The organism is Roseibium sp. M-1 (assembly GCF_054515675.1).
Genome location: NZ_CM137257.1, coordinates 222972 through 337415 on the forward strand (window position 1 = coordinate 222972; position 114444 = coordinate 337415).

Here is a 114444-nt window from a genome sequence, read left to right on the forward strand (position 1 = left end):
CGCCTCCATAGCCGCGAGCAGCCGATCGCCCAACGAGACAGCATCCTGCGCAAGCAACCTGTGAACCTCGTCCAGCGCATCGGACAGATACTTTTCAATGGACGCGGAGAAGATCTCATCCTTGCCGGAAAAATGCAGGTAGAGCCCCGGTTTGGAGAGACCCGCTGCAGCCGCGATGTCCTGCACAGACGTCTTTTGATAGCCGAAACGTCCGAATACACGCACGGCCTCGTCCAATATGGCATCTCGTCGATGATCGTTTTTTGGTTCCACAGCCTACGCCTACCAACTTTACCAGATATACCATATTGGTAAAGTTGGTAGGCGTCAAGAATGTAGCTGAGAGGTGCCTTTGTCCATGGCCCGGCCAGCCCTCTGTCGTCTTCGGCGCTACGCGGGTTTTCGCCCCTGAGCATTGGCCAGTGCCGATGCGATCGTCTCCGCATTCGCTTCGCCCCATCCGCACAGAGGCACCAGCGCTCCGGCCAGGCTCAGGCCGAGTGGCGTGAGGGAATAATCCACCCGTGGAGGGATTTCCTTGTAATCCGTGCGCAGGATGATGCCGTGCGCTTCGAGCTCCTTGAGTTGTTGGATCAGCACCTTGTCGCTTACGCCCCGCACACAGCGCTTTAGCTCGCCATAGCGCTTCGGCTTCTGGCCGAGGAAAAAGAGTATCAGCGGCTTCCACTTGCCGCCGACAACGCGAAGCGTCGCGTCCAAACCGCAGATGAAGGGACTATCTTTGGCGCTTTTTTTCGTCATCTAGGATACTTACCAAAAGGTGCATACTTGTCCAATGGTAATCATTGGCTACCTTCAGGCGATCCCGAATAAAGGAGATCGATCATGGGTAAGCTTGACGGAAAAACGGCTGTCATAACGGGTGGCGCCAGCGGCATAGGTTTGGCGACTGCAAAACGCTTCGTGGCCGAAGGGGCGTTTGTCTATATCTTCGGGCGGCGGCAGGATGCTCTCGATGCTGCGCTGGCTGACCTAGGGCCAAACGCTCGCGCGGTTCGTGGAGATGTCACGTGGCAGGACGATCTCGATCAGCTTTTCGACACAGTGAAATCTGAGAAGGAATCGATCGACGTACTGTTCGCTAATGCCGGCGTGGGTGACCTTGCTCCTCTGGGGGCGATCACGGTTGAGCTGTTCGATCGCGCTTTCGACATCAATGTCAAAGGTACGCTGTTCACCGTGCAAAAGGCGCTGCCATTGCTGAAGCCCGGTAGCTCGGTCATCTTGACCGGATCCACCGTTGGCGTCATGGGTACTCCAGCGATGAGCGTTTACAGCGCCTCGAAGGCTGCGGTCCGTAACTTTGCCCGAAGCTGGATCATGGACCTCAAGGGAACAGGCATCAGAGTCAATGTTCTCTCTCCTGGGCCAACCGACACAGAGACCGTTAAGGACGCCTTCGCGCAATCTGGCATGGGCGATCAGATCGTCGCCAGACTCATTGACGGTACGCCGCTTGGACGGTTCGCGGATCCTGCAGAAACGGCCGCCGTCGCGGCTTTTCTCGCTTCCGATGACAGCAGCTTCATGACTGGCAGCGAAGTCTTTGTTGATGGCGGACAGGCCCAAATCTAATCCTTGAGGCGCCATGCCCCAGAATTCGGTTGCTCGATCGCAATCACAAATTCGGCGGTCACGCCGCTGATCGGAACAACAAGTGAAGATGGGTGCCTGTCCCCGCAACCAAACCCTACACTAGCCTAGCCCAGAACAGCCTGTGGCTGTGATCTATCAGCCTCTCCTGCTTACTCCTATCCTGGTCATTCGGGCGATCTGTGCGTTCCACCGAAAGCTTTGAAGCGGACGTGACCTTGCTGCGACGAAAGAGACATACATGCGGCAGGCGGGTCATTGTTTTTCCTTGACGTCGGATGAACAGAAAGATGCCTGCTAGAGCAGCGGACGTCCCGCACAGGATCCTCACTATTCTCGGTCGTTTGGATCAGAGAAAGGTCCTAGTTCGGCGCCGAACCCATACAGCCCCATGACCAGCTGCATGGCGAATGACGTATCTTCCATGACCTTTTTCGCGGCCTTGCGGCTGCGGAACTCGCCCTGGTGCGCGATCTTGTTGCGTTCGGTGTTCACCTTCACGATCCGCTCCTTCCAGAGGCGCTTGAGATCATCATGCTCCTCGTACTGCGCCATGATCGGGAGGTAGAGATTCTGGTACTTGTTGTGAATGCCGTTCGCGTTCAGGAGAAGCTTATCGACGAACTGCAGGGGAAGCTTCTTCTCCGTCACGAGCTCCTGCCTGATCGCAAAATTGACCATCAGCTCAAGGCATGTCGCGCAGCGCAGCACCGCAACCGACCATTCTTCGCGCTCGTATAGCCCGAGCGCCTTGTTCCAGTTGCGCGCAACCTTTTCATCGTCCGAAGCCTTGGAATAAGGCTTTTTCTTCTTCTCTGTTTTCGTCCTGCCGAGGCTGCCTCTTTTCACCATTGCTTCAGAACCCGTACTTCAGGCGACGCATTTCGAATGCGGTTTTGCCGCCTTCGAGCGTTTCCCCGACCAGTTCCCGCACATGGTCCGAGTCGATCGAACCGAGATTCCGGTCCGGCAGTTGCACTTCTGGTCCTTCCGAAGATTCGGCGGGCTCCAGCGCCGCAATGAGTTCGGCATCGCCGAGGACGGGAATGTTTGCATTGTGGGTCGCGAAGACGAACTGACGCCGCCGCTTCTCCTGCTTGATCTGCGGCACTATACCATCGGTGATGAACCTGTTGTCCAAATCGTCCTCGGGCTGGTCGATCAGAAGCGGCCCCGGCGATTCCAGCAGGAGAAGCAGGAGGACGGCCGTGGCCTTCTGCCCGGTGGATAGCTCATCCAGCTTGCGCCACACGGCAGGAGCGCCCTCGCGCGCGACATTGAGCTGCACGGTGGTGGTCGCCGGAAGGTCAATTTCCTCCAGCTCCATGATGAAAGACGATTGCGCACCCGCAAGCTTCTCCGCCTGTGCGGGCGGCATGGGAAACACCTCAAGTATCGCTTCCTTGCCTTCCCGGCAGGCCTGCGCAAGCGCGCGCACCGAAAGCGGCTGCTTCTTGTTCAGCGCATTCACCATATCGGAGACGCGGCCGCCAAGCGTGCGCAGATGCTCCTCAAGCGCGGCCCTATCGCCCGTCGCGGTAACGCTCACCTGAACACGGCCGCCGAGTTTGCGGCTAACCTTCTTTGCCGCGCGTTCGAGCGCCCGGAACTGTGTGGATTTCGTATCCTCCCATTCCTCTAGCGCTTTACGGCGCTTCTTGTTCGCCTCTTTCAGATCGTCCTCCAGCTTGGTCTGCCGGGTCTTTTTCGGCTCAAGCTGCTCGATCCGCTGTAGCACAGAGGTGTATTCGCTCCCGTCTATGCCGTCCCTGGCGAGTTCCCGCAGCGTCTTCTGGTGCGCTTCCTCCACCTGTGCGCTGCGGCCGTCCCATTCCGTGCGGACGTCCAGCAAACCGGCCCGCGCCTTTGCGATCGCACCGTCGAGCGTTGCAAGCGCTGCAGCGGTTTCAGTCTTGAACGTCTCGATGTGCGGCCTGGCCTTGCGAAGGATTTCGGCGCCGCTGAGGTCTTTCAGGCTGTCTTCGTTCAGGCGTGAAACATCGGGGGCATACTCGTCGCCGAAGGCATCCCGCATTTCCTGGGCATCGTCGATGATGGAATCGACGCCTTTCAGGACGCCCTCTTCCGTGACGAGTTGCTTCTTGTCCTTCAGTTTTTCCTCAAGACCGAGATCCTTATAACGCTGCAGGGTTTCCCGCAGGCCGGGAAGCGTGGCAAGCTCCTCGTCAATCCGCTTCAGTTGCGTCTCGATTCCCGCGATTTCCGTCCTCGTATCGCCGAGACGATGGCGGAGTTCGCTGCGCTTCGCTGCATCGCCCGGAGTGGCATCGACAAAGCGGTCGAGAAGCCCTGTCAGGCGCTCCGGGCTGCGGGCCAGCTCTGATATCTCATGCTGCCCGAATATCTCGATGCCGACCGATACGTCGCGGGTCGAAAGCTCCGTCAGTTCACCGGATGAATCCTTTACCGTAGGACGGTTCCCAACGGTGCGCTCGATCAGGTACTCCCGCGGCGACGGAGTATGCGAGCGCAGCAGAAGCGAGACTTTCGTTCCGGCGCCGAGCACCTGCGACACGAACGACTTGTGCAACTTGCCAGCTTCATCGCCGAGCGGGGCGATATCGAGGACGAAGCGCACACTTTCGATGATGGTGGACTTGCCGGTCCCGCGGCCGCCGATCATCACATTCAGGTTGTCATTGAAGTGAATGCCGATTCCGTCGAGGAAGCCGCCTTCCCATGCAATCGCCAACAACTCACTGTGATCCTCCGGCTCGTCGTCGGAGACAAGGCGAATGCGGGATACCGGGTCAAGGAAGGCCTGTTTCAGCCCCTCTATCGATACCGATGCCATCTTGATCCAGCAGCACGCGCCCGGTGCCGCGGCCTGCGCGGGTGAGCTTACGTCCTGCGCGTTGACAATGGCGATCGGACGCTCGCGCATATAGTCCGCATTGCGGTTCTGAATGATCGGGCGGTGGTTTTCCGGTGCCTGGTCGACCGGCCCCGGAAGACAGCAGGCGTGCAGATGCTCGTGCCGCCACGCCTTGATGGCCGGTTGGCCGCGCAGCGTTGCGAGCAGACCGCCAGCGGAACATACATGAGCGGCCACGGGGATCCCGCCCCACCGTCGCGTACACGCCGTCATCAACTCGTCGCAGTCCTTCGTACCTGCGGGTGAATCTTCAGAATCGTCATGAACGCCGCACTCGCCGATGAACCGGTCGATCTTGTCGACGTCTGCCCCAGGATCGAAGAGACACAGGAGATGCACGCCGTCCTTCGAACAGGCCTCGAAGCCGCGGAAGACGTGCAGACCGCGCTCCTCCGCCGCCTCCGCAAGGCGAAGCCCAGATTTCACGCGGTAGTGGTCGGTGATGGCAATGACCTCAACGCGCTGTTCCTGCAGCGCATCGAGCACGGCGGCGTTATAGGTGTCCTCGTCGGCGAAGTTTTCCCCCTTCGGATGACGCCTCACATACTCGTAGGGATTGACCTGCAGTGCGCACTTGTAGAAGCGCGCGCCGGACGGCCGCTGCAAAGCGGCGGCCACAACCTCGGGCAATCCTGCAATGTCCGCGGACTGGTCCATTCTTGCTCCTCGGCGCACTAAATCACATATGCGGCCAGAATCCATACGATGCCGTTTTTATTCAAGGAAAACTACTTTTTTACTCACAGTCCGCGCCTTAATGCCGCGAGAGTCCGAATCTAGCGCAAGGTATTTACTAACCACGCCGGTCATTAACTTGAGTTTTCCGGTATCGCGTCCTATATAACAGGCGTTCTTCGGAGTTGTTGCCGGTTCGATCCCAATCGCCGTCGTGCTGCCCGTCGCCATCATTCTAATCGCCCTCGCTGAAGTCGTGGGCAGAAAGGTAGGTGGTGATATGAAAAAATCTCAGACGAATACCTCGCATGAGACGTGCACGAAGACGATAGCAACGAAATGTTTGGGCTGTTTCCGCAGCTTGTCAGGCCAAGTCCTGATCGTACTGGCGGCGATGGGCACAAGCGTGACGGCAGAGGCCGCCGGACTCCAGCTATAAGGGCCGCGCCAAAGGCGCGGCCTTTTTTCATCATGGATCGGGGAAGCATCCCCCGATTGAGGCTATCGCCCCGATTCGTCAGCGGGAAACCTGTTTCCGAAATACACGTGCTCTCTACCCATCGCGAGCCAGTGGAATTTCGACCGATCGAACGCAATCGTTTCCGGGCCTAGTGAAGACTCGCTACGCCGCTTCCCAGACCCGGTTCAAAATCCGCGCGGCTAGAGCCGCCTTGTCCTGCGGCAGGAAACGACCGTAGTGCTGCGCGATCATATCTGGCGTATCCTGGATGGCATAACTGGCCTGCTCATAGGAACCTGTTTGCTTGAGAATATGCGTTGCCAGCACGTCGCGGACATTGTGCGGGCCGTGAGGGAGGAGACCGGGAATGGCACCCCGTCCCGTGTAGGGGTTGTAGATCCCATAACGCTGGATCGTCAGGCGCCAGGCCTCATAAAACGTGTTCTGGTCGTAGGAAGCGTCTCTGCTTGTCGTCTTCACCGTCTTGACGAAGAATGTGCCTGGATCCTCAGCTCCACCGAGAAGCACACGCCGATGCCGATCGATATAGGCCTCGATGTGATCGTAGAGACCGCCGAGGTCGGGCAGGACCAGTCGAAACGGCTTGCTCCCGAAATAGGACGAATTGGCGTTCTTGAAGGCCACCGACGGGATCAGAACCTCCCAACCCTTGTCACGTTCGCTCCATCGAATCTCGCCACGCTTCATGTCGGCGAGTTGGCGCTCCGACCGCGGCAGTTGTCCGCGTTCACAGACCATCAACTGGCGCAGGTTCTTCTGCCGCAACCCAAGGTGCAGCCCGAAGCGCAGCATCAGGAACGATCGGACGGCTTCTGCCGCCGGGCGACGATAGAGCCGCTCGTCCGGCATGAGCCGGAGGATCTCTTCCGTGATCTTCCGATATTCGCCGACAGGGCTTTCCGCCTCCAATACCGGCATGATCGGCTCGAACGGATCGCGATGGACCCGCGCGACGCGCTGGATCTCCTTCACGCGGGAGGAGGCGTGCTTGAAATAGACGTCGCAGGCATCGTCCCAGTCGGCACAGGCGCGGTCGATGTCCGCCTGCGTAACCAATCCCTCGATCGGCCGGAGCCGTGATCCGAGACGAGGGTGCTGCCGCAGCCAGCCCGTTTCCCTTCGGGTGAGGGCGAGCGAAATGCGCAGCATGTCCACCTCCCAGGCGGTATAGAAGCCGCGCCGCTTTTCGCGCCATTGCACATACCAGTCCCAGATTGAGGGGAAGACGAGCAGGCCGAAGGTCAGGTGCTGCGGCGGCACACCGTAGCCGCGGACGGGCCCGCGCGGATGGGCGGCCAATGCGCCGAACATCAGGCCGAGATGCTCGACCTTCTGCGATGCCGTCTCCTCGCCCCAGACACCGTTCCGCTGCAGGCCGAATGCGGTGAGCGTCGCGGTCTTGAACCGGATCAGCTCGGCCATTTCCATGGCCAGGACGGGTGGAGCGTCAATGACCCCGGACCGCAGGTCTGGATCGGTGAAGGAAGTGCGGTCTTCGTCCTGCTCCTCATATTTGTTTCGATGGTGATCATCCGCAGCGTCAGACTGACCGTATGTGATCCCTGGAAAGCGGATTGCGTAACGCTGCTTCATCGCGGCCGCCTGGAACCGCCTGTAGTCGGTCGAGCCCCTGATGATGACACGACGCACCCATTCGAGGATTTTCTCCTGTTCCTGGCGTGAGCGTGTGTTGAAATCGTCAGGCAAATGCCAGGCGAGCCTGCGCCGCTCGGCGGGGCCGATATCGTCGAGGACGTGGCCCGAGACCGACCGCGTCTGATGCGGGAGCTTCGCCTTGAAATATCCCGCCGGGAGGCGATAGCGGCGCTCGATGCGACTGAGAACCTCCATGCTGGCCACGCTGCGGGGCGCCTTCGATCCCTGCAGCCAGTGGCGGATGGTCGAATGGTCGAGCTTTTCGTCATCGCGAACGACGGCACGGTGTAGATGCCAATAGCTGTCGCCGTGGCGGCGCATGTGCAGCTCAAGCGCCTCCCGAAAGGTTGGTGGGTCGAGCCAATCATCGAAGAGAGGTGTTGGGAACTCCTCGATCGCGCGCGGCTTGATGCCGGGCTTCCGCCGATTCGTTGCAGGCTGCCGTTCTGATTGATCCGTTGCGTCAATTTGCGCGGCAGCGCTTGGCTTTTCCACTGGCTGTCGCGGAGGACGGCCGCGTCGCGGACGCGGCTTGGAATCCTCTGTCGTTCGGATCTTGGCGGAAGGGCGATTGGTTGGGCTTTTCGTGTTCCGCACAATTGCATCCAGAGCCGGCTCGATCACCGCTCGCGCGCCCCGAAGAGCATCCCTGCCGAGGCCGCATTGAAGGGCGATTTCGTCCCAATCGTAGCCACGCGGCTTGCGAGGCGGGGTTTGCGATTGGGCGATCAAACAGAGGAGAAATTCCTTGATCCGTGTGCTTTCCTGCGGGGGCAATACTGGTTCGACACGGAGGCGGCAGAAGTCGGAGATCTTGCGGGCAAGCAGTTTGGTATGCTGAAGGTCAGGCATGTGGGTAGGCTATGAACATTCTCTGCGATGATTGTTGAGGAAGGCGGTCCTATCCGATTCTTCGCATCGGATGCCCCGTCCAATGTCGAACGGACGGCTGTTACCCCTTCTGTTGAGTATGCGGAGAGCGACGAGCCTATTTAAGCGCACTTACATTGGGATCTCTATTATTTATTTTTTGGCGAGATTGTTTGAATAGTGTCGCGCTGCCGATACTCGCTGATCCTCAGCCTGCGGCCGCTTGAAAGCTTCCGTCCCTTAACGGCGATCAGAGGGCATGAGCGCTGACCGACCACAACTCTATGGTCGGCAGCTATCGCGCCAGCAAATGTGCAGCGCTGATAGATGCACAAGGTTCTACGCTGCTGCGCGAAATATCTCGTCAAGGAGCGCTTTGTCCATCTCGAGCATCATGGGGAGAAGAGGAGTGGGCGGTCGCAAGTAATGATGATTGCAGGCTCCCGCAACCAACTTTACTTGCTCGGGGCGCAAGTTGTGATCAGATCCTGCCCCCGCAACCATCACTACTTGCGATGAATCCGTCCTCCTGATTCGCGACGACCATAGTTCCTGCCTCAGTGGATCGATTGGTCGCTTCTGCGAATCGGTCCTGATCCAACTCCATGGTGAGTGAAGCGGCGCCGGAATGGTTCGCATCGCTGTCGGCTTGGGATTTCATGAACAGCAATCTGCCGCGGTTGCTAGGGGGGATTCAGGCGCCGGGCGGCCACGGCCCGCAATCCGCAGTCGTCTGCCTGGTTCCTATGTTTGCGAGCGTCGTTTGGCCGGTCTGCGTTTCCGCGCCGGTTTAGTCGTCGTCCTCAGCCGGCGGTTCCGGCGGCGGCAGCACCCAGCCGTTGGACTGAAGGAAGGTGATAACGTCTTCGTATCTGTCGGTCCGGCGCGTCCGACAAATATATTGATAGAAGCGATTCCGCGCATCATGGCTCGGACGATCGGCGGGCGCCGCGTTGCGTAGCAGAGCGAGTAGAAGTGTGTCTGTCTCTGCTGTGTCCAGCATCATGGTTCCACGGCAATTGTGCACAATCTGCTGCACAATTGCCGGTTCCGGCCGGAGCCACCGAGTTCTCTGCTGATCCTGATGAAATCTGCCTCTCCGCTTCATGGCGACGCCGACGGCGTCATCCTTTCGCTGAGGGGGCTGCATCTTGATTTTTCCGGCCAATGGCCGTACATATTTTTGGTAGATTGGAGATCGAAAAATGGCCGAGACAGCAAAAAGGTCCATAACTGGACGCGTCCGCGGAGAACGTCTTGAGACGCGTGTGACCGCTGACCAGAAACGTCTGATCGAACATGCCGCTGCGCTACAAGGACGGACGGTGACGGATTTTGTTTTGACAAGCGTGCAAGATGCAGCGCGGCGCGCCATCGAGGAACATCAGCATCTGGAGCTTTCGGTGCGGGACAGCCAGGCGTTCGTCCAGGCTCTGGTCGAACCACAGCCGGTCAACGAACGACTGCAAGACACCGTTCGCCGTTATCGCGAGAGAACAGGCGTCTGAGGAGTGGGAGGAGCAGACGACATCCTGCGGGTCGAGATTCTCGGCCCGCAACACGACCGATCGGGATTCGAAAGCGGCGTAGAGCCGCTCGACCGATATTTCCAGACGCAGGCCGGGCAGGACGCCAGAAAGAAGATGGCGGCACCATTTGTCCTCGTGCTGAAGGACGGAAGCCTTGCCGGATATTACACGCTTTCATCGACAGCGGTGCGGCTTCCGGAACTGCCGGGGACCGTCGTCCGCAAACTGCCGCGCTATCCTTTAATCCCGGCGACCTTGCTGGGTCGCCTCGCGGTTGATCAGCGCTATCAGGGAAGAGGATACGGCCGGTTTCTTCTCGCGGACGCGCTCTATCGGGCCGTGCGCAGCGAGATCGCGTCCTTTGCGGTGATCGTGGACGCCAAGGACGAAGGAGCAAAGCGCTTCTATGAGCGCGAGAGTTTTTTGCCGTTTCCAGATCAGCCGATGAAGTTGTTCCGGCCTATGGCGGATATTGAAGCATTGTTCAAATGAGGGGGTGTTCGTGGCGGATTCCGATGGAGAAGAACCTGAGAAATTGAAATTTAATTTTCTGCGGGGCGTCGATGCTGATGCTGGCGAGCTAGAATGGCCGGCCGGCGCCGATGTCGTCAGGAAAGCGCTGTCGGAATCGCTGAATGCAAAGAATGTCGCGTTCCTGCTCGGCGCAGGATGCTCGTCATACTACGCCAAGGAAACTGACATTCTCGGAGACGAGGAATGGCGGGAGGTTGGCATCCCGACCATGGCGCCGCTTGCCAAGGAGTTCACGAAGGCGCGGGTCGCCGACGAGGCGGGGTTCCCGACCATCGCCGAGCGGAAAGTTCTTGCCGACGAGTTCGGGATCGATATTGCGGACGAGGAATATGCCCGCAACCTTGAACGGTTGATGGAGCTGCTGTTCAGCCTGCGGTTCACGCTCTCACGAAGCAAGCTTCCCAAGGCAAAGGAAAACCTGAAGGTCGTCAATTCGATCATCCAGAAGGTGCAGGTCTTCCTCTGGGACAAATGCACGAACGGAGCGTTTGCCAATGGCGACAGCACCGTTGGGACGCTCTACGAAACATTCTACAGAAAGCTGGTCCTGCGTGATCGCTCGTTGCCGCGTCCGTGGATTTTCACGACCAACTATGACCTTTTCAACGAGACGGCGATGGACCGGCTCGGCTTGCCTTACGCCAACGGCTTCTCCGGCGTGGTCGAGCGCCGCTTCAATCCGGCGACCTTCCGTTACGCGCTTGCCGAGCAGCTCGATCTGACCAACAGGAAATGGTCGGTTGTGGATGGCTTCGTCTATCTCTGCAAGATCCATGGCTCGATTAGCTGGACCGAAGACGATCACGGCCTATTTCCGATCCGCGAAACGGCTGTTTCGAAAGGGCAGGAACCGGGGAAGGTGATGATCTATCCCACCCCCGCGAAGCAAAACTCCAGCCTCGGATCGCCCTATGCCGACCTGTTCCGCGAGTTCCAGTCGCGGATCGTGAGGGAGCAAAGCGTTCTCTTCACCATGGGATATGCCTTCGGTGACGAGCACATCAACAATATCATCTACCAGGCGCTCACCATACCGACGTTTCGCCTGATAATTTTTGTCGATCCGACGCTGGAGGGAGAGGTGGCCAAGCTCCGCGCCCTGAACGATCCCCGCATCTGGATCATCGGTGGCAGCGGTCCAGAAACCGACCGCAAGGCGCATTATTTCGATACGATCATCGAAGAGTTCATGCCCCAGCGGCCGAGCGAGCGCATCGATGATGCAATCCGGAAAGTGCTGGAGGCGATGTCCCCGAAGAAGGCTGAGGCTTCGTCCACCGATGGAGACAGCGAATGAGTCGCGACGACCGCAAACGCGCCATCGGCAAGGTGGTCTCCGTCGCGGCCGACCGCTTCGTCGTCGAGATGCACGCCGGCACTGACAATTTCACTATCGTCGGGTTCGACGATGTTCACTACGTCGCCCGTCTCGGCTCTTTCCTGATGGTTCCGGTTCAGACGGAATACGTCGTGGTCGAGGTCGTCGGCCTGCGAGAGCGGGACATCGCCAGCGCCGGGCGAGGCGAGGGGGAGTTGGACAAGGCGGCGTCCGCGAAATATCTCGACGTCGTGCCGGTCGGGATGCTTCCGCAAGACCGCGGCGCAAAATTCCGCTTCGGTGTGTCCGTCTTTCCGTCGCTCTATGCGGACGCTCTCTATGCTCTCGATGCGGAGCTTGATCGTGTGTTTGAGACCGACAAGCCGAGCGAACCCGCTCCGGGTCTCAACGGTGCCGCGCCGGTGCCTGAGGATGCGACGCGCTTTCGCGCTCTGTCGATCGGTCGCTCTGTGGTGTTCGAGGGCTACGACGTCAAAGTCCGGATCGATGACTTTTTCGGCGGCCATACTGCTGTGCTCGGGAACACCGGGAGCGGCAAGTCCTGCACCGTAGCATCGGTGCTCCAGTCATTATTCGACAAGGCGGACGAGTTCCACGCCCGAGGGGCGACGTTCTTGGTGTTCGACGTAAACGGCGAATACGCCAATGCGCTGATGCCGCTCGCCAAGGAGAATGGCATTGGAGTTGCCCATGTCGTGCTGGATGGGACGGCAGCCAATGGAAAATTCCGCCTTCCGCATTGGTTCCTGGAGCAATCCGAATGGGAACTGCTGCTTCAGGCCAGCGAGCGAACCCAGCTTCCGATCCTGCGGATGGCGCTCAGCTTGGCAACGCTCTTTTCTGTGGGAGCAAGCGCTGAACTGAAGGGCATAAAGAACCATATTCTTGCTACATGCCTGAGCCAGATTCTTCGCGATGACACAGGCAGTCCTTCGAAGCATGATCGAATGGTCGGCCTGTTGCAGCGGTTCAACACCCCCGAAATCGGCACGGCAAAGATCAAGCCATATATAAAGATCAATTACGGCCAGATGGCCGATCCCGACGGCCTGACAAAATATCTGCTCGGCGACGCAAATGGCGGTGGGTTCATCATCGATGGGCTCAAGCTCCCAGCCTATTCCAATCTGCCGTTCGACTTCGCGGCGTTGGGTGAGGCGCTGGACCTGGCGATACTTTACGAGGAGGCGCACGGGAACAGGCAGATTCGAGACTATTGCTCGCAGATGCTGACCCGCTTCAAATCCCTCGAGGAGCGCACGGAATACGAATTTCTTCGTCACAGCGCGGCGGGCGGGCAGGTCGAACTGTCCCGCGACAAGTTCCTGGAAAAACTCCTGGGTCTTGAGCGTAAAGGAGCTAACTGGTTCAAACGGGATCAGATTATCATCGTCGACATGAATGCGGTCGAGGACGAGGTCGTCGAGCTGGTAGCATCGGTGCTCGCACGGATGGCATTCAGGTTGCTGCGGCAAGCCGATCCGCGGAATCGCTTTCCAGTGCATCTGCTTCTCGAAGAGGCGCACCGCTATATTTCCGAAGCAACCTCCCGATATGCAATCGACGCCAGCAAGATCTATGAACGCATCGCCAAGGAGGGACGAAAATACGGGCTTTTCCTGTTGGTCGCCTCGCAGAGACCAAGCGAACTTTCCAAAACCGTGCTCTCGCAGTGCTCAAATTTCGTTATCCATCGCATACAGAACCCGGATGACCTTTCGCAGATCCGGCAGATGACGCCATTCATTTCCGAAGCGGTTCTGAAGCGTTTGCCTTCCTTGCCGAAGCAGCACGCGCTCGTCTTCGGAACATCGGTGAACCTTCCGACCACCTTCAAGGTGCGGGAGGCAAAGCCGCTTCCGAAAAGCGATGACGCGAAGATCGGGGAGCTCTGGTTCCATGAGGAGGGGCGGGCAGCTCTGGTCAAGATTGCGCCGTCGGGTCCAGCCCTTCCTCCTGATACGGCTACACCATGATGGGCCAGCCGGATGCAGCAGCGCTGGAGGCCGCGGCAACTCTCTTGGAGGCAAGCCAGGACTATCGGGTTCTCCGCCGCCTGCAGCCGAGGGCGCCGGTGACGGGGATACCCGAACAGGATACCCGCCTTGGGCTGTTCGTAGACGTGGAAACGACAGGTCTCGATCCGTCGAAGGATGAGATCATCGAGCTTGCCATGGTGCCATTCCGGTATTCGCTCGAAGGAATCATCGTTGACGTCGGAGAGGCGTTCGATCGGCTCCGAGAGCCGTCGGCGCCTATACCTGCCTCGATAACCGCGTTGACAGGCATATCCGATGCTATGGTGGCCGGCCAAAGGATCGATCCGGACGAGGTTACGCAATTCGCGCTTTCTGCTGCTGTCGTCATTGCCCACAACGCTGCTTTTGATCGCAAGTTTCTTGAGCGTTTCTGCTCGTCGTTTTCGCTCAAGCCCTGGGCCTGCTCGATGTCGGAGATCGACTGGGCTGCCGAGGGATTCGAGGGAACCAAGCTCGTATATCTCGCGGCGGGATGTGGCTTCTTCTATGATCGGCATCGTGCGGCGAATGACTGTTTGGCGGCGGTGGAGGTGCTGTCACGCTCGCTTCCGAAGTCCGGCGTCAACGCTCTTGGCCACCTGCTCGCGCGTGCGCGCCTGCCGACATGGCGCATTTGGGCCGAAGGCTCGCCCTTCGAGTTCAAGGATAAGCTCAAGTCGCGGGGGTATCGTTGGAACGGCGAGGAGGACGGGCGTCCCCGTGCTTGGTATATTGATGTCACCGATGAACAGAGAGAAGCAGAACTGGCGTTTCTGAAGAAGGAAATCTATCAGCGCGACGTTGACCTGAAACCTTCCCGGATCACAGCCTATGAACGGTTCTCTGATCGAGTGTAGTAGGCATTGGATAAAATCTTGAGTCCAAATCTGCAACGCTCGTCTTGGAAGCAATTTATGTCTAACTTTAAGTAAACAGATAAAGTATTTGCGCGATTCGACGTGAGCGGAGGATTAATCCGAACAGATGTGGCCCGACAATGAAACTGAACGGGACTTCCTGAATTTCTCTGGCGTGGCAGACACGGTAGCGGAGATCATCGTCCAGGCGCAGGGGCGACCGATCTCTATTGGTGTGTCCGGCGCTTGGGGCATCGGCAAATCCTCGCTGATCAAGCTCACTCAGGCGTCGTTGGCTACGCGGCCCCGCAAGGAAGGCGAGCGGGAGTTTGTGTTCGTTGAGTTCAATGCCTGGCTTTATCAGGGCTACGACGATGCGCGCGCCGCGCTCATGGATGTGATCGCGACGAAGCTGGAAAAGGAAGCCCAGGCACGCGAGAAGGCGATCGACAAGGCGAAGGCCTTGGTCAAGCGTGTGAATTGGCTACGTGCGGCCAAGCTCGTTGCGGGATCGACGGTCGCCATGTCGCTCGGACTGCCGCCCACCGGACTGATCGGCGAGGTGTGGGGGGTGGGCCAGCGTTTCCTGTCGGGCGGGGTCGACGGTAAGCTGATCGAAGAGGCGAAAGGCAAGGTGGGTGAGGTCGCTGTGACGGCGAGTGGATTACTTAACCCGAAGGAGGAAACATCGCCGCCCAAGGAGATTCAGGCACTCCGCGACAACTTCGAGGAGACGCTTGAGGAACTGGGCGTGACGCTGGTGGTACTGATCGACGATCTTGATCGCTGTCTGCCCGAGACAACGATCTCGACGCTCGAAGCGATCCGGCTGTTCCTATTCTTGAAGAACACAGCCTTCGTGATCGCCGCCGACAATGACATGATCAAGCACGCCGTTAGGCGGCACTTTGAGGGCGTCCCCGATGATCTCCTCGTCACCAACTACTTCGACAAGCTGATTCAGGTTCCAATTCGCGTGCCTCCTTTGGGTACTCAGGAAGTGCGCGCCTACATGATGCTTTTGTTCGTGGAGAACAGCGATCTTCCGGAGGATGTAAAAGAAAAGATCCGCAGCGGGGTCGTCGCCCAATTGCGGCAAACATGGGCAGGCAAGCGCGTCGACCGCGCGTTTGTGCAGTCGTTGCACGATCCCTTACCGGCAGAACTGATCGGCCGCTTCGATACCGCGGACCGCTTGGCCCCGCTCATGACGACGGCGTCGGGCATTCTGGGCAATCCGCGCCTGATCAAGCGATTCCTCAATGCGCTTTCTATCCGCATGACGATCTCCAACGCACAGGGCGTTGGTGTCGATGAGGCGGTCCTGGCCAAGCTGCTGTTGTTCGAGCGGCTCGGCAACGCGAAAGCATTTGGCGAACTGATGGCACAGGTGAGCGCAAGCGACTCCGGCAAACCTGTCTTCCTCGCCGAATGGGAAGAGAAGGCGATCGCTGGGCAGAAACAGGCTTTGGCGGCACCTTTCGATGAGCCCTTTTTCGCTGAGTGGCTTACGCTCCCGCCGGCGCTTGCCGACACCGATCTGCGCGGAGCCCTTTATGTAAGCCGTGAACATGCGCCGCTGATCACGCCAGAGGACCGCCTTTCATCGGAGGCGGCCGAGCTTTTGACGGCGCTCCTGCAGCATCCGGAGATGGCGATGAGCCTGAAAGATCGACTTTTGCGGGTGCCTCGGACGGAAACCACGGTGATCATGGACCGGCTTCTGGATCGTGCGCGGCAGGAGCAAGAGTGGGGCGTGCCAGCCGTCCTGGAAGCCTGTCTCGTCGTGGCCGAGGCCGATCCGCCGCAGGGGGCGAGGCTTGCCGCCTTCCTCGGTGAGCGACCCACCGCGCAGATCCAGGCGAATATCGTGCCGAAGATCGGTGACCAGCCCTGGTCGAAGGGAGTCTTCGACACATGGGATCGGGGGCAGGTGTCAAGGCCGGTTAAGGCGGCCATCAAGAGGCATAGGGAAAATGGGAACGTCACAATCTAGTGGAGGCCCAGGCAGCGGGGTATCGATGGTGCCACCCTGGACCCCAGACCCGCCCGCGGGCGAGGCGTCTGGAAATGGGGCTGAGGACGGGGACGCTCCAGCCGATGAGGGTGCTGCGGCCCCCCAGGTCCCGCCGCCGGCGCCCGCAGAGATCGCCCCTCCAGCCCGCTTTCTTGGTGCGCGTCGTGCGCTAGGCGAGTTCTCAAAAGGGGGCGATAGTGCGGACATGCGGCGCAGCATGGGTCACTACGTTCGGACCGGGTATGGTGGGGCGGCGACTGCGACTCGGCGCTTCGGAGGTACGGTCACTACCGCTGGCGCGCTTGGTGGAGCGCTGGCGCGGGTTGCAGCGGGACAGCCGGCCCAACCAGGCAGCCCGCTTGATCCGGCCCTCCTCGCGGGGCGCAATGTGCAGGAAGTTATGAACGCTGTTGTGGAGGCGGTTCGGCCGGTTGACGGGACGCAGGACGCCGAAGCTGAACGCGCGGCAATTCGGGATGCCTTGACCGAGCTTCTTACCCGGTTTCCAGACGCGGATTTACTAAATCTCGACCCTGAACAACGCGCCTTCGCCATCGAGCGATTCACGGCAATAGACGTCTTCCGTCGCTTTGAACTCGATCTCGGCAAGACAATCGTTGAGAAGGCGCCGAGTGCGGTGACAGCTCTGTCTCGGCTCAAGGAAGTTCGTGACTACGTGAAACAGAGCGTGGCAGCGGCATTTCGGAAGCTGCACGATGCCGGACGCAGCCTCACCAGCGGTCGTATCAGTCAGGTTGTTAGGGATGCTCTTAGGGAGACATTTGAGGTGTTTGAAGGATACGCGGAATGAGATTGGCCTGCGGTCCGGAAGGGGCAACGCTGCCCGATAGTGATGGTATCCTGCGCGTAGTCCTTTACGGCCAGCCGCGGGCGGAGGGAGAAGGAAGCGCTGGTGATGCGGCGAAATCCGAGATTCAACGCCGGCGGCTTGATCCCGCTCCGCGGGCCTGGGACTTGTTGTCGATCGCGCTGAGCGTCGTGACGGCAGATTTTGCAGTCTTGCGCGACAAGAGCCCGGACGGGTGGACACGAGAGATCGAACTCGACATTGCCGTGGCGGACGCGCCTTTTTGGAATGGGCAGGCCTTGGCCTTGGCCGAAGCGCTCGCATTCCTTACAACCGACCGCTGGACCTTGCGATTTCACGAGGGTGGGATGCTGCCCACGCCGCCTCGTGAACCGCTCCGGCCGCCTGAGAGTTGTGTGGTACTTTTGTCCGGTGGGCTAGACAGTTTGATCGGTTCGATTGACCTAACCGCGGCTGGCCATAAGCCATTCGCAATCAGCCAGACTGTTCGAGGCGACGCGGACAAGCAGGTCGACTTTGCCGCAAAGATCGGGGGCGGTCTCGGACATCTGCAACTAAACCACAATGCACATACGCCGGGAGTGCAAGAAGCCTCACAACGGGCGAGGTCGCTTGTCTTTATCACCTTCGGCGTGATCGCTGCCACGGCCCTTAAAGCCTATCGGGAGGTCGCGGAGCTGCCGCTCTTCGTGTGCGAAAACGGCTTCATCGCCATTAATCCACCGTTGACCGGCGGGCGGCTCGGGAGCCTCAGCACTCGCACGGCACATCCGGAGTTCCTGAGCCGTCTGCAAAAGGTGCTGGATGCGGCAGGTCTCCGTGTCAGGATCACCAATCCTTATGCCACGAAGACCAAGGGTGAAATGCTCAAAGAGTGCGCTGACCAGAAATTGCTTTGTGTGGAAGCTGCGCGCTCGACGAGCTGTGGTCGGTTCCAAAGGTTCAATTATCGCCAATGCGGGCGATGCGTTCCCTGCCAAGCCCGTAGGGCGGCATTCCTTGCTTGGGACTCCACCCAGGATACGACAGACTACGTCTACGAACAGATCGGAAAAGATGATGCCGATCACTCGGGGTTCGACGACGTGCGCTCGGTCGCGATCGCGCTTGCGGCCATCAAAGCGGAGGGCGTTGAGGGGTGGCTAGGCCATGCGTTGGCGTCCCCGTTCATCGCTGATCGACCAGCTCTTATCGGTATGCTTGAGCGCGGTCTTGAAGAGCTTCGCGCGCTTCATCGGGCCTACGGCGTCAAATGATCGACTTTCACGCGCATCTGGACCTGTATGGCGATCCGCACACAGTAGTGCGCGAATGTGTCGCTCGCGATCTCTATGTTCTTTCCGTTACGACAACGCCCTCGGCGTGGTCCGGAACGGCCGCGCTGGCAAAGGGTGCGCCGCGAATCAGGACCGCGCTCGGCCTCCACCCCCAAATCGCGCATGAGCGCAAAGGCGAGCTTGCGCTGTTTGAACGCCTGATACCCGAAGTGCGGTATGTTGGTGAAATCGGTCTTGATGGTAGTCCGGAGTATCAACGATACTGGGCGGATCAGGAGCAAGTTTTCTCCCGAGTGCTCACTCTCTGTGCTCGCGCAGGAGGTCGCATCATGACCATTCATAGCCGTCGCGCGGCCACCCAGGTCCTCGACGCTCTGACGATGGAGCCTCGCGCGGGCATTGCGATCATGCACTGGTTTTCGGGAACGCAAAGGGAGCTTGCGCGCGCAGTCGATATGGGTTGCTGGTTCAGCGTTGGCCCAGCCATGTTGGCTGGCAGCAAAGGGCGGGCACTGGCAGCGAAAATGCCACGGGATCGGGTTCTTACCGAGACGGACGGCCCCTTCGCACAGGTTGATGGGCGCGCGGCATGGCCGTGGGATGCGAAGCTAGCATTAGAAGTGCTTTCGGATGTGTGGTCAGAATCCATTGAAACGGTGCAGTGCCAGCTCAAAAGCAACCTCCGCCGTCTAGCCAGTCATGGAAGTGCATGCGGCGGGCCACCGAATTTTGGCGGATGACTTATAACATAAGGGTTTCCGCGTCCTGTGCTCTTCTGGCGCTGCACGTATTGAGAAAACCGGGTTGGCCCCATCCGTCCTCGGCTCAGGAGATGGTCGTCTCTTCTACTTCGGGGGGCTTAGGGGCCGAGGCGATCCTTTTCGTGCTCCTCCAAATACCTAACCGCTCGAAAATTTTATCGCCAAAAACTAGAAGAAGCGCCGCAAGAACGGCAAGAGCACATGCCGCCCACAGCGGCAATTGGAGCCAGTCCTCACGCGCGGCAAGCAGAAAAATACCAAATAGCATGAAGAAGATGATCGCAAGCAAGCCGCTTCGCTGGCATCGGTGCAGTCTGAAGAGCTTTTCAGTATTCGGTTGAACCGCCTTCCGGTGCTCCCAGATCAATCCCGCGATTTCTTCGCGCAGGGCATCAGATGGGGCGAGCGGCTGAAAGTCGAAGACAGTGTCGATCTCCAGTCGATACACTTTAGAGACCCCAAGAACGCGCACGGCGTTGTAAAGTCCCTTAACGAGAAAGAGCAGCGAACCTAGGAAGAGTACCAGCAAGAACCACTTGCCGTCGCCCTTCGACGCTTCAATCGTCCCAACGAGTGGCACGATGAAACCAGCCAGGATGCCAAGAATGGCCAACATCGCTGTTGCCCGCGCTTCTGCAGCCTTGCCGCGCTCCGCTTCCTGCGCACCACGCGCGCTGACAAAGCGTAGCGACTGTTCAAGAACGTTGATATCCTCAGATACCAATTGCTCTCGGATTTCGCGAAGCTCACGCATACGCCGTGATCCGCATAGTAAGGCGATCTATGATCGCATCGCGGATCCGAAAGCCGGATTTTTGCTCGATCCAGGCCCACTGGCCATTGGGATTTACTTCAAGGAAGTAGAAGAGGCCATCGGTTCCGCGTATTAAGTCGACTGCAGCAAAGCCCAGATTGAAGTGCTTGGCAATCGCGCGGCAATACGCGGCGACATCCTCCGGAAGCTCAATCTGCTCATGCTTGAGGTCGAAGGAGCTGACATCCCAAAGGCGCCAGTCAACTTCAGTATCTTTGCGCTCCTGCGAATGGATTGCAACTGGGAAGAGCTTATCTCCGATCAGTGTCACACGGACATCATATGCTTTTATGATCTCGCGCTGATAAATCATCGGCACGGTCGCATAGCTTTCGAAATCGTCGATGAATGGGCGTTCAACGCGCCGCGTCAATGCCAGTGTAACCGTATCTCCCTCATGGCTGAAACCATTCTTCACGGCTTTGCAGATGATGCGGCCGCCATGTTCGTCATAAAACGCGCGAACTCGCGCAGCCGACATGCTGACGCAGGTTTCCGGGATGCGGAACCCCAGCCTACCGGCGATGGCAAGCTGTTCAAGCTTGTTTGAGGCAAGCCACAGATTGCGAGGATGATTTAGCCACTTCCTGGCATCGATCAGCCGCCATAGGCCACGGAGAGTTTCCTTGATCTCGCGTTGGACGAACAAGCGGTCACTGTCGGCTACACCATTCGGCACAGCGGGTGCGCGCGGCTGCCTGAAATAGACTCCTGTAATCTCTTCGCTTTCCAGCACTTGTCCATTCTCGAACGCTAGTCGGCATTCGGGGCTGCCGTTAAACGAGATGTCGATCTGGAATGCCCGGCCAAAATCTTCCGTATTCAAGCGGATAAACCGGATGCCGCGCTCCTTGAGGCGAAGTATAAGATAGTCGCTGGCGAGGTCAGACTTGTTCGTGACGACTAGTAGCATCCCTCGTCCTCAGGGTCTGGATCGTCATCACTAGGGGCCTGCATTGTCTTAGAGCCAGTGCTTGCGAACCAGTCCAGCGTGACAACGGGGCGTGTTTCGTCGTCCTGTTGAGCAATGTTCAACTGCTCCGTGGCGCAATAAGCCGAAGTAATGGATGCCATTTTGACAGTTCTTGCGCCCTCAAGAAGATAAGATCTCTTTTCAACCATTATCGCCCCTGTTGACTGCGGAATAATTTTGCGCCGATTCACAAATTGTTGCGAGAGTTGGGCGTTCCGTCAATGTGATCTCACTTAAAATCGCCTCTTTGACAAACAATGACTGCTATCCTCCTCGGATCGCGGCGTGCAAGGGCTTCTTCGAGCGAAGGTCGAAGGCGGTTCTCATCATCCCGCTGCAGGGTGAACGCACGGCCTTGGGTGGCCGGGAGATCACACGGCAGCTTTTATACGCTTTTTCGCTAGCATGGCTCGGACGAATTTATCCCATTTGGCCATACCGGCACGCTTCTCAACCATGTAGTTCCAGCGGTCGTAGTGTTTCGAGCTGACGTCCTGCAGGGCGTGGTTTTGGAGGCGGTCGCGGGTTTCCTTCGATATGCCCGCCTTCCCGGCGAGCGTCTTGAAGGTGCGGCGGAGATCGCGGTTCGTAGCATAGGGGATCACGCCGCGGTCCCGCTGACGCCAGACAAAGCTATAGAGCGTGCCGTGGCTGACCGGCTTTGAAGGGTCTTTGGCCGACGGGAAATACCATCCCCATTCGTTCGGCGTGATCGACTCGATCAGCTCAGCGGCGAGCAACGGCACCGGAACGGCGTGCGGCTGGTCGTTCTTGGTCTTTGACCAGTCGATGATCCGCTCCTTGGCGTCCCACTGATCGACATGCAGACGCGCGATCTCCTCGACGCGCTGGCCGGTCAGCATGATGATCTGCACGGCGCGCGGGTAGGACGGATGGACCGGCGTATCGGGGCATTCGAGCCAGCGATAGAGTTGGACGAACTCATCTTCGTCGAGCCAGCGCGTGCCTTGAACCTTGGGCTCGGTCGGAATGCCTGTCGCGGGATTGAAGGGGATGCGGAAGCGGCGGGGGGACTGCTGTCGATAATCGTTGTCGGACTTCATTCCCCAAGCAAAGGCGGCATGGAGATAGGAGCGCACATGGTCGGCCATCGACTTTGCGCCGCGATCGTAGATCGGGCGGATCAGCTCGATGATCTCCTCGGCCTCGATCTCGCGGGCGAGGCGATTGCGCCCGAGCGTATTGGCGATTTTGTTGAGGCCCTTCTCGGTCTCCTTCCACGAAGGCTTCCCAGCGTCCTTAAGTGCGGCGACATAGCCCTCGAACAGAGCGGCGACCGTGCCAGGGCGCGTGTCGGTGGCTATCTTGATGCTCCTGCCTTTTTGGATGACGTCGGCAAAATCACGCTTGAAGACTTCGCGGGCCTGGGCCAGCGACATCGAGGGATAGGCCCCGAGCTTCTTCTTGGTGCGTCTGCCGTCGCGCCATTGCTGTGCCATCCAGTCGGCGGTGACGCGCTTCGGCATGGGCTTGAGAACGAGGACGAGACGGCCGGTGCCGCGTCCTTCGCCATCAGCGAGGTTCTCCTGCTTCTGACTCATCTCGACTCGCTTCAGCGCATGTCGGATCGTGGTGTCGGTGAGTGTGGCCATGGCCTTTCCTCCTTTCCGGAACTGGGGTCGGTCGGGGAGAAACAGGGATCGCTTGCTGGGAGCGGAAGGCCGTTTACTACCCCTTGTGCAGCCCCCAATTTTCCAAAACCGCCCCCACCACGCAAGGGCTAAAAACCGTAAAATCCTCAGTGTTTCAACGTGATTGAACGTGAGCGAGCGGGATCAAAATCAGTGAGTGGGGTGGTTGTGGACCAGGATCAACGCCGTTGCCGACAATTCAAGCGCCCTTCGGATCACCTCACGCGGGTAGACGGGCGTGTGATCGACCGTGCCGGTCTGCTGGACTTCATCGGCGATCAGGGCGTTCTTCTTGTCCAGAAACAGGATGCGGAACTGTTCGACCGGTGCCATGCCCATGGAGGCCTGCAGGTAGTCGCTTACCTTTGACCAGCTGTCCAGCATCTGCTTGCCGTCCAGGCCGGCGCGGTGAAAGCGGACGACTGCCGCATGGACCGCCTGGATGGCGTCGATGCTGATATCGGAAAGACCGGGAATTTCCTTGAGTCGTTCCCGTGGCGCGGTGAGTGCTGCCGGAAAGGAACCGAAGCGCTTGAGCATCGCCTTGGCGATCGGCTTGGTGTCCTTGCGGGGCAGGGCGGAGAATAACAGGAATTCCAGAAGCTCATAGTCGGCGAGACCCTGCTCACCGTTTTTACGAAACCGGTCCCGCAGCCGTTCGCGGTGTCCCTTGTGGTCCGCTTCGCTGCCGTCCGGTGTGCTGTTCCCGGAAGTTTCTTCTTTCATCAGGTCCTAGCTGTCCGGAAATCCCGGCTTGTGAAGGCCCTTGGGCGAGGTGGTGAAGATCTGGCAGCCGTCCGGCGTGATGCCGATGGAGTGTTCGAACTGGGCCGAAAGCGACCGGTCCCGCGTGACGGCAGTCCAGCCGTCGCTCAGAACCTTGACGTGCGGGCGGCCGAGATTGACCATCGGCTCGATGGTGAAGATCATGCCCGGCTTCAGCTCAACACCTTCGCCGGGGCGGCCGTAGTGGAGGATGTTCGGTGTGTCGTGGAAAAGCAGCCCGAGGCCGTGGCCGCAGAAGTCACGCACGACCGAGCAGCGCTGCGCCTCGACATAGGCCTGGATGGCCGCGCCGATGTCGCCGGTCGTGTTACCCGGCTTTGCCGCCTCGATGCCGCGCATCAGCGATTCATACGTGACGTCGATCAGCCGTTCCGAGGCGCGCTTCAACTGGCCAACCGGGTACATGCGGCTGGAATCCCCATGCCAGCCGTCGAGGATGAAGGTGACGTCGATATTGAGGATGTCACCCTCGCGCAGACCCTTGTCGTTGGGAATGCCGTGGCAGACGACATGGTTGATCGAGGTGCAGCAGGACTTGGTGTAGCCGCGGTAGTTCAGCGTCGCCGGAATGGCGTTGTGATCCATGCCGTACTGATAGACGAAGTCGTCGATTTCCTGGGTCGTGGTGCCTGGCTGTACCCTATCGGCGAGATCGTCGAGACAGGCGGCGGTCAGCTGTCCGGCGCGCATCATGCCCTCGAAGTCCTCGGGGCCGTAAAGGCGCACCTGTCCGGTGTTCTTCAGGGGAGCTTCCGCTGCATCGATATAGCTGACCATGGGGTTTACCGTGTCTCTTATGCGGCATCCTTGATGTGGCCGTATGAAACCGCACCGGATACCGGATTATCCGTTTCAGATGACATACCGTCCAAAGCGGTCAATTTCCAGCACTACCTCGGCTGAAAGCATGTGAGCGGGGAAACTTGGCGGCCTTGCCCCGAAAACGTGCGACGCCTGCTTGCGCTTTTCAGGAAGGCCCGCTAGGGGAGAAGCAACGCGGGCGTGGTGGAATTGGTAGACACAAGGGACTTAAAATCCCTCGGCCCTAGGCTGTACGGGTTCGAGTCCCGTCGCCCGCACCATAACTCTTGCGCTACCGCGCTTCGCGCTACTTGAGCGCGGATTGTTGCGCTACCGCCTTGCGGGCTACTTGAGCGCAGAATGTTCGCGTAACCACTCGGCTTGAGCCCGGATTTGTCGGGGTTCGCTTCGTTGCATACCAAGTTTCCCGGGGTCTCCGGCCGGAGATCCCGCCTGCCAAACCTGTTTGAAGCGCTTTGCCGCGCAATGTTTCGGTATGTCACTGGATCGTAGCGAACCTGTCACAATTTGCGCCGGAAAGAGCGGTAGAAGGCGCTTTCCCTGATTTGCCGGTTCCCGATCCGGGACGGCACACATGCATTTGATCTTGCTGCCGGAGACTTGCCTCATGACCTTTGCCGACAAGACCGCGCCGACGGGCAGCGAGTTGACTGTCTTCAAGAACGCCCGCGTCGTTCTGGCGGGCGAGGTCGTCACCGGTCATGTGGCGGTTGCCGGCGGCAGGATCGTCTCCGTTGACACCGGCGTTGCGCCTCAGGCAGGCCACGATCTTGACGGCGACTATCTGCTGCCCGGGCTGGTCGATGTCCACACGGATCACTTCGAGAAACACATCTTCCCGCGCGCGCATGTGCGCTGGGACCCGGCGCGGGCTGCCCTTGCGCATGATGCCCAGATCATCGGCAGCGGCATCACCACCGTGTTTGACAGTCTCTGTGTCGGGGCGACGATCAAGAACCCGGAGCGCCGCGAGATCCTGGCGCCGATGATCGATGCGCTGGAAAGCCTGCAGCAGGCCGGCATGCTGAAATCCGAGCATCTGGTGCACCTGCGCTGCGAGATCACCGATGCGGAAACGACTCGCTTGACCGAAGAGAACATCGCCAAGGAGATCGTGCGCATGGTCTCGGTGATGGAGCACCTGCCCGGACGGCGGCAGAGCAAGAATGTTGCCGCCTATATCGAACGGCGGATGGCGGATACGGGGGAGACCCGCGCGCAGGCCGAAGAGGCGACGCAGGAACTCCTGAATTACTCGGACGATATCAGCGGCAAAGTTCTGCCCGCCGTGGTCGCGCTGGCACACCGGCACGGTTTGCCACTGCTCAGCCACGACGACACGGAACTGGAGCATATCGACGAGGCCATTGCCGCCGGAATTTCGGTGTCGGAATTCCCCTGCACGCTGGAAGCAGCGCGCAAGGCGCGGCTCCACGGCATGCACATTGTCGCCGGGGCGCCCAACGTCATCCGCGGTGGCTCACAGTCCGGCAACGTTGCGGTCAGCGCGCTGCTTGCGGAAGATCTTGTCGATATCCTGGCCTCGGATTACGTGCCGAGGTCACTGCTCGATTGCGCGTTCATGGTGGGGCTGGGCGAGGCGTTTCACGCCGACCTGCCAGCAGCGGTCCGCATGGTGACGAAGACACCGGCCCAGGTCGCCGGTCTTGAGGACCGGGGCGAGATTGCCGAAGGCAAACGAGCAGACCTGCTCCATGTTGGTCTTCACGGCGGCCATCCCTTTGTCCGCCAGGCCTGGCGGGAAGGGAAGCGGGTGCTTTAGGAATACTCTTTGTTGAACAGGATCGATTGGTGAGGCAGGGGCATGGATGCCATGGTCGAGCCTTGGCATTGTGAACTGTTGAGGCTAGGTGGTTGCAAGGAAGATAAAAAAACCACCACTTCGTCATTGCAGGGTCAAGCCCTGCAATGACGAAGAGAGGGGATTTTCGATTGCCATCGAAGATTCAGCATCTCGTGCCCAGCTACCCGCCAATGATCCGCTTCCTCAAGACCCCCGAGAAGCCGTCGATCAGATAGACCATGAAGATGATCAGGAAGATGATCGTCCAGGCTTCCGGCCAGCGATAGGCGTGGATGCGGTCGGCGAGCAGGAAGCCGATGCCGCCGGCGCCGACGATGCCGAGGATGGTGCCGCTGCGCGTGTTGCTCTCGAAATTATAGAGCACGATCGACAGGATCACCGGCAGCGCCTGGGGAAGGATCGCGTAGCGGATAGTCTGCAGCGGGCCGCCGCCGGAGGCCTTGACGCCGTCGACGGGTTTTTGCGACGTGTTTTCAATCGCTTCGGAAAAGAGTTTGCAACAGGTTCCGACCTCGGAAACGGCAATGGCAAGAATGCCGGCAAGGGGACCGAGACCGAATGCGCGGATAAAGATCAGCGCCAGGATCAGCTGCTCGACCGCGCGCAGCGCGTCGAACCCGCGCCGGGTGCCAAGGCGAAGCCATCGCAACGGCAGGATGTTCCTGGCGCCTTGAAACGCCAGCGGAAAGGCGACAAGGGCGCCGAGAAGCGTGCCTATGAAGGCCATGGCGACGGTCTCGCCGAGGCCTTTCAGAACTTCCTGCCACTCGGCCCAGGAGGACCAGATATGGGGCGGGAACATGAAGGACAGGACATGGCCAAAGCGGGTGGTGCCTTCCAGGAGGCGCGCCGGAGAGAAGCCGAAATCCCACAGGCACCAGCCGGTGAGGAGCACAAAGGCGGTCCAGAGCAAGGTGCGCCTGACCAGTTTGCCGGCCGGTGTCCGGAATGCATCCGGTACGCGCCGGCGGGCCTTTTCCAGATCGGTGACGAGTTCGGTCATGGTCAAACGCCCTTTCCGGTGAGGCCGATGATGCGGTGGCGGATCTTTTCGCTCAGCATGTCGATGACGATCACGGTGACGAAGACGATGAGGAACAGTGCCGAGAGGTCGGTGTATTCCTGCAGGGACATTGCAATCCGGATCTCCTGGCCGAGCCCCCCGGCGCCGACAAAGCCGACAATTGAGGACGAGCGGACATTGATCTCGAAACGCAGCAGCGTGTAGCTGATGATGTTCGGCACCACCTGGGGCACGATGCCGTAGCGGATCTGGTCGAACCAGGATCCCCCCGACGCCTTTATGCCTTCCAGCGGGCGCATGTCCGCATTCTCGTTGGCTTCCGAATAGAGCTTGCCGAGAGCGCCGGTGGAATGAAGGCCGATGGCAAGGACGCCGGCAAGCGGGCCGACGCCGAAGCAGAAGACGAAAATCAGAGCCCAGACGAGATCGGGCACTGTGCGCAGGATCTCCAGATAGCGACGCGCAATGTTGAGGATCAGCGTGTTGGGGGCCAGGTTGCGTGAGGCCGGAAAGCTGAGCAGAAAGGCGCCGGCAATGCCGAACAGCGTCGCGAGATAGGCGATCAGCAGGGTTTCAAGCAGAAGCCGGAGCCAGACCTTCCAGCGCCAGAACCACTCGCCAAGATCGGCACCGAGGCTGTCCCAGTGGAGGACGGGCAGGGTCTTGTAGAGATATTCGCCGAGCCGCGGCAGACCTGCCCAGATCTTCCACATGGAAACACGCTCACCGCCCGGCAGCGTGACGTCGGTCATGTCGAAGAACCCGCCGATCCAGGCAGCTGCGAGGAAACAGGCGCCAAAGAGCAGCGTCGACACGAGATTGACGCGTAGTGCGGACTTGCGGGCCACGGCATAGTCACGTTCGAACTGGTCGACGGCAGGGGAAAAAGCTGTCATGTCTGAGCTTCCGATGGCTCCTGGACGGGGGATTAGTGCGAAGCGATCGTTTCGTCGGATGCCTTCTCAATCGTCATCCCGGCCAGGCGAAGCGCGAGCCGGGATGAGGATGCTCGGGCAAGCGGGAGCGGCCGGTAAGGTGCCACTCCCGAAAGCCGGAAGGATCAGCCGCCGCGGCGCTGCTTCTTCAGCCAGTCGCGCATTTCCACGATCCACTGATAGCGCTCGTGGTCGACCTCGATCCAGCCTTCCTGGGTGCTGTCCTCGCCGCCGGTCATTTCGATGAAGGCCAACGTGTCCTTTTCCGGGATGTCCATGAGCGCGGTGCGCATGGCGTCGATCAGGCCCTGCGGCAGATTGGTGCGGGCAGCCAGCGGGCCAGAGGTGATTTCCGGCGATTTCCAGATGGTGCAGATCGAACCTTCCTCGATCATGCCCTTGGTGACCATGCGCTGCGGGATACCGTCTTCTTCGTTGGTGATGTAGGTGGCGGCGGCATCGTACTGCTTGTTGTAGACGCCGAGCACGCCGGTTTCATGAGCGCCGGAGAAAGGGGTCGCTCCGAAATAGTCCTTCGGCTCGTAACCCTGTTTCGACAGGTTGAAATAGGGAACGGCGTAGCCGGAGGTACTGTCCGGATCGGCAAAGGCCAGGGTCTTGCCCTTCAGGTCTTCCAGGGTCTTGTAACCGCTGTCGCAGCGCACGGCGACGACGGAGAAATAGCCGGTGGAGCCGTCCTTCTGCAGGCGGGAGACCAGCGGAACGACGCCGCCGTTGGTTTCCGTATAGGCGGCCGCATAGGAGGACGAGCCGAAGAAGGCGAATTCGATCTGGTCGGCGGCGATCGCCTGGATCACGCCGTCATAGGAACCGGCGGTGAAGATTTCCACGTCAACGCCGAGTTCGTTCTCCAGGTACTTCTCGAACGGCGTGTAGCGGGCGATCCGGTCCTTTTCGTTTTCGCCGGAAAGGATGCCGAAACGGACGGTCTTGTACTGGTCCTGCCAGGTTTCCGCCCGGGCCGGGGAGGCGGCAAGAACGGCAACGGAAACGGCTGCTGCAAATAGGGCCTTCATAGGAATGCTCCTTCTATGGCCGGACGCGCCGGCGGACACGCGGCCAAAGCCGCTCGGTGGACCGGGGCGGATGGTTGCCCCGGCAGGGTCAGGCTCCGACCGCCTTGGCAACGGCTCTGGAGGAAATGGCGTGGAGAGCGGTCGAGGTGACGGCTTCGTCGATGTCGGCGGCAAGGTCCTCGCTGCCGTAGATCTCGCGCACCCGCTCGGCCGTCAGCGCTTCCGGCGTGCCGTCGAAATGCACCCGGCCGGCCTTCATGGCGACGATCCGGTCGCAATAGGCGCGGGCCGTGTCGAGTGTGTGCAGGTTGACGAGGACCGTCAGTCCGTCTGTCCGGTTGATCTCGCGGAGCGCGTCCATAACCTTCGTCGCATTGGCCGGGTCGAGCGAAGCGATCGGCTCGTCCGCCAGCATGATGCGCGGGTTCTGGACCAGGGCCTTGGCGATGGCAACGCGCTGCTGCTGGCCTCCGGAGAGCGTGCCGGCGCGCTGCATCGCCTGGGGCACGAGGTCAAGCCGGTCGAGCGCCGCAATGGCGCGGGCCCGGTCCTCATCGGAAAAGGAGCGTGCCATGGAGCGCAGGAAGCCCTTGTGGGCAATGCGGCCGACCATCACGTTGGTCAGCACGTCCATGCGCTCCACCAGGTTGAACTGCTGGAAGATCATGGCGCAGTCGGCCCGCCACAGGCGCAGATCGCGGCCCTTGAGGCTGGTGATATTGCGGCCTTCGTTCAGGATCGTGCCTTGGCTCGGATCCGTCAGCCGGTTGATCATGCGCAGCAGGGTGGATTTGCCGGCGCCGGAGCGGCCGATCACGCCAACCATCTGACCTTTCGGAATGGCAAGAGAGACGCCGTCGACCGCCGCCAGCTGCCCGAATTCTTTCGACAATTGTTCAATGACTAACATCGGCACCCCTCGGAAAACGGAGAGCCAACTAGCAGGAAACCGCGGAATGCAGATGTCTATACGATTATACTTTTATGAATTTTTACGACACTGATCTCTGTCTTGTTTGCCGGGAAAGAGATAAGGGCAGGGTGCAATTATTGATTTTTGATCTTTTCCAGAAAATGTTGTGCTTTTAGTCCGATTAAACTTAGTAAATGTCGTCGAAAATACATAATACTTTCATGTTCAGCGCCCCGCTTCTCGATAGGCTCCAGCTGCCTTGCCGGCTTTGTTTCGGCTGACTGAGGAGTTTTGCCATGCGCTTTTTGAAATCCGCCGCTCTCGCGGCCGCCGTTCTTGCCGCTTCCCTGTCTTCTTCCCTTGCCGACACGTTCAAGCTGGCGGTTACGGACGTGGAAGGCCTGGAGCGCCTTCAGGTGGAATGGGGTCCCTTCAAGGAAGCCCTTGAAAACGCCACCGATCACACTTTCGAGTTCTTTCCGGTCACCAGCCGGACCGCCGCTGCCGAAGCCCTGCGCGCCAAGCGCGTCGACTTCGTGGTGACGGGCCCTGCCGAATATATCGTCATCAACAAGCTGACCGAGGCCCGGCCGCTGATCGGCCTTGGCCGTCCGGACTATTTCTGCGCCATCGTCGTGCGTGCCGACAGCGGCATGACCCGGCCGGCGGATCTGAAGGGCAAGAAGGTTGCCTTCGGCGATATCGGCTCGACCTCCAACATGCTGTGCCCGATGCAGCTGATGGCGGATTATGGCGTCGATCCGGTCAAGGAGATCGACAAGCTGCACACGTCGCGCAACATTGCCCATGAAGCATTGAAGAAGGGTGATGTCGCCGCCATCGGCATCAACCACAATTCCTGGCTGGGCACCCGCAACGGCGACGACAGCGTGCCGAACGGTTTCTTCCGGGTGATCGCCCGTTCCGGCGACCTGCCGAACGACATGATCATGGTCGGCGCGCATGTCGACAAGACGGCAGCCGACAGCCTGCGTGAGGCGATCCTTGAGAACAAGGACGTCATCATCACCGCCATCCTGAAGCACGAGGAAAACGACAAGTATTCCGGCATGGATCTGGTGGCGATCGAGGATGGTGCCTACGACCTCGTCCGCTCCATGTACACCACCGCCGGGTTCCCGCAATACGACAAGTTCATCGGCGAATAATGGTTCAGGCCCTGCTTCAGTCCACCGGCGCGATTGCGCCGGTGGCTCCGGCCCTGCTGCCGATCGCGGAGGGTCCCTGCGATCTGAAAGTCGAGGGGCTTTGCAAGTCCTTCGGCAAGGATCGTAGCGTGCTGCAAAGCGTCTCCTTTTCCGTCGGCCGCAAGCAGGCCGTTGCGCTGATCGGTTCCAATGGTGCGGGGAAATCGACCGCCCTGCGCTGCGCATTGCGGCTGATCGAGCCGGAAGCCGGATCCGTCGTGCTGTTCGGAGAAGATATTTCCGCTGCCCGACCGCGAGATCTCAGACGTGTTCGTGCCGAGGTCGGCTTTGTATTCCAGAAGCACAATCTCGTGCCGAGGGTCTCGGCGCTGACCAATGTCATCCATGGCAACCTTGGCCGGAACGGCGGATTGCGCGGCTGGTCGCAGCTTTTCGCCCCGGCAGAATTGCGGGAACGCGCAATGACCTGCCTGGAGCGGGTGGGGCTGGCGGATCACGCCATGAAACGGGCAGATCAACTCTCCAGCGGCCAGTCGCAGCGGGTCGCAATTGCGCGAGCCCTGATGCAACAGCCGAAAATGATCGTGGCGGACGAGCCGGTCGCAAGCCTGGATCCCGTCGCGGGTCAGGAAGTCATGGACCTGTTTCACCAGCTGACGCGGGAGGAGGGCATTACGCTGCTCTTCACCTCGCACAACGTCCAGCAGGCGCTCGACTATTCAGACCGGATCCTCGCGATCCGGCAGGGCGAAGTCGTCCTGGACGAGGAAAGCAGCCTGCTGACGGCGCCGGATCTCGGAAAACACTATGGCTGAACCGGTCTCCCTCAAGCCAAGGCGATTGCCCGAGCGGTTCGAGCGGCCGGGCGTGCTGCACTTTACCGCCTATGTCGCGCTCATTGCTTTTGTCCTGTGGTCATTTCAGGGCGCGGGGTGGTCGTTTTCCGCGCTGGTCTCGGGCGGACCGGCCCTGGCGGACTTTCTCTCCAGGGCCTGGCCGCCGTCCCTGGAGCGGTTGCCGCAGCTCTCCAAGGCACTTGTCGAAACCTTTCAGATGGCGCTGGCCGGGACGATCATCGGCATCGTCCTGAGCCTGCCGCTCGCCATCCTCGCGGCCAGGGGCTTGACCCGGCAGACCATGGCCTCTCGTGCCGTCTATACGGCTTCAAGGCTGCTGATTGCCCTGTTCCGGACGGTGCCGGATCTTGTCTGGGCGCTGGTTTTCGTGATTGCGGTCGGCTTGGGTCCATTTGCAGGCACGCTGGCAATTGCCGTCGACACGATCGGGTTCTGCGGCCGGTTCTTTGCGGAATCCATGGAGGATGTCGAGAAGGGGCCGAGCGAGGCCCTGACGGCGGCCGGGGCGAGCCGGATCGATACGATCTTCTGCGCGGTGGTTCCCGCCGCCATGCCCTCTTTCATTACCACTTCGCTGTTCGCGCTCGAAAAGGCGACGCGCTCGTCCGTCGTGCTCGGTCTTGTCGGGGCCGGCGGCATCGGCATCGAGCTGAAGGTGGCGATGGATTTTTTCGACTACCAGCTCGCGATGACCATCATCCTGATGATCTTCGTTCTGGTGCTTTGTGTTGAGCGGCTCGGCACCATTGCCCGCAGCCGGATACTGGAAGGATCGTCTCAATGAGCGACATGCAGACCCTGGAAAAGACCGACACGGCCCATCTGGCCTGGGACAAGCGCTGGCGGACCGAAGAAGGCCGCGCCGACTGGCTGCGCCCGGAAGAAGATGTTGCGGGCCTCATCGAGACGCTGCAAGGGCAGGGACCGGTCAGGGCGCTGGATCTTGGGTGTGGCGTCGGCAGGCACGCACTGGCCTTCGCCCGGGCGGGTTTCGAAACCCATGCCATGGATCTCTCCGAAGCCGGTCTCGCGGAATTGCAAAAGAGTGCGCAGGTAAGCGGCCTGACCGTTGAAACCCACCTGGCACCGATGACGGCACTGCCGTTTGAGGACAACAGCTTCGACTATGTGCTGTCCTTCAACGTGATCTATCACGGCGATCCCTCGATCGTCCGGACCGCGATTGCCGAGATTGCCCGGGTGCTCAAGTCCGGCGGTGTCTATCAGGGTACGATGCTTTCCAAGCGCAACGGCAATTTCGGGCTGGGAAGGGAAGTCGCCCCCGATACCTATGTCAGGGACGGAGACGACGACAAGGATCATCCGCATTTCTATTGCAGCGCGGTCGAACTGGTCGATCTCTTCGAGCGCTTTGAACTCAGCTATCTGGAGGACAAGGTCCACAGCAAGCCGGGTTCGTGGCACTGGCACATGATCGCAGATCTGCGCAAATAGGCCCTGGACGGCAGGGATGGCCGCACGCACAGGCATGCGGCCATCCATACTTATTCCGCCGCCGGTTCCGGCAGAGGTTCTTCCGATTCCGGGCCAAGGGTCTGGTCGGCGCCGGCGGTCGGCTGGCGGGTGAAGCCCTTGAGGTCGGCGAATTCGCGGGCATCGCGCTGGATCTCGACCGGGCTCAGCGCGTAGCCCGTGGCAAGTTCGGACAGCGAACGCAGGGCATGCATGTGGATGCGCTCATAACCGTGGCTGGCATCGACGCCGAAGGTGATCAGCGCGGTACGCACATCGGCGCCGGCCTCGATCGCGGTTGCCGCATCGGAGCGGTAGAACCGGAAGACGTCCTTCTGGAACTTGATGTCGTTGTCGCGGCAGAGCTGGACCATCTTGCGGGTCAGGTGAAAGTCGAACGGGCCGGTCTGGTCGGCCATGGCGATGGTGACGCCGAATTCGTCCGAGTTCTGTCCCGGTGCAGTGGTGCCGTTGTCGATGGCAACCAGGGAAGCGATATCCGGCGTCAGGATGGACTGGGCGCCATGGCCGGTTTCCTCGGCGATGGTGAACAGCCAGAAGACATCGACTGTCGGTTCGATATCGGCTTCAACCAGCGCCTTGATCGCTGCCAGCATGACCGCGACCCCGGCCTTGTTGTCGAGATGGCGCGAAACGATGAAGCCGTTGTCGAGGAATTCCGGCACCGGATCGATGGCGACAAAATCGCCGACATCGATGCCGAGCCGATGCAGGTCGTCCACCGACTTGGAATAGGCATCGACCCTCAGTTCCACATAGGGCCAGCCGACGGGGAGTTCGTCGACGCCGGTATTGTAGGTGTGGCCGGAGGCCTTCAGCGGCAGGATCGTACCGGTATAAGCGCCGTTTTCGGAAAAGATCGTGGTTCTCGCGCCTTCCGCAAAACGCGCCGACCAGTGGCCGATGGGAACCAGCTCCAGACGGCCGTTGTCCTTCAGCGACTTGACCTGGGCTCCCAGCGTGTCGAGGTGGGAGACAAAGGCTCTCGCAGGCCGGCGGGTGCGGCCGGAAATGCGGGCACGCACGCCGCCGCGGCGGGTGATCTCATAAAAAACGCCAAGGGCTTCCAGCTCCTTCGACACGTGCCGGACGATCTCGTCCGTGTAGCCGGTCGGGCTCGGGATCTTGAGAAGATCCTTCAGCCGGTCGGACAGATAAGCGATGTCGATATTCAGAAGTGTCATATGGCGGCCCGGTGCAGTGTCGTCCTGACGGGCTGAGGCACCGACAGGGGGAACAGGAAATCGACGAAACGCTCGGCGGTCGGCTGCGGTTCGTGGTTGGCGAGCCCCGGCCGCTCGTTTGCCTCGATAAAGCGATACTCCGGTTGTCGCGGGTCCTTGACCATCAAGTCAATGCCGGTGACCGGAATTTCTATTGCCCGGGCCGCCTTGATGGCCGCTTCGATCAATGTGTGATGAGTTTCCCCCGTGACATCATGGATCGTGCCGCCGGTGTGCAGATTGGCTGTGCGCCTGACCGCAAGCCGTTTGCCTTCCGGCAGGACGTCTTCGAGCTCAAAGCCGTTTGCCGTCAGGCAGCGCCGGACTTCGTCGTCGATGTCTATCTTTGATTCCCCACCTGTTGCGGCCGAGCGCCGGCGGGACTGGATATCGATCAGCTCCTGAATGGTGGCCTTGCCATTGCCGCAGATTTCCGCCGGTTTGCGCAGGGCAGTTGCGACAACCTTGTAATCGATCACCACCAGGCGCAGGTCCTGGCCGGTAACGAACTCCTCGATCAGCACGTCGTTGGAATAGGTCCGGGCGACCTCGACGGCAGCCGTGACCTCATCGGTGGTCGTCAGGCCAATGGCAATGCCCTTGCCCTGTTCACCGCGCGCGGGCTTGACGACAACGGAGCCGTGTTTGCTCAAGAACGCGTCGATCTCGTCGGCGGAGCCGGCGAGGATCTGGTCCGGCACGGCAACACCGGCCCGCTCGACGATCCGGCGGGTGGTCGCCTTGTCGTCGCAGATCGACATGGCAACCGCGCTGGTGAATTCGCTCAAGGATTCGCGGCAGGAAACCGAGCGGCCGCCATAGGAGAGCCGGAAGAAACCGCCTTCCGCATCGATGATCTCCGCCTGAATGCCCCGACGCCGCGCCTCGTTGACGATGATCGTGGCATAGGGGTTGAGCTTGTCCTCGACCGCGGGGCCGGCAAAGAGGGCCTCGTTGATGGTGTTCTTGCGCTTGACCGTAAAATAGGGAACCCGCTCGAAGCCGAGTTTTTCGTAAAGCCCGATGGCGAGGCCGTTGTCGTGCAGGACGGAGAGGTCCAGATGCGGTGCGCCCTTGCCCTTGAAGACCTCCACCATGCGGCGCACCAGCGCCTCGCCGATGCCGGGAAAGCGCGCCTGGGGCGAGACCGCGAGGCACCAGAGCGAGCTGCCGGGATCGGCGCCGTTCGTCGCCTTGCCGTGGTCGACGCCCATGGCAGTGCCGACGATGACACCGGTCTCGTCCTCTTCGGCGACCAGCACGGTGATCATGCGCGGGTCGAGCGCGGACCAGAAGAATTCCGGCGGCACGGGCACCATGCCGCGGCTGAGATAGAGCTCGTTGATCGCTTCCGCATCGCTGCGCGAGGAGAGGCGCCGCACGGTGAAGCCCTTGCGGCGCATGCGGGCCGGGCGGTAGGTGGCAAGGTTCACGCGGAATGTGTGCGAGGGATCGAGGAACAGCTCCTGCGGCGCAGAGCCGACCAGCACATGCGGGTCGCGCACATAAAAGGCGATATCGCGCCGGTCGGGCCGCTCGTTGCGCAAGACCTCGACCAGCTTGTCCGTCTCGCGGTAGGTGTTGGCAAAGACCAGTCTGCCCCAACCGCAATCGACGAACCGGTTCTTCTGGGCCTCTGTCTCGTCCTGCCGGTACTCCGGTTTGAGGCCATGTTCGCGCATGCGTTTCAGGCGGTGGTCAAAGGCGCCTTTCGGCCGCGATGGTTCATTCTCCGCCATTTGCTCAGACCTCCTGCGCCTGCAGCCACATCTCCAGCAGCGCGACCTGCCAGAGTTCCGATCCGCGCAAAGGCGTGATGTACTTGGTCGGGTCGGCGTAAAGCTTCTCAAGATAAACGTCGTTGAAGAGGCCGCGTTCCCGGGCTGCCTGGCTGGAGAGCGTGTCGCGCACCATGTCCAGATAGTCGCCCTGGATGTATTTGAGAGCCGGCACGGGGAAATATCCCTTGGGGCGGTCAATCACGGCGCTCGGGATAACCTTCCGGGCAGCTTCCTTCAAAACGCCCTTTCCTTCCTGCGCAAGTTTGAACTCCGCCGGAATGCGGCCTGCCAGTTCCACCAGTTCATGATCAAGGAAGGGAACGCGGGCTTCAAGCCCCCAGGCCATGGAATGATTGTCAACCCGCTTCACCGGGTCGTCCACCAGCATGACGTTGGTATCGAGGCGGAGTGCCTTGTCGACCGGGTCTTCCGCTCCGGCCTGCGCGAAATGCGCCTCGGCAAAGGCAAGGCTTTCGTCCCTGTCGCAGTGATAGGCGGGGGAGACGGCTTCCGTCATCTGCGCGGCCGTCCGGTCGAAAAAGGCGGCAGCATAGTCCTGCAGCGGCCGGTTCGATCCTGTGAGCTTCGGATACCAGTGATAGCCGGCAAAGACTTCGTCCGCGCCCTGGCCGGACTGGACCACCTTGATGTGTTTGGAGACCTCACGCGACAGCAGGTAGAAGCCGATATTGTCGTAGGAGACCATCGGCTCCGACATCGCCCGGATCGCGCCGGGAAGGTTCTCCTGCAGCTCCGAGGAAGGGATGAAGATCTTGTGGTGATTGGTGCCGTAGTGCTCCGCGATCAGATCCGAATACTGAAACTCGTCACCCTTCTCGCCATGGGCTTCTTCGAAGCCGATGGAGAACGTGGCCAGTCCCTGTTGGCCTTCCTCGGCCAGAAGGCCGACGATCAGGCTGGAATCGACGCCGCCGGAAAGCAGCACGCCGACCGGAACGTCGGCGACCATGCGGCGGCGAACGGCGGTGCGCAGGCTTTCCAGCACCTCGTCGCGCCACTCGTCGGCACTTCGGGCCAGATCCCTGGAAGATTTGGCAAAGTCCGGTTTCCAATAGGTGTGGTCGCTCGACCGGCCATCGGCCTCGATGGTTCGCACGGTTGCCGCGGGAAGCTTGCGCACACCATTGAGGATGGTGCGCGGGGCGGGCACGACCGCGTGCCAGCTCATGTAATGATGCAGGGCAACCCGGTCGATGGATTTGTCGACGCCGCCGCCGGCCAGAAGTGCGGGCAGGGAGGAGGCAAAGGCCAATCGGCCGCCGGCTTCGCTGAAATAAAGTGGCTTGATGCCGAAGCGGTCGCGGGCAAGGTGGATGCGGCCGCTGTCATGCTCGTGGATCGCAACGGCGAACATGCCATGGAAGCGGGAGAAGCAATCCTTGCCCCATTCCGCCCAGGCTTTCAGGATCACTTCCGTGTCGCTGGTTGAAAAGAAACTGTAGCCGCGGTCGATCAACTCGGAGCGCAGCTCCTGATAGTTGTAGATGCAGCCGTTGAAGACCAGGCTGAGGCCGAGCGCCATGTCGGTCATCGGCTGGGTGCCGCGCTCGCTCAAGTCGATGATTTTCAGGCGCCTGTGGCCGAAGGCTATCCGGCCGCGCTGGGTCACGCCCATGCTGTCCGGCCCGCGGGCCTCCATGGCGTCCGCCATCCGGCTGACCCGGATTACATCCGCCTGAGCCCCGTTGAAAACCACTTCGCCGCAAATGCCGCACATATTGACAATTTTCTCCGTTTCTTGAAAAGACGCGCATTATATAGAACTCTAATCATTAGAGTTCAAATGAATAGAGGTGTAATGATGCAGGCGATGCAGTCATCGCAAGTGGTCAAGGCCATCCGGAAGATCGTCCGGGCCATTGATCTGCGCTCCAGGGAAGTCTCGCGGCTGACAGGGCTAACCATCCCGCAAATCGTTGTTCTTCAAGGGATTCGCGATCTCGGGGAGGTGACGACGAAGGCGCTTTCCGACAACGCGGACTTGAGCTCCGCGACCGTGGTTACCATACTCGACAAGCTGGAGGAAAAAGGTCTGATCGAGCGCTACAGATCGCTTGCGGACCGCCGAATCGTGCATGCGCGGCTGACGGAGAGGGGCGTCGCAGAAACTGCGAACCTGCCGGGTCTATTGCACGAGGAATTCGAACGCAAGTTCGCAGCTCTTGCCGCCTCGGACCGGGATCAACTTGTGAAAGCGATCGAAGGGATCGCGGAAATGATGGATGCCCACAAACTGGATGCGGCGCCGATCCTGATGACCGGAGGGCTCTCGGACTGACGGACCATCAGGCGCGACGTTTGGTGGTCTCACCGTTGCCGACGCCGTCCGTGCCGGAGCCAAGGTGTGTATGGAACGCATCGAGCTGTTCCTGAATGCGCTCCGGCGGCACGGCGGGTGAACAGAAGTAGCCCTGGACGCCGTTACAGCCGAGCCTTGCCGTGAGCGCGAACTCGCCGGCCGTTTCCGCGCCTTCCGCAATTATCCTCAGGCCCAGGCTGTGCCCGAGGCCGACGATAGCCTGGAACAATTGCTCCTTCTGTGGCTCCTTGTCGGCATCGGTCAGGAATGCCCGGTCGATCTTCAGCTCCTGGAAGGGCAGCCGGTGCAGGTAGATGAGCGACGAATAGCCGGAACCGAAATCGTCGAGTGAAAGCTGGACGCCGATCCGCTGCAGGTCCGAGAGAATATCGAGAACCAACTGTTCGCTGGTGTCGACGAAGACATTTTCCGTAACTTCCAGGCACAGGAGATGGGCCGGCAGTCCGTAAAGCTCCAGCATGTAGCGAACGGTTTCGGCGAAATTGGTTTGCCGGAACTGCAACGGTGAGACATTGACCGAGACGTGTCCGAAACCGAATCCGGCCTGCCGCCACCTTGCCGCCTGCTTGCAGGCCAATTCCAGAACATAGTGGCCGAGTTCGATGATGAGGCCGGTCTTTTCGGCGATGGGGATGAATTCGCTGGGCGGCACGAAGCCGCGCTTTTCGCTCGGCCAGCGGATCAGGGCCTCCAGGCCGATCAACTTGCCGCCGTCAGGATTGATCTGGGGTTGGTAATGCAGGGTCAGCTGCCGTGTCTTGAGCGCCGCGCGCAGCAGCGTCTCCGTCAGCATTTCGCTCTGGATCCGATCGTTGAGGGGCGGGGCGAAAAACTCGTAACGCGGGCTGCCGTTTTCCTTTGCGGCCCTGAGCGCCAGGCCGGCGACCCTGTGCGCGGTCTCCGCGTCCTCGGCGTCCTGGGGCAGAAGAGCGATGCCGATGCTGGGCTCCACGCGGATCTCGCCTTCCTCGAGCTGGAAGGGGACGGACAGCATCTCGATTGCCTGGACGGCGTAATCCTGCGCGACCGATCCCTTCTTGTCGAAGGGCAGCAGGATGCAGAAATCGTCCGCGGAAATACGCGCTATCTGGGCGCTTGGCCCGAAGATATTGGCAAGGCGCGCATAAGCCTGCAGCAGCACCCGGTTGCCGACCTGCTGGCCGAAAGTATCGTTCACCTTGGCAAAGCCGTTGAAGTCCAGATGGATCAGCGAGGCGGAAAAATTGTCGGTCCGGGTGCGCTTCAGCGTCTGGCTGAGGTCCAGGAAATACCGGGCCCTGTTGCCGGCGGTGGTCACGGGATCCGTATAGGCGAGCTTGTGCAGCTTGTCCTGCAGATCGGTGACCCTTGCCAGTCCGTGCGCGAGGTCGCCGATTTCGTCCTTGCGGTCGACGTAGGGAATTCTTTTCGGCTGGGTTCCGGCAGCCAGTTCGTCGGCCGTCTTGGCGAGTTGGCGCAGGGGGCGCAGTTCGAACCGCAGGAACACGCTGCCGACCAGAATGACGGAAGCCAGAATGAGGATCGCGGCGGTGGTGATCCTGGTCTTCAGCCTGTTCTCCGCCAGAGTGAGATCGTCAACCCAGCCGACATCGACGGCCAGTGCACCGGCAACGCCGCCGGAGGCCGTCAGGATCGGGGTGAGATAGGCAAGGCGAAGCCGTCCCTGAACAGGCACGTTACCGGCATATGGCTGGCCGGCGGCAAGGCTTGAATAGGCGGGATGACCGGCACGGATGGAAAAGGCCGGTGGCGGACTACCGTCAGGCGCGGAGAATGTGGTGGAGAAGCGGTCGAAGGACGCCGTGTCCGGCGACCAGCGGAAGAGATTTGCAGCGCCCTGGTTGGTCTGGCCGATGGTCTTGGTCAACCGGTCCAGCTTGTCGTTCGGCGCAAGCAGATCCGGTTCCCCATGCGCGGCGATGCGGATGGCCACGGGATTGTTTGCTGAATCGAATTCGGGACTGAGAACGGACCCCGTGCCGAAGGACAAGATGGCGACGGCCGCACGCGCTGCGCGGTCGATACGGATTGTAGCGTTTTCCTCCGTCGTCCGGGACAATTCAAAATAACTCAAGCCCGAGACAAGTCCGATGCTGCAAAGCACCGTGATAACAAGAATAACGCCTATCCGGAATGCAAGCGAATGTAAGCCTAACCGTTCTATTTCACCTGATCCTTGTCAATTTCACGCATAAGAGGTTCCTCTCTATCTTAGCACGTAAAAGTAATTCTCAATCGCTACGAAATCCTGAACTCCCGTCGAGAATATGTGCTGCTTTCTGAGGCAACTTTTTAAGGTTTCGATCTAACTCTGCGGCAAATTTTACGATGGTCCGGGATGGCGGGCCCCGGATCAAAACGGGAATGACCCCTGGGAGCGTCGTCTTCAATCGGGGAAGGCGTTGCGGACCCATTGGAAAATGGACCGAAAGGCGCTAGGACGGGAGCGGTGTGCTTCCCGGCAGGGGGCTGGCCGGTTCGGCGTGTATCGGGAAGATGACTGCTTGATTGCTCTCAGACCAGTTTTGAACGTTCTCGGATTTCTGTATGTGGGTCTTGCGACGGCGATGCTCATTCCGGCGATCGTGGACGTTGCGCAGAAGAACGCCGACTGGCAGGCCTTTGTCTTTTCCGCGCTCCTGACCGGCATGGTCGGTATGCTGCTGTCGCTGGCCGTCGGTGGATCGTTGCGCCAGGGACTGGACACCCGCCAGACCTTCATTCTCACGACGCTTGCCTGGACGACACTGCCTGCCTTCGGCGCGCTGCCGTTTCTGTGGCTGGGCATTGGTTACGCGGATGCGGTCTTCGAAGCGGTTTCAGGGTTCACGACGACCGGCTCGACGGTGCTGACGGGGATCGACAGCCTGCCACCGGGGCTGCTTGTCTGGCGCTCGCTGATGCAATGGATGGGCGGGGTGGGGATCATCGTTATGGCGATCGTGCTGCTGCCTTTCCTCAGGATCGGCGGCATGCAGCTGTTCCAGAGCGAGAATTCCGACCGCTCGGAAAAGATCGTCAGCCGTTCGGTGGAACTGATCCGCCTGATCGGCCTGGCCTATCTGTTCATGACCGTCCTGTGTATTGCCTCATACCTGGCGACCGGAATGGACCTCTTCGACGCGTTCAATCACGCATTGACGACCATCGCGACCGGCGGGTTTTCCACGCACGATCTGTCCTTCGGCTACTTTACCAACCCGGCATCGGGCTGGGTGGCCGTGTTTTTCATGATTGTTGGCGCCTTGCCTTTCGTGCTGGTCGTGCAGGCCCTGCGTGGCCATCCCCTGTTGCTGTGGCGCGATCCTCAGGTCAGGGCGCTCCTGGGTTTTCTTGCGGTGGTCTCCCTGACGCTCACGGTCTATCTCGGCGTCACGATGCATTTTCCCTTCGACGATGCGATTTTGAAGGCCACCTTCAATGTGGTTTCCATCGTCACCGGCACCGGTTACGCGCTGGGCGATTTTTCCCAGTGGGGAGCGCCCATGATAGGGGTGTCGCTGCTGCTGATGTTCGTCGGCGGGTGCACGGGATCCACCACAGGCGGTATCAAGATCTTCCGCTTCCTGGTGTTCTTCGGTACTGTGCGGGCGCACCTGCGCCGCATGGTACGGCCGCACCGGGTCATGTCGGAAGAATATGGCGGCACGCGGCTGACACCGGAACTCTCCTTTTCGGTTCTTGCCTTCCTGGTGGTCTATATGGGCTCGGTCGGCGTCATCACCGTGGCGCTTTCCTTCTTCAATCTGGACCTTGTCACCGCCATTTCCGCCGCTGCGACATCCGTCGGCAATGTGGGACCGGGTCTTGGACCGATTATCGGTCCCGCCGGTCATTTCGCGCCGTTGCCGGACGGGGCCAAGTGGCTTTTGTCCTTTGCCATGCTGGTCGGCCGACTTGAACTTTTCACCGTCCTGGTGCTGCTGGATCCGGATTTCTGGTCCAAGTAGGCGGGACCGGACTTTTCCAGGGCCCCGCCGGGCCGCGCATTCGAGAGATCTCGCCATGAAGTTTTCCGCCCCCCTTGTCAGCGGCCGCCTCGTCAAGCGCTACAAGCGTTTCCTCGCGGATGTTCTTCTGGACGCGGACGGCAGTGCAATCACGGCGCATTGCGCCAATCCCGGTTCCATGCTGGGGTTGAGGGAGCCGGGATCGCGGGTGTGGCTGTCGGCGTCCGACAACCCGAAGCGCAAGCTGAAATATTCCTGGGAAGTGATCGAGGCGGACGGTGCTCTCGTCGGTATCAACACCGCCCATCCCAACGGCCTTGTCGAAGAAGCGATCGCAGCCGGGCGCATCGAAGCCTTGTCCGGTTACGCATCGCTGCGCCGGGAGGTCAAATACGGCAAGAACTCGCGGATCGACATCCTGCTGGAAGGGGCGGCTGGTGAAAGGACCTATGTCGAGGTGAAGAACGTTCACCTGATGCGCCAGGCCGGTCTCGCCGAATTCCCGGACAGCGTCACCGCCCGTGGGGCCAAACATCTGGCCGAGCTCGCCGATATGGTGGCGGAAGGCCATCGGGCGGCGATGGTGTTCCTCGTCCAGCGGCCGGATTGCGACCGGTTGAGCCTCGCCTCGGATATCGACCCGGCCTATGCGGCGGCCTTCGCTGAGGCGGCCAATGCGGGTGTTGAGGTCTATGCCATCGGCTGCGATGTGCGGCTCGACGGCATCGACGCGGTCAAGCCCGTCGAAATCGCGATCTGAAATCCGCTCAAGCCTGGCGGACGACGATGGGCGTGCCGTCCGGCACCCGGTTGTAGAGATCGATCACGTCCTGCTGCAGCATCCGGACGCAGCCGGAAGAAACCGCCTTGCCGATGGACCAGGTTTCGGAGGTGCCGTGCAGGCGGTAAAGCGTGTCGCGGTTGCCCTCGAAAATGTAGAGCGCCCGTGCGCCCAGCGGATTGTCGCTGCCACCCGGCATGCCGTTCTTGTATTTGACCAGTTCCGGCTGCCGCTCGATCATTTCCTCTGGCGGGGTCCATTTCGGCCAGGCTGCCTTCCGGGCAATCCTTGCACGGCCACCCCAGGCAAACCCCGCCCGGCCGATGCCGACGCCGTAGCGCATGGCCTTGCCGCCTTCCATGGTCAGATAAAGGAACCGGTTCGGGGTGTCGACGATGATGGTCCCCGCCGGTTCGGGCGCGGAATAATCGACAAGCTGGCGGTAGTAGGCCGGGTCGATCTTCGAAAGATCGATGGCCGGAACCGGGAAGGGTTCCTCAGGCATGGCCCGGTACATCTGCAGGACCTCGGGCTGGATCCGCCGGCCTTCGACAACGGGGCTGCCGGGGCGGGCCGGACGGAGCGGCAACTGGCCGGCTCTCTGGCTGGACGCACAGCCGCTGGCGAGAGCGGCGGCCGCGGCGGCGAGGAACAGTCTTCGGTTCAGCATTCCATGTTCCGTTAGCGAATCTGATAGTCGTTCAAACACTGTCAGCGTCGGGTAAACGCGCGACAAGGCTTAAAGTCGAGTTTTGACACGCATTTGAACTCGTTTCAGTTTCTGCTTGGCCGGTATCGGCTCGCTCGCAAGAAAATAGCCGGCCAGACGCTCTGTCTGACCGGCCTCCAAGGGTCTACAGACCCTGGATCCTTGTCCGGAAATCCCCGGCGGAAACGTGGCACCTTGTTCACCAACCAGTGAGTGCCGGGCCGCAGTTAGCGCAGTTTGGTAGAATTTCTTGCCACGAAACCGGCCAGCTCAGCCCGCGGTTTCCTTGGAAAGCGGCGGCTGGAACTGCCAGCCCATGTCCCACGGGAAATAGATCCAGGTGTCCTGCGACACTTCGGTGATGAAGGTGTCGACCATCGGCACGCCCACCGGCTTGGCATAGACGGTGGCATAATGGGCCTTGGGCAGCATCTCGCGGACAACTTTCAGCGTCTTGCCGGTGTCCACCAGGTCGTCGATCACCAGAACGCCGCTGCCTTCGCCGTCTTCGAGGTCGATCACTTTCGGGTCGATCGGCTTGATGACCTTGAGCGAGCCCTGGCTGTCATAGTCGTGATAGGAGGCGATACAGACCGTTTCGATGGTGCGGATGCCGAGTTCACGGGCAACAATCCCTGCCGGCACCAGTCCGCCGCGGGTGATGCAGACGATAGCCTTCCATTCGCCGACGCTCGACAGGCGCCAGGCGAGGGCGCGGGAATCTCTGTGAAACATGTCCCAGGAAACCGGGAATGCTTTGTTTTGAGCTGGGTTTTCCATATTTTGTCCTTCAGACTTGTCCCGTGAGATCGGCAACGGCCTCAGCAACATCTCTGGCGGCGGCCTTGAGAATGTCTTCGTCGCGTGCGCGGATCACGATCTGTGTTGTGAATTTGCCATCGGTCGCCCGGGGGTAGGAACCGATCAGCGTCTGCGGATGGGCGTCCTGAATGGCGGAAAGGCGCTCGGCGATCCGGCTTTCGGGCATGTCCGCGGCGACAGTTTCCGACAGCATCTTCTTGCCGGTTCTCAGCGTCGGCGCGATCGCATCCATCATGGCCTGCATGATCGACGGCACACCGGCCATCACATGGACGTTTTCCATGCGGAAACCCGGCGCCTTGGAGACCTTGTTCTCGATCAGGTCCGCGCCGTCCGGAATGCGCGCCATGCGCTGGCGTGCGGGCGTGAACTGGCCGGGAGGATAGTGCGGTTCCATGATCGCGACCGCGCGCGGATCGAGGTTCAAGGCGACGCCGAAGGCGGCGGCGACACTTTCCGCGGTGATGTCGTCGTGTGTCGGGCCGATGCCGCCAGAGGTGAAAACGTAGTCGTATTTCGCCCGCAAGGCGTTGACGGCGCTGACTATTTCCGGCTTTTCATCGGGAACGACGCGCACTTCCTTGAGATCGATGCCAAGCGCGGTGAGATAGTCGGCAACGAAGCCGATGTTCCTGTCCTTCGTGCGGCCGGACAGGATTTCGTCGCCGATGACCAGAAACGCAGCGGTTACAACGTCGTCTGGCTTCTGACCCGTCATCTTCGAACTCCCTGACACCTGGATGGGGATTGGCTTTATCCCAGCTTTCCGCCGGGCTCAAGCGAAAGCGGCTAATGACCGGGTGTCCAGCCGTAAATGTCGTCGAAGCGCGCTGCCAGCGCGGTCGGCCGCGACAGGCGCAGCACGGTGTCGCGCGCAAAGGCAAGGGCTCCCGAATAGTGGAAGGTCCGGGCGTTGCCGTGGGAAATGCCCTGGATCCGGGTTGCCCTTGCCTTGCGCGCACGCTCATAGGCCCGCAGCGCCGCAGGGACGTTGTCTGCATCTGCGGGCAGGTGAGCCGCCAGAATAGCAGCATCCTCGATGGCCATGGCCGCGCCCTGGGCCATGAAGGGCAGCATCGCATGGGCAGCGTCACCAAGAAGGGCAATGTGGCCATGGGTCCAGGGACCGGAAGCATCGACGCTGCAGAGCGCCCATTTCAGCCACCTGTCGGGAACGGTCAACAGGTTGCGCACTTCCGTCGGCCAGGACCGGAAGACCTTCAGAACGGTTTCCTTGTCGGCCTTTGCCGACCAGGTTTCGTCCTTCCAGCTTTCTTCCGCCAGCGCAACGATGTTGAGTTCGCGACCGCCGCGCACGGGATAGTGCACCAGATGTGCATCCCGGTGGAACCAGATGCCTGCCTCGCGCCGCCATCTTACCGGAACGCTGGCGACCGGCACCAATGCACGGTAAGCCACCTGGCCGCTGTAATGCGCGATTTCATGTCCGGGAACGAGCTGTCGGACTTTCGACCAGACACCGTCGGCGCCGATCAGGGCCTTGCAAGAAAGATTGCCCGTGACGTTCTGGTCCTGGAAAATGCAGGCGAGATGGTCGTAGGGCGTAGGCTCCAGGTCGAGGACCTGGCTGGCAAGCCTGACGTCGATGCCATCCGTTGCCTGGACTTTCTCCAAAAGGACCCGTTGCAGATCGCCACGATGAATTTCCCAGAAAGGATAGCCGTGGCGATCCTTGATGAAATCGCCAAGTTCAACGGCGGCCAGCTGCCGGCCGGTCGCCGCGGAGCGCAGTTTCATGCAGTCCGGGGCGAAGGCGTGGGGTTCGAGTGCTTTCAGCACTCCGAGCCTGTCCAAAACGGCACAGGCGTTGGGAGAAAGCTGCAGCCCGGCGCCGACTTCGGAGAGGGATCGTGCCTTGTCCATGACAACGATGTCGTGACCGCGGGCGCGCAGGGCGAGGGCGGCGGCAAGGCCGCCAATTCCAGCGCCGGCGATTACGATCGGGGGAGCGGGCTCACCGTTTGTGCTCATGGACCGGTTTTAAGTTACGCCGCGACAGGCGTCCAGCCGCAATCAGACGGCGAGGATTCGGTTGCCTGCAATGTCTTGTCGAATTTGTAGAGCGTCGAGCAATAGGGACAGACGACTTCGTTTTCCGCACCCATATCCAGGAAGACATGGGGATGATCGAACGGGGGATTTGCACCGATGCACATGAATTCCCTTGCGCCGATCGCTACCGAATCGTGTCCGCTGGTGTTCTGGAAATGCGGGACGACATGATCCGCCATGGTGAAAATCCTCTGTCTCTAACGGTTCGGACCCCGATAGCAAATTTCGGCGACCATATCCATTTGTAAGATTCTTCGGGTGTGGACCCGTCTGCGGTCCACTGCCGCAGGAACGGGGCTTTTCGCCTGTTCAATTGGGCTTTGCCATCTTTGCCCAAACACCTTACTGTACAGGTCAAATGTGTTTTCCGTTTACGTAAGGGTTAGACTGGTTTCATGCCCCAGTTCGAATTTGATGGAGTACGGATCGCCTATCTGGACGAGGGCGAGGGCGATCCGATCCTGCTGATCCACGGCTTTGCATCCAACAAACAGGTGAACTGGCAGTATCCGGGCTGGGTCGATCTCCTGGTCAAGGACGGCCGGCGGGTGATCGCCATCGACAATCGTGGTCATGGCGACAGCCAGAAATTCTATGACCCGGCCGCCTATGGTGCACCGGTCATGGCCGAGGATGCCAAAAGGCTGCTGGATCACCTTGCGATCGAGCGGGCAGATGTCATGGGCTATTCGATGGGGGCACGCATCTCCGCGTTTCTGACGCTGAACCATCCGGGCCGGGTACGCCGTGCGATTTTCAGCGGGCTCGGCTACGGCATGATCACCGGGATCGGCGATGCGGAGCCGATCGCAACAGCGCTGGAGACGGACCGCATCCAGGATATTTCCGACCGCACCGGCCGCGCGTTCCGCGCCTTTGCCGAGCAGACCGGGTCGGACCGGCGGGCGCTTGCCGCCTGCATGCGCTCCTCCCGCCAGAAAATCAGCGAAGAGGATGTCGCGCGGATCGAACGGCCGGTGCTGGTTGCTGTCGGTACCAGGGACGATATCGCCGGTTCGCCGCAGAAGTTGGCGGATCTCATGCCGCACGCGGATGTCCTGGAGATCCCGGGACGCGATCACATGGTGGCGGTGGGTGACAAGGTCCACAAGCAGGGTGTCCTGGCATTTTTGAACAACGTCGAGGCGTGAGCGCGTCCGGGCTGCGGGAGGAGCAGGCCGGCCGGAAAGAGGTGAGGGAGGTTGCATGGGTCCGAAACGGGTAGAGTTCCAGGGAGCGGAGAAAAACGGCCTGATCGCCGACCGCTATGGCGCGGGCGAGCAACCGGTCATCATGCTGCATGGCGGCGGCCAGACCCGTCATTCCTGGGACGCAGCCTCCCGGCGCATCGCCGATCTCGGCCACCCAGTCTATTCGCTCGACCAGCGCGGCCATGGCGAAAGCGATTGGGTCCCCTCCGGCAACTATGCCTTTGACAATTTCGCCAAGGACCTCGTTTCGGTCACGCGCCAGGTCGGCGCGCTGCACCGGGAAAGGCCGGTGGTGGTCGGCGCGTCGCTCGGCGGTTTTGCCGGGATGCTGGCGGAGGGCCAGGAAAATCCGGGCGGTCTAGCAGCTCTGGTGCTGGTGGACATCACGCCTCGGATCGACATGGGCGGCGTTGCCAAGATCCTCGGCTTCATGGGCGACCGTGTCGATGACGGATTTGCAGACGTGGAGGAGGCGGCCGACGCAATCGCCCGTTACCTGCCCAACCGGGCGCGGCCGAAAGATCTTTCGGGTCTTTCGAAGAACCTTCGCCTTCATGACGACGGCCGTTACCGCTGGCACTGGGATCCGGCCTTCCTGAAAGCGAAAGAACACAAGGATCCGTCCCTCGGCGTCGCGGCCCAGGACGCGATGCTCAGGGCTGCGGGCAATCTCAAGCTTCCGGTCCTGCTCATTCGTGGTCAGAATTCGGAACTGGTGTCGATGGACCATGTACGTGAGTTCCAGGGTCAGGTCCCGCACGCGAAATTCACCGACATCCGGGATGCCGGCCATATGGTTGCCGGTGACCGCAACGACGTTTTTGCCGGTGCGGTGGAAGATTTCCTGATTGCGTTGAAGGCCGGAGCCGAAGCGGTCTGACTGCCGAAGTCCTGAGTCTTTTCAGGTGCCTGTGCCACGTCCCTGGCAAAATGATTCAAGCGAGGAACCGGGTGGCAGGGCCCGGTCAGCGCCCCCGGAACACCGGCGCACGCTTCTCCAGAAAAGCGTTGTACCCTTCCCGGTAGTCTTCGCTGTCGATGCAGGTCTGGGCATTGCGGAAAGCATCTGCCAGGTCGATCGCCGGCGGACCGGCAAGCTGGTTCAGAGCCTGTTTTGCGGCCTTCAGCGACAGGGGCGCATTTGCGCAGATCGTGGCGCAAAGCGCTTGGATCCGGGCGGCGAGGTCGCCGTCCTCGACAACTTCGTTGATCAGGCCGATCTGCAGAGCTTTTTCCGCAGGGACCCGTTCACCGGTGAAGATCAGGCTTTTGGCATCTGAGACAGAGACGGCTTCCAGAATGTCGCCGAGCGCCTCCGGCGGATAGGCAAGGCCCAGACGCGCGGCCGGAATGCCAAAGAAAGCCGACCGGGCGGCAATGCGGATATCGCAGGCAAGGGCCAGTCCAAGGCCGCCGCCGAGGCAGGGGCCCTCAATTGCCGCGATCACCGGGATGGGCAGCGACTTCAGCGCCCGGAAGGCCGCGACGTTGATGTTGTCGTAGTTTTTGGCTGCCGTGGGTGTGGAGCGGATTGCCTCGAACTCGGAGATATCCGCCCCGGCGCAGAAGGCCTTGCCGCCGGCGCCGCGGAGAATGCACACACGCACATCCGGATTGTTTTCCAGCTCTAGAAGTTTTTGCGGAATGGACTGCCAGGCGGTGAGGGGAAGGGCGTTCTTTCGATCCGGAGCATTGAGGACAAGACTGGCAACCGCGCCGCGAATGTCGAGTGCCGGATTGTCCGAAGAGGCGGTCACAGGGGTGTCCTTCTGCATGTTATCGTCTCTCCTTTCGTTATGGATGATTGCAACGGCCTTGAAAATTTGGCAGTTCCGGGTTCATCAAAGAGGGTCATATCTGATATCAGCAACTTTGATTTGGGAATATCAGACTGCAGTCCTATCTTAAGGGCTCGAAATGACGGCTTGAAAAGGAGACAGGCCATGTCGGCACCGATCGGCAAGTCAGAATTGAAACACGTTCCGATGCATGATCCGGTTTGGCAACAGCTGCGGGATGAGGCGCAGGCAATGGTGGTGGCAGAGCCCGCCCTGTCTTCCTTTGTCTATGAGACTGTTCTCAACCATGACAGCCTGGAAGAAGCAGTCGTGCACAGGCTGGGCGATCGCCTTGGCCGGGACATCGTCTCCGCTTCTCTGATCCGCCAGACCTATCTGGAAGCGCTGGCAGACGAGCCGGAACTCGCCAAGATCTTCCGCGTGGACATCGTTGCGGTCTTTGACCGCGATCCGGCCTGCTTCCGTTACCTGGAGCCGGTGCTCTACTTCAAGGGCTTCCACGGACTGCAGACGCATCGTCTGGCCCATTGGCTGTGGCGCCAGGGACGCAGGGATTTTGCGCTTTATTTGCAGAGCCGCGCCTCCGAAGTGTTCCAGATCGACATCCATCCGGCAGTTCCAGTCGGCCGCGGCATCTTCATCGACCACGGCACCGGCATCGTCGTCGGCGGAACCGCGGTGATCGAGGACGATGTCTCGATCCTGCAGGGCGTCACGCTTGGCGGCACGGGCAAGGAGGATGGCGACCGCCATCCGAAGATCCGCCGCGGTGTGCTTCTGGGAGCCGGTGCCAAGGTTCTCGGCAATCTGGAAATCGGTCACTGCTCCCGGATCGCCTCCGGCTCGGTAGTCTTGCAGGACGTTCCGGCGAATACGACCGTTGCGGGCGTGCCGGCCAAGATCGTCGGCAAGGCGGGATGCGCAGAACCGGCGCGCAGCATGAACCAGCTCCTCGGCGAAGAGGCGGGGACCGATTGACCTTGGCAAAACGAGGCCACGGGTCGGCAAAATCGGGCAAAAGGAAGACGGGGAAAGCGTGCGGAAGGGCTTTGGCATTTTCGCCCGCTCCTGTAGGGTCCGCGCCAGAACGATGCTGAAAGTAAACAGGAGAGCGCCGTGAAACCCGACGAAATCAAAAAGATCGAAGCGTATCTGCGTTCGAAATTCGAAAACAAGAGCATCAAGGTGCAGGCCCGGCCGCGCAAGGACGACAGTGCCGAGGTTTATATCGGTGACGAGTTCATCGGTGTCGTGTTCCGCGATGACGAGGACGAGGACCTGAGCTGGAACTTCCAGATGGCGATCCTGGAAATCGATCTCGAGGACGTCTGACACCGTTTCGACAGCTGATGCTGACAAAGGGCGGCTTCCTGCGGGAGGCCGCCCTTTTTGTTTGTCCGTTGTGCGTGGTCAGGGGCGTTGGAATTCCCGGATCTTTGCCGCAACGCTCGCATCTAGGCGGCGCCAGTCAGGCAGGAGCGCCTGATTGAAGCTATAGCGGAGCTCCAGGCCGGAGGAGAAAACGATAGCCCTGTGGCAGGTCGCGGACCCTGTCGAGGGCTCCTTGCGGCAGCGCGCAATAAACCCGTTCTGCTCGGACGGGTCGTAGACCACGAGGTCGGTTGCAGCCGAGCCGCTGGCGGAAAGGCGCAGCACCTTCAGGCCGTCCGGGCCTGAAATCTCTCCGCCGCGTGCCAGTCGGCGGTAGAACGGATCCAGCCGCGCCCGCAGGCTTTCCCGGCCACGGTTGCTCTCCAGCTCGATCAGAAGGGTGTCTTTGCCGCTGCTGTTTCCCACAATCCCGAGGTCTGGCCAGGACATGGCGAGGCGCAATGTCTCGAAAACGGCCCCTTGTTCAAGGGATTGCCGGCGCTGACGCGCCGAGGCGATGAAGCCCGGCATCAACTCGAACCGGGCAGAGCCGACGGAAACGGAAACTGGCTTCGCGGTCAGGTCTTGTATCGGCCATGCAGATGCACCAGTCCAGGCAGTGATCCTGTCGACCAGATGGGCCGTTCCCAGCACGCAAAGCGCAAGGACAAGCCATGTGAACACGCGGGGGCGGAAGCTGCTGGGCTCTGGAAGTGTCAACGGGATCATCGTGCCACCCCGCTGCCGCGGACTGCTCGGATCTGGCACAGCCTGTCCCGCTTCGGGACAAGTGTCCCGCTCGGGGTGGCCCGCTCCGACACAACAGACGGCCGCATTTCAAGGAATTGGCCCATTTACCGTTCCGGCACAGTCTTTGCTCTTGACCCTTCAGGAATTCTTAATCACTTTCCGTAAGGAAGGGTTAACAAGAGGTTAACGGTCGTGCTGTTCGATATTCTTATCGTTGGATACATCGCCTGCGCCGGTTTCGTCGCTGCGGGCGTGCTGGGCAGCCTCTATCAGTTGATCACGCAACAGCCGCCGAAATTTGCCTTTGACGGCGATCGGCTGCTGCCGTTCATGGGCGGGCTTCTCGTATGTGTGTTCGCAGGCCCCTTCATCATCATGCGAAATGCCATTCGCGGGCGCCGCATCGAGGGACGTCCGCTTGGCTGGCTGGTCGCTTCCTCGACCATCGCCGGCATGTGGAGCATGTGCTCCGGCATCATGGTGATCAACGTTGTCCTGCTGATGGTTGGTTTTTCCTGAGGTCTCATGCCGGTCTATGCACTTGACGGACGCACGCCTGTTTTCCCGGAAAACGGCGAGTACTGGGTTGCTCCGAACGCGACGCTGATCGGCGACATCGTGTTGAAGGATGCTGCCAGCGTCTGGTTCGGCGCGGTGCTGCGCGGCGACAACGAGCCAATCACCGTCGGTATCCGGTCCAATGTCCAGGACGGCTGCGTGTTTCACACCGACATGGGCTATCCGCTGACGATCGGCTCAAACTGCACCATTGGGCACAAGGCCATTCTTCATGGCTGCACTATCGGAGACAATTCGCTTGTCGGCATGGGGGCGACCATTCTCAACGGCGCGGTGATCGGGTCAAACTGCATCATCGGAGCAAATGCCCTGATTGCCGAGGGCAAGGAGATTCCGGACAATTCGCTGGTGGTCGGCGTTCCGGGCAAGATCGTCAAGACATTGCCGGAGGAGATTGCCGCCAGCATTGCCAATTCGGCCGACGGCTACGTGCGCAACTGGCGACGCTTCAAGGCTGGCCTGCGCGAACTCTGATCGTTCTTCAATCACGACACGCCCGAAAAGACGGGAACCGGCCTGCGGGGGGCGGGCCGGTTCCCTGGATCCGGTCGTGGTAGGGATGGGGAGGGTGGGGACGCGACCGGATCGTCTCAGAGGCCCGGCGAACCGGACCAATTCCCAAACCTATTTGGATACGCTACTGACCGTGGTCACGCGCGTGTCGGCGATGCCGGTCCACAGAACGGGCGAGCTGGCGGACTGGCGCTTGATGTAGCGATAGGGTGTCGAATACCAGGGCAGGACTGCCTCGATCTGATTGTCGAGGATCATGTCGCCATGGTCGGTGCGCACCGTCAGCACCGCGTGTCCCGAATTCTGAGTATCCTTGGCGACGGTGATCAGGAGCGCGCTCTTGGGCCAGCCGGCTTCGATCAGCACGCGCTGCTTTTCAAGAACATATTCCTCGCAGTCGCCGTACCCGTTCACGGGAAAGGTCCAGTATTCTTCCTTGCCGAAGAGATCCTGGTCGGTCATCGGCCGGATGCGCTGATTGACCTCCTTGTTGATGGCAATCAGTTCGTTCCAGCGGCTTTCGTCCAGGCGAACCACCACGGCGTCGTATCGTTCCTTCGGACAAGCCGTCTTGTTGTCCTTGCAGAATTGCACATAACCGACCGGTGCCTTCACCGGCGCTTTCATGTCCATGAAGCGGCCGGGATCGGCCAGCGCCGCAGTTCCTGCGGTAACCGAGGCCAACAACACCGAAGATGCGAACAAAGTTCTCTGAAGTAATTTCATCGTTACGCCCTCCCCAAGGCTGACGCAACGATGACGCATTCGATTTTACTTGGAGAAAATCTTCAAAGTAAAACTAAATGAATATTTGAATTGTATTTGATTTTATTTTTATAATCATTTGATTTTCACTTTAATCAAGTTCGCGACAAACTTTCCTAAAATTCGACGCATCCTCCAGAAGGGCTTGAAAATGAAGGATTTGACGGATCTGGAGCCAAGTATTCCAGAGTGTCTCGCAAGACAGGCAATGGGGCCGAAAGGCGCAAAACCCCTCCCGCCGGGGTGGTGAAAGGGGCAAAAAATTTTTTGAATTTTCGCAGAAAAGGCAGGTTCAAGCCCGGAATCCGGGAAGTCAGGCACCGAACCGCTACCGCTTTGGTTGGTCGGACAGCGCCTTTTCAAGCCACTCTGCCGGCAAGGCCGGAAAGTCTTTGGGAGACCTTGCAATAACCTCGGCAAACAGAACCCGACCTGACTATGTCTGGAGTCTGTGCTGCAAGGAGCAGGGTGCCGGTCGAAAACGAATACGACGCACCAGAACAGTCCTCAAACGTTGCCCGTTATGCGGGAGCAGCGGCTTTGGAACGGAACCCGTTTACCGAGGTTGGTATTAGTTTTCTTCAGGTGCGGAAATATGATGTTCCAGCAGTTCGCGGCTCTGTACGGCCGCAAACTCGACCGCGATACCGCCCTCGACACGGCGGACGACACGGGCGTGCATCTTGCCGAGTGTGATCGGGTCGCCCATTTCCGGCACGATGTCGGTGGCAAGAGCCGCGCCCGACAAGGATACGTCGACGATCCGGCAGACATGTTCGGAGCCATCCGGCAGGATCATCTTGGTCATCGGGTTCTTCGGCACGAAACGGTCGTGGCGGCGGTCTTCGGGAAGATTGAGCTCATCCCGGTTGGCAAGCCAGGTCAGAACATTGGCGATCTTGTCGCGCTTGCGCACGGTATTGCGCAATTCAACCGCAAAACCACCGTCGATCAGACGGGAGATGCGGCCCTCGACGCGGCTCAAGTGATCGAGATAGGCAATGACGCGCTCACCGACCTTGCCGCTCACCGGAGTGATCATGGCCATGCCGCCAGGCGACATATCGATAACCTGACAGGGATATTCGCGGCGATCCTCAAGCATGAACCGGCCCAGAATGTTAACCTGAACGCGTTGATGTCGCCGGCGATCAGTGACTTGAAGCGATTTGCTTCCCTCTGGTGCTGTTGCCAATCCGGCGCTCATGCCTGTTTTTTCCAAAATCGTGCGCAAATCGCACTTACCCCGGCCGAGATGCGATTCAGAAGACGTCTTCAAAGCACTTTAGGCAGCTGGGGTTAACGATGTGTAAGAGTGTAGCCGAGACGGGGCTCAGGTCTAGGCTTGGAGGCGATAAAAATCGCGACTTGCCGCCTGTTGCGGCAAAGTCGAGCAAATTAAACCCGAAAAATAACATCCCGTACGGCGGACGCAACGTCAAGCTGCGGCGTGGAGCGGTGCCGGCAAGGAGGATTCGCCAAGGAGGGAGGGCCGGATTGATTCTCGCAGGTCCGCCAGGGGGCAGGGGGGGGGCAGGGCGCGGCGGGCCGCGCCCCAAATCGGGATCGGATCAGTCTCAGGATTTTCCGCCGGCATAGACCGTCAGGTGCCCGACCTTGCGTTCAGCCCCTTTTGGCAGGGGCGGGGTCGGCACCGCGAGGCCTTCGGCGGTGAAGCGCGGCAGGATCGGGTTGAGCGTTGCAGCCGGTGCATCGACAAAATAAGGACGCTCATCCGGCCAGACCAGGCGCAGGCTGGTGATCGACTGGTTCAAAATGGGATGCAGGCCGATCCAGTACGGCTTTTCCATCGGCGTGCAGCTGCCGAGGATACGGATCCGGCCCTCGCCCGGCACGTTCAGCGGCACCAGCAGCATTTCCATCTGCAGCACTTGACCGCGTTCCGTATGGCCGTTGATGCCGATGACGGCGGCTGCGGCGTCTTCCGTGATGGCGGCAATCAGGCTTTCCAGGGCTTCCCGGTCCTTGACGCTCCAGCCGCGCAGGAAGTTGCGGCCTTTCAGTTCCCGGCAATGGGCCGAGCAAAGCCGGGTACCGGCCAGACGATAGCGCACATCCTTCGGTCCGTTCGTCTCCAGGATGAAGGTGTCTCCCAGCAGGCCGCGGATTTCGCCGGGATCGACTTCGCTGCGGTTCGGCGCCGGCCGTGCACCGCGAAGGTTGTCCCAGTAGTTATAAAGAGTTTGCGTAACGCCGTGTTTCATCTGGTCTCGCCTCTTTGCCATTCTTGCGCCCGGTGTTTCGTCTCAAGACAGTGCCTGTTTCAAAACGGGACGAAATTCATTCCCTGTCTGTGTTTGACGACTACTAAGCAGGGGGCGTGCCAAGTCCCGGGATGTGCTCAAACCCAGTGTTTCTGCGAAACGTTAAGGTTAATTTTGAGTAAAGCTTGTTTTCGAGTGGGTGTGCAGGCAGCTTAACACTCAGTTCACATTGACGACGGGTGGGAGGAACCTGTTGTTGCCGTTCAGGCCGCGGACCGACTAAGACAGCCGCCAGTGCTGTCCCGGGAAACAAGCGCCGGACTTCGTGAACAACTGTCCTTGGCCGGGCGAAGTGGGGACGCGACCGACTTTTGGGGGGCAAACGAAACGCCGGTCATCGGTTGCGATGGCCGGCGTTTTGTTTGTGGCGTTTCGTTTGTGACGTTTTGTTTTCGCCAGGTGTTACAGACTGGTCGTGCAGACGGGGAATTGGCCTCTTGTTTTGTTGCGCATCTGGCTTAGAAGAAGGGCAGGAAAGGCTTGAGGTCCATGAACGTCTATCGCATCGATGAAGAACGCGCCCGGCGCGAGAAAGCCGAGAAGGAAGAGAAACGGCAGCGGCCGTCCGGCCCACGCATGTTCAACCTGCCGGATATCATCGTCTGGTCGGCAGGGATCCTGATAGCGGTTCACTTTCTGCGTGTTCTGGTGCTGCCAGTCAGCGTCGACAACACGATCCTGGCCCTCTTCGCCTTCTGGCCGGTGAAATACGACTATCTCTCCAGCCTGCCGCCCCTGGATCTTCTGTCCAGCCTCTGGGCATTCGTCACCTACAGCCTGCTGCATGGCGGTGCCATGCACATCATCTTCAACATTCTCTGGATGGTGATTTTCGGCAGCGCCGTCGCGCGCCGTTTCGGCACGTCCCGGTTTCTGGTCTTTTCAGCCGTGTGCGCCGTTGGCGGTGCCCTGGCACATCTGGCGACCAACTGGGGAGACGGAGCCCCGATGATCGGCGCCTCCACCGCGATATCCGGTCAGATGGCGGCCGCCATCCGTTTCGTTTTCGAGATTGGCGGTCCGCTTGGCGCGGTGCGTCGCAGTGACCCGGGGGCCTATCAGGTGCCGGCACAGCCGCTTGCGGACTGTTTCCGCAATCAGCAGGTTCTGGTGTTTGTCGCCGTCTGGTTCGGGCTCAATCTGATTTTCGGCCTGACGAGTGCTCCAGGAGCGGGGCAGGCGGCAGCAATCGCCTGGCAGGCGCATATCGGCGGCTTCGTTGCCGGTCTTGCCCTTTTCCCCCTGTTTGACCCGGTTCCGCCGCGCCGGAGCGCCTAGAGCATCACACGTTCAGGAGAACGCATGTAAGATGCTCTGCCATTTTAAGATCGATCAGCGGACCCTCAACCAATGCGCCGAAGATGACGACAACAGTTTGCGCGGACTGTTTTTTTTGCCATGATGCATCTTACCCGCACTGAAGGGTGGTTGATGCCATGGGAGGTGTTTGAATGACCGTTGCCGCTATCCTGAGTGGAAAAGGCCACGAAACTATCACAGCACGCAGCGATGCGCTGCTGGGCGCGATTTGTGAAACCCTGGCAAAGAACAAGATCGGTGCAGTCGTTGTTTCCGACAGCGACGGCAAAGTGGACGGGATCATTTCCGAGCGTGACATCGTTCGCGTGGTCGGCACGCAAGGTGCTTCCGCGCTGCAACTGCCGGTCTCCAATGTCATGACCAAGAATGTCGTGACCTGCACGGAAGAAAACAACATCAACGAAGTCATGGCCCGCATGACACAGGGCCGGTTCCGTCACATGCCCGTCGTCAAGGACGGCAAGCTGACCGGTGTGATTTCGATCGGTGATGTCGTCAAGTTCAAGATCGCGCAGATCGAACTCGAAGCCGAGCAGATGCGCAGCTACATCACGATGGCCTGACCATCAACGGACAGGCCCGGAGAGAACTCCGGGCCTGTCTTCGAGAAAAGCCTGCCAAAGCCTGGAAGTTCCGGCAGGTTCAGTTGGTTTTGTTTTCCCGCGCAGCCAGAAATGCCGTGGCGTCTTCCACCATGTCCTTCCCGTTTTCCCCGTGCCAGGCTGATGTCGACATGTCCGGCAGCCGGTGAGCAATGCCCTTGTGGCAGTCGATGCAGGTCTTTTCGCCCGTGAACAGAAATCTTTGATGCGCTTCGGCCGCTCGCCCGCTCTGACGGGTGATGTCCATGGAGTCCGACGAGTGGCAGTTGCGGCATTCCAGCGAGTTGTTGGCCTTCAGCCGCGCCCATTCGTGCTGGGCCAGTTCCAGCCTGTGTTCCAGGAACTTCTCGCGCGTGTTGATGGTGCCGAAGATCTTGCCCCAGACTTCCTTGGACGCCTGCATCTTGCGGGCGATCTTGTCGGTCCACTCATGCGGCACGTGGCAGTCAGGGCAGGTGGCCCTGACGCCTGAGCGGTTGGAATAGTGGATCGTCGACTTCAGCTCGGCGAACACGTTGTCCCGCATTTCGTGGCAGCCGGTGCAGAATTTCTCCGTGTTGGTCAGTTCCAGGGCGGTGTTGAAGCCGCCCCAGAAGATGATGCCCATGACGAAGCCACCGAGGGTCAGGAAGCCGAGGCTGTAGTGAACGCTCGGGCGGCGGATGGTGTTCCAGAGCCTCTTGAGGAAGGCCAGCATCAGTTGGCTCCCTCTTTTGCTTTCACGTAGTCAAGCACGGCGTCCACATCAACAAACTCGTTCTCGACCAGAGGCCGGGCGTCCGTCTGTGGAACGTGGCATTGGTTGCAGAAATAGCGGCGCGGCGTTACCGATGCCAGGAACTGGTTTTCCCGGTTCATGAAGTGAGTGATCGACACCATCGGTGCCTGGCTGACCTCCACGGCTGTGCGGGAATGGCAACTCAGGCACTTGTTGGAGTTCATGTCGATCTGATAGCCCTCGATCGTATGCGGGATCAACGGCGGCTGTTCAGGATAGTTGCGTACCTGGCGGATATCCGAATTGACGGGCTTGGGCATCGGCTGCGGCGTGGCGTTGTCCGCCAGAGGTGTGGTCTGCCGAAGCGTGGAAATGTTCTCCTGGGCAGCTGCGGCGGCGACCAGCAGGCTGGCGGCGGCGATCAGGCTGATTGCATAGCGTTTCATGGCTCACCTCACACTGCTTCGATGCGCACGGCGCATTTCTTGAAGTCGGTCTGTTTCGACAGCGGGTCTGTGGCGTCCAGCGTCACCTTGTTGATCAGCTGACGGGCATCGAACCAGGGCACGAAGACCAGGCCCTTCGGCGGCTTGTTGCGGCCGCGCGTTTCCACCCTGGTCAGGATCTCGCCCCGGCGCGATTTGACCCGCACCTCGGCACCGCGCCTGAGGCCAAGCGCTTCGGCATCGTCCGGATGCATGAAGCACACGGCGTCCGGTACGGCCTTGTAGAGCTCTGGAACCCGCTGGGTCATGGAGCCGGAGTGCCAGTGCTCCAGCACACGGCCCGTCGACAGCCAGAAGGGATATTCCTCGTCCGGGCTTTCCGCCGGCGGCTCGTAGGGCAGGGCGAAGGCAACCGCCTTGCCGTCCGGCTTGCCGTAGAACTCGAAATCGGCGCCCTTGCGCACGTAGGGATCGTAGGCGCCGTTGTAGCGCCACTTGGTCTCCTTGCCGTCGACCACCGGCCAGCGCAGGCCGCGCACCTCATGATAGGTGTCGAAATCCGCGAGGTCGTGGCCATGGCCCCTGCCGAACGTGGCATATTCCTCAAAGAGCCCCTTCTGGATGTAGAAGCCGAAGTCCTCGGCTTCGTGGTTGGCATAGCCTTCGGCACGCTGTTCGTTCGGGAAAGCATTGACGTTGCCGTTTTCAAAGAGGACCTGGTAAAGCGTCTTGCCCTTGTAATCCGGACTTGCATCGAGGATTTCCGCCGGCCAGACTTCGTCAGTGGTGAAGCGTTTGGAAAATTCCACCAGCTGCCACAAATCCGACATGGCACCCTCGGGTGCTTCGACGAGCTGGTGCCAGAACTGGGTGCGACGCTCCGCGTTGCCGTAGGCACCTTCCTTTTCCACCCACATGGCCGTTGGCAACACAAGGTCGGCTGCCTCCGCGGTGACAGTGGGATAGGCGTCGGAAACAACAATGAAGTTATCCGGGTTGCGATAGCCCGGCAGGCCTTCCTCCATCATGTTCGGAGCAGCCTGCATGTTGTTGTTGACCTGCACCCAATAGCAGTTGATCTCGCCGTCCTTCAGCATGCGGTTCTGCAGCACCGCATGGGCACCGATCCATTCCGGCACGGTGCCCGTGGGCAGCTTCCAGATGGTCTCGGCGATCTCCCGATGTTCCGGGTTGGCCACCAGCAGGTCGGCCGGCAGGCGGTGGGCAAAGGTGCCGACCTCTCGCGCGGTGCCGCAGGCCGACGGCTGGCCGGTCAGGGAGAAGGGTGAGTTGCCCGGCTGGGCGATCTTTCCGGTCAGAAGGTGGATGTTGTAGAGCAGATTGTTCATCCACACACCGCGGGTGTGCTGGTTGACGCCCATGGTCCACAGCGTCATCACCTTGGTGTCGGGATCGGCATAGAGTTCGGCGATCTGTTGCAGCCGTTCCTTGGGCACGCCGGATTTCTCGGCCGCGAAGTCCAGGGTGTAGGGCTTCACGAACTCCGCGAATTCCTCCAGCGTCATCGGCTCGGAGCCGCCCTTGCCGGCATTGGCCGCGGCCTGTTCCAGCGGGTGGTCCGGCCGCAGGCCGTAGCCGATATCCTGATCGCCCTTGCGGAAATTCACATGCTTTGACACGAAATCCTGATTGACCGCACCGGACTGGATGATGTGGTTGGCAACGTAATTGGCGATGATCAGGTCGGACTGCGGTGTGAAGACGGCCGGGATATCGGCCAGGTCGAAGCTGCGGTGTTCGAATGTCGACAGCACCGCCACTTTCACATGCGGATGGCTGAGGCGGCGGTCGGCAACCCGGGTCCACAGGATCGGGTGCATCTCGGCCATGTTGGAGCCCCAGAGCATGAAGGCATCCGCATGCTCAAAGTCGTCATAGCAGCCCATCGGCTCGTCTATACCGAAGGCACGGATGAAGCCGACCACGGCGGAGGCCATGCAATGACGGGCATTCGGGTCGATGTTGTTGGAGCGGAAACCGGCCTTCATCAGTTTGGAAGCAGCATAGCCTTCCCAGACCGTCCACTGGCCGGAGCCGAACATGCCGATTGCCTTGGGCCCCTTGGCCTTCAGGGTCGCCTTCCATTTCTCGGCCATGATATCGAAAGCTTCGTCCCAGGAAACCGGTTCGAAATCGCCGTTCTTGTCGAACTTGCCGTCCTTCTTGCGCAGGAGCGGCGTCGTCAGCCGGTCGGCGCCGTACATGATCTTGGAGAGGAAATAGCCCTTGACGCAATTGAGTCCACGATTGACTTCCGCTTCCGCGTCGCCATGAGTGGCGACCACCCGGCCGGCCTTGGTGGCGACCATGATCGAGCAGCCGGTGCCACAGAAGCGGCAAGGAGCCTTGGACCATTTCAGGTCGGTGAGGCTTGCCTCGGTAACGAGGTTCTGGGCTGCGGCCGGTACCGGAATTCCGGCAGCGGCGGCGGCTGCCGCAATGGCCTGAGCCTTGATGACGTCGCGTCTGGATATTCCGCTCATGATGTTGCTCCTTGAAGCGAAGCGGGCGCAGCCTCAGGCTCGCCGTCGGTCTGGTGAAAGACAAGGGAGGCGTTCACAACGCCGGAAAGCAGTTGAATGTCGGTCAGCGTCTGCACGATCTCGGCTTCGTCGGCCGTTTCCAGTGTGACGATAATCCGACCCTGATCGTCCGCATGGGCGATCTCGGCACCGGGCAGGGTGAGAATTCCCGCTTCAACCTCGGGGCGCTGCTCGAGGCGGGCGTGGATCAGCAGACTGGCAACATGTGTGAGCGTGCTCATGCCACCTCCGGTTCTGAGTGGTGGGTAATCATCGCCAGCGCATCCTGTGGGCAGACGGCGAGGCAGGCGGCGCAGCCGGTGCAGGTGGCTGTCTCGATCTTCAGGCGGCCGAAGGGACGCTTGTCGAGATCGACCCTGATCGCCGACACGGGGCAGCTGTCGCGGCAGAGCTGGCAGGAGATACCGTGATCCTGCAGGCAACCCGGCTGGAGTTCAGCCTTCAAGCCCCAGGGCGGTGTACGGCTCGGGTCGAAGACGGCATCGTCGCAGGCATCCGAGCACTTGCCGCAGAAGGTGCATTCCCGGCCGTCGAAGACGATCATGGGCTTGCCGGAGGCATCCGGTTGCAGAATGGTTTCAGGGCAGGCATCGATGCAGGCGTTGCAGGCCGTGCACTTGGCAGCAATCATCGCCTCGTCCGTCCAGGGAGGACGGATCGGATCGAATTTCGGCGGACTGGGCAGCTTCAGAAAGGATCTGCGGCTGGCCGAAAACTGCGGATCGGAAGGCATGAAAATCAACCGGCCGGCGGTCCGAGTACGAGCTGGGACATCCAGATGATGAACCCGTAGCCTCCTACGATTGCAACCGATAGGGCAGGTGCCAAAACGACAGCGAGCAGGATGAACGCCAGCCGTTCGTCCCGCTTGTCCGGAACACTCTTATCCGTCATGGCCTCTCCCTCAGTGCACACGGATCACTTGTATGGACGCTCGATTCTACACCTTTTTGCGCGTCCGGTCGAAGCTTAAGGGAAAGGCAGGAACCGCAGTATCAGGGCTGTTACTTATTATAAATATTCGAATGTAATGAACTAAAAAATACGTGTCACCGGCCGGAATTGCAGGGTGCCGGTGGACATAATTCGGGACCCAAAGGTCGCGGATTTTTCAGCTTTTTCCGTAAACGTCCGCTGGATCGTAGACCCGTTCGGCTTCGACACGTTCCAGCCGCACCGTCCCGTCATCGCTTTGCACCGCCTTGCGGTAGAAGCAGGACCGGTAGCCGACGTGGCAGGTGGCGCCGTTGCCGCCGACGGAGACTTTCAGCACCAGGGCGTCCTGGTCGCAATCGGTCAGGATCTCGTGCACGGTCTGGATCTGGCCGGAGGTTTCACCCTTCTTCCAGAAACTCTGGCGCGAGCGGCTCCAGTACGAGGCTTCGCCGGTCTCGATCGTCCGCTTGAGGGCTTCGGCATTCATGTAGCCGACCATCAGCACCTCACCAGTGGCAACATCCGTGACGACGGCCACAATCAACCCGTCACCGTCGAATTTCGGCATCAGAAGATCGCCGTCCTCGACGGTCGTCTTGTCGCCGCGTTCGCTCAGGTGAATGCTGCACATGGATAGGGCCCTTGCCGAATGTTGAGAGGCAAGGGCGAACTGTCAGTAGCCCTTGCCGCCACGCGCCAGGGTCATGAACTTGGCCTGTTCGGCCGGGTCGTCCTGGAATACGCCGGTAAATTGAGTGGTGATCGTGGAGACCCCCGGTTTCTGGACACCGCGCATGGTCATGCACTGATGCTCGGCTTCCAGCATCACCGCCAGGCCGCGCGGCGCCAGCGCGTCGTCAATGACCGATGCGATCTGCGCCGTCAAGTTTTCCTGCGTCTGCAGGCGTTTGGCGTAGATGTCGACCACGCGGGCCAGCTTGGAGAGACCAACGACGCCTTCGGCCGGGTAATAGGCGATATGCGCCTCGCCGATGAAGGGCAGCATGTGGTGTTCGCAATGGGAATGGAACGGGATACCACGGACCAGGACGATGTCCCTGTAGCCACCGACATCTTCAAAGGTGCGGGCGAGATGCTCGGCCGGATCCTCGAAATAGCCACTGTAGAGCTGGCTCAGCGCCTTCACCACGCGCTTGGGCGTCTCTACGAGGCCTTCGCGGTCGGGGTCGTCGCCCGTCCAGGCGAGAATCGTGCGCACGGCTGCTTCGACTTCCTCGCGGCTCGGGCGATACAGCTGGTCCGGCTTCTTTCTTTCGAAGCTTTTTTCGACCGGCTTCAGGACTGCGTCCATGGGGATCCTCGCAATTTTACCCTTGTCACTCGTCATACGGCGCCCGCTGGTGCACAGATCAGGTTATCCGGGGCTGAAGCCGCGGACCTTTATCATACTCCACGCAAAAAGCGAACGCACAGTTTCTGAGCGAGAGGAGCCGGTTTCTAGCGCGCATGCGTCATGCGGGAGCACCAACTGCGACCACTCTGCCCCTTGCGAATTTGCCGTGGCGTCTGATCTATATATAGGAAAGCGATGCGCCATCAATGTGTCGCGCATCACAGGCATTCACGAAGAGGCGAGTTATGCTCGACGACATTTATAACGCCAGAATTCTCGAATTCGCCGGAAACATTCCGAGGGTCGGCCGTCTCGATCATCCCGACGCCAGCGCCAAAGCCCACTCTAAGCTGTGCGGATCGACCGTCATTGTCGATCTTTGCATGAAGGACGGCGCAGTGACCGACTTTGCCCATGACGTGAAGGCCTGTGCCCTCGGACAGGCTTCGTCCTCGATCATGGCCCGAAATGTGATCGGTGCGTCTGCCGCCGAGTTGCGAGAAGTCCAGAAGACCATGCGTGCGATGCTGAAGGAAGGAGGCGAACCGCCGGCTGGCCGGTTTGCAGATCTGAAGTTTCTGGAGCCGGTGCGCGAATACAAGGCCCGCCATGCTTCTACGATGCTGACCTTCGACGCGGTGGTCGATGCCCTCGACCAGATCGAAGCCAAGGCCGGGCAGGACAGCGCCGTTGCCTGACAGGCGCTGACCACTGCACTTAAATCCGGTCCGTTTCATGTGCCCATCTCGTAAACCCGACGTTGCTTCCCAGCGGACCTTGTCCGGTCCCGGGCGGATCGCAATCGGGCTCATCTGGGTCTATCGGCATTCGCTGTCGCTTTTCATGGGGAGGACCTGCCGCTACGCGCCGACCTGTTCGGACTATACCGAGCAGGCGATCCGCCGCTTCGGCTTCTGGGCGGGCGGTTGGATCGGCCTTGCGCGGATCCTCAGATGCAACCCATGGGGTGCCTCCGGGTTCGATCCCCTGCCGGACCATCTGCCGGACGCGGCCCGCTGGTATCTGCCATGGCGGTATGGCTGGTGGTCAGGCCGCCATATCGCGCCGGAGCACCGGCTGGATTAGGACTTGCCGAGACCGGTGCGGTCATCTGTAAGTGTTAAGAAAAAGTTGACCTTGGGGAAGTCAGGTGCAACCTTCGGCGCTCAGCCAGGAGGCGGAGGGCAGCATGGACGCACGTGACTTTCACTTCGTGATGATCAAGCCGACACATTACGACGATAACGGCTATCCGATACAGTGGCTGCGATCAGCCATCCCCTCCAACACATTGGCGAGCCTCAACGGATTGGCGGAAGCCGCCCGGGAGCGGGCCGCGCTTGGGCCGGATGTCCGCATTCATCTTCACACTTATGACGAAACCAACAAACGCGTGCGTCCGGAAAAGATCGCCGCGCAGATCCGGAAAGAGGGCGGCAAGGCTCTGATCGCCCTGGTCGGTGTCCAGTCCAACCAGTTTCCGCGGGCAACGGATCTTGCCCGAAGGTTCCTGAAAGAGGGCCTTCAGGTTGCCGTCGGCGGGTTCCATGTCTCGGGCTGCATTTCCATGCTGAAGGAAATGCCGGAAGAGATGATCGCCCTGCAGAAGGAAGGCGTCGTCTATTTCGCCGGCGAGGCAGAGGACCGGCGGCTTGACATGGTCTTCCGCGATGCCTGGGCGAACGACCTGAAACCGCTCTACAATTTCATGGCGGACCTGCCGTCGCTGGAAGGCGAGCCGACGCCGATCCTGCCGTCCAAGCACATCCAGTTCACTGCGGGGTCGCATTCCAGTTTCGATCTGGGCCGTGGCTGCCCGTTCCAGTGTTCCTTCTGCACCATCATCAACGTGCAGGGCCGCAAGAGCCGGTTCCGCTCGGCGGACGACCTGGAACAGATCATCCGGGACAATGTCGCCCAGGGCATCGACCGCTTCTTCATCACCGACGACAATTTCGCCAGAAACCGGGAATGGGAGCCGCTGTTCGACAGGCTGATCCAGCTGCGGGAAGAAGAAAAGTTCGACATCAAGTTCATCATCCAGGTGGATACGCTCTGCCACCGGATCGACGGCTTTATCGAGAAGGCGACCAGGGCCGGGGTCAACAGGGTTTTTATCGGCCTGGAAAACATCAATCCGGACAATCTGATGGCTGCCAAGAAACGGCAGAACAAGATTACCGAATACCGGGAAATGCTTCAGAAATGGCGCGCCCACGGCGCAACCACCTATGCCGGCTACATCATCGGCTTTCCCGGCGATACAAAGGCCTCCGTTCTGCATGATGTCGAGATCATCAAGAAGGAACTGCCGCTCGATCTGCTCGAATTTTTCTATCTGACGCCGCTGCCGGGGTCCGAGGACCACAAGGTGCTGCTCGAAAAGGGTGTCTGGATGGATCCGGACCTCAACAAATACGATCTCAATCACCGGGTCAGCCATCATCCGAAGATGAGTGATGAGGACTGGGAAGACGCCTACCGGCACGCCTGGGCAAGCTATTATTCGGATGAGCACATCGAGACCGTCCTGCGCCGGGCTGCCGCGCACCGCAAGGGACGGCCGGGCAACAAGCTGTTCCTGATGATGTGGTTCAAGCTGATGGTGGAGTGCGAGGGTGTGCATCCGCTGGAGGGCGGCTATTTCCGCCTGAAAGTGCGCCGGGACCGGCGCGGCGGGATGCCGCTAGAACACCCGCTCGTCTTCTATCCCCGCTACCTGTCGGAAATCGTCGCCAAGCACTGGGCGTATGTGAGCGCGGTCTGGCGGGTGTACCGCATTTACCGGCGGGTGAAGGCTTCACCCGACCGGCAGAACTATTCGGACCTTGCAATCGCCCCCATGGACCACGCGGCCGAAGAAGAGCTGGCGATGATCCGCGAGACACGCGGCGGCACGGAAGCCGTTGCCAAGGAGCACCGCGATGCGGCGCTTGTCCACGCTGGCAAGGACAGGGCCAAGGCCAGCGGCAACAAGGTCAAGGCGGCAGCAGTCACCTGAAACCGGGCGTGATCGCATGCCGCAACCGCGACACGGCCATCAGGCAACCGCTCCGATTGGCAGAAACCAGCGCCTGGCGCCGGGTGAGGGGACAGCCTTGCCGGACAATTACGGCGTTTGTTCCCTCACCCAACCCACTCCCAGGTCGATAAAGGAGGGGAGGGCGCCGGGTAGCGTAATCGCTTTGATGTATCACGGCGCGCAGGCTTCGCCTTTTTGACGGATCAGCCGCCAGCCGAAGGTCATGCCCATGGCTGCCAGGATGATCGCGGCAGCACCCACGAGCTGCAGCGGTTTCAGTTGGTGGCCGAAGGCGGCAAAGTCGACAAAGATGGCAACGACCGGATAGATGAACGAGAATGCGCCCTGCAGGTAGGTCGGCAGCTTCTGCACCGCGCCGTACATCAGGATGTACATGATGCCGGTGTGGACGACGCCGAGCGTTGCCAGAGACCCCCAGGCGATTGCGCCTTGAGGCAGTGCGGACCAGCTGACAAAGGGGGCAAGCATCAGGATGCCGACACAAACCTGGATCAGCGCGATCAGCTGCGGCGGCGTGCCGGTCAGTTTCTTGGTGATCAGGGCCGCGACGGCCCAGAAGAAGGCAGCGGCCAAGGAAAGCCCGATGCCGAGGGCGTAGTTCGAACCGGCATAGCCGACGCTGCCGGGTTTCGCCAGGACGATCACCATCACGCCGATAAACGCAATGCCAAGCCAGCCGAGTTTGGTGGCGGTGACCCGCTCCCCCAGGAAGACAGCGCCGAAACCAACCAGGATAAAGGGCTGGGTGTTGTAGACGGCGGTGGCAACGCCGATCGACGCTTCGCCATAGGCACTGAAGAGCATCGCCCAGTTGACGACAATGGCGACACCGCCGAGAGCTGCAAGGCCCAGTTTCTTCCAGGTCAGTTGCTGACGAAAAAGGCCAAGAGCACTGCAGATGACCAGCAGCGCAACAGCGCCGAACGCACAGCGCCAGAAGACCACATCGATCGCCGCCTGGCCGGAGAGAACCACGAACAGTCCGATCGATCCCAATATGGTCATCGCGGCCGACATTTCGGCGGCACCGCGCAGCGTCTTATCCATCTTTGCCTCCATGTTTTGCAAGATGGGACGAGTCTGTCAGGGAATGCCTGCGGGTTCCATTTGTTAAATTAGGAAAGGAAGAATATATTCTTTTTAAAATGAGGCGCTGATCCCGGAAGTTGACAAAAATGAAGATAGATGATGTGGATGCCAAAATTATCGAAGCGCTGATCGGCGATGCCCGCATGTCGCTGAAAGAACTGGCGGCGCATGCCGGTCTCTCGTCCCCCGGCGTGTCGGAACGGATCCGGCGCCTGCAGGAGCGGGGCGTAATCCGGGGCTTTTCGGCGGAGATCGATCCAAAGGCTCTCGGCTACAGCCTTCAGGCCATTGTGCGCATCCGGCCGCTGCCCGGAAAGCTGCATATCGTGCAGCAGCTTATCCAGGACATCCCGGAATTCTGCGAATGCGACAAGGTCACCGGCGAGGATTGCTTCGTTGCCCGTCTGGCCGTGCCTTCCATCGACAAGCTCGACGGCATTCTGGACAAGATCGCCGACAAGGCAGAGACCAGCACCTCCATCGTCAAATCCCAGCCGATCCGCCGGAGGCCGCCCCCGCTTGTCGTGGCCTTGGACGACACTTAAGCTGCCGGAGCGGATTGTAACAGCTGAGGAATCGTGGTTCCGAAAATGTGTTGGCGGTTTCAAAAAACCAAAAGACAGCCTTGGCAAATCGGTGTATTCCGCAAGGGCCGCCGACAGGTCCGGGCAATGGCTGAATTCGGCCGCCGGAGAGGTCGCCAATGATGGATGGAAACCGGGTGCGGCACACCGGTCAATGGGTCCTTCGAGGCACCATGGACAAGGCGTCTCCCCAGGCCGAAACCGGGGACATTTCAATCCGTTCCGCCCGCTCCGGCGATCTCGCCGAGCTTTTCCGCATCGAGAACAGCACCTTTGCCGGCGACAAGATCTCCCGGCGAAGCTTCAAGCGCTTTCTGGAAAGCCCGCGCGCGCGCATCCTGGTCGCCGAGGGCCCCGAAGGCATTCGCGGCTATGCGCTTCTGTTGCTGCGTCAGGGAACCGCGCTTGCCCGGCTGTATTCGCTGGCCGTCGATCCGTCCTGCCGGGGGCAGGGGCTGGGCGCTCTGCTGCTTACGGCTTCCGAAAGCGAAGCCTTTGACTGCGACCGGATCGTGCTGAGGCTGGAAGTCCGGGCGGACAATGACAGCGCCCTGAAGCTCTACAAGGGAACCGGCTACCGAATGCTGGGCAAGGTGGAGAATTACTACGACGACGGCTGTGCTGCGTTCCGGATGGAAAAGCTGCTGCATGGTCCGGTACTGGGCGCAGGCAATGCGCCTTATTATTCGCAGACCACCGAATTCACCTGCGGTCCGGCCTGCGCGCTGATGGCGATCCGTCATTTCGACCGCTCGGTCCCGGCCGAACCCTTGGGCGAACTGACCCTGTGGCGCGAGGCAACGACCATCTACCTGGCATCCGGCCACGGCGGCTGCGGACCGTTCGGTCTCGCCAATGCCCTGGCAAGGCGTGGCCATTCGGTAGAAGTCCGACTGGCACCTGACGAATTGCTGTTCCTCAACTCGGTCCGCAATCCGGAAAAGCGCAAGGTTCTGACTTTGGTCCAGGAAGGTTACCGGGCCGAGGCCGAAGCGCTTGGCGTTCAGCGCTCGGACCAGCCGCTGGACGCACTTGCCCTTGCCGGGGAAATTGCCCGCGGAACGCTCGCGATCGTGCTGATATCGGGTTACCGCATGTTCGGGCAGAAAGTTCCGCACTGGCTGCTTGTGCATGATGCGGACGATCGCCACCTGATCGTGCATGATCCCTGGCTGGAACACGAACGCCATGAAAGCGCGGCAGATGCTGCCAACCTTCCCATTCCCTTTGCTGAATTCGACCGCATGGCCCGTTGGGGCCGGAACGCGGTCCGCGCGCAAATCCTGATACGAAAGGACGCCTGATCCCATGTCTTCCTGGGTCATTCTGGTCGACAGCCTCAAAGATGTTTCCAACACCGAGACCCCGCACAAGGTGATGACCGTGCGGGAATATCTCACCCATCCCAAGCTTTTTACCGGTGCCAAGCCGACGATCCTGAACCTGTCGCGTTCCTATGGCTATCAGGGGGCGGGCTATTACGCCTCGCTGCTTGCCGAAGCCCGTCAGCACCGCGTGGTGCCGACCGTCGAGACCATGATCGAGCTGTCGCGCAAGCAGCTCTACCAGCATGCGCTGCCCGAGCTTGAAGACCGGCTCAACAGGTGCCTGCGCAAGATGCCGACGGAAGCCGCCAATGCGGTGACGCGGCTGCTGATCTATCTTGGCCAGGTGAGTGATGCCGCGCTGGAGCCCTTTGGGCGCCTGCTCTTCGACTGGTTCCGCGCACCGGTACTGGAAGTGGTGCTGGAGGAAGGGGAGTGGCGCAGCATCAAGCGGATCCGGGTGCTGGCGGTCAACGATCTGGAAGCGGACGAACGGGCGGCCTTTCTGGCGGCCGTCGAGAATTACACGACGCGGCCCTGGCGCGCGCCGAAACAGCGCGCCTTGATGAAATATGCCCTGGCGGTGCTGTCCGATCCGAAGGAAGAGCTGCCGCCGTCGTCCATCGCCTCGCTGAAGCACATGGCCAGGGTCGCGGCCCGGCACGGGGTTGAAGTCGTGCCCATCGGCAAGGGCGATCTCGACAAGCTGGCGCAGTACGATGCGCTCTTCATTCGCGAGACCACCAATATCGACAATCATACCTATCGTTTCGCCCGCCGTGCGGTGCAGGAAGGCATGCCGGTGATCGACGATCCGGTGTCGATGATCCGCTGTACCAACAAGGTCTACCTGACCGAGCTGCTCGCCAGCCACGGCATTGCGACGCCGAAGACCATCGTGTTGTCTTCGCTGAAGGAAGCCGGCGATCTGGAAGCCAAGCTCGGCTCACCGGTGGTGCTGAAGATCCCTGACGGGTCCTTCAGCCGCGGTGTCTTCCGCGTTTCGGGTGCCGAGACCATCAAGGAGAAGCTGAAGGAGCTTTTCCAGGAAAGCGCGATCCTGCTTGCCCAGGAATACTGCCCGACCGACTTCGACTGGCGCATCGGCGTCCTTGATGGCGAACCGCTGTTTGCCTGCCAGTACCTGATGGCCAAGAAGCATTGGCAGATCGTGCGGCACGAGACCGGCAAGAAGGCCGTCGAAGGCGGCTTCAAGACGGTATCGCTGGCCGAGGCTCCGCCTGCGGTGATCGACATCGCCGTTCGCGCTGCCCGGCTGATCGGCAACGGGTTCTATGGCGTCGATCTGAAGGTCTTTGGCGACAGGGTCGTCGTCATCGAGGTCAATGACAATCCGAACCTTGAGCACGGTGTCGAGGACCAGGCCGACAAGGACGCCGTCTGGGACCAGCTCATCCGCTGGTTCGTGCGCCGCCTGGAGACGCGCTGAGGTCACAGTCGACGGGAAATCAAGGGAAATGCCTCGGAAAAGGTTGCCGGATTAATTTGAATCCCGTATGCCCGGCCCGTTCCATTTCCTTTGAACAGCTTACCTGCCTTGTCTGCAGGAGTGAGCAGGAGAAAAATGATGATCCAACTGACTTTCCCCGACAACTCCGTGCGCGAATACGAGGCAGGCACCACGGGCCTGGCCGTCGCCGAAGGCATTTCCAAGTCGCTCGCCAAGAAGGCTGTAGCGATGACCCTTGACGGGGAACTGAAGGATCTTGCCGATCCGATCACCGGCAACCACAAGCTGGAAATCGTCACCCGCGACGATCCGCGTGCCCTGGAGCTGATCCGCCACGACGCCGCCCACGTGATGGCTGAAGCCGTGCAGGAACTGTGGCCGGGCACTCAGGTGACCATCGGTCCGGTGATCGAGAACGGCTTCTACTACGATTTCAAGCGCGTCCATCCGGACACGGGCGCCGACTGGCCCTTCCATCCGGAAGAGCTGCCGGTCATCGAGAAGAAGATGCGCGAGATCATCGCGCGCGGTGCCCAGTTCACCAAGGAAGTCTGGTCGCGCGACGAAGCCAAGCGCTATTTCGCCGCCAAGGGCGAGACCTACAAGGTCGAGCTGGTGGACGCGATCCCGGAAGGCCAGGAGCTCAAGATCTACAAGCAGGGCCAGTGGCTGGATCTCTGCCGCGGCCCGCACATGGTCTCCACCCGCCAGATCGGCGATGCCTTCAAGCTGATGAAGGTGGCTGGCGCCTATTGGCGCGGCGACAGCAACAACGAGATGCTGTCGCGCATCTACGCGACCGCCTGGCACAGCGAGAAGGAGCTGAAAGACTACCTTCACATGCTGGAAGAGGCGGAAAAGCGCGACCACCGCAAGCTCGGCCGGGAAATGGACCTGTTCCACTTCCAGGAAGAGGGCCCGGGCGTAGTCTTCTGGCATCCGAAGGGCTGGGACATGTTCCAGAGCCTGATTGCCTACAAGCGCCGTGTGCTGCGCGACACCTACAAGGAAGTCAACGCGCCGCAGGTGCTTCATACGTCTCTCTGGGAGACCTCCGGTCACTGGACCTGGTACAAGGAGAACATGTTCTCCGTGCAGTGTGCCGATCCGGAAGCCGAGGACGAGCGCGTCTTCGCGCTGAAACCGATGAACTGCCCGGGTCACGTACAGATCTTCAAGCACGGCCTGAAGAGCTACCGCGACCTGCCGCTGCGCCTTGCCGAATTCGGCGCCGTGCACCGCTACGAGCCCTCGGGAGCCCTGCACGGGCTGATGCGCGTGCGCGGGTTCACCCAGGACGATGCCCATGTCTTCTGCACCGAAGAGCAGATGGCGGACGAGTGCCTGAAGATCAACGACCTGATCCTGTCGGTCTACAAGGACTTCGGCTTCGACGAAATCGTGGTGAAGCTCTCCACCCGGCCGGAAAAGCGCGTCGGCACCGACGCGGCCTGGGATCATGCCGAAGAGGTCATGGGCGAGGTCCTGAAGCGGATCGAGGCGGAGTCCGGCGGACGCGTCAAGACCGACATCCTGCCGGGCGAGGGCGCCTTCTATGGGCCGAAGTTCGAATATACCCTGAAGGACGCCATCGGCCGCGAATGGCAGTGCGGCACCACCCAGGTGGACTTCAACCTGCCGGAACGCTTTGGTGCCTTCTTTGTCGACAAGGACGGCGAGAAGAAGACGCCGGTGATGATCCACCGCGCCATCTGCGGCTCGATGGAACGTTTCCTCGGCATCCTGATCGAGAACTTCGCCGGGCACTTCCCGCTGTGGTTCGCACCACTTCAGATCGTCGTTGCGACGATCACCTCGGAAGCGGACGGCTATGGCCAGGAAGTGGCAAATCTTCTGAAGGCGAAGGGTCTCAAGGTCGAGACCGACTTCCGCAACGAGAAGATCAACTACAAGGTCCGTGAGCACTCGCTGGCCAAGGTTCCGGTGATCATCGTCTGCGGCATGCGCGAAGCCGAAGAGCGGACGGTCAACATCCGCCGTCTCGGCTCCAAGGACCAGACCCCGATGGGGCTCGACGATGCGATTGCGGCCTTTGTGGAAGAAGCCACGCCGCCGGACCTGCGTTGATGCCTGCCCTGCATTCAGGGGAAAACTGACAGCTTGCACATTGCCCTTATCTCAGGGCAATGTGCCGTCACATTCGTGAAACAGTGTGTCTGGTATTGGGTTCCGGATTTGCACGAGTTTCATCAGGGCCAAGACGACCGCCGTGGATTACGCTGAATTCAGTTATGCCAATTCGGCACAGCCGCCGCTGAAGCGGTGGACCATCCGTACCATCGAAGGTCTCTCCGGCCGACGCAAGCTGGTCGATATCTACGATATCTGGAAAAGCACGATGGTCGGCACGTCCGACTACATCTGGAACGATCTGCTCGGCCTCATCAATCTGAATGTAGCCGTCGCCGACGGCGAATGGCCGCCAAAGGACCTGCCGGAAGGTCCGCTGGTGCTGATCGCCAACCACCCCTACGGCATTGGTGACGGGCTGGCGATCCTGGCCCTGGCCGAAAAACTTGGCCGCCCCTTCAAGATCCTGATCAACAACGAGCTCCTGAAAGTGCCGGAGGTACGGCCGTTCTCGCTTCCGGTCGATTTCGAGGAAACCAAGGAAGCGCTGAAGACCAATATGGCCACTCGCAAGGAGGCCCTTCAGCTGCTGCAGGAAGGCACCACGGTGATTGTTTTCCCGGGGGGAGGAGTCGCAACAGCGGCAAAGCCCTTCGGCCGCGCCGAGGAACTGCCCTGGAAGACCTTTACCGCCAAGATGATCCGCTCGTCGCGGGCGACCGTGTTGCCGATCTATTTCGACGGCCAGAATTCCTGGCTGTTCCACCTGGTCAGCAAATACTCGCTGACGCTTCGCCTGTCGCTGCTGGTGCGCGAGTTCCGCCGCATCCTCGGGTCGGTCATCACGGCTCGGGCGGGCCGGCCGATCCCATTCGAGACGCTGTCCGGCTTTGGCGACCAGAAGGAAATCATGGATTTCCTGCAGACCAAGGTGATGGAGATGGCCCCGCCGGCGCGCAAACGCCGGTTGCTTGGTCGTCGGGCCCAGGTCTGAACTATCTTAACGAAACTTATTGAAAATCAGTTGTTTGCGCTGGTTTGCTGACTTGCCAGTTCACTGATCGACGTCACCACTTCGACCTCGCGGTCTTCTCCCGGTGCGACCTCGAACGTGTGCAGGTAGGTGCGGCCGTTGTTGCGGGCCAGCGCCTCATATTCGCCCTCGGCCAGCACGAAGTCGGGGAAGGCGCCGGTGGCTTCGACGACGACGTCGCCGCCGGGGCTGAGCACGGACCAGGTGGTGTTGGCGATGGCTTCGCCGCCGCGTTCGTTGACCAGCTTCAAGGTGATGCCGGCAGCCTTGTGGAAGATCGTGGCTTCGGTCAGCTTGCCGGGCAGAACCTGAATATCGGCACGCACGACCGCGTTCACGTCACCATAGCGGCTGACCACGTGATAGGTGTTGGCGCTCAGCCGGATGATGGACCCGGGCTTGACGTTGCTGGCAATCTTGTTGCGCTCGCCGCGTTGATTGAATTCCATGCCGTAGATATCGAAGGCGATCGGCTTGCCCTTGAGCGGTTCGCCGTCCTTCAGCGCCGCGCCGAACTTGATGCCCCCGGCGTTGAGCGTCACCATCTTCGACTGGACTTCCTTGCCGATGACGATGCGATTGGTGGCCTGGGCGTATCCATAGGCGGTATGAATGAGATAGGTGCCCGGATCCAGACGGAACTCGGCATCGCCGCCCTGGGACGTCGCAACCAGCTGCAGCCGTCCGTCCGTATTGGTCGTCTCGGAATAGATGCGCCAGATAAGGCCTTCGTTGAGCGGTTCGCTGTCCCGCGTCAGCTTGGCCATCAAATAAAGCGCGCCCTGGTTCAGGCCGCCCTTGATGCCAAGCGACGTCGAGCGGGACGGGGCATAGGCATTGTCGACGAAGGTCGGCTCGGGTTCCCGGTCGAGCAGATTGATAATCGGTGTTTCGGGAGTGGGAGGCGCTGCATTGGGGTCCGGTTTTACCGCCGGCGGCATCGGGGCATCGGTGCCCTGTGCATAAATGGAGACGGGCGACAGGCCGACAGCGAGGGAGGCGCAGAACATTGCGCAGATTGCAGCTTTCTTGAGCGCGCGCTTCAACCCCGGTTGGTCTGGTTCGGTTGCGAAATTCAACATGCCCGCTTCATTATCATTTTGACTCGCAAAGTTTTACCAGTCTTTTGAATTTTTGGCCGCGTTTTTTTCCAGGAAGCGAACTCGCAAATGGTTTGAGGCAAATTCATCTTCATTTGTGAGTTCACACCCTAATGCTATCGGAAATCGGGCAAATTCAAGACACTCGTCCAAAGTTGACAAATCCACTCAATGAATTACGTGGATCTACGACGAAACTGGCGGGACAGGACATTTCATGCCGCACTTCAGTACAGGATCTCCGGCAACCCTTGTGTTTCTGAGGCAGCGACGTTCGCATCCCTCCGTCACCATGACGGCACCGGGCCCGGACGAGGCGCAGATCGCCGATATTCTGACAATCGCGGCCCGCGTGCCTGATCACGGCAAGCTGGTACCCTGGCGCTTCATCCTCTACCGGCAGGCGGACGGGGAACGTATCGGTGCCTGGCTTGCCGCGCACTATGCGCAGCTCAACGGGCCGATCGAGGGCGAGTTGCTGCAAAAGGAGCTGACGCGCTTCACCCGGGCGCCCTTGGTGATCGGTGTCGTCAGCAAGGCGGGCGAGCACGTCAAGATCCCGGTCTGGGAACAGCAGTTGTCCGCAGGGGCGGTTTGCATGAACCTCGTCACCGCCGCAGCAGCCTCCGGTTTTGCGTCGCAGTGGATCACCGAATGGTACAGCTACGACGCGGCAGCAAGCCGTTATCTCGGTGCCGGCGAGGGCGAGCGCTTTGCCGGCTTCGTGCATATAGGCACGCCCACCCAGCCGCCTTTCGAGCGTCCGCGCCCGGATCTTTCCGAAATTCTTTCCACCTGGACCGGGACTGACTGACAGATGTTCTACGAAACTGCGAAAAACGACCACGGCCTGCCGCACAATCCGTTCAAGGCGATCGTGTCGCCGCGACCGATCGGCTGGATTTCTTCGCTCGACAGGGACGGCCGGGCGAATCTTGCGCCCTACAGCTTCTTCAACGCCGTCTGCGATACGCCGCCCATCGTCATGTTCTCGTCCTCAGGCTACAAGGACAGCGTCGCCAATATCGATGCGACCGGCGAATTCGTCTGCAACATGGCGAGCTTCGACCTGAAGGACGCGATGAACCAGACCTCGGCAGCCGTGCCGCACGAGACCTCCGAGTTCGACGTCGCCGGTCTGGAGATGGAACCCTCCCGGCTTGTGAAAGTGCCCCGGGTTGCCAGGGCGGTCACCGCGCTGGAATGCCGGCACCTGCAGACCTTGCGCCTGAAGAGCGTCGACGGCACCGAGACCGACAGTTACGTCGTGTTCGGTCAGGTGGTCGGCGTCCATATCGACGAGAGCATATTGGTCGAAGGCCGGGTGGACGTCACCCGCTACAAGCCTTTGTCGCGTCTCGGCTACATGGACTATTCGGCCGTGACCGAGGTTTTTGCGATGGGACGGCCCAAGGTCTGACAGAGGGCACTAAGGCTGGTGTAAGGGCCGCTTGAGGCCGACATCAAGGCTGGACTTAAGGCCGGAATTAAGGCCGGAATTAAGCAATGTGACGGGAGGAGGCGCCGGCCGAGTCGGCGCCTTTTCCTTTTTGGGTTGCCGACTCACGGCGATCGGCGTTATGCGAGTGCTGTAGCGTAAAAAGTTCTTGGTGCGTTTTTCCCAAGGAAATGGCCGGGTGGCTCTTGTATGTCCACATTCGCTGCCTTCGCCATCAGTAGTTCTGACCAGGCCCAATAGAAAAAAGACTCGCCTGCAGTTGCTTCGGACCTAGCCTGTGTGTTGTTAAGGTTTTGTTAACCTTTTGGGCGTGAAAGTTAGCCCAGAAAGTTAACGAAGTAATAATGTAGTTCCGTCGAGGAGACAGGGTCATGCGGGTTGCTGACACCACCTCGATCGCGTCACGGATCGAGCTTGCGTTTCAGTCTGCGAGTACTTCCACAGGGACGTCTTTTGACTACCTGGTGAAAACGGCTGCGCGGGAATCTTCGTTCAATCCCACAGCCAAAGCGCGGACATCCAGCGCAACGGGATTGTTCCAGTTCATCGAATCCACCTGGCTGGAAACGATGAAGGAAGCTGGCCCGAAGCACGGGCTTGAGAAATACTCGGATCACATTCAGCGGTCGAAAAGCGGCAAATACTATGTGAGCGATCCGCAAATGCGGCGGGAAATCCTGGATCTGCGCAAGGATCCGGAAATTTCGTCGACAATGGCGGGGGCGCTCACCCAGAAGAATGCGAACTACCTGGAGCGCAAGATTGGCCGGGAACCGAGCGACGGCGAGCTCTATATGGCGCATTTCCTGGGCGCAGGCGGTGCGAGCCGCTTGATCGATGCGGCCGGTGCCAACCCGGACATGCGGGCCGACAAGATGTTTTCCGCCCAGGCCCGGGCCAACAAGCCGATCTTCTATCATTCGAACGGCAAAGCCCGCTCGCTACAGGAAGTCTACGAGGTCATCGTCTCCAAGCATGACGCAGTGACCATGATCGCCGAAGCCGGGACGAAGAAGAACCTGCGGACCTCTGGCGAGTTGCAGCAGGTCGCGACCCTGCCCAATGCCAAGCCGGACACCGGATTGCTGGCGCTGAACGAGCAGGCCTTCGACCATCTGGCAGGCGACCCGGCAGCAGCCTTCGCGCTGCGCTCCAAGCCGGAACTGCCGGGGCAGATCGCATCCGCCAGTCCGTCGATGCCGCAATTGCCGGAGAAGGATCCGCTGCAATTTGCCGAAGCAACCATGCCGTTGCCGGAAAGCCGTCCGCAGCAGACTGTGGATGCTGCTCCAAGCACCGCCTTCCCGGAAGAGACAGTGGTTGCGGCGGCCAGCCGTCCGGCGCCGCAAGATACGCGGGAAGCTTCCATTAATGGCGGCGGCGACGACGACTTCGACGCGTCGACGCGGGTGCTCTCCGCCTTCCAGGCAACGGAGACGGCCAATCCGTTCGAGGCGCTGTTCCGCAATGACCAGGGTTCGAACCAGGCAGGCGTCAACCCGCGCTTTGCCTCGGCCTTCGCAGCCGTTCAGGAGGCAGCCCTCTTCAGCGCTCTGTCCGGGGCTTCCAGCCAGGTGCAGGCGCAGGAACTGGCGCTCGCCAATCAGGGAGGGCCTCTGGATCTCACACGTTTCCTGCGCTTGAAGGCGGAAGAGGAGCAAAAGGACCTGTTGCCACCGGCCTGATTTGACAGAAACTGCCTGCCACTTTCCACCGGCAGGCAGTGAAGACGGCAGGAACCTTGGCGAAATTATGGTGAACCGATCGTTAAGCCTTTGATGTCAGACTCAGTTCGACTCTTGGGAAGATTGTTTTACCGCCATGAATGCACACGACCTTCACCCTCTGAACGAAGCTGACGAGCGCACCTTGGACATCCGGGCCGCGCAGGAATTTGCGGACCGGTATTTGGCGGCCGACCCCGGCAGCCCGGAACAGACCAGCATGGCTGCAGCCCTGACAATTCTTCTCGACGATCCGAGCCGTGCCGTCCGCAAGGCGATCGCGAAAATTCTTGCCGCCAGCCCGCGGGCACCGGGCCACGTGATCCGCTGCCTTGCAAGCGATGTCGACGAAGTTGCCATCCCGGTTCTGCAAGCCTCTCCGATCCTGACCGAAGCCGAGCTGGTGGATCTTCTGGCCGAAGGCAGCAATGCGGTGCAGTGCGCCATTGCTGTCCGCGACGGCCTGCCGGCATCCATCTGCGCCGCAATCTGCGAAGTCGGCTGCGAAGAGGCCTGCCGCGCCCTCCTGCAGAACCACAGCGCCCGTATCCTGCAATCCTCGCTGCTGCGCATCGCGCAGCGCTTCGAGGACCGTCCGGACCTTTGCGACCAACTGCTCAAGACCCGCGACCTGCCGCTCACTACGCGCTACCAGCTGCTGATGCGGCTCGCCCAAAATCTGGACGATCACCCGATCGTGCTGGAGCGGGTACCGGAAAACCAGCGCCACACTTTCCTCAGCGATGCCGAGGACAAGGTCGTGTTGCGCCTGGCACTGGAAGCCAGCGTCGATGAGCTGCCGGAGTTTGTGGAGCATCTGCGTGCCCACGGCAAACTGACGACGCGATTGCTGCTGCGCGCGGTCTGCTGCGGCCGCTTGCGCTTCTTTGCCGCCGCACTGGCCAATCTCGGCCAGGTGCCGCTGCCGCGGCTTTGCAAGCTGCTGGTGACCGTGCGCCGCTCGGCCCTGCAGGCGATGCTGCGCAAGGCGGGGCTGCCGCTGCGGGCTCACCAGGCCTTCCTGCTGGCCATTGACATCGCCCGGCAGGCGGAAGCCGACTTCACCTATGATCTGGCGCTCGACGAGGCGCGCATGCTGACCGAGACGCTGCTTGCCGAAATGCAGGACGGTGCGCTCGGCGCCGACGAGGATGTGACCGCGTTCCTGCGCCGCTTTGCCATCGACGTCGCGCGGTTGGAGGCCCGGCTCCTGGTCAAGAACAGCGGTTTGCAGGTGACGGCGGCCGCCTGAATAACGCAAGCGCGGCGTCCCGTTCTATTTCCAGAAACACCTCATCGGCAAACGTCTTTTACCGGACAGTGCTTCCGCACAGCAGCGAGTCGGTAGCAGCTTGTTCGGGTTGCGACTTGACCGAACAAAAGCACGTCGCGAAAAAGTGGGTTCCGGCTTTTCGCAAAAAGACGTGAGTCAAAAAAGACATAGAGCCTGTCGCGTGAATTCAAATGAACGCGACACGCTTTAGAGCCAGGTACAGGTCAGGATCCAGCTTGCCTTTGAGCCCCGGCATGCCATCTTTCGCCCGCAAGGGTGGGTCAGGGTCTGGCGGCCAGCGCCGTGTCCCATGCCGATGGTCGCATTTCCGTAAGCCGAGGGATTGCCCGGGCAGTTGCTTGCCGCCTTGGTATCGGCTTTCGGTTTGGAAGTGCCGGTTGATGGAGTTTCCGTCCGGACGGCAACGCACTTGCCGTTCTTGAGTTCCTGATTCCGGCCGCAGGTGAGGGGACATATCCGGCCGGTGGACTTCTTCAGAAGGTCCAGAACCGCGGCATCCGGATCCAGGGACACGAGTTCGATGCCAGCCTCCTTGCCGAAAGTTCGGAGAGCTCCCCTGCTCCTGTTACCCCAATCGCCATCGACCCTGCCGACAGGGCAGCCGAGGCGGTTGAGTTCGGTTTGCATTGCCGAAGCAAGCTCTTCAGGGCTGAGTGACCGGCTCTGTTCGCTGGGCTCGGAAAGCGCAGGCGCTTCCTGGGCAACCGTATCGGACGGTGACAATGCTGCAACCGTGATCTTGTCAGGAACGGGTTCCGCAGCGGGGGATGTCTGTGCCGCAGCCGATGTTGCCTGTGCTTTCCTGGCAGCTTCCGCCGCAGCCAGTTGCGCTTGCTGGATCGCATCGATTTTCAACCGGGCGAGCTTGGCGTAAAGACCATCCGGATACTGTTCCAGGTAGGTTTCGAACATTTCCGGCCGCGTCGCGTTCTGCATGGACTGCCAGAAGGCGATTTCGGCGGATTTGTCGGGTTCTGCTGCCCGTGCCTTCGATTCGTCCGATTTAGCCTTGATCTCGTCGAGGCGGATGCGGGCGATATCGGCAAACTGACCTTCCGGATAGCGCGTGAGGTAGGTTTCGAAATAGGCGGCACTTTCGCCGTTCTTGATCGAATCCCAGTAGGCCAGCTCGATCTGCGGGTTGACCGCCGGGGTTTCCGGTTCAACGGGGGCGATCTGTTCCTCAGCCTTCAGGATAACTTCGCCGGTCAGTGAGGAATTGTCCCAAGGCACCTGCTGGCCCCTGGTGGCATCAAGAACATCCCGGCGGACCATGACCAGGTCGCGGGTGATGTCCTGGCCGGGTGTGCCGAGATGTTTCAGAAGAGCAGTGGTGAAGGGGCTGTTCTCTCCGTCACCATCCTGCGCCACGTTGCCGGGTTGGGTTGCGAAGGATATGAGGGATCCGACGCCAGAGCCGATCTTGGCGAGGCCGCGCCCAACCGCGCTGGACCGCGTCCCCATCGAGCGCGCAAGGTTTTCGGCGAACGGATTGTTCCGGCAGGCGTCGAGAAATACCAGGTTCACCTTCGCGGTTTGCTCCATGGCATTCAGAACGAGATTTGCAGGGAGCGCCTCGAACTCCAGATCCAGATGGGAATCGAGTTCGGCATCGACTGGAAGCAGGTAGTTTTCGCCGCTGACCTGCAGCCCGTGTCCTGCGTAAAAGAACAGGGCCAGATCGGCGCCGTCCAGCGTCCCGATGAACTTCCTGATCGTCTGGCGCATGTCTCTGAGACTGAGATCCTGGCCCGTAACGACTTCAAATCCGAGGCTGGTGAGCTTCTCGGTCATGCCTTGCGCGTCGTTATAGGGGTTCTTCAGCGCGGCAACCTGCTGGTAGCCCGAGTTGCCGATGACAAGCGCAACCCGTCGCTCCGCTTGGGCGGTGGTCAGGCTAAGAAATAAAAGAAACAGGAAACACGAAAAGCGTTTCACGGCAGCACCCCTTTAAATAAAGCGGATGCTAGGCGTGACCTAGAGCAGTGTCAACCAACTCTTTGACGTAGCGTCAGAAATTGTGCCGGCGCGTGCCGGTGATTTCAAACCCGGTGCAAATGCTTGATGCTGTGATCAGTTCCAGAAGCACTTGATTGGCGCGTTGGGAGTAGCCTGAATGCAGGCGCCCGACTTGCCGCAAGGATGGTTGAATACTGCGGTACGGTTCCGGGTGAACAGCACCAATTTGCTCGCGCTTGCTGTCGGATCGTTCGGGCACGAATTTCCTGTCTGGGCCGACTTGACCTTGCTGGCCTTGCTGTTGCTTTCCGCCGGTGACTTCTGCTGAACTGTAATACATTTGCCGTCTTTCGCTTCCTGATTGCGACCACAGGTTAACGGGCAAATCCGGCCAGTGGATTGTTTAACCCTTGCCAGCAATTCCGGAGAGGGGTCCAGCGAGGCAAGTTCGATCCCGGCTTCGCGGCTGAAAGTCCGAAGCGCCTGACGGCTGCGAGCACCCCAATCACCGTCGACTCTTCCGGCAGAACAGCCGAGCCGGTTGAGTTCGGTCTGGAGCGCCGATGCAAGTTCCTTCGGCGTGAGTTCGACTGGCTCTTTGACACTTTTTGCTGTGGAGGGGGCAATTGGCTGGGACAATGCTGCTGTGGAGAGGCCACCTTCGGGTTGGCGGTCGGTTGCTTCAACATTGGCAGCAGCCTCTCTGTCAGTCAGTTTATGAGTCCCTTCGTGTGTTTGAACGGGTGCCTGTGTGCCTTGTTTGATCGCTTCGATCTTCAAACTGGCGAGTTCGGCATAGATGCCCGAGGGATATCTGGAGAGATAACTTTCGAACATTTCCTGCCGCGTCGAATTCTGGATCGACTGCCAAAATGCAATCTCTGCCGACGTACTCTGCTGGGCATCTCGTTTCTTTGCTTCTTCAGATCGTGTCCTTATCTCGTCGATACGGATCCGGGCGATTTCGGCGAATTGCCCTTCCGGGTACCGCTTCAGGTAAGTTTCGAAATAGGCGGTGCTTTCGCCGGATTTGATCGAATCCCAAAAGGCGTACTCGATCTGAGGATTGTCCGGAGGTGTTTGCGGCTCGGCCGATGCCGTGACGTCGACCCGCACTTCCGCTCGCAGAATGACGTCGCCGGTAAGTGAGGAATTGTCCCAGGGTACCTGCTGCCCCTTGGTCGCTTCCAGGACATCCCGGCGGACCATGACAAGGTCGCGGGTGATGTCCTGGCCCGGGGTGCCGAGATGTTTCAAGAGAGCAGTTGTAAAGGGGCTGTTCCTGCCGTCACCATCCTGAGCGACGTTGCCGGGTTGGGTTGCAAAGGAAATGAGGGATCCGACACCGGAGCCAATCTTGGCGAGGCCGCGCCCAACCGCGCCGGAACGTGTACCCATTGAGCGCGCAAGGTTCTCGGCGAAAGGATTGTTTCGGCAGGCGTCCAAGAACACAAGGTTCACCTTAGCGGTTTGTTCCATGGCGTTTAGGACGAGATTGGCGGGAAGGGCTTCGAATTCGAGGTCGATGTAAGAGCTGAGCTGGGCATCGATAGGTACGAGATAATTCTCGCCGTTCACCTGCAGACCGTGGCCGGCATAGAAGAACAGCGCAAGGTCTGCCCCGTCCAGCTTGCGGGCGAACTCCCGGACTGTCTGGCGCATGTCCCTTAGGCTGAGATCCTGGCCCGTGACCACCTCGAAGCCGAGGCCGGTCAGCTTCTCGGTCATGCCTTGCGCGTCGTTATAGGGGTTCTTCAACTCGGCAACATGCTGGTAGCCCGAATTGCCGATGACAAGTGCGACCCGCCGCTCCGCCTGGGCAGTGGTCAGGCCAAGATATAAAAGTAACAGGAAACACAATAAGCGTTTCACAGTAGCACCCCTTGAAATGATGGGATGCTAGGCTTGCCTCAGAGGAGTGTCAATCTGCTCCGTGACGTTGCGTAATTCGAGTTTGCGTCTGATATTTTGCAAGGTCAGTCTTCGTCAGCTTTCGCCGGGAACTGCGCCAGATAGTCTTCCGTCACACTCCGGAGTGTCGAAAGAAGCTTCACACCCGTCTTGTTGGCCTCGTCCTTGGCCCCCTCCATCACCATGGCCCGGATAGCTTCAACGTAGCGTTCGGCGAGTTCCAGAGGGATCCTGTCCGGAGAGGGGACTGTCTCGATCAGGTGGCAGAAGCTGGCGGCGGCCTCGCCGACGAGCGGAAAGCCGAGTGTCAGGGCCTGGCCCTTGATGTTGTGAACCGACTGGAACAGAGCGGCCAGGGTTTCTTCCGTCAATCCCTCGGCGCGCACCCGGTCCCAGGCATTCAGCATGGTCAGGGTTTCAATGTCCATCCAGTTGCCGAAATGGGACGAGAGCCTTTGCAAAGCGGCTTCGGCTGCTTTCACCGGATCGAATTTCTTGGCCTCCCGGGGCGTCAGTTCCCGGACCTTGCCGCGCAGATCGCTCGGCGGGGTCAATATCTCGTACTCCTGGTCCTTGGCGCTTTCAGCCATGACGGTATTGCCTCGTTTGTGGCGGACGCGGTCTTGCCTCAAGAGACTGAGAGGCAGCCGGGCAGGGCCTGTGGCCCCGAGTATCGGCAATCATACTTAACAGGGTGTTTCCGGAATCGTTCTTCGGAGCTAATAACGGAACATTTCCGTCAGGATACGCTCGTCCCAGCCGTGATCGCTGTCGAACATGATCAATCCTTCAACGTTTTCAGCCTCGCTGACGGTGACATGTTTGACCCGGCGGATTTCTGTGTGGTCGGCCGTGGCGCTGACGGGGCGTTTGCCGGGGTCCAGAATTTCGATGTCGACCTTTGCCCGGCTCGGCAGCAAGGCGCCACGCCAGCGGCGCGGCCGGAAGGCGCTGATGGGGGTGAGGGCAAGAAGCTGCGCGGTGATCGGCAGGATGGGACCGTGGGCAGAAAGGTTATAGGCGGTGCTGCCGGCCGGGGTCGCGACGATGATGCCGTCGCAGACCAGTTCCTCCAGCCGAACGCGGTCGTCGACCGCGATCCGGAGGCGAGCCGCCTGCGAAGTCTGGCGCAGCAGCGAGACTTCATTGATTGCCAACGCCGTTTCCTGGCTGCCGTCCTCCCGTGTTGCCGTCATCTCCAGCGGCCGGATCGTGGTGACATCCGCCTTGGAAAGCCGCTCCTTCAGGTCCTTGTCGCGGTATTCGTTCATCAGGAAGCCGACAGAGCCGCGGTTCATGCCGTAGATCGGTTTGCCGCTGCCCATATGGGCATGCAGGGTCTGCAGCATCAGGCCGTCACCACCAAGGGCCACGATCACATCGGCATCCGCCACCGGCACGCTGCCATAACGGTGTGCAAGCTCCAGACGCGCCTTGAGCGCTTCGTCCGTGTCGCTGGAGACAAAGGCGAGCTTTTCCGTGGAAAGCGGCCGGGAGTTTTCAGTACTGGGCGGTGGTGGGGATTGGTTCATGTTCTGCGGAGTTTTTGCCTTGCGGTGTTGCCGGGCAAGCCTCGTTGCATTGTGAGGAGGTATGCCTTGACATCGGACCAGCACCATAACCGGGGAGGAGGCGGAGGGGCAGTGAAAAATGTGATTAATGGTCAAATGGGTTTTGCCTATTTGGCTGTTGCTAGGCCACATTTTTTCACTGAAAATTTTAACAGCAAAAGCTTGAGCCTCGACGTAACGCGGAGAAATGCTGCATGCTCCGCGGAGCTTGTTTTGGCGGCCACTTCTGTTTGGGCGGCGATTACAACGATGGAAAAATTTGTCTTTGTTGTGAAGTGAGTCCGTTTGCTTAGTTTCTATGGGTAATCATAATGCAAGAATTTAGTATTTTTTCTCAGTATTCGAAATTTCTATTTTTTCTAGGAGGGTTGTTTTACGTTCTATTTTTCCACTTTTTAGGATTATTCTTCATATCAGGTTCAGTTTTTTTGTTGGCTGTTATTTTAGTTTCAATTGGCGTGCTTACTTCAGTCGTGGGGGTTGCGCTATATGTTCGTGAATTAAGCTTTGAAAACTCTAGTGCTGACATACGTCTGAGAATGAAGGATGAAGCGAAGAGTTATTTTTCGACATTTAGGCCCTATTTGTTTTTTGTTTCAGCGCCAATCGTTTCGCATTTTTTGTTTCTGATTTTCTATAATATAAATTTTGAGATTGAAGCATACTTTGGAGAACTTCCTTATATTTTTGTTATTTATGGCATAAAAATTTATTGGATTTATCTGATACTTATTCCAATATATTTTCTCTCTGGAAAAATTAATTTGATATTTGAAAAATATGGAGATCTTAAACGTTAGGGGAGGCGAGGGAAGAACTCGGAATTTACGATATCAGATTTAAGAGCTATCGAGATCTCCGCTTTATTTGTCGGTGTCGGCTGACAAACGGAGTGCTGGTACCTCGTCAAGGGCTTCCTGCCTGCATACCGGATCCTCCAACAATTCCTGCCACTCGAAAAACGGCACGATGGCCGAACGGGTATCGTCGATCTTGGCGGACATGATGCCTGCGACACGCAGGCCATTTTCTGTTTCGACCAGGAGCGGGCCACCCGAGGCACCTGCTTCGGTGGTGCAGTCGGTGACCCAGCTGTCCTCCTTCGTGCCGAGCACGCGGCAGGCTGGCACGACGGTGGGCAGGAACCGGCGGCTGCGGCGATAGCCTACGGACTGGAAGCGGGTATCCTTGGTGAGAACCGCCGCCTCCTCCAACGACAGAACCGGGACCGGGGGCAGGGCGCTTGGCTCTTTCAGCACAATCAGACCGACATCGTTGTGGACGTCGCGCAGCTTCGGCTGCTGCTGCGGCGTGTAAGCGCTGTTGGTCTTGAGGCAGGCCGGTTCCAGCCGGGCCGAATACTCCTCGCGGCGGACACCGGCGACGAAAATGAGATCTTCCAGCGGAAAGTGCCGTTCGGTGTTTTTGTTAAAGAGGCAATGGGCGGCAGTCAGCACGAGATTGGGGGCAATCAGTGTGCCGGTGCACATGGTGGTGGTGCGATAGCCGGCCACGTTCACCCGGCCGATAGAGAGCCAGGGGGCATTGGTCGAGTCGATAACCTTTAGCTCGACAGCTCCGGCGGATGCAGGCGGGAAACATACCAGAGCGAGCACCGCAAGACACCAGGCCCGACGAAGCCTGCTTGGGCCTGACCGGGCGGTTGATAAATTTTCTCGCAAGGAAGCGCACATGCTCAATGGCCCCGTGGATAGGGGGCATTCTGGAGGAGAGCGTTTAACGCGGTCTAAAACTGGATCTCTAAACCTCAACGCTACTCGCTGTAATAATCCCAGACCGGTGTCCGGGCGAGGGTCTCGTCATTGTGGCGCATGCGTGTCGACAGCAGCGCATCGAGGCTCGCAAGAACGAGCTCCGGCCGGCCAGATGCCTCGTTGACGGGAGCTGCCGGTTCCGGAGCGGCGCGCATCAGCACATTCGGCAGGCCGGAGAAGTGCACGAACTGCCAGTCCGGTCCGAGGCGGCTGAGGACTGCGGTCGAACCTTGATGAGCCCCGGGAGGGAAGCTTTCCGGCAATTGCTTCAGGAGCAGCCGATAGTCGAATTCCCAAAGGGCTGCGTTTCGCCAAGTGACCGGCGTCTGGCCCTCGAGGAAGGGCCTGAGGCTGGTGCCGTCAGGTGCGTGTTCGGGAGCGACCTCCCAAAGGTCCAGCAGTGTCGGGAAAATGTCGGCGGCGGACGTGAAGGCGGTGACCCGGTTCGCCCTTGCACCGCCCGGCGTGCGGATCATCAGCGGTATGTGGTAGCTCTGGCGGTAGAAGCCGCCTTTGCCAAGCATCCAGTGATCGCCCATCATTTCCGCATGGTCGGAGGTGAAGACGATGAGGGTGTTTTCCAGGTCCCCAAGCGCCGCGAAGATCCGCCCGAGCTGCGCATCCACCTCGCTGATCATGCCGTAATAGAGCGCCCGCAAGCGTTTCAGGTCGTGCCGCGTCAGGTCGCACACGTGGCCGCTCGCGCCTGGAACATGGCTGGAAAGATGCTGAAGCTTCTGCAGGGCGGCGAGGAGCGGATGAAAGGCCGCTTCTTCGGCCGTCGTCTCGGCCCCGGCAAAGTCGGGCCCGTCTTCCGGATCGTACATCGTGTTATAGGGCGCCGGCACGGCGATCGGTGGATGCGGGCGCAGGAACGAGACATGCGCCATCCAGGGCCGGTCTTTGTGCTGCTCGCCAAGCCAGGAGAGGAACGCGTCGGTGAGGAAGGCTGTCTGGGTCTCGTCCCTGGAATAGCGCGGGGCCTTGCGGGAGATCCGTTCGCCGTCTTCCGGCTCCACATGATGGATCGTCGCAAAGGTTTTCGGGTCGTGACCACGCGCCGCGAGCCAGGAGAGCCAGGGCTTGTCGTCTTCGGGCAGCGGCTGGCGTACCTGGAAACCCGGCAGCACGCCTTCATAGGTGGCGAGCGCCGGGTCGTTCGGATCGTGCAGGCGCGGATCCGGCGCGGTGTCCGTATAGCCGAAGAGCGTCGGCGTGTAGCCGGCCCGGCGGGCGGCGCGGGCAATGTTGTCGAAGCGGTCGTCGAGCGGCGCGCCGTTCGAAACCACCCGGTGGTTCATCTGGTAAAGACCGGTATAGAGCGAGGCACGGGCCGGAGAGCAGGGGGCCGTCGGTGCGTAGTGCTGCTCGAAAACGGTCGCGGTCTCGGCGAAGGCATCTAGGTTCGGTGTCTTTACGACCGGATGGCCCACCGTGCCGAGGCAGTCGCCCCGCCACTGGTCGGCGGTGATCAGCAAAACGTTCGGGCGGGTCATTTGGTTTCGAGCATCTCGATGAGGGCGGGCAGGTCGGCGACGGAATCTATCACATAGTCAGCGCCCGCCTGTTTCAGTTTTTCCGTCGCGTGCCGGCGCAGGGTGTCGACCTCGGCTTCGGAAAGCGCCGCCAGTTCTTCCGGCGTCTTGCCGGCATAGTTGCCTGAGAGTGCCAGGCCGACAGTGAGGCAGCCCGCGGCAACGCCTTCGGCAATGCCCGGTTCCGTGTCGTCCACCTTGATGACCGCACTCGGCGGATAGGCGACAAGATCGACGAAGCACTGATACATGCCGAGCGGTCCGGGGCGTCCTTCGGGCAGGTCGTCGGCGCAGAGGAGGTTGTCGGGCACATAGCCTTGCTCGGCGGCCTTCGGTAGAACCCGTTCCATGATCGAGCGGGTGTAGCCGGTGGTGGAGCCGATCTTCACGCCTTTCCCGCGCAGATACTTGACGGTGTCGAGTGCTCCCGGGACCAGATCTGAAAAGTCGGCGACGACCTCCTCGTTCATGGGCACGAAGATCTCGTAAACCTTGTCGACATCGGCATCGCCCGGCGCCGCGCCGTATCTTGCGGTCCACTGCGCGGCAATGTCCGGATCGTCCATCATGGCGCGGATATGGTCCCATTTCGGCTTGCCCATCGGGGCGCGTGCCTGGTCGATGGAGGCGGTGATGCCGAAGCTCTCGAACGCCTTGACGAAGACACCCATCGGCGCGAAGGAACCGAAATCGATCATGGTGCCGGCCCAGTCGAAGACCACGGCTTTGAATTTGCTCATTTTATTTCCTCAAGCATAAAGGCCGGCGATGGTTTCCTCGCCGATGGCAAAGGCGGTGGAGGCGCCGCAACCTGCCGTGACGACCACAATGCGGGTTGCGTCGTCCGGGCTGTCCGTGAAGCGCCAGCGATCCCGGGCGGAGGCATAGGTGCCGATCCAGGTTTCGGTGATGTCGTAGGGACCGACATCCAGAACAGTGTCCATCTCGGACAGGATCAGGTCGTTCACGCCCTTTTCGATAAACGGGTCCGGTGTCGGGCCATAATGGTGGCTGTCACCGACGACCAGACTGCCGTCGGCGGACTGAACCACGATGAGATGGATGCCGTTGTCGCGAAGCGGCCGCATCTCCCTGTCGAGCCGGGCCTTCAACGCGTCGGCTTCGGGAAGTTCGGCATAACCAAGATAGCGGGCGAGACCGAGATCCGACATGACAGTGGTGCCGAGATTGAACGGTCGCTTCGACTGGATACGCAGCATCTGCAGTTTACAGCGGGTGGTCTCGTAGGCAGAGATCCGGCTGGAGAACAGCGTGGTTGCATCGTCGCCCGGACAGACGATCACTGCTTCGGCATGGAGATTTCCACGCGAGGTTTCCAGCCTGGGTGTCGCGATTGAATTGACGCTGGTCTGCCAATGGAAATCGACATTCAGTGTCTCCGCCAGCCAGGTCGCGATCCTGGGCAGGGCATCGCGCGATTCCACCCGGACCTCCAGCGGCGAATAAAGCGCCGAGGTGATCGCATCCCTGCGCAGCGCAGGAACTTTTCCCATTGCTTCCGCGGCGGTGAGGCGGCGGCAATGTTCCCCCATTTCGGTCTTCAAGAATGCGTCGATGACGGCTTCCGATTCCGGCAGCCGTGCCGTCATGGTCAGTCCTTCCTGGAGCAGCGGGATCCGGGCGGCCTTTGCAATCTCGGACCAGACCTGCCGGCTGCGACAGGCCATCTGCCAACAGTCTCCGGCCTGCTGGCCGGTGACCGTAACGAAGCCGAAATTGCGGATTGAAGCGCCGTTGGCCAGGCTGTCGCGGTCGATTACGACGACCTTCTTGCCAAGCCTTGCGGCTGCCAGGGCATGGGCGAGGCCGACAATGCCCGCGCCGACAACCGCAAGGTCATAGGATTTCTTTGTCATTCAGGTCTGTCCAAAGCCGGCCGGAGCCTTTCAAACTCTATGGCAAGCCCTCGTCGCATACGACAGTATCGGGCCCGATGAAGGCGCTAGAAAGTCCGGCCAGAAAGTCCGACCAGAAACTCCCGCCAGAAAACACGGGAATTCTGACAGGTCGATGAAAATTCTCAATGTATAGCTTTTTGTTATCGAATTGGAGCCGGCAACTTCAGGCATCACTCTGCAGACAGTTGCGGAACGCTTCGATGGCGGCGACGTTTGCCATGTCCTTCTGCCAGACTGCGTAATGGTTTGCACCGAGCGCGGGATCGGCGATCTGAACAGGGACCAGTCCGTCTCGTTCCGATATTTCCGCTTCGAGTGCGACGCCGGAACCGGTGCCTGAACGCACAAGGCTGGCAATGGAGCCCCAGGAGCCGAGGGCGAGCACCGTGTTGGTCCTTATCCCGGCGACCATGGCCGCGGCATCGAAAATCCTGCGGGTGCCCGAGCTTCCTTCCCGCTGAAGCAGGGGCAGCCTGGCGACATCCGCCCAATCCGCCTGATCTTTCCGGGTGAGTGGATGCTCCGGCCGGACGGCGAGGACGATGCGGGTCCTCACAATCAGTTCGCCTTCCAGGCCGGCCGGGATTTCCTTGCCGGTGATGAAGCCGATATCGATGTCGCCGTCTTCGATGAGGTCAACGATATCCTGGCTTGCGAGAGCCCGCGCCTCGATGGCGATGTCCGGGTGCCGCGCCATGAAGGACGAAATGCGCGGGATCGCCAGCTGGTAGGTGGAGTAGCCGATCCGCAGCTCGCCGGAAGCCAGCATGCGTTTGTGGGAAAGTTCCGTCTCCAGATCGCCCGCCAGCGCCAGCACGGCCCTTATGCGGGGCAACAGCTGTTGAAGGGCCGGTGTTGCGGCGACCGAATAGCCGGATTTGGCAAGAAGCTTGACCTTGAACCGGCTTTCCAGGCCTTGCACATGGTTGGAAATCGACGGCTGGGAGACGCCGATTTCCTTCGCGGCCGCCGAAAAACTGCCCGTGCGCACGACCGCCTCCAGTGCACGCAATTGCGCCAGGCTGAGATTGCCTGCCGGTCGAGGTGGTTCCTTCGCCAATTGTGTCAGCCCGTCAGGTCGGCAATGGGCGCGCGGCAGGTTCCCGTCTCTTCTAGATAACGGGCGACGCGCAGGGCCAGATCCTCGCGCCACGCAGGCGCGATCACCTGGACACCGATGGGCAGCTTCGCGCCGTCCAGCCAGACCGGGACCGTGACGGCGGGCAGGCCGATATAAGAGATCGGCTGGGTAAAGAGGCCGATATTCGGCCGAGCCGGCATGGTCTCGCCATTGATCGTGAAGGTCTTGGTGCCCGACGGCAGGGCGGTGAAGGGCGTTGCCGGGGCCAGCAGGATATCGACCTCCTCGAAAATCTTGCGGAAGAGATCGCGGAACCAGCTGCGGAAGCGCTGGGCCTGCTGCACCCAGACGGCGGGCACCATCGTCCCTGCCAGAAATCGGTCGCGGGTTTCCGGGTCGAAATCCTGCGGTCGTTCCCGTATGCGGTTGAAATGCAGGGTCGAGCCCTCCGCCGCTGTTATGACATAGGCTGCCGCCCTGGCGCGCGCTGCTTCCGGAATGTCGATCTCCAGGCCGGCGCCGAGCGCCTTGGCGACCAGGTCGACTGCGTTCAGGGCTTCCGGCAGGGCCTTCTCCTTGAAATAGCCGCCGGCAACCGCAATGCGCAGCTGGCCGATGCCTTCGTGGAGGCGGAGACGGGTTTCAAGCTCCGGGTGGTCCGCCTTGGCTGGGTCTTTGGGATCGTGCCCCTGCAGCACGTCGAAGATCAGTGCCAGATCCTCGGCCGAGCGGGTGAGGGGGCCGAGATGATCGAGGCTGCCGACAAAGGGATAGGTGCCTGCCCGGCTGAGGCGGCCATAGGTGGGCTTCAAGCCGAAGAGGCCGCAGAAGGAGGCCGGCACGCGAATGGAGCCGTTGGTGTCGGAACCCATGGCAAGCGGCACCATGCCGGATGCGGCCGCAGCTGCTGAGCCGGAGGAAGAGCCGCCGGTCATTCGGCCGGTGTCATGCGGATTGCGGCAGATGCCGTCGTGGGCGCTTTCGCCGGTGAAGTCGTAAGCGTATTCGCCCATATGGGTCGCGCCGACGAGGACGGCGCCGGCCGCCTGCAGCTTGCGCACCAGCGTCGCGTCGGAAGCGGCGGGCGGGTTTTCGCAATTGATCTTTGCGCCTGCCCGGGTTGTCAGGCCCTCGACGTCATAAAGGTTCTTGACCGCATAGGGGACGCCGGCCAGTGGCAGGTGCCGGCCTTCGGAGATGCCGTCGTCGACCGCGCGTGCTTCCAGCAGGGCGCGCTCCGACAGAATATCGGTGAAGGCATTGAGCGCCGGATTAAGCGTTTCAATCGCCTCAAGTGCAGCATAGGCCGCCTCGATCGCCTTGACTTCGCCCTTGGCGACCGCGCTGGCAGTCTGCGTAGCGGTCCAGCTGCAAAGATCAGGGAGCTTCTCCGTCATGGCCGGTAAACCGGAGCGGCTTCCGCATGGTCGTCGAGCGGAAAGGCCAGGACAGCCTCGGCCGCCTTCTCGATGGCGGCGATGTGCATCTCCACCACCGGGCGCCAGTCGTCCTCGATGGTCAGGCCCAGCATCTTTTCCATGTGGGCGACGTGGTCTTCGGCCCGGAACGGTTCCGCCATGCTTACCTCCTTGTCAAAATCTCAGGCTGCATCTTTCAAATGCAAGGCGGTCCTGTCCAGCAGAGATTTCGTCTTTCTTGCCGTGGTTTGGCCGATCCGCGAGCTGTGGATGAAATGGCCACAATTCGGACCTGGGAAGCAGTAAATTGTTGCGGCGCAGCATTTCGATTGCATAAATTTTAGCCCTGCGCATAATGTCGGCATGAGCGGCGGGCTTTCGATACTGGTCATTGACGACAACAAGATACGGGCATCGATCATCGAGCAGGGATTGCGCGATGCGGGCCACGACAAGGTTATTCTCGTGCACCAGATGGAAGGTCTGGTGCGGCAGATCGCAGATATCAATCCGGACGTCATCGTCATCGACCTGGAAAACCCGAATCGCGACCAGCTGGAACATATGTTTCAGGTCTCGCGCGCCGTCAGGCGGCCGATCGCGATGTTCGTCGACAAGTCCGACAGCCATTCCATCGAGGCGGCCGTCGATGCGGGTGTTTCCGCCTATATCGTCGACGGGCTCAAGCGCGAGCGGGTCAAGCCGATCCTCGATATGGCCATCAGCCGCTTCCGGGCCTTTTCCCGGCTGACAGAGGAGCTGGAGGAAGTGCGCACCGAACTGGCGGACCGCAAGACCATCGACCGGGCCAAGGGCATTCTCATGAAGTCGAAGGGGCTTTCCGAACAGGCCGCATACGATCTGTTGCGCCGCACGGCCATGAACCAGAGCCGTAAGATCATCGATGTTGCCCAGAGCCTGGTGATCGCCAGCGGGTTGCTGGGGGACTGACGCCGTGAGAACAAGAAAAACGTGTCGGGGGGGAGCGGCCAGCCAGGGAGCCGGAGTGTCATGGAAACAAATCTGAGGCCCGTGATTGCCGGGTTCATTCCGCTGCTCGACAGCGCGGTCGTTGTTGCTGCGGCAGAGCTTGGCTTTGCCGAGAGGGAAGGCGTTGCGCTCAAGCTGATCCGCGAAACCTCCTGGGCCAATATCCGCGACCGCATTTCCGTCGGCCATTTCGACGTTGCCCACATGCTGGCGCCGATGCCGATTGCTGCCAGCCTCAATCTCACCAGCCTTGCCGTTCCGATGCTGGCGCCAATGCTGCTCGGGCTTGGCGGCAACGCAATCACCGTCTCGACGGCGCTGTGGTCGGACATGGCAATTGCCGGTGCCGATGCGTCAGGCGATCCGGTTTCGACCGGCAAGGCGCTGGCGAGCGTGATCGAACAGCGCCAGGAAGCCGATGCGCCGCTGCTGCATTTCGGGGTCGTACATCCCTATTCAGGGCATGCGTATGAGCTGCGTTACTGGCTTGCAGGTGCCGGGATCGATCCGGACAGGGATGTCGAGATTACCGTGCTGGCGCCGCAGGTGATGGCCGATGCGATGAAAGAGGGCCAGCTCGACGGCTATTGTGTCGGTGAGCCCTGGAACACGGCAGCGGTCGATGCCGGAGCGGGCCGCATTGCCACCTATAAGCAGGCGATCTGGCCGAACAGCCCGGAAAAGGTTCTGGGCGTGACCCGCAAATGGGCCGGGGCCAACCCGGAGACACTGGCCGCTCTCATGCGGGCTTTTTCGGCCGCCGCCGACTGGTGCGCCGAACCGGGCAACAATGAAGAGCTTGCCTCAATCCTTGCGCGGCCGGATCTTCTGGCCTGTCCCGCCGAGATCTGCCTAGCGGCTCTCTCGGGCAGGATCCGGTTCGGTCCGAAGACGGAAAGGACCGTTCCCGGGTTCCTGACCTTCTCCGGCGGGCTCACGGCAGCGCCTCTGCCGGTTCATGGCAAATGGTTCTATGAGCAGATGGTGCGTTGGGGGCAGGTGGCGTGGTCGGAGGCCGCGCTCAAGGAGGTTGAGGAGATCTTTTCGCCTCAAGCCTATCTCTCTGCCCTCGGTGTCTCCGATGTGCCGGCGCAGACGGGCATCGAGATGTTCGACGGGGCTCGGTTCTGAGCGCCTTCCGGTTACTGCCTGCAAATTCATCACCGTCGCTGCGCTGCACAAATTTCGTTCAATTGCCTCCGCACTTAGCCGATTAAAAATGCAGACAGCGTGCCCTGTTTAAAAATTCATCACCTTTAAGTATTTGTAAATCAATGAAATCCGTGAATTTTCCGAGTTGGCACGCTTCGTGCTTATAACTCCGTAAGGCCGACGCTGGCCTAACAGATATCGCGCCCATTGGCGGGCGCACAGGCAAAGCCGCCGACTGACCTGCAGGGATCCTCCTCCCGCAACGCAGGTCCGGTCGGCGGCTTTTTTCTTGGACCTGTGCACAGCCAGAGGCGGCACAGGAAGACAGAGGGACAGGACGCGACAATGAAGAAGACCCTGCTTTTTACCCGACGGACAGCTCTCGGCGCCTTGATGGCCGCCACTGCACTGGTGCCGGCCACCGGCGCCTATGCCGACATGCTGGACGTGGAAAAGGACGAACTTACCTTCGGTTTCATCAAGCTGACGGACATGGCGCCGCTCGCCGTTGCCTATGAGCTCGGGTATTTCGAGGAAGAAGGCCTCTTCGTGACACTTGAGCCGCAGGCGAACTGGAAGGTGCTTCTCGATCGCGTGATCACCGGGGAACTGGACGGCGCTCACATGCTGGCCGGCCAGCCGCTTGCTGCAACCATCGGCTTCGGCACCAAGGCGCATATCGTGACGCCGTTCTCCATGGATCTCAACGGCAACGGCATCACCGTTTCCAACGAGATCTTCGAGATGATGAAGCCACACCTGGAAATGCAGGCGGACGGAAGGCCTGTTCATCCGATCAAGGCCACGGCGCTGAAACCGGTGGTCGACAAGCTTAAGGCGGAGGGCAAGCCCTTCAACATGGGCATGGTCTTCCCGGTCTCCACCCATAACTATGAGCTGCGCTACTGGCTCGCTTCCGGCGACATCAACCCGGGCTTCTATTCTCCGAGCGACATCTCCGGCCAGATCAAGGCCGATGCACTGCTGTCGGTAACGCCGCCGCCGCAAATGCCGGCAACGCTGGAAGCCGGCACCATTTACGGCTACTGCGTCGGCGAGCCGTGGAACCAGCAGGCGGTCTTCAAGGGTATCGGCGTTCCCGTCATCACCGACTACGAGATCTGGAAGAACAATCCGGAGAAAGTCTTCGGCCTCACCCAGGAATTCACCGAGGAATACCCGAACACCACGCTCGCCATCACCAAGGCACTGATCCGTGCCGCCAAGTGGCTGGACGAGAACGACAACGCCAACCGCGTGGAAGCGGTCGAGATCCTGTCGCGGCCGGAATATGTCGGCGCAGACAAGGAAGTCATCGCCAATTCCATGACCGGCACCTTCGAATACGAGAAGGGCGACAAGCGCGAGGTCCCGGACTTCAACGTCTTCTACCGCTACTACGCGACCTATCCCTATTACTCCGACGCCGTCTGGTACCTGACCCAGATGCGCCGCTGGGGCCAGATCGCCGAGTACAAGCCGGACAGCTGGTACGACGAGGTCGCCAAATCGGTCTACCGGCCGGAAATCTACCTGAAAGCCGCGGAACTGCTGGTCGAGGAAGGCCATGTCGCGAAGGAAGACTTCCCCTGGGACACCGACGGCTACCGCCTGCCGACACCGGCTGCCGACATTATCGATGGGATCCCCTACGACGGCAAAGAACCCAATGCCTACATCGACAGCCTGCCGATCGGTCTCAAGGGCAAGCAGGTGGTCGACGGCAATGAGGTCGTGGGCGGCTGACACTCCCCCAAACTTGAGCGGCGGCTGCAGCCCCGCCGCTCCTTTTCCTTTGCAAAAAACGTCTTGGAATTCGAAAAAGGATCGACATCATGGCCAATGCCGATACCGCGGCTAGTCCGGATCTAGCCCGCGCCGCGCGCCGGGAAAAACTTTTCACAAGGATCAACAAGGCCGCAGGCTGGCTCGACGCGCTGGGTCTCTCCTGGGTCGTGCCGCTCCTGAAGATCGCCGCCGGCGACAGCCCCAGGGAACAGCTTGGCGAACTGAAGCGGGTCCTGCTGATCCCGCTTCTCGGAATTGCCGCCTTTCTCGTCCTCTGGGGAACGCTGGCACCGCAAGTGCAGACCTCGCTCGGCGCCGTTCCCGGCCCGGCAGCAGTCTGGTCACAGGCGGTCAACCTCTGGGACGACCATGTCCGCGAACGGGAAAAGGCCGCCGCGTTCTATGATCGCCAGGATCAGCGCAATGCCAAATACGAGGCAGAAGGCAAGACAGACAAGGTCAAGTGGCGCGACTACACCGGTAAACCGACCTATATCGACCAGATCGGCACCTCGCTGAAGACTGTCGGTCTCGGCTTCCTGATCGCGACGTTGATTTCCGTTCCGCTCGGCATTGCCTCCGGCCTGTCGCGTTCCTTCAACGGCGCGATCAACCCGCTCATCCAGATCTTCAAGCCGGTCTCGCCGCTCGCCTGGCTGCCGATCGTTACCATGATCGTCTCGGCGACCTATGCCAATCCGGTCGACTGGCTGTCGAAGTCGCTGCTGATTTCCGCCGTCACCGTCACGCTCTGTTCCATGTGGCCGACCTTGATCAACACCGCGCTCGGTGTCGCCTCGGTCGACAAGGACCTGATGAATGTCGGCCGTGTCCTGCAGCTGCCGACCTGGAAGACCGTCACCAAGCTTGTGCTGCCGTCCTCGCTGCCACTGATCTTCACGGGCCTTCGCCTGTCGTTGGGCGTGGGCTGGATGGTGTTGATCGCCGCCGAAATGCTGGCGCAGAACCCGGGCCTTGGAAAATTCGTCTGGGACGAGTTCCAGAACGGCTCTTCCCAGTCGCTCGCCAAGATCATGGTCGCTGTCCTGACCATCGGCATCATCGGCTTCATGCTCGACAGGCTGATGTTCGCCCTGCAGCGCGCCTTCACCTTCTCGGCCAACCGCTAGGGAGACGGATATGTCCTTTCTGGAAATCTCCGGCGTCTCAAAGTCCTACGGCGAAGGCGCCAAGCGGACGGATGTGCTGGACGACGTGAATCTGAAGGTGGAAGAGGGCGAGTTCATTGCCATTGTCGGGTTCTCCGGCACCGGCAAGACCACGCTGATCTCCCTGCTGGCCGGTCTCATCGAACCGGACCGGGGCGGTATCATCTTCAAGAACAAGGAAATCGACGGGCCGCATCCGGACAGGGGCGTTGTGTTCCAGTCCTATTCGCTGATGCCTTGGCTGTCGGTTGCCGGCAACGTCGCGCTCGCCGTCGACAGCGTCTTCAAGAAGAAAAGCGCTGCCGAGCGCAAGGCCATCTGCGACAAGTATATCGGAATGGTCGGGCTCGCCCACGCCAGGGACCGCAAGCCCGCCGAGCTTTCCGGCGGCATGCGCCAGCGCGTGGCGGTCGCAAGGGCTCTGGCGATGCAGCCGGAACTGCTCCTGCTCGACGAACCGCTGTCGGCGCTCGATGCCCTGACCCGCTCCAAGTTGCAGGACGAGTTCGCCGCGATCTGCGAGGAAGAAAAGAAGACCATTCTTCTCATCACCAACGATGTCGACGAGGCGATCCTCCTTGCCGACCGGATCATCCCGCTCAAGCCCGGCACACCGGCAACGCTCGGTCCGGAATTCAAGGTGCCGTTTCAGCGGCCGCGCGATCGGGGTGAACTCAACCACGACGACGATTTCATCCGTCTTCGGGCCGAGATCACCGAATACCTCATGGAAGCGGGGGCCGAGCGTGGAGCGGATCTGGAACGGGATATCGTCCTGCCGGATATCGTGCCGATCACCCAGCGCCCGAAGGGTGGCGACAAGCTGCCGCTCGCCTATGAGCGGGCCGCAAGTTCACCGATCCAGGACCGCTATCTCGACTTCTCGCAGCTGAAGAAGGTCTACCCGACGCCGAAGGGGCCGCTGACGGTGGTCGACGGCTTCGATTTGAAAATGAAAAAGGGCGAGTTCATCACGCTCATCGGCCATTCGGGATGCGGCAAGTCGACGGTGCTTTCCATGGTCGCCGGCCTCAACAAGATCACGGAAGGCGCCATCGTTCTCGACGGTACCCACGTGACCGGAGCCGGTCCCGACCGCGCCGTCGTCTTCCAGGCGCCGAGCCTGATGCCGTGGCTCACGGCCTACGAGAATGTCGAGCTTGGCGTCGAAAAGGTCTATCCAGATGCGTCCAAGGCCGAAAAGCGGGACGTCATCGAATATTACCTCGCCAAGGTCGGCCTGGCGGACGCCATGCAGAAGGCGGCCTCGGAGCTTTCCAACGGCATGAAGCAGCGTGTCGGTATCGCTCGGGCCTTTGCCCTGTCGCCGAAGCTGCTCCTGCTCGATGAGCCCTTCGGCATGTTGGACAGCCTGACACGCTGGGAGCTGCAGGACGTCCTGATGGATGTCTGGAAACGCACCCAGGTGACCGCGGTCTGCGTCACCCACGATGTTGATGAAGCCATCCTGCTCGCCGACCGGGTGGTGATGATGTCGAACGGACCCAATGCCCGTATCGGCAACATCATGGAAGTCGATCTGCCGCGGCCTCGGTCGCGGAAAGAGCTGCTCGCCCACCCGGATTACTACGCCTACCGCGAAGAGCTTCTGGACTTCCTGGAAGCCTACGAGGGCGGAGCGGATCCGAGCGAGGACCAATTGAAATCCATCCAGGAAAAACGCGCTGCACGCATGGCCCGGCAAAAGGCCGTGGCTGAAGCGGCCGAATGAAAGTTTGGAGAAGAGCCATGACAAAACAGAAACTTGTCATCGTCGGCAACGGCATGGCCCCGGGGCGGATGCTGGAAGACCTGTTCGAAAAGAACAGCGAGGCCTTTGAGGTCACCATCTTCAACGCCGAGCCGCGCGTGAACTACAATCGCCTGATGCTGTCGCCGGTCCTTTCCGGTGAAAAGACCTACGAGGACATCATCACCCATGGCGACGACTGGTATGCCGAACGGGGCGTGACCCTGCACAAGTCTGCCCGCGTTGCCGAGATCGACCGGGACGCCCAAACGGTCACGTCGGAAAACGGTATCACGGCACCTTACGACAAGCTGGTGATCGCGACCGGGTCGTCGCCCTTCATCATCCCGCTGCCGGGCAAGGACCTGGACGGCGTCCTGACCTATCGGGATCTCGACGATGTTGAGAAGATGCTGGATGCGGCCAAGAGGGGCGGACGGGCCATCGTCATCGGTGGCGGTCTGCTCGGACTTGAAGCAGCGGCAGGCCTGAAGATGCAGGGCATGGAGGTCACCGTCCTGCACCTGATGCCAACTCTGATGGAACGTCAGCTCGATCCGGCCGCGGGCTTTCTGCTCGAAGCCGAGTTCAAGCGCCGGGGCATCGACGTCCGCACAAAGGCGAACAGCCACGAGATCCTCGGCGACGCTGCGGGCAAGGTGCGGGGCATCCGCCTCGATGATGGCACGGAAATCGAAGCCTCGATCGTTGTCATGGCCGTCGGCATTCGCCCGTCGGCGGAGCTCGCCAAGTCGGTTGGTCTCGACGTCAATCGGGGTGTGCTTGTCGGCGACGATATGCGCACCAGCGATGAAAACGTGTTTGCGCTCGGCGAGTGCGTGGAACACCGCGGTATGTGCTACGGCCTGGTGGCGCCGCTCTACGATATGGCCGGTGTCATTGCCGATAACCTGCTTGGCGGAAGCGCTGAATATACCGGCTCGGTCACGGCGACGAAGCTCAAGGTCACCGGTGTTGATCTTTATTCCGCCGGCGATTTCGCTGAAGGCGACGACCGCGAGGAAATTGTGCTGCGCGATGCCTCGGCCGGCGTCTACAAGCGCATCGTCCTGAAAAACAACAAGATCCTCGGCGCTGTGCTCTATGGCGAAACCTCGGACGGTCCCTGGTTCTTCGATCTTCTTAAGAAGGGCACGGATGTGTCCGAGATGCGCGAAACGCTGATCTTCGGCCAGGCGTACCAGGGAGGAGCCCCCCTGGACCCTACGGCGGCCGTTGCAGCCTTGCCGGATGATGCGGAAATCTGCGGCTGTAACGGCGTTTGCAAGGGCAAGATCGTATCCACGATCAAGGAAAAGGGCCTGACGACCCTCGACGGCGTCCGTGCGCATACCAAGGCGTCAAATTCCTGTGGAACCTGCACAGGGCTGGTCGAGCAACTGATGCAGGTCACACTTGGCGATGCCTATAACCCTGCGGCCATCACGCCGATGTGCGGTTGCACGCCGCTCGGTCATGACGAAGTCCGCCGTCTGATCAAGTCGAAGGAACTGAAATCCATTCCGGCCGTGATGCAGGAACTGGAATGGACGACTTCCGGCGGCTGCGCCAAGTGCCGGCCGGCGCTGAACTACTATCTCGTCTCGGACTGGCCTGATGAATATGAGGACGACTACCAGTCCCGATTCATCAACGAGCGTGTCCACGCCAACATCCAGAAGGACGGTACCTATTCGGTAGTTCCGCGCATGTGGGGTGGCATGACCTCGTCCAAGGAACTTCGTGCCATCGCCGATGTCGTCGACAAGTTCAACATTCCGGCGGTGAAATGCACCGGCGGCCAGCGCATCGACATGCTCGGCATCAGGAAGGAAGACCTGCCCGCCGTTTGGGCGGATCTCGGCAAGGCCGGTTTTGTCTCGGGCCAGGCCTATGCCAAGGGCCTGAGGACCGTGAAGACCTGCGTCGGGTCGGACTGGTGCCGCTTCGGCACGCAGGACAGCACAGGCCTCGGCGTGAAGCTGGAAAAGTTCATGTGGGGCTCCTGGACACCGGCGAAGCTGAAGATGGCGGTCTCCGGCTGTCCGCGCAACTGCGCGGAAGCGACCTGCAAGGACATCGGCATCATTTGCGTCGACAGCGGCTACGAGATCCATTTTGCCGGTGCCGCCGGTCTCGACATCAAGGGGACGGAAGTCCTTGGAATGGTCAAGACCGAAGAGGATGCGATCGAGTATGTCGCCGCGCTCACCCAGATGTACCGCGAACAGGGGCACTACCTTGAGCGTATCTACAAGTGGGCCAAACGCATCGGCTACGACGAGATCCGCCGCCAGATCATGGACGAGGCGGATATGCGCAGGGCCTATTTCGACCGCTTCGTATTTTCCCAGAAATTCGCCCAAGTCGATCCCTGGTCAGAGCGTGTCTCCGGCAAGGACAAGCATGAATTCAATCCGATGGCTGTCGTGATGCAGGAGGCTGCCGAATGAACGCCGAAACAAGAAACTGGGTTGCCATCGGAGAACTCGCGGACATCCCGCGGGAAGGTGCCCGGGTAGTCAGGACCGCAAGCGGCTGCATTGCCGTTTTCCGGACCGCCGACGACGAGGTCTTCGCGCTCGACGACCGCTGTCCCCACAAGGGCGGCCCGCTCAGCCAGGGCATCGTGCACGGCCTTTCCGTGACCTGTCCCCTGCACAATTGGGTGTTTGACCTCACAACTGGCCTTGCCAGAGGGGCGGACGAAGGGGCTGTGCCGGTGACGGCAGCCCGCGTGGAAGACGGCAAGGTGCTGCTTGCTGCGGACGATCTGGCGCGCCGGGCTGCCGGGTGAACCCGGCATGCAATCGGCTGGCTCGGGTCAGGGTAGGAAAACTCAAGGAGGGCGTCGTTTGACCGACCAAAAATCGACAAGAACGGTCAAGACCACTTGCCCCTATTGCGGTGTGGGCTGCGGCGTGCTTGCCACCAAGCACGTCGACGGCAGGGTGAGCGTGCAAGGTGACCCCGATCACCCGTCCAATTACGGCCGGCTCTGCTCCAAGGGGTCTGCACTTGCCGAAACGCTGTCCCTCGGCGACCGTCTGCTTTATCCGGAAATCGGCGGGAAACGGGCGGGCTGGAACCAGGCTCTGGACCTGGTCGCCGAGAGGTTCGCCGGCGCGGTTCGTGAACACGGGCCGGACAGCGTTGCCTTCTATGTCTCAGGCCAGATTCTGACCGAGGATTATTACGTCGCCAACAAGCTGATGAAGGGCTTCATCGGCTCGGCCAATATCGACACCAATTCGCGCCTGTGCATGGCTTCTTCCGTCGCCGGACATCGCCGGGCCTTCGGGGCCGATACGGTTCCGGGCACCTATGAGGATCTGGAGCAGGCGGACCTGGTGGTTCTGGTCGGTTCGAACCTCGCCTGGTGCCATCCGGTGCTTTTTCAGCGACTGGAGGCGGCCAAGGCAGCCAATCCCGCTTTGCGCGTGGTGGTGGTCGATCCGCGCCGCACCGCGACCTGCGCCATCGCCGATCTGCACCTTGCCCTGAAGCCGGACAGCGATGTTGCGCTCTTTAACGGCTTGCTTGCCTTTATGCACGAAGCGGATGCGCTTAACCGCAATTATATCAATCGCTTCACGGAAGGGTTTGACAAGGCGATTCAGGCGGCCGGACACTGCGAGATCGGAGCGATTGCGGAAAAGACCGGCCTGTCGCGGCAGGATATCGCGCTCTTCTACAAGATGGTGGCGCGGACAGAGAAGACGGTCACCGTCTATAGCCAGGGTGTCAACCAGTCGGTCACCGGGACCGACAAGGTCAACGCCATCATCAACACACAACTTGCATCCGGACGGATCGGACGGCCGGGAATGGGGCCATTTTCCGTTACCGGCCAGCCGAACGCCATGGGCGGACGTGAAGTCGGCGGTCTGGCCAACATGCTTGCAGCGCATATGGCGCTCGAAAACCCGGAGCATCGGCAGATAGCCAAGGAGTTCTGGCAGAGCCTGTCTGTTGCCGAGCGTCCGGGCCTCAAGGCCGTCGAGCTGTTCCAGGCGGTTCGCGCGGGCAAGATCAAGGCGCTCTGGATCATGGCAACGAGCCCGGTCGACAGTCTGCCCGATGCAGACGGTGTCGCGGCGGCGTTGAAGACCTGTCCCTTTGTCGTCGTCTCCGAAGTCACGCGATCCGCCGATACCGTTCCTTTCGCTGATGTGCTGCTGCCTGCGGCGGCCTGGGGCGAGAAGGACGGCACGGTCACCAATTCCGAGCGGCGGATTTCCCGCCAGCGCGCTTTCCTCGATCTCCCGGGCGAGACCCGGCCGGACTGGTGGCAGATGAGTGAAGTCGCGCGGCGCATGGGGTTTCAGGAGGCGTTTTCCTATCTGGGACCTGCCGCCATCTTTCGTGAACATGCGGCACTTTCGGATCACCGGAACGGCGGCACGCGCGACTTCGATATCGGGGCCTACAAGGACGTCTCCGATACCGGATATCAGAACCTTGTTCCCTTCCAGTGGCCACAGGCTGCGAATGCACCGGCCATGGACACGCGATTTTTCGCAGAAGGCGGCTTTTTCACTGAAGGGCGCAAAGGCAATTTCGTGCCGGTTGCCTTCAAGGAACCGCGCCCTCGCGAGCGCCGCTATCCCTTTGCCCTCAATACCGGCCGCGTTCGCGATCAGTGGCATACCATGACGCGGACGGCCAGGACGGCGCGGCTGATGTCCCATATCGCCGAGCCGTTCGTGGAACTTCACCCGGCGGATGCCGAACGATTGAAGATCGAAGCGGCTGATATTGTGGAGATCAAAAGCCCGTACGGGTCCGTTCTTGTGCGGGCGCTCTTGACCGAGCGCGTCGGGAAGGGTGAGGTCTTCGTGCCCATGCACTGGACCGACCAGCTTTCCGCGAAGGCCCGCATCGATGCGGTGGTGGCGCCCGAAACCGATCCGGTTTCCGGTCAGCCGGGTTTGAAATTCACCCCTGTCGCGGTGGCGAAGAAAAAGATGGCCTGGTTCGGCTTTGCCGTTCTGAAGACCCGGCCTTCGCAAATATCTGCCGACTATTGGGCGCTGGCGCCAATCGATGGTGGCTACCGGCTTGAATTCGCCAGCGAAAGCGAAGCTGACTTTGCCGAGATCGCTTCGATTCTAGGTGCTTCGGACAGCGAAATCGTGGACATCTCTGACGGTGCCGGCGGGTGGCGGCGCCTGGCGCATTGGCGGGGCGATGTGCTTCAGGCGGCGTTCTTTTTCTCGAAGGATCCGGTGGAAGTGTCGCGTCAATGGGCCTGTGGCCTTCTGGCATCGGAAACAGTTCCCAAAGCCATGCGGGCACTTGTCCTTGCCGGGCGCGTTCCCTCGGACCGGCCGGACGCGGGCGCGATCGTCTGCTCCTGCTTCCAGGTCGGCTGCAACCAGATCACGGAGGCCGCCCGTTGCGGTGCGGACAGTGTCCGGGCGATTGGCGAGAGCCTGAAAGCGGGAACCAATTGCGGCTCGTGCCGCTCGGAAATCCAGACCCTCCTGGACGAGATTGCGAAGGAAGACGTTGATGACAGAGACATCGCGCAAGCCAGTTGAGGTAAAAGTCAGCCGTCGTCCGCCGCGGGTCGGCGCTCTGGCAAGCCTGCCGCTGTTCTTCTCTCTGGAAGGCCGCAAGGTGGTCCTCGCAGGTGGTTCCGATGCCGCCGCCTGGAAGGCGGAACTGCTGGCGGCGGCGGGGGCCGAGGTTCATGTCTATGCCGAGGATCTGGAACCGGCTTTCGAAAGTCTTGTTGCGGTGGGCGGTGCTGCCGGACGCTTCGTCGTTCATCGCCGGCTCTGGTCACCCGGATGTTTCGATGGCGCCGTGCTTGCAATTGCGGACGCGGCGAGTGACGGCGAGGCCGAGGCCTTTGCATCTGCCGCCCGCGCGAGGGGGCTGCCGGTCAATGTCATCGATAATCCCGGCTTCTGCGATTTCCAGTTCGGATCGATCGTCAACCGTTCGCCCGTCGTGATCGGCATCTCCACCAACGGCGTCGCGCCGATCCTTGGCCAGGCAATCCGCCGGAGGATCGAGACGCTGCTTCCGGAAAGCCTGCAGGGCTGGGCACAGTTGGCTGGCCGCTTGCGCGAGCGGACGCTTGAGCTGCTGAATGCCGGCGCGCAACGGCGCCGGTTCTGGGAGCGGTTTTCCGATCTTGCCTTCTCGGGAAAGGCGGCGCCGGAGCAAGAAAACGCTCTTGGTGATGCCCTGCTTGAAGATGCCAAGGGGGCGGCAACTGGCCGGGTGACGCTGGTTGGCGCAGGACCGGGCGATGCCGAATATCTGACGCTGAAGGCCGTCCGCGCCCTGCAATCGGCCGATGTGATCCTCTTTGACGATCTCGTCGACGATGCGGTGTTAGAGCTTGCGCGCCGGGAAGCCAAGCGGCTGCTGGTCGGCAAGCGCGGCGGACGGGAAAGCTGCCGCCAGGAAGACATCAACGAGATGATGATCTCGCTAGCCCGGCAGGGAAAGCATGTGGTGCGGCTGAAATCCGGCGATCCGATGATCTTCGGCCGGGGCGGAGAAGAACTTGACCGGCTTGCGGCCGAAGGTATTCCGGCGAGCGTCGTTCCCGGCATCACGGCTGCTTCCGCCATGGCAGCCCGCCTCGGCGTGTCGCTCACCCACCGGGACCATGCCCAATCGGTCCGGCTCGTCACGGGCCATTCCCGGCATGGTGAATTGCCGGAAACGGTCGACTGGCGCGGGCTTACCGACCCGGCAACGACGACAGTGTTCTATATGGGCGCCCGCATGGCGGGCAGGATCCGGGACAGGCTGCTGGCGGAAGGTTTGCCGTCATACACACCCGCAGTCGCCGTCGCCGGGATTGCGACGCAGGAAGAGACCCCTTGGGCAGGGAATTTATCGGACCTGGAAGAGGGGGTTGCCGCGCTTGGCCTGGAAAAGCCGGTGCTGATCGGTGTCGGCAAGGTATTCAGGGCGCAGGTCTCAAACCAGAAAACTCTGCCGGACACATCCCCGCTGCTCAGGGCCATCTGACTGTTCAGGGCTTTGCTTGTGCGGCTACCTTGGCACTGGCACTGCCGCGGGTCCGCATGGCAGCGCGCTCCGTTAAAATCTCTCGGCTTCCAACATGTGCCCAACCATGAGAGTTCGGCATTGCTGGCATTGAACACCCTGAGCAACCGGACCTTTTTGAAAAGCCTGGTTTGTTGTCAATTCCCTGAAAGCAACAAATACGTCCGCCAAACTTCCCGTGAGCTGTATATTTGAATTTTCACACCAAATAAGTTTATACTTGCATGGGGACGCGCAGAAGTTTTTCTGCGTTCTTACCTGTTTGAATATTTAAATACGCTGGCATGGAAATCCCGTTGGGGGGAGCGTCATGAGCGAAGCGGAAACTTCATCGAGAACGAAGTCAGCTCGAATGCGGGGGCGCAAGGACAGGACCGGTTCGACTGTCGTTCGATCGTTTGTGTTTTCCAATTTTAACAAGCCACTCGTTCGGTCAGGTTTTGCACTTTGGACTGCTGTCTTGTTCGCTGCCTTGGCCTATTATGGTTTTTCTGCTTCCAAACCCATCGGCAGCCCCTTTTTCGACCCGACCGGAAGCTCTTGGCTACCGCCGCTACTCAGCCGAGACCATGAGCCCGCCTATGCAGACCACGACTATCTGCCCGTCGGTCCTAAAGACCAGTTCTTCCATAGGGAGCGCTTGAAAAAGTGGGAAGCGCTTGAACAACCGATCAAGAATCTCGTCAAAACTCCCGGTGTGTCTCCTTGGCGCATCCGGACCGAGGAAGAGAAGGACATTTTCGACGTCATCGTGGACCGGCTCTATCTCAGCTCCGATCGCAAGCATCTCGGCGCGATCGGCGTTGAGGGAGAGGTCTATTTTTATCAGGACGAAGGCTGGAAACAGACAGACACGAGAAGTCGAGGTGATGTCAGATCGATCGTTCTGGAAAGTCAGTTTCCATATCGCCAGACCGGAGCGACGGGGGCATCCTTTTCGCCGGATGGAAGCCGATTTCTCACATTTTCGGACCTGAGACCGACCCAGGTTTGGGACGTTCAATCAGGAAACAGGCTCTTAGCTCTTCAGGACAAAACGAGCGGTGAAAACCACGCGGTATATTCACCTGACAATACGCGAATACTTACAGCATCCAAGGATGGAACGGCCACGTTGTGGGATGCCGGAACCGGCGCTGAGCTGCTTGTTTTGAAAGGTCATGCAGATCAAGTGTTGCATGCAACCTTTGATGCCGGCGGACAACGTATCGCTACAGCTTCCCAAGACAACACAGCAAGGATCTGGGACGCGGTAACAGGAAATGAGATCGCAGTCCTGAAAGGTCACACAGACACCGTGACAACGGTCCAGTTTTCTCCAGACGGAGAACGGCTGTTGACGTCTTCCGACGACACCACCGCACGTATCTGGGATAGCAGTAAAGGCGTGGAAATCACCAGGCTCGGTCCGGAGATATTACGGATTTACCAGCCCAAATTTTCCAGAAACGGCGAGTACGTGCTCGCTATTTCCTATGACAACTCAGTTCGGGTCTGGAATGCAAATTCAGGTCAGACGATTACGGTTCTTTCTCATGAAGCTCCGGTTAGCCATGCAGAATTTTCATCAGACGGTTCCCAGGTTCTGACGACTTCAGCCCATGGTCGCACCGTGATCTGGAATACCTGGTCTGAATTGCTCATTCGCGCTTTGCCCAGTATTCGCGGCGGCGGTTTTGCGGCCGCCTTTTCACCGGATGGCCGTTTCATTGCCTTAGGGAATACAGGCGATTTCCTGGGCATTTGGGATGCCTCGGACGGTCGCAGGATTGCCGTTGTCGAGGGTCTTGAATGGAACGAAGAAACTCAACAGCTCCAGCAAGGAACGCAAACGGCGGGAATGTATCTGACCACTTTGGCTTTTTCCGGGAATGGGTCAAAAATTCTCGGGTTTTCGAACAATGGCTCCGTTTTTGTTTTCGATGTTGTCTACGATAACGACCAGTCAATTCAACCAACGGCACTTGATGCCGCAGCGCGGCTCCTTTTCGGCAAAGACCGGCTGCAATGGATCGAGAACGGAAGACGGATCAACGTCACAACATTCTTTCCGGTCGCCATAAACGCTTCAACGGAACTTGGCGGGACCGGTATACGGATCGCTGTCGGTGATGGAGGTGCGATTTACCTCGGGATCCCGGACTATGCTGAATTTCGCCCGCCTGGTTCCTCAACGGACGTTTTTAACAGCCTCGCTTCATCCGGACCTGTCGGTGTTGCTTCCAATATAGCTTGGCTGGAGGTCAGGGCCGCGCAATCCGATACTCCGTCTCTTTTTGCAGTTCACTTTGATGGCATGACCGGAATAGCAGTCGGAGAAAAGGGCGCCGTTCTGGTAAGTCATGACGGAGGTCTCAGCTGGACAGCGGGTGCAATCGGCGAAGATCATCTGCCGACACTGACGGACATTCGCATAGACACCGCCCGAAATTATGCCGTCGCCATCGGTCGTCCAGCATTTGATGGTGCGCCTTCACATGGCGTCCTCTACAAGACAAAGTCGCTGCCAGACATTGGCTCTGACAGCATAGGCGATTGGAAGTATGTTCCATGGGAGGCCGGAGCACCGGTCTTTTCTTATTTTTCGATCGTCATTTCCCTTTCCGCACTGCTCGCTGGCTTTTACTACCTGCGGAAATGGTGGGTCACGCGTGGCCTCAAGGACCGGCCGGTGGCTGCCGGAAAGTCCGATAGGGAAATCGGCTGGGATGATGAAGATGTTCTCGGTCTTCATCAGCTCTCGAGCCAAGTATCTTTATTCCTGAGAAACGCCCGGACGGAACCACCCCTTGTACTGGGTGTTGCCGGCGGTTGGGGGTCTGGCAAAAGCTCCTTCATGAACCTCCTGTGCCAGGATTTGAAACAGCGTGGCACCTCTGCCGTCTGGTTTAATGCCTGGCACCACCAGAACGAGGACCATCTGCTGGCTGCTCTGTTCGAGGCTGTGCGGACGCGGGCAATCCCGAGCGTGTGGACCTGGCGTGGTCTCTGGTTCCGCGCCCGGCTGATCGCTCCAAGGCTCTGGGCGCAATTTCTGTCCGTGTTTCCGGTTGCCCTTCTGATTGCCCTTGCCGTCGTTCTCGTTGCTTTCGCCGTAACGGAGGATCAGGTTCAGTGGCTGGGACAGAAATTCGAGGCGTTCGAAAAAACTCTCTCCAACAAAGATGGCCTCACTTTGAAGGGCATGGCCGCCGCTGCTGTCCCCGTAGTGGGTCTTCTGTACTGGCTCCGCTCGCTATGGATCGCCTTGCCGGCAAAACCCGCCAAGCTGCTGAAGAATTTTTCCTCACTCGCCCGGATCGCGGATTTTCAGGACAAACTCAGTTTCCGCTACAATTTCGGCAAGGCGTTCGGTGAGGTCTGCAGTGCTCTGCGCATGCCGGGTGTCCCCGGGTTGGTCATTTTCATTGATGACCTCGACCGCTGCCAGGCCAGCTCCGTGCTGTCGATCTTCGAGGCCGTCAATTATTTCGTCTCTGTCGGGGATTGCATCGTCGTAATGGGTTTCGACAGGGCGCAGGTCGAGCACTCCATCGGTGAGGAATTGAAACACATCGCTGATGGAATACCTGACAAGGAGATCCCGTTTCACTTTGAAAAGGGCGATACGACCAAGCGGCGCGCATATGCCCGCCATTACATGGAAAAGCTGATCAACCTGGAAATCGCAATTCCGCCGATGACGCCTGAGGCCGCGGCTGCACTTGTTGAGGGGAGGCCGGTCAAGGCGCTCAAGCCGAGTGCCGATGACGAAAGGTGGCTGACGAAACTGAAGCCCAGAATTGCTCTGAGCTACAAATTTACATCGATTTCTCTGCGATGTGCCTGCATAGCAGCGCTGCTCTGGGCGTTCTGGACATTTGGTGGTCGGCTCTACGAGAGGATTGCCGAACAGCAGACACTACAAATTGAAGAACCGCTGCCGTTGACTGTGGTGCCGGTCGAAACTGGAAGGGAGACCACGGTTTCAGTGCCCCAGACTGGCGATGAACCGCCGCCTACGTCCATCAGTCCCCTGCAACAGGCGACTGGGCCAGAAACGGACATTCGGGAGAACCCGGAACTGGACGGTGCCGAACCTCCGCCCGAGCCGATCGAACCTGTCTGGCGCTATGAAGAACTCTGGATCCTGGTCCCCGTCGTGCTTCTTCTTGCACTTGTGGCCTTGTGGATTTATCTGCAGCGTGCGTATTCGATCGCACAAAATGTGACCTACGATCCCGACTCATTTACCGACGCCTTGAAAGACGCCAATCAGGTCATTGAAGGCATCAACGGCACGCCGCGGGCGATCAAACGCTATATGAATCGGATGCGCTTCGCTTCCGCCAGAATGCGCCAGATCAACTATTCGATCGATTTCCTGGACCTTTTAGCCCGCTGGCTGGGCTGGGTGTCGATGGATTTCGAACGAAATGCCGAAAGCCCGCCGCAGATTGACGATGCCAAGGTAATTGCGCTCGGCACTGCTGAAGCCTTCTTGCAGGGACTTCCCGAACCGGACAAAATCGATAGCGATCCTCAGGTGTTGATAGACACCTTCTTGCAAAGACAACAGGCTGAGCCAAGTGTGAAGGCGGTTGCATCCAAGGTGAAGAGGCTTCTCGATGAAGCTGAAGTCGATATGGAGCACGCGCGGATCTATGCGAGCATGCTGCACTCGTCGTACCCTGCTGCTCTGCAAGAAAATGTGACACAATCCTCAACTTCAAATGATCCGGCAGATCTCTCGGGTGGGTTTTCGGATCAGGCGGCAGAGTAGCCATTCCGTTTTTGACGGCCTTACAACCCTGTCTCGGTCAACACAGCTGGACCTCAGCGGGTCCGCATAGCAGCGCGCTCCAGCATGTATTTTTCCGCCTCGAACATGTGGCCGCGCATGATCATGCGGCAGAGTTCCGCATCGCCTGCCTTGATCGCACGCAGCAACTGGACCTGATAATGCAGGCCGGTTTCGCGCAAGGCCGGGTTCGGTTCCTTGTAGATGGACCGGCAGACGGTCATGTCACGCAGCAGGCTCAGCAGGAAGGAGCAGGTGAAGGCAAGGATCGGGTTGCCGCAATGCCTTGCCAGTTCCTCGTGGAAGTCTAGCTCTGCCAGGCGCTGTGCATATTCCTCTTCCGCGGTCTTCGGTTCGTCCTCATAGAGGCGGATACAGTTCTGCAGCGAGCGGAAGGCGTCGTCGCTCATGTTGCCTGCGACGGAGGCGGCGAGTTCCGGTTCAAGCTGTTTGCGCAAGGTGTAGATGTCGGCAATCGTCGGCTGGTCGAACAGGAACAGGTTGTCCAGCATCCGGATGGCTTCGCCGGGTTCTACGGAGGCAACGAAGACACCACCGCCCGGGCCGCTGCGGGTCGATATCAGTCCCTGGAACTCCAAGACCTTCAACGCTTCGCGCAAGGTGCCACGAGAAACCTTGACGGCGTCCGGCTGCAGCCAGTCATTCGGCACCCTGTCGCCGGGCTTGAGGCCGGCTTCGACAATCTGCTCGCGGATCTGCTGGGCGACCATGTCGGTACGCCTGAGGCGTTTCCGCGTCTTCGGGTCTGTCGCGCCTTCTGGAATTCTCATAGCCGGTTAAACTGCAAAGCCCTCTTTTGAACTGCCTATGCCTTTCCCAATGGATGATAGCAAGCCGCAATGTGGTTCCGGCCGCCCTTGGCCTCATCCGGAGCGGGTTGTCCGGCAACGCAGATATCGGTTTTCCTCGAGCAGCGGGCTGCGAAGGCGCAGCCCTGCGGCGGATTGTAAGGATCGGGCAACTCGGCCGAGGCATCTTCCGACATCAGGTCATGACGACCGGGCGCCGGTGCAGAACGCATCAGGAGATCCGTATAGGGGTGGAGTGGCCGGCGGAAGATCTCCCGTGCCGGGCCAAGCTCGGCCATGCGGCCGAAATACATGACCGCCACCCGGTCGCTGACGCTCTCCACCACGGACAGATCGTGGCTGATGAAAATGTAGGTGAGGCCGTATTCGTCCTTGAGCTTGTCGAGAAGGTTCAGAACCTGCGCCTGCACCGAGACGTCGAGTGCAGAGACCGGCTCATCGAGCACGATCAGCTCGGGCCCCGCCGCAAGCGCTCTTGCAATGCCGATCCGCTGTGCCTGGCCGCCGGAGAATTCGTGCGGGTAACGCTCCAGGAATTCCGGCGCGAGATTGACCGCCTGCAGCAACTCGGCGAGTCGCTTCTCGCGTCCGTCCGCATTGAGGCTGGTCAGGTGCTTGAGCGGCGCTTCCAGGATTGTGCGGATGGTCTTGCGCGGATTAAGCGAGGCGACGGGATCCTGGAAGACATATTGCACCTTGCGGGCAAGCGCGTTGCGGTCTTTCCTCGCAAGCGCCGTCAGGTCTTCGCCGTTAAAGGTGATGGTGCCGGACGTGGGCAGGTCCAGCCCCACGACGAGGCGGGCGAGGGTGGACTTGCCGCAGCCGGATTCGCCGACGACACCCAAGGTTTCGCCCTTCCTGACATCAAGGCTGAGGCCTTGCACCGCGTGGACCGCAGGTGCATGGCCACCGAAGAGTTTTTTCTCGCCTCCGAAGATGCGTTCGACCTGGCGAATGCTGAGGAGGGCGCCGGTTCCGGCCGGTGTCCGGCTCATCTCGTTCATGCGGAACCTCCGGAATT

The 114444-nt window shown here is 60.3% G+C and carries 102 protein-coding genes and 1 tRNA gene (2 of these 103 running past the window's edge); 51 read left to right on the forward strand and 52 right to left on the reverse strand.

What is annotated here, in order from left to right:
- Window positions 1–237, reverse strand: the 5' portion of a protein-coding gene (locus ACX3M4_RS01130; RefSeq protein ID WP_459356767.1) for a TetR/AcrR family transcriptional regulator. It extends 306 nt beyond the left edge of the window; 237 of the gene's 543 nt are visible here — the first part of the coding sequence; its start codon is at window positions 235–237; its stop codon lies off the left edge, out of view.
- A gap of 153 nt (window positions 238–390) precedes the next feature.
- Window positions 391–762, reverse strand: coding sequence for a winged helix-turn-helix transcriptional regulator (locus ACX3M4_RS01135; protein ID WP_459356768.1), 372 nt, complete (start codon window positions 760–762; stop codon window positions 391–393).
- 84 nt (window positions 763–846) lie between these two features.
- Between ACX3M4_RS01135 and ACX3M4_RS01140 the strand changes: the two genes are divergently transcribed.
- A complete protein-coding gene (locus tag ACX3M4_RS01140; RefSeq protein ID WP_459356769.1) occupies window positions 847–1596 on the forward strand; it encodes an SDR family NAD(P)-dependent oxidoreductase in 750 nt (249 codons plus the stop codon).
- A gap of 348 nt (window positions 1597–1944) precedes the next feature.
- On the opposite strand, the gene ACX3M4_RS01145 is transcribed toward ACX3M4_RS01140, so the two are convergent.
- From ACX3M4_RS01145 to ACX3M4_RS01155, 3 genes are all read right to left on the reverse strand, one after another.
- The gene (locus ACX3M4_RS01145) at window positions 1945–2466 is read right to left on the reverse strand and encodes a hypothetical protein (RefSeq protein ID WP_459356770.1); all 522 of its coding nucleotides are present in this window, start codon (window positions 2464–2466) and stop codon (window positions 1945–1947) included.
- Between the two features lie 4 nt (window positions 2467–2470).
- Complete coding sequence (locus ACX3M4_RS01150; RefSeq protein WP_459356771.1) at window positions 2471–5167, reverse strand: TrlF family AAA-like ATPase; 2697 nt, start codon at window positions 5165–5167, stop codon at window positions 2471–2473.
- 640 nt (window positions 5168–5807) lie between these two features.
- Window positions 5808–8174, reverse strand: coding sequence for a hypothetical protein (locus ACX3M4_RS01155; RefSeq protein WP_459356772.1), 2367 nt, complete (start codon window positions 8172–8174; stop codon window positions 5808–5810).
- A 1223-nt stretch (window positions 8175–9397) separates the two neighbouring features.
- Here ACX3M4_RS01155 and ACX3M4_RS01160 point away from each other — a divergent pair.
- The 9 genes from ACX3M4_RS01160 (at window position 9398) to qatD (ending at window position 19332) form a co-directional block, all read left to right on the forward strand.
- The gene (locus tag ACX3M4_RS01160) at window positions 9398–9700 is read left to right on the forward strand and encodes a type II toxin-antitoxin system TacA family antitoxin (protein ID WP_459356773.1); all 303 of its coding nucleotides are present in this window, start codon (window positions 9398–9400) and stop codon (window positions 9698–9700) included.
- 3 nt (window positions 9701–9703) lie between these two features.
- Window positions 9704–10213, forward strand: a complete 510-nt coding sequence (locus tag ACX3M4_RS01165; protein WP_459356774.1) for a GNAT family N-acetyltransferase — start codon at window positions 9704–9706, stop codon at window positions 10211–10213.
- Window positions 10214–10256: 43 nt separating this feature from the next.
- Window positions 10257–11552, forward strand: coding sequence for an SIR2 family protein (locus ACX3M4_RS01170; RefSeq protein WP_459356775.1), 1296 nt, complete (start codon window positions 10257–10259; stop codon window positions 11550–11552).
- Window positions 11549–13570: an ATP-binding protein gene (locus ACX3M4_RS01175; protein WP_459356776.1), complete on the forward strand. Its 2022-nt coding sequence runs from the start codon at window positions 11549–11551 to the stop codon at window positions 13568–13570. The genes ACX3M4_RS01170 and ACX3M4_RS01175 overlap by 4 nt, the downstream gene beginning before the upstream one ends.
- Window positions 13567–14469, forward strand: a complete 903-nt coding sequence (locus ACX3M4_RS01180; protein ID WP_459356777.1) for a 3'-5' exonuclease — start codon at window positions 13567–13569, stop codon at window positions 14467–14469. The genes ACX3M4_RS01175 and ACX3M4_RS01180 overlap by 4 nt, the downstream gene beginning before the upstream one ends.
- Window positions 14470–14596: 127 nt before the next feature.
- A complete protein-coding gene (locus ACX3M4_RS01185; RefSeq protein ID WP_459356778.1) occupies window positions 14597–16465 on the forward strand; it encodes a KAP family P-loop NTPase fold protein in 1869 nt (622 codons plus the stop codon).
- A gap of 238 nt (window positions 16466–16703) precedes the next feature.
- Window positions 16704–17297 carry a Qat anti-phage system associated protein QatB gene (qatB, locus tag ACX3M4_RS01190; protein ID WP_459356779.1) on the forward strand — a complete coding sequence of 198 codons (594 nt, stop codon included), beginning with the start codon at window positions 16704–16706 and terminating at the stop codon, window positions 17295–17297.
- Window positions 17294–18571: a Qat anti-phage system QueC-like protein QatC gene (gene qatC / locus ACX3M4_RS01195; protein ID WP_459356780.1), complete on the forward strand. Its 1278-nt coding sequence runs from the start codon at window positions 17294–17296 to the stop codon at window positions 18569–18571. The genes qatB and qatC overlap by 4 nt, the downstream gene beginning before the upstream one ends.
- A complete protein-coding gene (gene qatD, locus ACX3M4_RS01200) occupies window positions 18568–19332 on the forward strand; it encodes a Qat anti-phage system TatD family nuclease QatD (protein ID WP_459356781.1) in 765 nt (254 codons plus the stop codon). Before qatC ends, qatD begins: the two co-directional genes overlap by 4 nt.
- A gap of 85 nt (window positions 19333–19417) precedes the next feature.
- On the opposite strand, the gene ACX3M4_RS01205 is transcribed toward qatD, so the two are convergent.
- The 5 genes from ACX3M4_RS01205 to map all read right to left on the reverse strand — a co-directional run bounded on the left by ACX3M4_RS01205 (window position 19418) and on the right by map (window position 24355).
- On the reverse strand, window positions 19418–20107 hold the full coding sequence (locus ACX3M4_RS01205) for a hypothetical protein (RefSeq protein ID WP_459356782.1): 690 nt from the start codon (window positions 20105–20107) through the stop codon (window positions 19418–19420).
- The gene (locus ACX3M4_RS01210) at window positions 20100–21080 is read right to left on the reverse strand and encodes an MvdC/MvdD family ATP grasp protein (RefSeq protein WP_459356783.1); all 981 of its coding nucleotides are present in this window, start codon (window positions 21078–21080) and stop codon (window positions 20100–20102) included. Before ACX3M4_RS01210 ends, ACX3M4_RS01205 begins: the two co-directional genes overlap by 8 nt.
- Window positions 21081–21511: 431 nt before the next feature.
- Window positions 21512–22753, reverse strand: a complete 1242-nt coding sequence (locus ACX3M4_RS01215) for a tyrosine-type recombinase/integrase (RefSeq protein WP_459356784.1) — start codon at window positions 22751–22753, stop codon at window positions 21512–21514.
- A gap of 189 nt (window positions 22754–22942) precedes the next feature.
- Window positions 22943–23518, reverse strand: coding sequence for a JAB domain-containing protein (locus tag ACX3M4_RS01220; protein WP_459356785.1), 576 nt, complete (start codon window positions 23516–23518; stop codon window positions 22943–22945).
- A 6-nt stretch (window positions 23519–23524) separates the two neighbouring features.
- On the reverse strand, window positions 23525–24355 hold the full coding sequence (map, locus tag ACX3M4_RS01225) for a type I methionyl aminopeptidase (RefSeq protein ID WP_459356786.1): 831 nt from the start codon (window positions 24353–24355) through the stop codon (window positions 23525–23527).
- A gap of 219 nt (window positions 24356–24574) precedes the next feature.
- Between map and ACX3M4_RS01230 the strand changes: the two genes are divergently transcribed.
- Window positions 24575–24660: transfer RNA gene (locus ACX3M4_RS01230), tRNA-Leu, on the forward strand.
- 314 nt (window positions 24661–24974) lie between these two features.
- On the forward strand, window positions 24975–26183 hold the full coding sequence (locus tag ACX3M4_RS01235; RefSeq protein ID WP_459356787.1) for an alpha-D-ribose 1-methylphosphonate 5-triphosphate diphosphatase: 1209 nt from the start codon (window positions 24975–24977) through the stop codon (window positions 26181–26183).
- A 202-nt stretch (window positions 26184–26385) separates the two neighbouring features.
- On the opposite strand, the gene phnE (ACX3M4_RS01240) is transcribed toward ACX3M4_RS01235, so the two are convergent.
- The 4 genes from phnE (ACX3M4_RS01240) to phnC all read right to left on the reverse strand — a co-directional run bounded on the left by phnE (ACX3M4_RS01240) (window position 26386) and on the right by phnC (window position 30131).
- Window positions 26386–27228 carry a phosphonate ABC transporter, permease protein PhnE gene (gene phnE, locus ACX3M4_RS01240; RefSeq protein WP_459356788.1) on the reverse strand — a complete coding sequence of 281 codons (843 nt, stop codon included), beginning with the start codon at window positions 27226–27228 and terminating at the stop codon, window positions 26386–26388.
- A 2-nt stretch (window positions 27229–27230) separates the two neighbouring features.
- Window positions 27231–28145, reverse strand: coding sequence for a phosphonate ABC transporter, permease protein PhnE (gene phnE, locus ACX3M4_RS01245; RefSeq protein ID WP_459356789.1), 915 nt, complete (start codon window positions 28143–28145; stop codon window positions 27231–27233).
- A gap of 164 nt (window positions 28146–28309) precedes the next feature.
- Window positions 28310–29221, reverse strand: coding sequence for a phosphonate ABC transporter substrate-binding protein (gene phnD / locus ACX3M4_RS01250; RefSeq protein ID WP_459356790.1), 912 nt, complete (start codon window positions 29219–29221; stop codon window positions 28310–28312).
- Window positions 29222–29309: 88 nt separating this feature from the next.
- Window positions 29310–30131 (reverse strand): phosphonate ABC transporter ATP-binding protein, encoded by an 822-nt coding sequence (phnC, locus tag ACX3M4_RS01255; RefSeq protein WP_459356791.1) that lies wholly within the window; start codon window positions 30129–30131, stop codon window positions 29310–29312.
- 299 nt (window positions 30132–30430) lie between these two features.
- On the opposite strand from phnC, the gene ACX3M4_RS01260 reads away from it, so the two are divergent.
- The 4 genes from ACX3M4_RS01260 to ACX3M4_RS01275 are packed head-to-tail and all read left to right on the forward strand — an operon-like array spanning window position 30431 to window position 33615.
- Window positions 30431–31303, forward strand: coding sequence for a phosphate/phosphite/phosphonate ABC transporter substrate-binding protein (locus ACX3M4_RS01260; protein WP_459356792.1), 873 nt, complete (start codon window positions 30431–30433; stop codon window positions 31301–31303).
- Window positions 31303–32118 (forward strand): phosphonate ABC transporter ATP-binding protein, encoded by an 816-nt coding sequence (locus ACX3M4_RS01265; RefSeq protein ID WP_459356793.1) that lies wholly within the window; start codon window positions 31303–31305, stop codon window positions 32116–32118. The genes ACX3M4_RS01260 and ACX3M4_RS01265 overlap by 1 nt, the downstream gene beginning before the upstream one ends.
- Entirely contained in the window at window positions 32111–32944 is an 834-nt protein-coding gene (gene phnE, locus ACX3M4_RS01270) for a phosphonate ABC transporter, permease protein PhnE (RefSeq protein WP_459356794.1), read from the forward strand. The genes ACX3M4_RS01265 and phnE (ACX3M4_RS01270) overlap by 8 nt, the downstream gene beginning before the upstream one ends.
- The gene (locus ACX3M4_RS01275; RefSeq protein WP_459356795.1) at window positions 32941–33615 is read left to right on the forward strand and encodes a class I SAM-dependent methyltransferase; all 675 of its coding nucleotides are present in this window, start codon (window positions 32941–32943) and stop codon (window positions 33613–33615) included. Before phnE (ACX3M4_RS01270) ends, ACX3M4_RS01275 begins: the two co-directional genes overlap by 4 nt.
- 50 nt (window positions 33616–33665) lie before the next feature.
- Here the strand turns inward: ACX3M4_RS01275 and ACX3M4_RS01280 are convergent, their stop codons facing one another.
- Genes ACX3M4_RS01280 through ACX3M4_RS01290 form a run of 3 tightly spaced genes read right to left on the reverse strand, consistent with a single transcriptional unit; the run spans window position 33666 to window position 38396 of the window.
- A complete protein-coding gene (locus ACX3M4_RS01280; protein WP_459356796.1) occupies window positions 33666–34838 on the reverse strand; it encodes an osmoprotectant NAGGN system M42 family peptidase in 1173 nt (390 codons plus the stop codon).
- Window positions 34835–36616 (reverse strand): N-acetylglutaminylglutamine synthetase, encoded by a 1782-nt coding sequence (gene ngg / locus ACX3M4_RS01285; protein ID WP_459356797.1) that lies wholly within the window; start codon window positions 36614–36616, stop codon window positions 34835–34837. Before ngg ends, ACX3M4_RS01280 begins: the two co-directional genes overlap by 4 nt.
- Before the next feature lie 4 nt (window positions 36617–36620).
- The gene (locus ACX3M4_RS01290; protein ID WP_459356798.1) at window positions 36621–38396 is read right to left on the reverse strand and encodes an N-acetylglutaminylglutamine amidotransferase; all 1776 of its coding nucleotides are present in this window, start codon (window positions 38394–38396) and stop codon (window positions 36621–36623) included.
- A 93-nt stretch (window positions 38397–38489) separates the two neighbouring features.
- On the opposite strand from ACX3M4_RS01290, the gene ACX3M4_RS01295 reads away from it, so the two are divergent.
- Window positions 38490–38957: a MarR family winged helix-turn-helix transcriptional regulator gene (locus tag ACX3M4_RS01295; RefSeq protein ID WP_459356799.1), complete on the forward strand. Its 468-nt coding sequence runs from the start codon at window positions 38490–38492 to the stop codon at window positions 38955–38957.
- A 7-nt stretch (window positions 38958–38964) separates the two neighbouring features.
- Here ACX3M4_RS01295 and ACX3M4_RS01300 read toward each other — a convergent pair whose 3' ends face one another.
- On the reverse strand, window positions 38965–41058 hold the full coding sequence (locus ACX3M4_RS01300; RefSeq protein WP_459356800.1) for a putative bifunctional diguanylate cyclase/phosphodiesterase: 2094 nt from the start codon (window positions 41056–41058) through the stop codon (window positions 38965–38967).
- 466 nt (window positions 41059–41524) lie between these two features.
- On the opposite strand from ACX3M4_RS01300, the gene ACX3M4_RS01305 reads away from it, so the two are divergent.
- Complete coding sequence (locus ACX3M4_RS01305) at window positions 41525–42949, forward strand: TrkH family potassium uptake protein (protein WP_459359351.1); 1425 nt, start codon at window positions 41525–41527, stop codon at window positions 42947–42949.
- 55 nt (window positions 42950–43004) lie between these two features.
- Window positions 43005–43709, forward strand: coding sequence for a DNA/RNA nuclease SfsA (gene sfsA, locus ACX3M4_RS01310; RefSeq protein WP_459356801.1), 705 nt, complete (start codon window positions 43005–43007; stop codon window positions 43707–43709).
- 7 nt (window positions 43710–43716) lie between these two features.
- On the opposite strand, the gene ACX3M4_RS01315 is transcribed toward sfsA, so the two are convergent.
- The 5 genes from ACX3M4_RS01315 to ACX3M4_RS01335 form a co-directional block, all read right to left on the reverse strand.
- Complete coding sequence (locus tag ACX3M4_RS01315) at window positions 43717–44400, reverse strand: L,D-transpeptidase (protein ID WP_459356802.1); 684 nt, start codon at window positions 44398–44400, stop codon at window positions 43717–43719.
- Window positions 44401–44709: 309 nt separating this feature from the next.
- The gene (gene gpt / locus ACX3M4_RS01320) at window positions 44710–45219 is read right to left on the reverse strand and encodes a xanthine phosphoribosyltransferase (RefSeq protein WP_459356803.1); all 510 of its coding nucleotides are present in this window, start codon (window positions 45217–45219) and stop codon (window positions 44710–44712) included.
- A gap of 10 nt (window positions 45220–45229) precedes the next feature.
- On the reverse strand, window positions 45230–45979 hold the full coding sequence (locus ACX3M4_RS01325) for a competence/damage-inducible protein A (protein ID WP_459356804.1): 750 nt from the start codon (window positions 45977–45979) through the stop codon (window positions 45230–45232).
- 71 nt (window positions 45980–46050) lie between these two features.
- A complete protein-coding gene (locus ACX3M4_RS01330; RefSeq protein WP_459356805.1) occupies window positions 46051–47253 on the reverse strand; it encodes an FAD-dependent monooxygenase in 1203 nt (400 codons plus the stop codon).
- A 14-nt stretch (window positions 47254–47267) separates the two neighbouring features.
- On the reverse strand, window positions 47268–47513 hold the full coding sequence (locus ACX3M4_RS01335) for a zinc-finger domain-containing protein (RefSeq protein WP_459356806.1): 246 nt from the start codon (window positions 47511–47513) through the stop codon (window positions 47268–47270).
- 216 nt (window positions 47514–47729) lie between these two features.
- Between ACX3M4_RS01335 and ACX3M4_RS01340 the strand changes: the two genes are divergently transcribed.
- Both ACX3M4_RS01340 and ACX3M4_RS01345 read left to right on the forward strand, forming a co-directional pair.
- On the forward strand, window positions 47730–48485 hold the full coding sequence (locus ACX3M4_RS01340) for an alpha/beta fold hydrolase (RefSeq protein ID WP_459356807.1): 756 nt from the start codon (window positions 47730–47732) through the stop codon (window positions 48483–48485).
- Between the two features lie 55 nt (window positions 48486–48540).
- Window positions 48541–49425 (forward strand): alpha/beta fold hydrolase, encoded by an 885-nt coding sequence (locus ACX3M4_RS01345; protein ID WP_459356808.1) that lies wholly within the window; start codon window positions 48541–48543, stop codon window positions 49423–49425.
- 85 nt (window positions 49426–49510) lie between these two features.
- Here the strand turns inward: ACX3M4_RS01345 and ACX3M4_RS01350 are convergent, their stop codons facing one another.
- Window positions 49511–50320 carry an enoyl-CoA hydratase-related protein gene (locus ACX3M4_RS01350; RefSeq protein ID WP_459356809.1) on the reverse strand — a complete coding sequence of 270 codons (810 nt, stop codon included), beginning with the start codon at window positions 50318–50320 and terminating at the stop codon, window positions 49511–49513.
- A gap of 168 nt (window positions 50321–50488) precedes the next feature.
- On the opposite strand from ACX3M4_RS01350, the gene cysE reads away from it, so the two are divergent.
- Window positions 50489–51322, forward strand: coding sequence for a serine O-acetyltransferase (gene cysE / locus ACX3M4_RS01355; RefSeq protein WP_459356810.1), 834 nt, complete (start codon window positions 50489–50491; stop codon window positions 51320–51322).
- Between the two features lie 138 nt (window positions 51323–51460).
- Window positions 51461–51676, forward strand: coding sequence for a DUF3126 family protein (locus ACX3M4_RS01360; RefSeq protein ID WP_459356811.1), 216 nt, complete (start codon window positions 51461–51463; stop codon window positions 51674–51676).
- 78 nt (window positions 51677–51754) lie between these two features.
- Here ACX3M4_RS01360 and ACX3M4_RS01365 read toward each other — a convergent pair whose 3' ends face one another.
- Complete coding sequence (locus ACX3M4_RS01365; RefSeq protein WP_459356812.1) at window positions 51755–52444, reverse strand: hypothetical protein; 690 nt, start codon at window positions 52442–52444, stop codon at window positions 51755–51757.
- 213 nt (window positions 52445–52657) lie between these two features.
- Between ACX3M4_RS01365 and ACX3M4_RS01370 the strand changes: the two genes are divergently transcribed.
- Both ACX3M4_RS01370 and ACX3M4_RS01375 read left to right on the forward strand, forming a co-directional pair.
- Window positions 52658–52984: a DUF6949 family protein gene (locus ACX3M4_RS01370; RefSeq protein ID WP_459356813.1), complete on the forward strand. Its 327-nt coding sequence runs from the start codon at window positions 52658–52660 to the stop codon at window positions 52982–52984.
- A 6-nt stretch (window positions 52985–52990) separates the two neighbouring features.
- The gene (locus tag ACX3M4_RS01375) at window positions 52991–53518 is read left to right on the forward strand and encodes a gamma carbonic anhydrase family protein (RefSeq protein ID WP_459356814.1); all 528 of its coding nucleotides are present in this window, start codon (window positions 52991–52993) and stop codon (window positions 53516–53518) included.
- A gap of 150 nt (window positions 53519–53668) precedes the next feature.
- On the opposite strand, the gene ACX3M4_RS01380 is transcribed toward ACX3M4_RS01375, so the two are convergent.
- From ACX3M4_RS01380 to ACX3M4_RS01390, 3 genes are all read right to left on the reverse strand, one after another.
- Window positions 53669–54283, reverse strand: a complete 615-nt coding sequence (locus tag ACX3M4_RS01380; protein WP_459356815.1) for a transglutaminase-like cysteine peptidase — start codon at window positions 54281–54283, stop codon at window positions 53669–53671.
- Window positions 54284–54893: 610 nt separating this feature from the next.
- Window positions 54894–55529 carry a PilZ domain-containing protein gene (locus ACX3M4_RS01385; RefSeq protein WP_459356816.1) on the reverse strand — a complete coding sequence of 212 codons (636 nt, stop codon included), beginning with the start codon at window positions 55527–55529 and terminating at the stop codon, window positions 54894–54896.
- Between the two features lie 370 nt (window positions 55530–55899).
- A complete protein-coding gene (locus ACX3M4_RS01390) occupies window positions 55900–56547 on the reverse strand; it encodes a PAS domain-containing protein (protein WP_459356817.1) in 648 nt (215 codons plus the stop codon).
- 549 nt (window positions 56548–57096) lie between these two features.
- Here ACX3M4_RS01390 and ACX3M4_RS01395 point away from each other — a divergent pair.
- Window positions 57097–57885, forward strand: coding sequence for a rhomboid family intramembrane serine protease (locus ACX3M4_RS01395; RefSeq protein ID WP_459356818.1), 789 nt, complete (start codon window positions 57097–57099; stop codon window positions 57883–57885).
- 173 nt (window positions 57886–58058) lie between these two features.
- Window positions 58059–58490: a CBS domain-containing protein gene (locus ACX3M4_RS01400; protein ID WP_459356819.1), complete on the forward strand. Its 432-nt coding sequence runs from the start codon at window positions 58059–58061 to the stop codon at window positions 58488–58490.
- 79 nt (window positions 58491–58569) lie between these two features.
- On the opposite strand, the gene ACX3M4_RS01405 is transcribed toward ACX3M4_RS01400, so the two are convergent.
- From ACX3M4_RS01405 to folE, 8 genes are all read right to left on the reverse strand, one after another.
- A complete protein-coding gene (locus ACX3M4_RS01405) occupies window positions 58570–59226 on the reverse strand; it encodes a cytochrome c3 family protein (protein WP_459356820.1) in 657 nt (218 codons plus the stop codon).
- A complete protein-coding gene (locus ACX3M4_RS01410; RefSeq protein WP_459356821.1) occupies window positions 59226–59693 on the reverse strand; it encodes a nitrate reductase cytochrome c-type subunit in 468 nt (155 codons plus the stop codon). Before ACX3M4_RS01410 ends, ACX3M4_RS01405 begins: the two co-directional genes overlap by 1 nt.
- An 8-nt stretch (window positions 59694–59701) precedes the next feature.
- On the reverse strand, window positions 59702–62197 hold the full coding sequence (napA, locus tag ACX3M4_RS01415; protein ID WP_459356822.1) for a nitrate reductase catalytic subunit NapA: 2496 nt from the start codon (window positions 62195–62197) through the stop codon (window positions 59702–59704).
- Window positions 62194–62478, reverse strand: a complete 285-nt coding sequence (locus tag ACX3M4_RS01420; RefSeq protein ID WP_459356823.1) for a chaperone NapD — start codon at window positions 62476–62478, stop codon at window positions 62194–62196. The genes napA and ACX3M4_RS01420 overlap by 4 nt, the downstream gene beginning before the upstream one ends.
- Window positions 62475–62990 (reverse strand): ferredoxin-type protein NapF, encoded by a 516-nt coding sequence (napF, locus tag ACX3M4_RS01425; RefSeq protein ID WP_459356824.1) that lies wholly within the window; start codon window positions 62988–62990, stop codon window positions 62475–62477. Before napF ends, ACX3M4_RS01420 begins: the two co-directional genes overlap by 4 nt.
- Before the next feature lie 5 nt (window positions 62991–62995).
- Window positions 62996–63151: a periplasmic nitrate reductase, NapE protein gene (gene napE / locus ACX3M4_RS01430; protein WP_459356825.1), complete on the reverse strand. Its 156-nt coding sequence runs from the start codon at window positions 63149–63151 to the stop codon at window positions 62996–62998.
- 217 nt (window positions 63152–63368) lie between these two features.
- Window positions 63369–63824, reverse strand: a complete 456-nt coding sequence (gene hisI, locus ACX3M4_RS01435; RefSeq protein WP_459356826.1) for a phosphoribosyl-AMP cyclohydrolase — start codon at window positions 63822–63824, stop codon at window positions 63369–63371.
- 42 nt (window positions 63825–63866) lie between these two features.
- On the reverse strand, window positions 63867–64505 hold the full coding sequence (gene folE / locus ACX3M4_RS01440) for a GTP cyclohydrolase I FolE (RefSeq protein ID WP_459356827.1): 639 nt from the start codon (window positions 64503–64505) through the stop codon (window positions 63867–63869).
- 287 nt (window positions 64506–64792) lie between these two features.
- Here folE and ACX3M4_RS01445 point away from each other — a divergent pair, with 287 nt between their 5' ends.
- The 3 genes from ACX3M4_RS01445 to ACX3M4_RS01455 all read left to right on the forward strand — a co-directional run bounded on the left by ACX3M4_RS01445 (window position 64793) and on the right by ACX3M4_RS01455 (window position 67548).
- A complete protein-coding gene (locus tag ACX3M4_RS01445) occupies window positions 64793–65245 on the forward strand; it encodes an iron-sulfur cluster assembly scaffold protein (RefSeq protein WP_459356828.1) in 453 nt (150 codons plus the stop codon).
- A gap of 37 nt (window positions 65246–65282) precedes the next feature.
- A complete protein-coding gene (yidD, locus tag ACX3M4_RS01450; RefSeq protein ID WP_459356829.1) occupies window positions 65283–65633 on the forward strand; it encodes a membrane protein insertion efficiency factor YidD in 351 nt (116 codons plus the stop codon).
- A gap of 103 nt (window positions 65634–65736) precedes the next feature.
- Complete coding sequence (locus ACX3M4_RS01455; RefSeq protein ID WP_459356830.1) at window positions 65737–67548, forward strand: B12-binding domain-containing radical SAM protein; 1812 nt, start codon at window positions 65737–65739, stop codon at window positions 67546–67548.
- A gap of 192 nt (window positions 67549–67740) precedes the next feature.
- Here ACX3M4_RS01455 and ACX3M4_RS01460 read toward each other — a convergent pair whose 3' ends face one another.
- Window positions 67741–68637 carry a DMT family transporter gene (locus ACX3M4_RS01460; RefSeq protein ID WP_459356831.1) on the reverse strand — a complete coding sequence of 299 codons (897 nt, stop codon included), beginning with the start codon at window positions 68635–68637 and terminating at the stop codon, window positions 67741–67743.
- Window positions 68638–68765: 128 nt separating this feature from the next.
- On the opposite strand from ACX3M4_RS01460, the gene ACX3M4_RS01465 reads away from it, so the two are divergent.
- The 5 genes from ACX3M4_RS01465 (at window position 68766) to ACX3M4_RS01485 (ending at window position 75144) form a co-directional block, all read left to right on the forward strand.
- Window positions 68766–69224: an Lrp/AsnC family transcriptional regulator gene (locus ACX3M4_RS01465; RefSeq protein ID WP_459356832.1), complete on the forward strand. Its 459-nt coding sequence runs from the start codon at window positions 68766–68768 to the stop codon at window positions 69222–69224.
- Between the two features lie 158 nt (window positions 69225–69382).
- On the forward strand, window positions 69383–70567 hold the full coding sequence (locus ACX3M4_RS01470) for a peptidase C39 family protein (protein ID WP_459356833.1): 1185 nt from the start codon (window positions 69383–69385) through the stop codon (window positions 70565–70567).
- Between the two features lie 4 nt (window positions 70568–70571).
- Window positions 70572–72038, forward strand: a complete 1467-nt coding sequence (locus tag ACX3M4_RS01475) for a RimK family protein (protein ID WP_459356834.1) — start codon at window positions 70572–70574, stop codon at window positions 72036–72038.
- A gap of 138 nt (window positions 72039–72176) precedes the next feature.
- On the forward strand, window positions 72177–74147 hold the full coding sequence (gene thrS / locus ACX3M4_RS01480; protein WP_459356835.1) for a threonine--tRNA ligase: 1971 nt from the start codon (window positions 72177–72179) through the stop codon (window positions 74145–74147).
- Between the two features lie 142 nt (window positions 74148–74289).
- Window positions 74290–75144: a lysophospholipid acyltransferase family protein gene (locus ACX3M4_RS01485; protein ID WP_459356836.1), complete on the forward strand. Its 855-nt coding sequence runs from the start codon at window positions 74290–74292 to the stop codon at window positions 75142–75144.
- A gap of 26 nt (window positions 75145–75170) precedes the next feature.
- On the opposite strand, the gene ACX3M4_RS01490 is transcribed toward ACX3M4_RS01485, so the two are convergent.
- On the reverse strand, window positions 75171–76265 hold the full coding sequence (locus ACX3M4_RS01490) for a hypothetical protein (protein ID WP_459356837.1): 1095 nt from the start codon (window positions 76263–76265) through the stop codon (window positions 75171–75173).
- A 235-nt stretch (window positions 76266–76500) separates the two neighbouring features.
- Here ACX3M4_RS01490 and ACX3M4_RS01495 point away from each other — a divergent pair, with 235 nt between their 5' ends.
- The 4 genes from ACX3M4_RS01495 to ACX3M4_RS01510 all read left to right on the forward strand — a co-directional run bounded on the left by ACX3M4_RS01495 (window position 76501) and on the right by ACX3M4_RS01510 (window position 80718).
- Entirely contained in the window at window positions 76501–77097 is a 597-nt protein-coding gene (locus tag ACX3M4_RS01495) for a nitroreductase family protein (protein WP_459356838.1), read from the forward strand.
- A gap of 3 nt (window positions 77098–77100) precedes the next feature.
- Window positions 77101–77703, forward strand: coding sequence for a flavin reductase family protein (locus ACX3M4_RS01500; protein ID WP_459356839.1), 603 nt, complete (start codon window positions 77101–77103; stop codon window positions 77701–77703).
- Between the two features lie 410 nt (window positions 77704–78113).
- Window positions 78114–79427 carry a transglycosylase SLT domain-containing protein gene (locus ACX3M4_RS01505; RefSeq protein WP_459356840.1) on the forward strand — a complete coding sequence of 438 codons (1314 nt, stop codon included), beginning with the start codon at window positions 78114–78116 and terminating at the stop codon, window positions 79425–79427.
- A gap of 136 nt (window positions 79428–79563) precedes the next feature.
- Window positions 79564–80718, forward strand: a complete 1155-nt coding sequence (locus ACX3M4_RS01510) for a DUF2336 domain-containing protein (protein ID WP_459356841.1) — start codon at window positions 79564–79566, stop codon at window positions 80716–80718.
- A gap of 228 nt (window positions 80719–80946) precedes the next feature.
- On the opposite strand, the gene ACX3M4_RS01515 is transcribed toward ACX3M4_RS01510, so the two are convergent.
- The 4 genes from ACX3M4_RS01515 to ACX3M4_RS01530 all read right to left on the reverse strand — a co-directional run bounded on the left by ACX3M4_RS01515 (window position 80947) and on the right by ACX3M4_RS01530 (window position 86162).
- Window positions 80947–82698 (reverse strand): caspase family protein, encoded by a 1752-nt coding sequence (locus ACX3M4_RS01515; protein ID WP_459356842.1) that lies wholly within the window; start codon window positions 82696–82698, stop codon window positions 80947–80949.
- A 135-nt stretch (window positions 82699–82833) separates the two neighbouring features.
- Window positions 82834–84591 (reverse strand): caspase family protein, encoded by a 1758-nt coding sequence (locus tag ACX3M4_RS01520; RefSeq protein WP_459356843.1) that lies wholly within the window; start codon window positions 84589–84591, stop codon window positions 82834–82836.
- Between the two features lie 104 nt (window positions 84592–84695).
- Window positions 84696–85220, reverse strand: coding sequence for an Hpt domain-containing protein (locus ACX3M4_RS01525; protein ID WP_459356844.1), 525 nt, complete (start codon window positions 85218–85220; stop codon window positions 84696–84698).
- 129 nt (window positions 85221–85349) lie between these two features.
- The gene (locus tag ACX3M4_RS01530) at window positions 85350–86162 is read right to left on the reverse strand and encodes an NAD kinase (RefSeq protein ID WP_459356845.1); all 813 of its coding nucleotides are present in this window, start codon (window positions 86160–86162) and stop codon (window positions 85350–85352) included.
- 66 nt (window positions 86163–86228) lie between these two features.
- Between ACX3M4_RS01530 and ACX3M4_RS01535 the strand changes: the two genes are divergently transcribed.
- Both ACX3M4_RS01535 and ACX3M4_RS01540 read left to right on the forward strand, forming a co-directional pair.
- A complete protein-coding gene (locus ACX3M4_RS01535; RefSeq protein ID WP_459356846.1) occupies window positions 86229–86480 on the forward strand; it encodes a hypothetical protein in 252 nt (83 codons plus the stop codon).
- Between the two features lie 32 nt (window positions 86481–86512).
- Window positions 86513–87001 (forward strand): hypothetical protein, encoded by a 489-nt coding sequence (locus tag ACX3M4_RS01540; RefSeq protein ID WP_459356847.1) that lies wholly within the window; start codon window positions 86513–86515, stop codon window positions 86999–87001.
- A gap of 63 nt (window positions 87002–87064) precedes the next feature.
- On the opposite strand, the gene ACX3M4_RS01545 is transcribed toward ACX3M4_RS01540, so the two are convergent.
- From ACX3M4_RS01545 to ACX3M4_RS01575, 7 genes are all read right to left on the reverse strand, one after another.
- On the reverse strand, window positions 87065–87817 hold the full coding sequence (locus ACX3M4_RS01545) for a trypsin-like serine peptidase (protein WP_459356848.1): 753 nt from the start codon (window positions 87815–87817) through the stop codon (window positions 87065–87067).
- A 158-nt stretch (window positions 87818–87975) separates the two neighbouring features.
- Window positions 87976–89472, reverse strand: coding sequence for a sulfatase-like hydrolase/transferase (locus ACX3M4_RS01550; RefSeq protein ID WP_459356849.1), 1497 nt, complete (start codon window positions 89470–89472; stop codon window positions 87976–87978).
- Window positions 89469–90251, reverse strand: a complete 783-nt coding sequence (phnX, locus tag ACX3M4_RS01555) for a phosphonoacetaldehyde hydrolase (RefSeq protein ID WP_459356850.1) — start codon at window positions 90249–90251, stop codon at window positions 89469–89471. The genes ACX3M4_RS01550 and phnX overlap by 4 nt, the downstream gene beginning before the upstream one ends.
- Window positions 90252–90260: 9 nt before the next feature.
- The gene (locus ACX3M4_RS01560) at window positions 90261–91388 is read right to left on the reverse strand and encodes a TIGR03364 family FAD-dependent oxidoreductase (RefSeq protein WP_459356851.1); all 1128 of its coding nucleotides are present in this window, start codon (window positions 91386–91388) and stop codon (window positions 90261–90263) included.
- Window positions 91389–91593: 205 nt separating this feature from the next.
- Window positions 91594–92490 (reverse strand): LysR family transcriptional regulator, encoded by an 897-nt coding sequence (locus ACX3M4_RS01565; RefSeq protein ID WP_459356852.1) that lies wholly within the window; start codon window positions 92488–92490, stop codon window positions 91594–91596.
- Window positions 92491–92495: 5 nt separating this feature from the next.
- The gene (locus ACX3M4_RS01570; protein WP_459356853.1) at window positions 92496–93908 is read right to left on the reverse strand and encodes an AtzE family amidohydrolase; all 1413 of its coding nucleotides are present in this window, start codon (window positions 93906–93908) and stop codon (window positions 92496–92498) included.
- Window positions 93905–94090: a DUF4089 domain-containing protein gene (locus ACX3M4_RS01575; protein ID WP_459356854.1), complete on the reverse strand. Its 186-nt coding sequence runs from the start codon at window positions 94088–94090 to the stop codon at window positions 93905–93907. The genes ACX3M4_RS01570 and ACX3M4_RS01575 overlap by 4 nt, the downstream gene beginning before the upstream one ends.
- 202 nt (window positions 94091–94292) lie before the next feature.
- Here ACX3M4_RS01575 and ACX3M4_RS01580 point away from each other — a divergent pair, with 202 nt between their 5' ends.
- From ACX3M4_RS01580 to ACX3M4_RS01625, 10 genes are all read left to right on the forward strand, one after another.
- A complete protein-coding gene (locus ACX3M4_RS01580; RefSeq protein WP_459356855.1) occupies window positions 94293–94880 on the forward strand; it encodes an ANTAR domain-containing response regulator in 588 nt (195 codons plus the stop codon).
- Between the two features lie 60 nt (window positions 94881–94940).
- Window positions 94941–96050, forward strand: a complete 1110-nt coding sequence (locus ACX3M4_RS01585; RefSeq protein WP_459356856.1) for a CmpA/NrtA family ABC transporter substrate-binding protein — start codon at window positions 94941–94943, stop codon at window positions 96048–96050.
- 366 nt (window positions 96051–96416) lie between these two features.
- Window positions 96417–97817: a CmpA/NrtA family ABC transporter substrate-binding protein gene (locus ACX3M4_RS01590; protein WP_459356857.1), complete on the forward strand. Its 1401-nt coding sequence runs from the start codon at window positions 96417–96419 to the stop codon at window positions 97815–97817.
- Window positions 97818–97906: 89 nt separating this feature from the next.
- Window positions 97907–98989 (forward strand): ABC transporter permease, encoded by a 1083-nt coding sequence (locus ACX3M4_RS01595; RefSeq protein WP_459356858.1) that lies wholly within the window; start codon window positions 97907–97909, stop codon window positions 98987–98989.
- A 10-nt stretch (window positions 98990–98999) separates the two neighbouring features.
- The gene (locus ACX3M4_RS01600) at window positions 99000–100760 is read left to right on the forward strand and encodes an ABC transporter ATP-binding protein (RefSeq protein WP_459356859.1); all 1761 of its coding nucleotides are present in this window, start codon (window positions 99000–99002) and stop codon (window positions 100758–100760) included.
- A gap of 17 nt (window positions 100761–100777) precedes the next feature.
- The gene (nirB, locus tag ACX3M4_RS01605) at window positions 100778–103231 is read left to right on the forward strand and encodes a nitrite reductase large subunit NirB (protein WP_459356860.1); all 2454 of its coding nucleotides are present in this window, start codon (window positions 100778–100780) and stop codon (window positions 103229–103231) included.
- Entirely contained in the window at window positions 103228–103575 is a 348-nt protein-coding gene (gene nirD, locus ACX3M4_RS01610; protein WP_459356861.1) for a nitrite reductase small subunit NirD, read from the forward strand. The genes nirB and nirD overlap by 4 nt, the downstream gene beginning before the upstream one ends.
- Before the next feature lie 58 nt (window positions 103576–103633).
- Entirely contained in the window at window positions 103634–106321 is a 2688-nt protein-coding gene (locus ACX3M4_RS01615; protein ID WP_459356862.1) for a nitrate reductase, read from the forward strand.
- Entirely contained in the window at window positions 106293–107774 is a 1482-nt protein-coding gene (cysG, locus tag ACX3M4_RS01620; protein ID WP_459356863.1) for a siroheme synthase CysG, read from the forward strand. Before ACX3M4_RS01615 ends, cysG begins: the two co-directional genes overlap by 29 nt.
- Window positions 107775–108123: 349 nt before the next feature.
- The gene (locus ACX3M4_RS01625; RefSeq protein WP_459356864.1) at window positions 108124–112575 is read left to right on the forward strand and encodes a P-loop NTPase fold protein; all 4452 of its coding nucleotides are present in this window, start codon (window positions 108124–108126) and stop codon (window positions 112573–112575) included.
- A 53-nt stretch (window positions 112576–112628) separates the two neighbouring features.
- Here ACX3M4_RS01625 and ACX3M4_RS01630 read toward each other — a convergent pair whose 3' ends face one another.
- The 3 genes in view from ACX3M4_RS01630 to ACX3M4_RS01640 are tightly spaced (at most 35 nt apart) and all read right to left on the reverse strand, a layout consistent with a single transcriptional unit that may run on beyond the window.
- Window positions 112629–113384, reverse strand: coding sequence for a FadR/GntR family transcriptional regulator (locus ACX3M4_RS01630; protein WP_459356865.1), 756 nt, complete (start codon window positions 113382–113384; stop codon window positions 112629–112631).
- Window positions 113385–113419: 35 nt separating this feature from the next.
- Complete coding sequence (locus ACX3M4_RS01635; RefSeq protein WP_459356866.1) at window positions 113420–114427, reverse strand: ABC transporter ATP-binding protein; 1008 nt, start codon at window positions 114425–114427, stop codon at window positions 113420–113422.
- Window positions 114424–114444, reverse strand: the final stretch of a protein-coding gene (locus tag ACX3M4_RS01640; RefSeq protein ID WP_459356867.1) for a dipeptide/oligopeptide/nickel ABC transporter permease/ATP-binding protein. Its footprint extends 1917 nt past the window's final position; the window shows 21 of its 1938 coding nt (coding positions 1918–1938); the start codon falls outside the window, past its right edge; its stop codon occupies window positions 114424–114426. Before ACX3M4_RS01640 ends, ACX3M4_RS01635 begins: the two co-directional genes overlap by 4 nt.

Bases quoted from the DNA above. Each gene is read 5' to 3' on its own strand.
- ACX3M4_RS01135 (WP_459356768.1), bottom strand. From the start codon at position 762: ATGACGAAAAAAAGCGCCAAAGATAGTCCCTTCATCTGCGGTTTGGAC.
- ACX3M4_RS01340 (WP_459356807.1), top strand. From the start codon at position 47,730: ATGCCCCAGTTCGAATTTGATGGAGTACGGATCGCCTATCTGGACGAG.
- folE (WP_459356827.1), bottom strand. From the start codon at position 64,505: ATGGACGCAGTCCTGAAGCCGGTCGAAAAAAGCTTCGAAAGAAAGAAG.
- ACX3M4_RS01390 (WP_459356817.1), bottom strand. From the start codon at position 56,547: ATGAAACACGGCGTTACGCAAACTCTTTATAACTACTGGGACAACCTT.
- qatB (WP_459356779.1), top strand. From the start codon at position 16,704: ATGGGTCACTACGTTCGGACCGGGTATGGTGGGGCGGCGACTGCGACT.
- napA (WP_459356822.1), bottom strand. From the start codon at position 62,197: ATGAGCGGAATATCCAGACGCGACGTCATCAAGGCTCAGGCCATTGCG.
- ACX3M4_RS01420 (WP_459356823.1), bottom strand. From the start codon at position 62,478: ATGAGCACGCTCACACATGTTGCCAGTCTGCTGATCCACGCCCGCCTC.
- ACX3M4_RS01205 (WP_459356782.1), bottom strand. From the start codon at position 20,107: ATGCGTGAGCTTCGCGAAATCCGAGAGCAATTGGTATCTGAGGATATC.
- map (WP_459356786.1), bottom strand. From the start codon at position 24,355: ATGGTCAGCTATATCGATGCAGCGGAAGCTCCCCTGAAGAACACCGGA.
- ACX3M4_RS01160 (WP_459356773.1), top strand. From the start codon at position 9,398: ATGGCCGAGACAGCAAAAAGGTCCATAACTGGACGCGTCCGCGGAGAA.
- ACX3M4_RS01395 (WP_459356818.1), top strand. From the start codon at position 57,097: ATGAACGTCTATCGCATCGATGAAGAACGCGCCCGGCGCGAGAAAGCC.
- gpt (WP_459356803.1), bottom strand. From the start codon at position 45,219: ATGGAAAACCCAGCTCAAAACAAAGCATTCCCGGTTTCCTGGGACATG.
- ACX3M4_RS01540 (WP_459356847.1), top strand. From the start codon at position 86,513: ATGCAAGAATTTAGTATTTTTTCTCAGTATTCGAAATTTCTATTTTTT.
- ACX3M4_RS01385 (WP_459356816.1), bottom strand. From the start codon at position 55,529: ATGAGCGCCGGATTGGCAACAGCACCAGAGGGAAGCAAATCGCTTCAA.
- ACX3M4_RS01560 (WP_459356851.1), bottom strand. From the start codon at position 91,388: ATGACAAAGAAATCCTATGACCTTGCGGTTGTCGGCGCGGGCATTGTC.
- ACX3M4_RS01235 (WP_459356787.1), top strand. From the start codon at position 24,975: ATGCATTTGATCTTGCTGCCGGAGACTTGCCTCATGACCTTTGCCGAC.
- ACX3M4_RS01470 (WP_459356833.1), top strand. From the start codon at position 69,383: ATGATGGATGGAAACCGGGTGCGGCACACCGGTCAATGGGTCCTTCGA.
- thrS (WP_459356835.1), top strand. From the start codon at position 72,177: ATGATCCAACTGACTTTCCCCGACAACTCCGTGCGCGAATACGAGGCA.
- ACX3M4_RS01465 (WP_459356832.1), top strand. From the start codon at position 68,766: ATGAAGATAGATGATGTGGATGCCAAAATTATCGAAGCGCTGATCGGC.
- ACX3M4_RS01210 (WP_459356783.1), bottom strand. From the start codon at position 21,080: ATGCTACTAGTCGTCACGAACAAGTCTGACCTCGCCAGCGACTATCTT.
- ACX3M4_RS01295 (WP_459356799.1), top strand. From the start codon at position 38,490: ATGCAGTCATCGCAAGTGGTCAAGGCCATCCGGAAGATCGTCCGGGCC.
- ACX3M4_RS01260 (WP_459356792.1), top strand. From the start codon at position 30,431: ATGCGCTTTTTGAAATCCGCCGCTCTCGCGGCCGCCGTTCTTGCCGCT.
- ACX3M4_RS01575 (WP_459356854.1), bottom strand. From the start codon at position 94,090: ATGGCGGAACCGTTCCGGGCCGAAGACCACGTCGCCCACATGGAAAAG.
- ACX3M4_RS01600 (WP_459356859.1), top strand. From the start codon at position 99,000: ATGTCCTTTCTGGAAATCTCCGGCGTCTCAAAGTCCTACGGCGAAGGC.
- ACX3M4_RS01410 (WP_459356821.1), bottom strand. From the start codon at position 59,693: ATGAAACGCTATGCAATCAGCCTGATCGCCGCCGCCAGCCTGCTGGTC.
- ACX3M4_RS01350 (WP_459356809.1), bottom strand. From the start codon at position 50,320: ATGCAGAAGGACACCCCTGTGACCGCCTCTTCGGACAATCCGGCACTC.
- ACX3M4_RS01290 (WP_459356798.1), bottom strand. From the start codon at position 38,396: ATGTGCGGCATTTGCGGCGAAGTGGTTTTCAACGGGGCTCAGGCGGAT.
- qatC (WP_459356780.1), top strand. From the start codon at position 17,294: ATGAGATTGGCCTGCGGTCCGGAAGGGGCAACGCTGCCCGATAGTGAT.
- ACX3M4_RS01630 (WP_459356865.1), bottom strand. From the start codon at position 113,384: ATGAGAATTCCAGAAGGCGCGACAGACCCGAAGACGCGGAAACGCCTC.
- cysE (WP_459356810.1), top strand. From the start codon at position 50,489: ATGTCGGCACCGATCGGCAAGTCAGAATTGAAACACGTTCCGATGCAT.
- ACX3M4_RS01280 (WP_459356796.1), bottom strand. From the start codon at position 34,838: ATGACACTTCTGAATATCGACATCGCTTATCTGTCCGACCGGCTGAAG.
- ACX3M4_RS01150 (WP_459356771.1), bottom strand. From the start codon at position 5,167: ATGGACCAGTCCGCGGACATTGCAGGATTGCCCGAGGTTGTGGCCGCC.
- phnE (WP_459356794.1), top strand. From the start codon at position 32,111: ATGGCTGAACCGGTCTCCCTCAAGCCAAGGCGATTGCCCGAGCGGTTC.
- ACX3M4_RS01500 (WP_459356839.1), top strand. From the start codon at position 77,101: ATGTTCTACGAAACTGCGAAAAACGACCACGGCCTGCCGCACAATCCG.
- ACX3M4_RS01335 (WP_459356806.1), bottom strand. From the start codon at position 47,513: ATGGCGGATCATGTCGTCCCGCATTTCCAGAACACCAGCGGACACGAT.
- ACX3M4_RS01585 (WP_459356856.1), top strand. From the start codon at position 94,941: ATGGAAACAAATCTGAGGCCCGTGATTGCCGGGTTCATTCCGCTGCTC.
- ACX3M4_RS01275 (WP_459356795.1), top strand. From the start codon at position 32,941: ATGAGCGACATGCAGACCCTGGAAAAGACCGACACGGCCCATCTGGCC.
- ACX3M4_RS01400 (WP_459356819.1), top strand. From the start codon at position 58,059: ATGACCGTTGCCGCTATCCTGAGTGGAAAAGGCCACGAAACTATCACA.
- ACX3M4_RS01375 (WP_459356814.1), top strand. From the start codon at position 52,991: ATGCCGGTCTATGCACTTGACGGACGCACGCCTGTTTTCCCGGAAAAC.
- ACX3M4_RS01445 (WP_459356828.1), top strand. From the start codon at position 64,793: ATGCTCGACGACATTTATAACGCCAGAATTCTCGAATTCGCCGGAAAC.
- nirB (WP_459356860.1), top strand. From the start codon at position 100,778: ATGACAAAACAGAAACTTGTCATCGTCGGCAACGGCATGGCCCCGGGG.
- ACX3M4_RS01530 (WP_459356845.1), bottom strand. From the start codon at position 86,162: ATGAACCAATCCCCACCACCGCCCAGTACTGAAAACTCCCGGCCGCTT.
- qatD (WP_459356781.1), top strand. From the start codon at position 18,568: ATGATCGACTTTCACGCGCATCTGGACCTGTATGGCGATCCGCACACA.
- ACX3M4_RS01495 (WP_459356838.1), top strand. From the start codon at position 76,501: ATGCCGCACTTCAGTACAGGATCTCCGGCAACCCTTGTGTTTCTGAGG.
- ACX3M4_RS01405 (WP_459356820.1), bottom strand. From the start codon at position 59,226: ATGCTGGCCTTCCTCAAGAGGCTCTGGAACACCATCCGCCGCCCGAGC.
- ACX3M4_RS01550 (WP_459356849.1), bottom strand. From the start codon at position 89,472: ATGACCCGCCCGAACGTTTTGCTGATCACCGCCGACCAGTGGCGGGGC.
- ACX3M4_RS01525 (WP_459356844.1), bottom strand. From the start codon at position 85,220: ATGGCTGAAAGCGCCAAGGACCAGGAGTACGAGATATTGACCCCGCCG.
- yidD (WP_459356829.1), top strand. From the start codon at position 65,283: ATGTGCCCATCTCGTAAACCCGACGTTGCTTCCCAGCGGACCTTGTCC.
- ACX3M4_RS01145 (WP_459356770.1), bottom strand. From the start codon at position 2,466: ATGGTGAAAAGAGGCAGCCTCGGCAGGACGAAAACAGAGAAGAAGAAA.
- napE (WP_459356825.1), bottom strand. From the start codon at position 63,151: ATGACGGATAAGAGTGTTCCGGACAAGCGGGACGAACGGCTGGCGTTC.
- ACX3M4_RS01625 (WP_459356864.1), top strand. From the start codon at position 108,124: ATGAGCGAAGCGGAAACTTCATCGAGAACGAAGTCAGCTCGAATGCGG.
- phnD (WP_459356790.1), bottom strand. From the start codon at position 29,221: ATGAAGGCCCTATTTGCAGCAGCCGTTTCCGTTGCCGTTCTTGCCGCC.
- napF (WP_459356824.1), bottom strand. From the start codon at position 62,990: ATGCCTTCCGATCCGCAGTTTTCGGCCAGCCGCAGATCCTTTCTGAAG.
- ACX3M4_RS01365 (WP_459356812.1), bottom strand. From the start codon at position 52,444: ATGATCCCGTTGACACTTCCAGAGCCCAGCAGCTTCCGCCCCCGCGTG.
- ACX3M4_RS01155 (WP_459356772.1), bottom strand. From the start codon at position 8,174: ATGCCTGACCTTCAGCATACCAAACTGCTTGCCCGCAAGATCTCCGAC.
- phnX (WP_459356850.1), bottom strand. From the start codon at position 90,251: ATGAGCAAATTCAAAGCCGTGGTCTTCGACTGGGCCGGCACCATGATC.
- hisI (WP_459356826.1), bottom strand. From the start codon at position 63,824: ATGTGCAGCATTCACCTGAGCGAACGCGGCGACAAGACGACCGTCGAG.
- ACX3M4_RS01580 (WP_459356855.1), top strand. From the start codon at position 94,293: ATGAGCGGCGGGCTTTCGATACTGGTCATTGACGACAACAAGATACGG.
- ACX3M4_RS01140 (WP_459356769.1), top strand. From the start codon at position 847: ATGGGTAAGCTTGACGGAAAAACGGCTGTCATAACGGGTGGCGCCAGC.
- ACX3M4_RS01345 (WP_459356808.1), top strand. From the start codon at position 48,541: ATGGGTCCGAAACGGGTAGAGTTCCAGGGAGCGGAGAAAAACGGCCTG.
- cysG (WP_459356863.1), top strand. From the start codon at position 106,293: ATGACAGAGACATCGCGCAAGCCAGTTGAGGTAAAAGTCAGCCGTCGT.
- ACX3M4_RS01380 (WP_459356815.1), bottom strand. From the start codon at position 54,283: ATGAAATTACTTCAGAGAACTTTGTTCGCATCTTCGGTGTTGTTGGCC.
- ACX3M4_RS01330 (WP_459356805.1), bottom strand. From the start codon at position 47,253: ATGAGCACAAACGGTGAGCCCGCTCCCCCGATCGTAATCGCCGGCGCT.
- ACX3M4_RS01635 (WP_459356866.1), bottom strand. From the start codon at position 114,427: ATGAACGAGATGAGCCGGACACCGGCCGGAACCGGCGCCCTCCTCAGC.
- nirD (WP_459356861.1), top strand. From the start codon at position 103,228: ATGAACGCCGAAACAAGAAACTGGGTTGCCATCGGAGAACTCGCGGAC.
- ACX3M4_RS01215 (WP_459356784.1), bottom strand. From the start codon at position 22,753: ATGGCCACACTCACCGACACCACGATCCGACATGCGCTGAAGCGAGTC.
- ACX3M4_RS01595 (WP_459356858.1), top strand. From the start codon at position 97,907: ATGGCCAATGCCGATACCGCGGCTAGTCCGGATCTAGCCCGCGCCGCG.
- ACX3M4_RS01475 (WP_459356834.1), top strand. From the start codon at position 70,572: ATGTCTTCCTGGGTCATTCTGGTCGACAGCCTCAAAGATGTTTCCAAC.
- ACX3M4_RS01490 (WP_459356837.1), bottom strand. From the start codon at position 76,265: ATGTTGAATTTCGCAACCGAACCAGACCAACCGGGGTTGAAGCGCGCG.
- ACX3M4_RS01325 (WP_459356804.1), bottom strand. From the start codon at position 45,979: ATGACGGGTCAGAAGCCAGACGACGTTGTAACCGCTGCGTTTCTGGTC.
- phnE (WP_459356789.1), bottom strand. From the start codon at position 28,145: ATGACAGCTTTTTCCCCTGCCGTCGACCAGTTCGAACGTGACTATGCC.
- phnE (WP_459356788.1), bottom strand. From the start codon at position 27,228: ATGACCGAACTCGTCACCGATCTGGAAAAGGCCCGCCGGCGCGTACCG.
- phnC (WP_459356791.1), bottom strand. From the start codon at position 30,131: ATGTTAGTCATTGAACAATTGTCGAAAGAATTCGGGCAGCTGGCGGCG.
- ACX3M4_RS01185 (WP_459356778.1), top strand. From the start codon at position 14,597: ATGTGGCCCGACAATGAAACTGAACGGGACTTCCTGAATTTCTCTGGC.
- ACX3M4_RS01265 (WP_459356793.1), top strand. From the start codon at position 31,303: ATGGTTCAGGCCCTGCTTCAGTCCACCGGCGCGATTGCGCCGGTGGCT.
- ACX3M4_RS01455 (WP_459356830.1), top strand. From the start codon at position 65,737: ATGGACGCACGTGACTTTCACTTCGTGATGATCAAGCCGACACATTAC.
- ngg (WP_459356797.1), bottom strand. From the start codon at position 36,616: ATGGCGGAGAATGAACCATCGCGGCCGAAAGGCGCCTTTGACCACCGC.
- ACX3M4_RS01590 (WP_459356857.1), top strand. From the start codon at position 96,417: ATGAAGAAGACCCTGCTTTTTACCCGACGGACAGCTCTCGGCGCCTTG.
- ACX3M4_RS01315 (WP_459356802.1), bottom strand. From the start codon at position 44,400: ATGCTGAACCGAAGACTGTTCCTCGCCGCCGCGGCCGCCGCTCTCGCC.
- ACX3M4_RS01505 (WP_459356840.1), top strand. From the start codon at position 78,114: ATGCGGGTTGCTGACACCACCTCGATCGCGTCACGGATCGAGCTTGCG.
- ACX3M4_RS01175 (WP_459356776.1), top strand. From the start codon at position 11,549: ATGAGTCGCGACGACCGCAAACGCGCCATCGGCAAGGTGGTCTCCGTC.
- ACX3M4_RS01510 (WP_459356841.1), top strand. From the start codon at position 79,564: ATGAATGCACACGACCTTCACCCTCTGAACGAAGCTGACGAGCGCACC.
- ACX3M4_RS01570 (WP_459356853.1), bottom strand. From the start codon at position 93,908: ATGACGGAGAAGCTCCCTGATCTTTGCAGCTGGACCGCTACGCAGACT.
- ACX3M4_RS01220 (WP_459356785.1), bottom strand. From the start codon at position 23,518: ATGAAAGAAGAAACTTCCGGGAACAGCACACCGGACGGCAGCGAAGCG.
- ACX3M4_RS01180 (WP_459356777.1), top strand. From the start codon at position 13,567: ATGATGGGCCAGCCGGATGCAGCAGCGCTGGAGGCCGCGGCAACTCTC.
- sfsA (WP_459356801.1), top strand. From the start codon at position 43,005: ATGAAGTTTTCCGCCCCCCTTGTCAGCGGCCGCCTCGTCAAGCGCTAC.
- ACX3M4_RS01460 (WP_459356831.1), bottom strand. From the start codon at position 68,637: ATGGATAAGACGCTGCGCGGTGCCGCCGAAATGTCGGCCGCGATGACC.